The following is a 113,134-nucleotide window of genomic DNA, read 5'->3' on the forward strand; positions in this document are numbered from 1 at the left end:
GTCGTTGAAGATGAAGCTCCAATCCGCGAAATGGTCTGCTTTGTTCTGGAGCAAAATGGCTTTCAGCCTGTCGAAGCGGAAGATTATGACAGCGCGGTGAATCAACTCAATGAACCCTGGCCTGATTTGATTCTCCTGGACTGGATGCTGCCGGGCGGTTCGGGGCTGCAGTTTATTAAACTGCTCAAGCGCGAGGCGATGACGCGGGATATTCCGGTAGTGATGCTGACCGCGCGTGGAGAAGAAGAGGATCGCGTTCGCGGCCTGGAGACCGGCGCGGATGACTACATCACCAAGCCTTTCTCTCCGAAAGAGCTGGTGGCGCGAATCAAAGCGGTGATGCGCCGTATTTCACCGATGGCGGTGGAAGAGGTGATCGAAATGCAGGGGCTGAGCCTCGACCCTTCATCGCACCGGGTAATGACCGGCGACAGTCCACTGGATATGGGACCGACGGAATTTAAATTATTGCACTTCTTTATGACCCATCCGGAGCGGGTGTACAGCCGTGAACAGCTGCTGAACCACGTCTGGGGGACCAACGTTTATGTGGAAGACCGCACGGTGGACGTCCATATTCGCCGCCTGCGCAAAGCGCTGGAACACAGTGGCCATGATCGTATGGTGCAAACGGTTCGCGGCACGGGGTATCGTTTCTCCGCCCGTTTCTGAATTTTGACAGGAGTGTGACCCGTGCTGGAACGGCTGTCATGGAAAAGGCTGGCGCTGGAGCTCTTTTTAGCGTGTATTCCGGCCCTGATTCTGGGGGCGTTTGTGGGTCATCTGCCGTGGTTTTTACTGGCGGCAGTGACCGGTTTGCTGATCTGGCATTTCTGGAATTTGATGCGCCTGTCGTGGTGGCTGTGGGTGGACCGGAGCATGACTCCTCCGCCTGGCCGCGGCAGTTGGGAGCCGCTGCTGTATGGTCTGCACCAGATGCAGATGCGTAATAAAAAGCGTCGGCGCGAGCTGGGAAGCCTGATTAAACGCTTTCGCAGCGGGGCGGAATCGCTGCCGGATGCGGTCGTCCTGACCACGGAAGAGGGGGCTATTTTCTGGTGTAATGGCCTGGCGCAGCAGATTCTAAACCTGCGCTGGCCGGACGACAGTGGCCAAAACATTCTTAACCTTCTGCGCTATCCTGAGTTCGCCAACTATCTGAAACAGCGCGATTTTTCAAAGCCGCTCAATCTGGTGCTGAATAACGCCCGTCATCTGGAAATTCGCGTGATGCCCTACAGCGACAAGCAGTGGCTGATGGTGGCGCGCGACGTGACGCAGATGCATCAGCTGGAAGGGGCGCGGCGGAACTTTTTCGCCAACGTCAGCCATGAGTTGCGCACCCCACTGACGGTGCTGCAGGGCTATCTGGAGATGATGCAGGAGCAGGTGCTGGAGGGGGCGACCCGAGAAAAAGCCCTGCACACCATGCGGGAGCAAACTCAGCGTATGGAAGGTCTGGTGAAGCAGCTGCTGACGCTGTCGCGTATTGAAGCCGCGCCGGCGCTGGCGATGAATGATCGCATCGACGTGCCGATGATGCTGCGGGTGGTGGAGCGCGAGGCGCAAACTCTCAGCCAGGAGAAACAGACGCTGATCTTCACCGTCGATGAGCAGCTCAAGGTGCTGGGTAATGAGGAGCAGCTGCGCAGCGCCATCTCCAACCTGGTCTATAACGCGGTGAACCACACCCCGCCGGGGACCGAAATTCGCGTCAGCTGGCAGCGAACCCCGCAGGGAGCGCTGTTCAGCGTCGAGGATAACGGGCCAGGCATTGCGCCGGAGCATATTCCCCGTCTGACCGAGCGTTTTTATCGGGTGGATAAAGCCCGTTCCCGGCAAACGGGGGGCAGTGGCCTGGGACTGGCGATCGTCAAACACGCGGTTAACCATCATGACAGCCGGCTGGAAATCGACAGCACGGTGGGCAAGGGAACCCGCTTTAGCTTCCTGCTCCCGGAACGATTAATTGCCAAAAATGACGCCTGATCGACGCGCTGTCAGTTTATCTTGCCAATGACCAGCTTCAGCTGGTCATTTTCATTGGCAGTCGTTTTTTCTCGCCTATTTAATGAGCGTGCGCTGCTTTTTTGTTCGCATGATAAGCCACGGGTTTTCTATCAATATGGTAAATGATTCTGGTGTGAAAGACATAACCAGCATAATCATCTGCTTTTGCGATCGTGCCTTGCTTTAAAACGTTATAAGCGTTTAAATTGCGCCTGCGCAGTCGATGACAGACTGCTTTTGCGTGGTAATACCAAAAACAATTCTTTCCCACGCCGCTTCGGGAGCATATCTCGCTGAGTTTACCGGCAATGGCCGCTGTATCGTCCCTGAGAGGGGAGCGCGGTATTTTTCCATTTTTTTACAACACCACATCCACAGGCAGTAATGAATTTATGACCCATCAGTTAAAATCTCGCGACATCATAGCGTTGGGCTTTATGACCTTCGCGTTGTTCGTTGGCGCAGGCAACATTATTTTCCCTCCGATGGTTGGCTTACAGGCGGGCGAGCACGTCTGGACGGCGGCGATCGGCTTCCTGATCACTGCGGTGGGTCTGCCGGTGCTGACGGTGGTGGCGCTGGCGAAAGTCGGCGGCGGCGTTGAAAGCCTGAGCACCCCGATTGGTAAAGTGGCCGGTATCCTGCTGGCGGTGGTGTGCTATCTCGCGGTAGGACCGCTGTTCGCGACGCCGCGTACCGCGACCGTCTCCTTTGAGGTCGGTATTGCGCCGCTGACCGGCGACGGCCCGCTGCCGCTGCTGATCTACAGCGTTATTTACTTCGCGCTGGTGATTCTGGTCTCCCTCTATCCGGGCAAACTGCTGGACACCGTGGGCAATTTCCTTGCGCCGCTGAAAATTATCGCCCTGATTGTGCTGGCGGTCGCCGCCATCATCTGGCCAGCGGGCCCGATCAGCGACGCGCTGGAAGCGTATCGTACGGCGCCATTCTCCAATGGCTTCGTCAACGGCTACCTGACCATGGATACCCTCGGCGCGATGGTGTTCGGCATCGTGATTGTTAATGCCGCTCGCTCACGCGGCGTCAGCGAAGCGCGTCTGTTGACCCGCTATACCGTCTGGGCTGGCCTGATGGCGGGCGTCGGCCTGACCCTGCTGTATCTGGCGCTGTTCCGTCTGGGCTCTGACAGCGCTACTCTCGTGGATCAGTCCGCCAACGGCGCGGCGATCCTCCATGCCTACGTGCAGCACACCTTCGGCGGGGCGGGCAGTTTCCTGCTGGCGGCGCTGATCTTCATCGCTTGCCTGGTGACGGCGGTGGGTCTGACCTGCGCCTGCGCTGAGTTCTTTGCCCAGTATCTGCCGTTCTCCTATCGCACGCTGGTCTTTGTTCTCGGCCTGTTCTCCATGGCGGTCTCCAATTTGGGCCTTAGCCATCTGATCCAGGTATCGATTCCGGTGCTGACCGCTATCTATCCGCCGTGTATCGCACTGGTTGTATTAAGCTTTACCCGCAGTTGGTGGCATAATTCGTCCCGCGTTATCGCGCCGGCCATGTTTATCAGCCTGATGTTTGGTATCATTGACGGGATTAAGTCATCGGCATTTGCCGCGATTCTGCCGGACTGGACCGCGCGTCTGCCGCTGGCGGAGCAGGGCCTGGCCTGGCTGATGCCCACCGCCGTGATGACCATTCTCGCGGTGATCTGGGATCGCGCAGCCGGACGTCAGGTGACTTCCAGCGCGCATTAACCGGCGGTGAGGACAAGCGTTTAACCACGGGACTTCGGGTTCCGTGGTTTTTTATTTTTTGTGTTAAACGGCATTGAAAAACCACGATGGAAAGTAGTAACAAGCTTAAGCGCGGGCTAAGCACCCGGCACATTCGCTTTATGGCCCTGGGTTCCGCCATCGGCACCGGGCTTTTTTACGGCTCGGCCGACGCCATTAAAATGGCCGGACCCAGCGTACTGTTGGCCTACATTATCGGCGGCGTCGCGGCATATATCATTATGCGGGCGCTCGGTGAGATGTCGGTGCATAACCCTGCCGCCAGCTCATTCTCCCGCTATGCCCAGGAAAACCTCGGCGGACTGGCGGGCTATATCACCGGCTGGACCTACTGCTTTGAAATCCTGATCGTCGCCATCGCCGACGTTACCGCCTTCGGCATCTACATGGGCGTCTGGTTCCCGACGGTGCCGCACTGGATCTGGGTGCTCAGCGTGGTGCTGATCATCTGCGCCGTCAACCTGATGAGCGTCAAGGTGTTTGGCGAGCTGGAGTTCTGGTTCTCGTTCTTCAAAGTGGCCACCATTATCATCATGATCCTCGCCGGGTTCGGCATCATTATCTGGGGGATCGGCAACGGCGGCCAGCCGACGGGGATTCATAACCTGTGGAGCAACGGCGGCTTCTTCAGCAACGGCTGGCTGGGAATGGTGATGTCGCTGCAGATGGTGATGTTCGCTTACGGCGGCATCGAAATCATCGGCATTACCGCCGGTGAGGCGAAGGACCCGGAGAAATCCATTCCGCGCGCCATCAACTCGGTGCCGATGCGCATTCTGGTGTTCTACGTCGGCACGCTGTTCGTCATTATGTCCATCTACCCGTGGAATCAGGTGGGAACCGACGGCAGCCCCTTCGTCCTGACCTTCCAGCATCTGGGCATTACCTTCGCGGCCAGTATTCTTAACTTCGTGGTCCTGACGGCTTCGCTGTCGGCGATTAACTCCGACGTGTTCGGCGTGGGCCGTATGCTGCACGGCATGGCTGAGCAGGGCAGCGCGCCGAAGGTGTTCGCTAAAACGTCGCGTCGCGGTATTCCGTGGGTGACGGTGATGGTGATGACCATTGCGCTGCTGTTTGCGGTATACCTAAATTACATCATGCCGGAGAACGTTTTCCTGGTGATCGCCTCCCTGGCCACCTTCGCCACGGTGTGGGTGTGGATTATGATCCTGCTGTCACAGATAGCCTTCCGCCGCCGTCTGTCGCCCGAAGAGGTTAAGGCGCTGAAATTCAAAGTCCCTGGCGGGGTGGTGACCACGGTGATCGGCCTGCTGTTCCTGGCCTTTATTATCGCCCTTATCGGCTATCATCCGGACACCCGCATCTCGCTGTACGTCGGTATGGCGTGGATTGCGCTGTTGCTGCTCGGCTGGGTCTTTAAGACCCGCCGTGAGCGCCGCCTGGCGCAGGCTCAGTAATCGACATCGCCCCGGTCAGCATCGCGCGACCGGGGCGGCTTGCGGTCCCGCGTCCTCCCCCGTTATCCTCCCCCAAAAAGTTCTGAGATGATGAGTTCTGCGCCCGGCGGCTATGGCAAGGTGTGCCCATTCTGCACAATGAGGATTCACGATGTTGAAGGCATGGCACCTTCCGGTTGCACCCTTTATCAAGGTGCAACAGGACCGACTGTTTATTACTCTGTGGTTAAGCGGTGAGTCGCTGCCGCAGCGGATCACGCTGCGCGCGGAAGAGGATAACGAAGAGCTGTCGCTGCCGATGCAGCGGCTCCGCCAGGCGCCACAGCCAGGCGTGGTGGCATGGCGCGGCGAAATCTCTCTCGCCAGCGGCCAGCCGCGCCGCCGCTACAGCTTTAAGCTGCTGTGGGCCGACCATCAGCGCTGGTTTACGCCACAAGGCTTCACCCGATTCCCGCCGGCCCGACTGGAGCAGTTCGCCATTGACCTGCCGGACGCCGGCCCGCAGTGGGTGGCCGATCAGGTGTTCTATCAAATTTTCCCCGATCGCTTTGCCCGCAGCGCCGCGCGTGACGCCGACCAGGATGCGGTCTATTACCATCACGCGGCGGGACGGGAGATTGTGCGCAAGGCGTGGGACGACCCGCTTACCGGCGAGGCGGGCGGGTCGACGTTCTACGGCGGGGATCTCGACGGCATCAGCGAAAAACTTCCCTACCTGAAGCAGCTCGGCGTAACCGCTCTGTATCTGAACCCGGTTTTCGCCGCCCCCAGCGTGCATAAATACGATACCGAGGATTATCGGCGCGTCGATCCGCAGTTTGGCGGCGACGCGGCGCTGCTCCGGCTGCGCCACAACACCCAGCGGGCGGGAATGCGCATGATCCTCGACGGCGTGTTCAACCATACCGGCGATTCCCATCCCTGGTTCGACCGTCACCAGCAGGGCAGCGGCGGCGCCGGCCACGATCCGGACTCCCCGTGGCGCGACTGGTTTACCTTCTCAGAGGAGGGGCAGGCGCACAACTGGCTGGGCTATGCCAGTCTGCCGAAGCTCGACTATCGGTCGACCAGCCTGGTCAACGAGATCTATGCCGGTGAAGACAGCATCGTACGCCACTGGCTGAAGGCGCCATGGAGCATGGACGGCTGGCGTCTTGACGTGGTGCATATGCTGGGCGAAGGCGGCGGGGCGCGGAATAACCTGCAGCATATCGCCGGCATTACCCAGGCAGCGAAGCAAGCGCAGCCGGAAGCTTTTGTCTTTGGCGAACATTTTGGCGACGCGCGCCAGTGGCTGCAGGCGGATGCCGAAGACGCGGCGATGAACTATCGCGGCTTCACCTTCCCGATCTGGGGATTCCTCGCCAATACCGATATCTCTTACGATCCGCAGAAAATAGACGCCCAGACCTGTATGGCGTGGATGGATAATTATCGCGCCGGGCTGTCGCATCAGCAGCAGCTGCGGATGTTCAACCAGCTCGACAGCCATGATACGGCGCGTTTTAAATCTCTTCTTGGCAAAGACGTAGCGCGCCTGCCGCTGGCGGTGGTGTGGCTGTTCAGCTGGCCGGGGGTACCGTGCATCTACTATGGCGACGAGGTGGGCGTGGATGGCAATAACGATCCGTTCTGCCGCAAACCGTTCCCGTGGGATCCGGCGCTGCAGGATACCCAGCTGCTGGCGCTGTATCAGCGGATGGCGAAACTGCGTAAGGCCCACCAGGCGCTGCGCTACGGCGGCTGTCAGGTGATTTACGCCGAGGATAACGTGGTGGTGTTTGTCCGCGTCTACAAACAGCAGCGGGTGCTGGTGGCGATTAACCGCGGGGAAGCCTGCGAGGTGGTTATCGAAGATTCCCCGCTGCTGAACGTGGCCGGGTGGACGCTGCAGGAGGGCGCCGGCGCCTTCCAGGACGGGGTGCTGACCCTCCCGGCCATCTCCGCCAACGTCTGGTCCGGCCGTTAATGGTAGAGCTGGCTCAGCAGGTCGCCGCGGAGGAGCGCCTCCCGCCACCAGCGCTGAGCCAGCCCATCATTCCCGCTGCGCCAGGCCATATAGGTAATATCCTTTTCCCGCCAGCAGGCGACGCTTTTCTCCACCAGACTGCCTTTTACCAGCCACGGGCGAGCGATATGGCGCGGCAGAAAGCCGCAGCCCAGCCCGGCGCACAATAGTTCGACTTTACTGGCGAAATCATCGACGCCGATTTGCGGCTGCTCGTCGAGGAGATTGCTGTTGAGCGGATGGCAATAGCGGGCGCTGTCGCGGATCACGATGGCCCGATGCTGGCTGAGCTGTTTATTGGCCAGTGGCTCCTTCGCCTGAGCCAGCGGGTGATGGGGGGCGACGACGAAGATGTTATCCAACGCGCCGAGGGTTTGCCATGACCACTCCGCGGAGGTGGGCGGCTCATTGATGGCGCCGAGGATAATATCCGCCCCATGATGGGTCAGCTCTTCCCACGAACCGGCGAGGGTGTGATGGCTGAAGTTCAGTCGCGTCTGTGGGTTTTGCGCGTAAAACTCGGCGATCAGCGGCAGCAGAGCCGAAAAGGGAAATGAGGCGTCAAGGGCGATGGCTAGCTCTCGCTCCCAGCCCGCGCTCAGCTGCTGGGCCTGCTTTTCCAGATCTCTGGCGGCACTTAAAAGCTGTCGCCCCTTCTCCAGCATCAGCCGGCCGGTATCGGTAAATTTTGCCCGATGGCCGGAACGATCCAACAGCACGATGTTCAGATCGCTCTCCAGCTTCTGGATCATATAGCTCAGAGCGGCGGGGGTTTTATACAGCGACTCCGCGGCGGTGGCGAAGGAGCCGTGGCGGTCAAGGGCATCAAGGATCATCAAAACATCAAAGTTTACGCGCATATGAAGCTATCCATTAATTTGTTTTCTCTGTTGTACCTAAGCGCAATAATCAAAGCCAGTGAATAAATCAGAACAGTTTGGCGTAAAAATTTGATTAAAACAGGCGTGAATAAATCCTGGTCGCGGCAAAAAATATAAACCATAAAAAATCCTTAATAACTTGTTAGAAATAACTGGCTATACTCACCATGCTTTATCAGTCAGGATCCACACGACGCATTAATCATCATGTCATCTTTTTAACTAATTGATTAAGAAGGTATTTAATGTCTATTCGTGAACTGCTCGATCCCACTAATTCCGCGCTTATCTTTATTGACCATCAGCCGCAAATGTCCTTTGGCGTGGCGAATATCGATCGCCAGACCCTGAAAAATAACACCGTGGCGCTGGCGAAAGCGGGCAAAATTTTTAATGTACCGGTGATTTATACCTCCGTAGAGACCAAAAGCTTTAGCGGCTATATCTGGCCGGAATTATTGGCCGTGCATCCTGACGTCAAGCCGATTGAACGTACCTCCATGAACTCCTGGGAAGACGATGCGTTTGTGGCAGCGGTGAAAGCGACCGGCCGTAAAAAGCTGGTGATCTCCGCTCTGTGGACCGAAGTCTGCCTGACTTTCCCGGCGTTGATGGCGCTGGAGGCGGGCTACGAGGTCTATGTAGTGACGGATACCTCCGGCGGCACCTCTGTCGACGCCCATGAGCGGTCTATTGACCGGATGGTGCAGGCGGGGGCGGTGCCGGTGACCTGGCAGCAGGTGCTGCTGGAGTACCAGCGCGACTGGTCGCGCAAAGCGACCTACGATGCGGTAATGGACCTGGTGCGCGAACACAGCGGCGCCTACGGGATGGGCGTGGATTACGCTTATACCATGGTGCATGGCGCGCCGGAGCGTAAAGCGTAAATCACTCCATCCTTCAGGCTGCTGCGTTGTTGGCTGCGTTTGTCCGTCCCCAGCTACTGAATTTATTCAAGTTCACGGGGACGTGCCCGCCTGCCGCTTCAACGCAGCATGAAGGATGTTGTGTCAGATCATTTATGGAGAGTGGCAGGAGAAAACCGGCCATTTCCCTGAAGCAAGGAACTCGTCATGGCGCAGCAAAAATCGGTGACCCTGGTTATCAGCCATCTGCTCGATCCGCAACACAGCCAGCGCTACGAAGAGTGGCTCGGTAAAATTATGCCCATTGCGGCAGAATTTCCCGGCCATCTTGGGGCGAATGTGATCCGGCCCGCCGCAGGGCAGAATCTGTGGAGCGTCATAATCCGCTTCGATACCCTGGAGCACCTCTACGCCTGGACGCAGTCGGAAACCCGTCGGCAACTGGTGGCTGAGATTGCCCCACTGCTGACGGAAGGCGATCGGACTGAGGTGCGGACTGAACCGGCCTTCTGGTTTACCCCGCCGACGGTGAACGTACGCCAGCCGCGGCGCTGGAAACAGTTTCTGATCACCCTGCTGGTGATTTTCCCCAGCACCAACCTGGTGCCTGCGGTGACCGGCATGCTGCTGCCGTCGCTTAAGGGGAGCCTGCTGCTGCACCTCATCAATGATGCCTGCGTGGTTGCGCTGGTGGTCTGGTTCTGGATGCCCATCGTGACCCGCCTGTTTGCTGGCTGGTTGAAGAAAAACTGAGTCAGCCTCCTCAAGGAGTGCGTTATGTCGCAAACTGCCACACTGATTCTGACCCACGGTCAGATTCATACTCTCGATCGTGCGAATCCCCTGGCGGAAGCCGTGGCCATCGCCGACGGAAAAATTGTTGCCACCGGAAGTCACGATCGGATCATGAGCTTTGCCGCCGAGGGGACGCAAATCGTCGATCTCAAAGGGCATACAGTGATCCCGGGCCTCAACGATTCTCACCTGCACCTGATCCGCGGTGGGTTGAACTACAACCTTGAGCTCCGCTGGGAGGGCGTCCCCTCGCTGGCGGATGCCCTGCGAATGCTGAAGGATCAGGCGGATCGCACGCCGTCCCCGCAGTGGGTGCGGGTGGTCGGCGGCTGGAGCGAATTTCAGTTCGCTGAACGGCGGATGCCGACCCTGGAAGAGCTGAACGAGGCGGCGCCTGATACGCCGGTGTTTGTGCTCCATCTCTACGATCGCGCGCTGTTGAACCGTGCGGCGCTGAAAGCCGTGGGATATACCAAAGAGACGCCGGATCCGGCGGGCGGCGAGATCGTCCGCGATAGCCACGGCAACCCGACCGGGATGCTGATCGCCAAACCGAACGCCATGATCCTTTATGCTACGCTGGCCAAGGGGCCGAAGCTGCCGCTGGATCTGCAGGTGAACTCCACCCGTCAATTTATGCGCGAGCTGAACCGACTGGGGCTGACCAGCGCCATCGACGCCGGCGGCGGCTTCCAGAACTATCCGGAAGATTACGAAATTATCGAACAGCTGCACGCGAAAGATCAGATGACCGTGCGCATCGCCTACAACCTGTTTACTCAGCGGCCGAAGCAGGAGCTGGAGGATTTCGAACGCTGGACCGACATGCTGAAGCCGGGGCAGGGGACTGACTTCTATCGCGCCAACGGCGCCGGCGAGATGCTGGTATTTTCGGCGGCGGATTTTGAAGATTTCCTGCAGCCGCGGCCGGATCTGCCGCAAGGCATGGAGGATGAGCTGGAGCGGGTGGTACGCCATCTGGTGGAGCATCGCTGGCCGTTCCGCCTGCATGCCACCTACGATGAGTCCATCAGCCGGATGCTGGACGTGTTTGAGAAGGTGAACCGCGATATCCCGTTTAATGGCCTGCACTGGTTCTTCGATCATGCCGAGACCATTACCGAGCGTAACATTGAGCGGGTGAAGGCGCTGGGGGGCGGTATTGCGGTGCAGCATCGGATGGCCTTCCAGGGCGAATATTTTGTCGATCGCTACGGCAAAGAGGCGGTGAAACATACCCCGCCGGTAGCAAAGATGCTGGCGCTGGACGTGCCGGTGGGGCTGGGCACCGATGCGACCCGCGTCGCCAGCTATAACCCGTGGACCGCGCTGTACTGGCTGGTCTCCGGGCGCACCGTTGGCGGGATGGCGATGTATGACGACGCCAACCGCCTGCCGCGCGATGTCGCGCTGGAGCTGTGGACGGCGGGCAGCGCCTGGTTCTCCAGCGAGCAGGGCAAGAAAGGCCGTCTGGCCGCCGGTCAGCTTGCCGATCTGGTGGTGCTGTCGAAAGACTACTTCAGCGTCGCGGAAGAGGAGATCAAAGGCATTGAGTCGGTGCTGACGGTGGTTGACGGCAAAGTGGTCTATGCCGCCGGTCACTTCTCGCCGCTGGCGCCGCCGCCGATCCCGGTGCTGCCGGAGTGGTCGCCGGTGGTGAAGGTCCCGGGCCATTACCGTTCCGCTCCGCCGGCGACGGCTAAAATCGGCGCCATGGTGCAGATGCACCAGTGCTGCGGTAGCTGTGGCGTCCACGGCCATCAGCATGATATTGCGCGTAAGTCGTCGATTCCGGTCTCTGACGAGCAGGCCTTCTGGGGCGTGCTGGGCTGTTCCTGCTTTGCCTTTTGATACCTGACGCCACCGCCCCGGCAGCGTCGGGGCGGTGGTTTCAGCCGCAGGCCCGGCGTCAATAGCGCTGCTCTGAGCCAAAGAGCGCCATGCGGCGGGCAATCATCTCGCGTACCGGCTGCAGTCCCTGGGCGATGACTTTCCGCGGATCGTTCACATCGTGCCCGGTGTCGGCGGCGAAAATTGCTTTCACCTGTTGGCACCAGGCGTACATATTTTCGGTATTAACGTTAATCTTGGCGGTGCCGCAGGCAATCGCCCGGCGCATATCCTCATCGGCAATTCCGGTGCCGCCATGCAGCACCAGCGGAACCTTCACCTGCTCGGCAATGGCTTTCATCTCGGTAAATCCCAGCCGGGCTTTACCTTTATACAGACCATGGGTGGAGCCCAGCGCGGCGGCGAGGCAATCCACCTGGGTTTCTGTCACCAGGGTGTAGCACTCCTGCGGATCGGCGTAGATGACTTCGGAATTGACAATGCCGTCTTCACTGCCGGCGATGGTCCCCAGTTCGGCCTCCACAGAGATACCTTTGCTGTGGGCCAGCGTCACCAGGTGGCGAGTAATGGCCAGGTTTTCCCTGAACGGCAGATGCGAGCCATCAAACATAATGGAACTGAAGCCGGCGGCGATCGCCGCTTCGCAGGCCTCCCGGGAGGTGCCATGATCCAGATGCAGCGCCACCGGAACATCAATATGCAAATACTCCATGGCGTTAACCACAATGTCATGAATACATTTTAACCCGAGCATATGCTTAACCGTGCCGCCGGACACCCCCAAAATAACCGGTGAGCGGCACTGCTGGGCGGTGCTTAATACGGCGCCGACCCATTCCAGATTATTAATGTTGAACTGACCGACGGCGTAGCCGTCCCGCAGGGCATGCTGAAGCATGTCCTTCATCGACACTAACATATTCACCTCTTGATATTTATTAAATGCAGTTATTCTTCAAAATATTGCGTTAAGTTTCTCTCGTAGCTATTTAACGAGTGGTGGACGACCGCCAGGTCCGGCATCGATTCCCGAACCCCTTTTTTCTCAATAGAAATGGCGGCGGTCAGGCTGGCAAATAAAATAATGTTATCGATATGCCATGAGTAATGGACGCCATAGGTGAAGGCGCCGTGAAATACATCCCCGGCGCCGGTGGTATCAACGGCATTGCACAGCCAGGACGGGACGATCTGCAGCATACCGCTTTTTAAAAAAGCGCAGCCTTTTTCGCCAAGGGTAATAAATGCTTCACCGCGGCAAATTTTATTCAACTCAATCAGGGACGCTTTAATTTCTGCTTCGGTGCTCAGCGAGCGATAGCTCATATAATCGCGGGCGAAATGTTCGCTCACTACAAAATAGTCAGTCCAGGCCGCCAGTTTAATATTGCTGGCGCGCAGTGACCCGCCGTCCATCACGACCCTGGCGTTGGGCAGTTTCTTAATTAAATATTCACTGATTTCCGCCTCATGGCCGTCAATTAAAATGGTGACCGGCTCCTCGCTGGCAATCAGTCGCTCGGCGAGGTCGTCCAGTTTGAGCTTTTGCTCGTAGGTCAGGGAAGGCGGCGTTTGCATCTTGCGGGTAATAATCGTCCGCGAACCCGTTAAGCGATTGACCAGCACCGAGGCCAGCGGGGTGATCATGTCATCGGAGAAAACCACCTGGCTGGTATCCACCCCCGCCTCGGCAAACTCATCGATAATGCGCTGACCGTAAAGGTCCTGCTGCAGATGACCAATGTAATAAACCTCCTCGCCCCATAATCCCAGCAGCCAGGCCGCATTGGCCGCCGGACCGCCGCCGCTTTCAATAAAATCATGACAAAAGTTTTTGGTATTCTCCTGGGGCCATTCATTGAGAAAGAAAAACTGATCGAAACAAGCAAATCCAATGGACAAAATAGCCATAACCACTCCTGATTATTTGTCAGCGGCGGAAAGCGTGGCCCTCCCGCCGGGAAAAATGACCTCGCTTATTCATTTTTCTGCTTCGCCGTCAGCTCCTCATAGCTGAGCGTGTTGCCCATCACCTGGACGTGACGGAAGCAGAAAGGCGCCAGCAGCGCGACGAGCAGCGCCAGACAAATCAGATAGATAGTGATCTGACCAAACTGGGTGAAAGCATTCCCGATAATGATGCCCCATACCGCGAAGTCGAAATCGGCGAAGGTGCTGTTTTCAAACCCGAGGTTGCCGAGCGCCGGCAGCAGCATCGCCGGCAGGAAGGCGAGGAAGATCCCGCCGATAAAGGAGGCGATGATACATCCGCGCTTACCGCCCAGTTTGTCGGCGAAGACGCCGGACGTGCCGCCGCAGAAGAAGTGCGGCACCATGCCGGGAATAATCAGCGCCATGCCCAGCCCGCCGAGCAAGAGCATCCCGACCAGCCCGCCCACAAAGGAGCTGATGAATCCCACTACCACCGCGGTGGGGCTAAAGGTGAAGAACACCGCGCAATCAACGGCCGGGATGGAGTCCGGGATCAGCTTCTGTCTGATGCCCTGGAACGCCGGCACCAGATCGCCGAGGATCAGCCGCACGCCGTTATAGACAATGGCTACGCCAACGGCGAACTGCAGACCGGTCAGCACCGAGAAGATCAGCATGTTTTGGTCGGTGATGGTGCTCAGGTACGCCGACCCGGCGACAGCGCTGCAGACAAAGTAGATAACAAACATCACGATACCGGTGGTGACCGTGGTATCGCGCAGAAAGCCCCACTTTTCTGAAATTTCGGTATCGGCGAAGGAATTTGCCGGATTGCCGGTCCGGCTGGCGATCCATGCCGAGAGGTAGTAGCCGAGAGAGCCGAAATGGCCCATGGCGATCCCGCCGTCTTCGGTTACCTGCCTGGTGTAACGCTGACCGATGGCCGGGGAGATGGCCGACCATGAGCCCAACAGGAATCCACCGATCAGGATCAACATCCAGCCCTGGAACTCCGCCGCCTGCAGAACGGCGGAGAACAGGCAGGCGAGAAAGAACGAATGATGGCCGGTCAGAAAGATATATTTATACTTGGTACAGCGGGCGATAATCAGGTTGAAAATAAAGCCTAACAGTAAAATACTCATGGTTTCCACGCCCAGCATCTTCTGGGCGACGGAGACAATGGCTTCATTGTTCGGAATAACGCCGCGGATATTAAATCCGGCCTCGATAATACCGCCCAGCGGATTGAGATTGGCAACGATAACGCCTGCCCCAGCGCTCAACATCAAATAGCCTAAAATCGGCTTCAATGTGCCGGTAAGCAGTTTATTGCCAGGGGAGCGTAGCGCCACTAAACCAACAAAGGCGATAAGCCCCATTAAAAAGGCGGGTTGACTGAATATTTCCGTTAAGAAACTAAGAATAGCCTGCATGGTCGTTCCCTCTATGCTGATTAAGAGTGAGTCGCAGCAATTTTCATCAGCGCGTCGGTAATATCCTCGGCGATCTTCGCTTTATGGACGTAGCTGCGAATGATGGCGACATGACAGTGGGCCGGAAATTGATTTGCCAGTTCTTTGATCGTGACGTAAAGGTCGGCTTTTTCCCCGACGGCGTTAGCAAAATCGACCGAGGCGACGTCCGCTTTGATGCCTAATTCGTCACAGATCTTTTTCACATTATTCGCAGCCATCAATGAGCTGCCAATACCGTTACCACAAACCGTTCTGATAACTAACATAATGACTACTCCATTTGTTTTTGAATGAAATGTAAGACTGAATTAACGTCATTTTCCTGCTGAAGAAAGGTCACAATATCTGACTCGATCAGCGAGGCTATCAGTTGGATCATTTTGATATGACTGTCAGCATCGGCGCCGGCGATCGCGATGACCACGGAAACCGGATCGAACTCATCGTGGCCGAAGGAGATTGGCGTGGCGGTGGTGACAAGTGAGAACCCGGTCTGTAATGCCCCTTTTTCCGGCCGGGCATGCGGCATGGCAATCCCGTCATCTATCACGATGGCGGCGCCAAAATCTTCATATACCGTCAGCATCTCGTTGACATATTCGGCGCTGCAAATCTGGCGCCTGGCAAGTAATGAACCCGCCAGTTCGATGGCCTCTTCCGCACGGGAAATATTCTGCTTAAGGGCGATTAACGACGGGTCAAAAATAATTTCCATCCTCAGCTCCTGAACGTATTCCTGTTCCTGAGTTAAATCATGACCAAATACATTGATGAAAATGATGGATGAGATCACATCCGCGGTTTTAAATATTGATGGGGATCACATCGACGGCAAAGTACCGGCAGAAAAAGATATAAATAATTTATAAGTTTTTCAGGCTGTTATGAAGGTTTTGTATTTTGACGCTGAAATTTGGCAGAGAAAAAGTGAGAGGTAGGGCGAATTTTTTCGCCAGAAGTGTATCGCTGGTCACAAATATCGGCGGGTCATTTTCTTAAATTTTGACGCCGCTAACAAAAAAGGCCCGCCTGAGCGAGCCTTTTATTAAAACGCGTGCCGATTACAGGCTGGAAACGTTTTCGGTCAGGTATTTTGCAACGCCTTCCGGAGAGGCGGCCATACCTTCTTTTCCTTTTTCCCACTGCGCCGGGCAGACTTCGCCGTGCTCTTCGTGGAACTGCAGGGCGTCTACCATACGCAGCATTTCGTCGATGTTACGGCCCAGCGGCAGGTCGTTAACCACCTGATGACGAACGATGCCGTTGGCGTCGATCAGGAAGGAGCCGCGCAGCGCTACGCCTTCGTCCGGATGCTCAATACCGTAAGCTTTCTGGATTTCACGTTTGATGTCAGCAACCATCGCGTATTTAACCGGGCCGATACCGCCCTGGTCTACCGGGGTGTTACGCCATGCGTTGTGCACGAACTCGGAGTCGAAGGAAACGCCAACCACTTCCACGCCGCGTTTCTGGAATTCTTCGTAACGTTTGTCGAACGCGATCAGCTCAGACGGGCACACGAAGGTGAAGTCCATCGGCCAGAAGAACAGAACGGTAGGTTTACCGTTGGTGTGCTGTTTGAAATTGAATTTCTCAACGATCTCACCATTACCCAGCACAGCGGCTGCAGTAAAATCCGGCGCTTGACGAGTGACCAGAACCATTTGATTCTCCTGTAATTACTAAGGTTATTTGGAACGCAACGCGGGCAAGTATAGAGCCTGCCCGGCAATAACACAAAGAGGCGCTAACAATCGTTCAGCCAGCTTTTACCTATCAATGACGTGGCTATTACAGCTGTTTGTTTTCTGCCTGGCGCATCATCTGCGGATAAAAGCGCCAGAACTGCGTCTCCAGACGGTCGTAATGGGTATCCAGATCCTGCCAGGAGTCGCGTAGCGCCTCGAGACGTGGACGGCGGCTGGCCATGCCGTTCAGCACGCGCTGAATAAAATCCATTTCCCGATAGCGCTCCAGCCAGCGCTCCGACCACAGATATTGATTGAGATTGACGAAGCGGGGCGGCGAGTCGGGCAGAATGGGGACGATCTGCCGCTCGGCGTAGCGTACGAACTCGTCCAGCGGCAGGTCAGGGGAGAGCTGCGCCCAGTGCTGGGACAGGAAATGATCCCACATGACGTCGAGGGTGATGGGGGCGACGCGGCGGGTCTGCGGGCGAAACCACTCCCGCGCCTCTTTGACTTCCGCCAGGTTGTCAGTCATCACGTCAATCCGCCGATGCATAAAGATGCCGTCGATGATCTCCGCCGGATAGTCGCCCTGCGGGTTGCCGCGCACGAAGTCGGCCATCAGGTTGCCGGGCAACGAACTGTCGGCGAGATGGGCCAGGTGCAGGTGGGCGAGAAAATTCATAAAACGACATCCTTTAAATACGAGCGGGCAGGTGGAAACACCGATGTTGCGCTGAACGGCGCCTCGGTGGCCGAATGGCATGCTGTCTGGCCGCGCGCGGCACCTTTGCCACCGGTAAGGCATTCGGTTGCCGCATGGCGGCATTCGGAATGATTTGGAATATAGATTATGTCATTCATCCGGAGGGGTAAAGGTTGCAGCCAGACCGCCCCGGCACTAGACTACCCGCCTCTTTATTCAGTCTGAGTTACCGTCATGCGCGTTACCGATTTTGCTTTTGAACTACCCGAATCTCTGATCGCCCACTATCCGATGCCTGAGCGCAGTAGCTGTCGCTTGCTCTCCCTGGACGGGCCGACGGGCGCGCTGACGCATGGCACCTTCACCGACATCCTCGATAAGCTCAATCCCGGCGATCTGCTGGTGTTTAACAACACCCGGGTGATCCCGGCGCGTCTGTTCGGCCGCAAGGCCAGCGGCGGCAAGATTGAAGTGCTGGTGGAGCGGATGCTGGATGATAAGCGCATCCTGGCCCATATTCGCGCCTCAAAAGCGCCGAAGCCGGGCGCCGAGCTGCTGCTGGGCGATGACGAGAGCATTAAGGCCACGATGCTGGCGCGTCATGGCGCGCTGTTTGAAGTGGAGTTTAACGACGAGCGCCCGGTGCTGGAGATCCTTAACGGGATCGGCCATATGCCGCTGCCGCCCTATATTGACCGCCCGGACGAAGACGCCGACCGCGAGCTCTATCAAACCGTCTATGGCACCAGGCCGGGCGCGGTAGCCGCCCCGACCGCCGGTTTGCATTTCGACGAACCGCTGCTGGACAAACTGCGCGCCAAAGGCGTTGAGATGGCGTTTGTCACCCTGCATGTGGGCGCGGGCACCTTCCAGCCGGTGCGCGTCGACAGCATTGAAGAGCACACCATGCACTCCGAATATGCCGAAGTGCCGCAGGAGGTGGTCGATGCGGTGCTGGCGGCGAAAGCGCGCGGCAACCGCGTGATCGCGGTGGGCACCACCTCGGTACGTTCGCTGGAGAGCGCGGCGCAGGCGGCGAAAGACGCGCTGATCGCGCCGTTCTTCGACGATACGCAGATTTTCATCTACCCGGGTTATCAGTACCAGGTGATCGATGCGCTGGTGACTAACTTCCATCTCCCTGAATCCACACTGATTATGCTGGTGTCGGCGTTTGCGGGTTATCAGCACACCATGAACGCCTATAAGGTGGCGGTTGAGCAGAAATATCGCTTTTTTAGCTACGGGGATGCGATGTTTATCACGTACAATCCGCAGGCTATTTCTGAGCGTCCCTGAAAAGGCCGGTACGCCGGCTTGTAGACGCCATAACGCATTTTTTAGCTACGGAATCATTCCGTGGCGAGTATGAAAACGTCGGACTGTTTTTCTGACGCAGGAGCAAGCATGAAATTTGAACTGGATACCACCGACGGTCGCGCCCGCCGCGGTCGCCTGGTGTTTGAGCGCGGCGTGGTGGAAACACCGGCCTTTATGCCCGTTGGCACCTACGGCACCGTCAAAGGGATGACGCCGGAAGAGGTGGAAGCCACCGGCGCGCAGATTATTCTCGGCAACACCTTCCACCTGTGGCTGCGCCCGGGTCAGGAGATCATGAAGCTGCACGGCGATCTGCACGATTTTATGCAGTGGAAAGGACCGATCCTGACCGACTCCGGCGGTTTCCAGGTGTTCAGCCTTGGCGATATCCGTAAGATCACCGAGCAGGGCGTCCACTTCCGCAATCCGATCAACGGCGATCCGATTTTCCTCGATCCGGAAAAATCGATGGAGATTCAGTACGATCTCGGCTCTGACATCGTGATGATCTTCGACGAATGTACGCCGTACCCGGCGGACTGGGATTACGCCAAGCGCTCAATGGAGATGTCTCTGCGTTGGGCGAAGCGCAGCCGCGACCGTTTCGATAGCCTTGGCAATAAAAATGCGTTGTTCGGCATTATTCAGGGTAGCGTTTACGAAGATTTACGCGATATCTCGGTGAAAGGTCTGGTAGAGATTGGCTTTGATGGCTACGCTGTCGGCGGTTTGGCGGTTGGTGAGCCGAAGGAAGACATGCACCGTATTCTGGAGCACGTCTGCCCGCAGATCCCGGCCGATAAACCACGATACCTGATGGGCGTCGGGAAGCCGGAAGATCTGGTGGAAGGGGTACGTCGCGGTATCGATATGTTCGACTGCGTCATGCCGACGCGCAACGCGCGTAACGGCCACCTGTTCGTCACCGACGGCGTGGTGAAAATCCGCAACGCGAAGCACAAAAGCGATACCGCGCCGCTGGACGCCGAGTGTGATTGCTATACATGTCGCAATTATTCACGCGCTTACTTGCATCACCTCGACCGTTGCAACGAAATATTGGGCGCGCGTCTCAATACCATTCATAACCTGCGCTACTATCAGCGTTTAATGGCTGGTTTACGCAAGGCTATCGAAGAGGGTAAATTAGAGAGCTTCGTGACCGATTTTTACCAACGTCAGGGGCGCACCGTGCCTCCTTTGAACGTTGATTAATTTTAATAATGAGGGAATTTCAATGAGCTTTTTTATTTCTGATGCGGTAGCGGCAACGGGTGCACCGGCGCAGGGCAGCCCGATGTCTCTGATTCTGATGCTGGTGGTGTTCGGTCTGATTTTTTACTTCATGATCCTACGTCCACAGCAGAAGCGCACCAAGGAACATAAGAACCTGATGAACTCCATCGCCAAAGGTGATGAAGTGCTGACCAACGGCGGTCTGGTCGGTCGCGTGACCAAAGTAGCGGAAACTGGCTACATTGCTATCGCGCTGAACGATACCACTGAAGTGGTTATCAAACGTGACTTCGTTGCTGCCGTTCTGCCGAAAGGCACCATGAAGGCGCTGTAATCTAACTTTTCCCAAAGGGAACTGCCGTGTTAAACCGTTATCCTTTGTGGAAGTACGTCATGCTGGTCGTCGTCATTGTCGTCGGCCTGATCTATGCGCTTCCCAACCTGTATGGTGAGGATCCGGCTGTTCAAATCACTGGCGCGCGCGGCGTCGCCGCCAGTGAGCAAACGCTGATCCAGGTCCAGAAAACTTTACAAGAAGAAAAAATAACCGCGAAGTCTGTGGCACTGGAAGAGGGCGCTATTCTTGCGCGCTTCGACACCACTGATACCCAGCTGCGCGCGCGCGAAGCGCTGCTTAACGTGCTGGGTGACAAATACGTCGTGGCGCTGAACCTTGCTCCGGCAACCCCACGCTGGCTGGCGGCGCTCTATGCCGAGCCGATGAAGCTGGGTCTTGATCTGCGCGGCGGCGTGCACTTCCTGATGGAAGTCGACATGGACACCGCGTTAGGCAAACTGCAGGAACAGAACATCGATAGCCTGCGCAGCGAGCTGCGCGACAAAGGCATTCCTTACGCGACCGTGCGTAAAGAAGACAACTACGGTCTGAGCATCGTCTTCCGCGACAGCGCGGCGCGCGACCAGGCTATCTCTTATCTCAGCCCTCGCCATCGCGATCTGGTTATTTCCTCTCAGGGTGACAACAGCCTGAAAGCGGTGATGACCGATGAGCGCCTGAAAGAAGCCCGTGAGTACGCGGTTCAGCAGAACATTAATATCCTGCGTAACCGTGTGAACCAGCTGGGCGTCGCCGAGCCGCTGGTTCAGCGTCAGGGTGCTGACCGCATCGTGGTTGAGCTGCCGGGTATCCAGGATACCGCGCGTGCGAAGGAAATCCTTGGCGCGACCGCGACCCTCGAGTTCCGTCTGGTCAATACTAACGTGGACCAGTCCGCCGCCGCCTCTGGCCGCGTGCCGGGCGACTCGGAAGTGAAGCAGACGCGTGAAGGCCAGCCGGTAGTGCTGTACAAGCGGGTGATCCTGACCCGGGACCATATCCCCGACTCGACCTCCAGCATGGATGAGTACAACCAGCCGCAGGTCAACATCTCGCTGGACAGCGCGGGCGGTAACATCATGTCTAACTTCACTAAGGACAACATCGGCAAGCCGATGGCGACCCTGTTCGTGGAGTATAAAGACAGCGGTAAGAAAGACGCTAACGGTCGCGCTATCCTGGCGAAAGAGGAAGAGGTGATTAACATCGCCAACATCCAGTCGCGTCTGGGTAACAGCTTCCGTATCACCGGTATCAGCAATCCGAACGAAGCGCGTCAGCTGTCGCTGCTGCTGCGTGCCGGCGCGCTGATTGCGCCGATTCAGATCGTCGAAGAGCGGACTATCGGCCCAACCCTGGGAATGCAGAACATCAAGCAGGGTCTGGAAGCCTGTCTGGCCGGTCTGGTGGTCTCTATCCTGTTCATGATCCTCTTCTATAAGAAGTTCGGCCTGATTGCGACCTCGGCGCTGATTGCCAACCTGATACTGATTGTCGGCATTATGTCCCTGATCCCGGGGGCGACGCTGACCATGCCGGGCATCGCGGGTATCGTGTTAACCCTTGCGGTGGCGGTCGATGCTAACGTTCTGATCAACGAGCGTATCAAAGAAGAGCTGAGCAACGGGCGTACCGTTCAGCAGGCGATTGACGAAGGTTATCGCGGCGCGTTCAGCTCGATCTTCGACGCCAACGTGACGACGCTTATCAAAGTGATCATCCTGTACGCGGTCGGTACCGGTGCCATTAAAGGGTTTGCGATTACCACCGGTATCGGTATCGCGACCTCAATGTTTACCGCTATCGTCGGCACCCGTGCCATCGTGAACCTGCTGTACGGCGGCAAGCGCGTTAAAAAGCTGTCTATCTGAGGAGTGCGTTGTGGCACAGGAATATACTGTTGAACAATTGAACCACGGCCGTAAAGTCTGGGACTTTATGCGCTGGGACTACTGGGCCTTCGGCATTTCAGGTTTTCTGCTGATTGTGTCGATCGCCATCATCGGCGTTCGCGGGTTTAACTGGGGGCTCGATTTCACCGGCGGTACGGTGATTGAAATTACCCTTGAGAAACCGGTCGATCTGGACCAGATGCGCGATTCCCTGCAGAAAGCGGGCTTTGAAGAGCCGCAGGTGCAGAACTTTGGCAGCAGCCGCGACATCATGGTACGTATGCCGCCGGTGCATGACGCCAACGGCAGCCAGGAGCTGGGCAGCAAGGTCGTGACGGTGATTAACGAATCGACCAGCCAGAATGCGGCAGTGAAGCGTATTGAGTTTGTCGGCCCGAGCGTCGGCGCGGACCTCGCGCAAACCGGCGCCCTGGCGCTGATTGCGGCGCTGGTCTGTATCCTGATCTACGTCGGCTTCCGCTTCGAATGGCGTCTGGCCGCCGGGGTGGTTATCGCCCTGGCGCACGACGTGGTGATCACCATGGGCGTGCTGTCGCTGTTCCATATCGAGATCGACCTGACCATCGTGGCCTCGTTGATGTCGGTTATCGGCTACTCGCTGAACGACAGTATCGTGGTATCGGACCGTATCCGTGAAAACTTCCGTAAGATCCGTCGCGGTACGCCGTATGAGATCTTTAACGTGTCGTTGACCCAGACGCTGCACCGTACCTTGATCACCTCTGGTACCACTTTGATGGTGATCCTGATGCTGTTCCTGTTCGGCGGCCCGATTCTGGAAGGCTTCTCGCTGACCATGCTGATCGGTGTTTCCATCGGTACGGCTTCTTCTATCTACGTCGCGTCCGCGCTGGCGTTGAAGCTGGGCATGAAGCGCGAGCATCTGATCCAGCAGAAGGTCGAAAAAGAAGGGGCGGATCAGCCGTCCATTCTGCCGTAATAGAGTTCAGTTGAGATAAAGCAATCCCGGCCCTTGCGGCCGGGATTTTTTTGCCCGCGACAAAACCTGCTGACAGTATGCTGTCAGGAGCCCTCCCATACACTGCCTCTGAACTCACTAACGAGCAGGAGGAAGTATGAACAACGTGATTAACTGGTTTGAAATTCCGGTCGCCGATATGGATCGCGCCGTCGCGTTTTATGAGCCGGTGATGCAAGTGTCGCTGCGTCGCGAAACCATGGACTGCGCCGAGCTGGCGGTGTTCCCGCATCAGGATCCGGCCCCCGGCGGCGCGCTGGCCAAATTTGAAGGTATCGCGCCCTCGGCGCAGGGCGCTATTATTTATCTGCATACTGATCATCTTGCCGCCACGCTGGAGCGCGTTGCCTCGGCGGGTGGGACCTGTGTCTTCGGCCCGCTGACGCTGCCGAATGATATTGGCACCATCGCCCTGTTTACCGACAGCGAGGGCAACCGCGTCGGCCTGCACCAGCCGGCTTAACCTTAACTTTTGTGAAGTGAGACATGACCCGACGCGCCGACCGTTTATTTCAGATTGTGCAGATCCTGCGCGGTAGGCGGCTCACTACCGCTGCGCTGCTGGCGGAGCGGTTGGGCGTGTCGGAGCGTACCGTCTATCGCGATATTCGCGATCTCTCCCTCTCCGGCGTACCGGTGGAGGGCGAAGCGGGCAGCGGCTACCGGCTGCTGGCGGGCTACGATCTGCCGCCGCTGATGCTGACCACCAAAGAATCCGAGGCGCTGATCGCTGCGATTCGGCTGCTAAAAACCTGGGGCGGTGAGGCGCTGTCGCAGTCGCTGGAGTCCGCCCAGGAAAAAATGCTGGCGATCCTGCCGGAGGCGCGTCGGCGCCAGGCGGAGCAGACTCGCCTGTTTGCCCCTGACCTTGGCGCGCATCGCTATGCTAAAACCCATTTTGACGTTATCCACCAGGCCGTATCCAATCAGCAGGTATTACAGCTTCACTACCAGGATGAATCCGGTCAGGTGACGTGGCGTGAAGTGCTGCCCCTGGGGCTGTTTTTCTGGGGCGAACGCTGGCTGTTGGTGGCCTGGTGCGAACTGCGCAATGATTACCGCAATTTTCGCCTCGACCGTTGTCTGGAGGTCAGAAGGACCGAACGTCGATTCAGCGAGTGCGCCGACCGCTCGTTAAGCGATTTTCTGCGCAAGGTCCGGTGCGAGGTGCGGGAGAAATAAAAAAGCCCGGGCAGCAGGAGCTGCGGCCCGGGCGCTGTCTTGCTGTATCAGCAATCAGAAGTTGTAGCCGACCACGAAGTAACCACCCCAGCCGGTCGAGCGAACGCTGAACGGACCATCGCCGAAGTTCAGCTTCGCATCATCAGCCCACTGGCCGCCGTTATGGAAGTAACGGGCGACGATAGAGTAGTGCCAGTGCGCGTAGTTCAGCGCCAGGATGTGGCTGGAGGCGATAGAGTTGCTGGTGCGCGCGTGCTTCCCGTTCAGATCGTAGAAGTTGTCATCGCCGAGGTCAGAACCCCAGTCGAAGTTGGTGAAGCCGATGTAGCTCAGCGAACCGCCCCACAGGTCGGTCAGCGGCACAAAGTATTTCACTTTGAAGCGATAGCCGTCCCATTCGTTTTCGTTGGACGCGCCGTAGTTCTGCCACTGGTACTTGGCGTAGACGTTCAGCGACAGGCTCATTGGCAGGCCGGGATCGATATCGGTACCCAGACCCATATACCAGGTGCTCTGCTCCTGGGAGTCGTTGCGGCCCATATCGTAGATATAGTTGTTGGCGAAATACCATTCTTTGAACGGCCCGAAGCTCAGGTCGGTATTGGTCAGCTTATCGATAGAGAAACGCGGTTCGATCTCCATAAACAGCGGGGAACCTTTGTTCCAGATACCTTTTGCCGTGCTGTTGCCGCCGAAGAATACCGGGGCATCGATATAGCCGTAGAAATCAAACCAGTCTTTTTTGGCGAACGCTTCGTATTCCAGGTAGGTATCGTTACGGATCTGCGGTCCAAAACGGGTGTGGTAGCTGCCCACCACGTTAACACTCTGGTGCCACCAGTCAGACAGATACTGCGGTTTGTCGTTTTCTGCCGCGCCGGCGGCAAAAGTAGTGGAGAGCGCCACAACCGCACCCGCTGCCAGTAATGTTTTTTTCATAGTAATGCCACTGTTTAAATTGAGCCTGAAGGCGTTAAAAGAAGTGCCGAAGCGTTTCTAAATATTTCGTCTTTCTGTGGGGGTCTATTATAGGAATCATTGCTCACAAAAATACGTGTTGTTTCACATAACCAGAACATGCGTAATCGATTGCGTTCACGATTCTATGCATTTCTTGACAAAATGCTACTGAAAATCGCGCTGCAGAACGATTTCTAATGAACTCTTGCGAAAAGTTGTAAGTGGATAAGAAAGACGGGGCAGGACGTAGCCGGGCGGGGCAGGCCCGGCTGAAGGCTTACTGGGCGGCGGCGGGCTGGATATCATGTACGCGAATAAAACCGACTTTATCTGGCGTTACATTGAGGCGCAACGGGATATCGACATCGCTGGGGGCGAGGGTGCTGGCCGGCGCGCTAATCAGCTGATCCTGAACATTGACTTCCTGATAGCTGTGGGTGGTGCCGGTGATCTGTCCGGAAGCGACGGTGGCGGTAAAGGCCGGCAGCGGATCGTTGGATTCGCCCTGAATGCGTAAGGTCAGGCGTGACCCATCGCCATCCGGGGTAATACTGCCCACCGACATGCGCAGGGTGCCGATCTGGCTCTCCAGCCGCGCCGGGGTCTTGGCCTCCGGCAGCAGATAGACGCCGCGGGTGGATTTGGCGTTCAGTGCGTTTTGCTGGGTGATTTTGATCGTTTGCTGGTTGAGCTGGGTCATCTCCTGGCTCAGCGTACTCACGCTCTGGTGCATCTGGCGGATTTCGCTTTGCTGGGCGCAGGCGGTCAGGGTGAACAGGCAGCCCGCGATGGCGAGCTTCAGGTAACGTCTTGTCATGGTCAGGATTCCGTTTACAGAGGATGCTTAATGGTAGCCAAACCGGCCTCATCTCCCATAGATCCTTTGTCTCAAAAGCTCTTTCTTTGTAGTCCGGTCACTTCGCGGTAAACTACTCTTCAGTTTAACTACCTGTCAGGACGCGCTATGCATTGCCCTTTCTGTTTCGCCGTGGATACCAAAGTGATCGACTCTCGTCTGGTGGGGGAAGGCTCTTCCGTGCGTCGCCGTCGGCAGTGCCTGGTCTGTAACGAACGCTTTACCACCTTCGAAGTGGCGGAGCTGGTGATGCCGCGGGTGGTGAAGAGTAACGATGTGCGCGAACCCTTCAACGAAGACAAGCTGCGCAGCGGGATGCTGAAAGCGCTGGAGAAACGTCCGGTTAGCGCCGACGACGTGGAAATGGCGGTCAACCATATCAAGACTCATCTGCGCGGCACCGGCGAGCGCGAAGTGGCCAGCAAAATGATCGGCAACCTGGTGATGGAGCAGCTGAAAAAGCTGGATAAAGTCGCCTATATTCGCTTCGCGTCGGTCTATCGCAGCTTCGAAGATATTAAAGAATTCGGCGAAGAGATCGCCCGCTTACAGGACTAAGCCATGCAGGACGAAATGTACATGGCGCGTGCGCTGAAGCTTGCCGCGCGCGGTCGCTTTACTACCCATCCTAACCCTAACGTCGGCTGCGTCATTGTGAAAGACGGCGAGATCGTCGGCGAGGGGTTTCACTATCGCGCCGGCGAGCCGCATGCTGAAGTGCACGCCCTGCGCATGGCTGGCGAAAAGGCGCGCGGCGCCACCGCCTACGTCACTCTTGAGCCCTGCAGCCACCATGGCCGTACGCCGCCATGCTGCGATGCGCTGATTGCCGCCGGCGTCAGCCGCGTGGTCGCCGCGATGCAGGATCCGAACCCGCAGGTGGCAGGGCGCGGTTTGTATCGCCTGCAGCAGGCCGGCATTGAGGTCAGCCATGGGCTGATGATGAACGAAGCGGAAGCGCTGAATAAGGGCTTTCTGAAGCGGATGCGCACCGGTTTTCCCTGGGTGCAGCTGAAGCTGGGCGCCTCGCTGGACGGCCGCACGGCGATGGCCAGCGGCGAAAGCCAGTGGATCACCTCCCCGCAGGCGCGACGCGACGTGCAGCGTCTGCGCGCCCAGAGCCATGCCATCCTGACCAGCAGCGCCACCGTGCTGGCGGACGATCCGGCGCTGACCGTGCGCTGGCAGGAGCTGAGCGCCGATACCCAGGCGCTTTATCCCGAAGAGAATTTGCGCCAGCCGCTGCGCGTCGTCATCGACAGCCAGAACCGCGTCACGCCTGAGCATCGTATTGTGCAGCAGGCGGGGGAAACGCTGTTTGCCCGCCTGCGCGCCGATGAACGGCAGTGGCCGGAAAGCGCCCGCACGCTGCTGGTTCCGGAGCATAACGGCCATCTCGATCTGGTGCTGCTGATGATGCTGCTTGGCAAACAGCAGATCAACAGCGTCTGGGTTGAGGCAGGGGCTACGCTTGCCGGGGCGCTGCTGCAGGCGGGTCTGGTCGACGAGCTTATCGTCTATATTGCGCCTAAACTGTTAGGCAATGCGGCGCGTGGATTATGCGCGCTGCCGGGGCTTGAAGAGCTGAGCCAGGCCCCCCATTTTAAATTCAATGAGATACGTCAGGTTGGCCCGGATGTCTGCCTGCATTTAACCACTGCGTGAGGCTTTCCTGATTATTAGGAAGCAGCGCTCAGAATAATATGATAAAATCCGCCCCCCTTGCGGGGCACATGAACCCGAAGGAAGAGTATGAACATTATTGAAGCTAACGTTGCTACCCCGGACGCTCGCGTCGCCATCACCATTGCGCGTTTCAACAACTTTATCAATGACAGCCTGCTGGAAGGCGCGATTGACGCCCTGAAACGCATTGGTCAGGTAAAAGATGAAAACATCACCGTCGTTTGGGTTCCAGGCGCGTATGAGCTGCCGCTGGCGGCTGGCGCACTGGCGAAAACCGGTAAATATGACGCGGTGATCGCGCTGGGGACGGTGATTCGCGGCGGTACCGCCCACTTTGAATATGTGGCAGGCGGTGCCAGCAATGGCCTGGCGCATGTCGCTCAGGACAGCGAAATCCCGGTAGCCTTTGGTGTTCTGACCACTGAAAGTATTGAACAAGCCATTGAGCGCGCTGGCACCAAAGCCGGTAACAAAGGCGCAGAAGCTGCGCTGACCGCGCTGGAAATGATTAACGTATTGAAAGCCATCAAGGCCTGATTTTTGTAAGGGGAATTCCGTGAAACCTGCTGCTCGTCGCCGCGCCCGTGAGTGTGCCGTTCAGGCGCTCTACTCCTGGCAGTTGTCCCACAACGACATCGCTGATGTCGAATACCAGTTCCTGGCGGAACAGGACGTAAAAGATGTTGATGTTCTGTATTTCCGCGAACTGCTGTCCGGAGTGGCGACTAACAGCGCGTACCTCGACGGCCTGATGAAGCCCTACCTGTCCCGCCAGCTGGAAGAGCTGGGCCAGGTTGAAAAAGCGGTGCTGCGTATCGCGCTGTTTGAGCTGTCCAAACGTGATGACGTACCGTATAAAGTGGCCATCAATGAAGCTATCGAACTGGCGAAAACCTTCGGCGCTGAAGATAGCCACAAGTTCGTTAACGGCGTGCTGGACAAAGCGGCTCCGGTAATTCGTCCCCACAAGAAGTAAACTGCAGGCCGGGTTTTGCGAGGGTCGCCTCGCAGCCCGGCCTTATTTATTATTTTGCTGAGGCATAACGTATGGCATGCGGCGAATTCTCCCTGATTGCCCGTTATTTTGATCGCGTTAAAAGCGCCCGCCTTGATGTTGAAACCGGCATCGGCGATGACTGCGCGCTCCTGCATATTCCCGAGAAAAAAACGCTGGCAATCAGCACCGACACCCTGGTGGCGGGCAATCACTTCTTACCCGATATCGACCCTGCCGACCTCGCTTATAAAGCGCTGGCGGTGAACCTGAGCGACCTCGCGGCGATGGGCGCGGAACCGGCGTGGCTCACGCTGGCGCTGACCTTGCCGGAGGTGGATGAAGTCTGGCTGGAAGCCTTCAGCGACAGCCTGTTTGTCCAGCTGGACTATTACGATATGCAACTGATTGGCGGCGACACTACCCGTGGCCCGCTCTCCATGACGCTGGGTATCCACGGCTTTGTGCCGCCGGGACGCGCCATGAAACGCGCTGGCGCGAAGCCGGGGGACTGGATCTATGTTACCGGCACTCCGGGAGATAGCGCCGCCGGTCTGGCTGTACTGCAGAATCGTCTAACGGTGGATGAACCGTCTGACGCCGACTACCTGCTGGCCCGTCATCTGCGGCCGATGCCGCGCGTGCTGCAGGGCCAGGCGCTGCGTGACCTGGCGACATCGGCTATCGATCTTTCCGACGGACTGATCTCCGATCTGGGCCATATTCTTAAAGCCAGCGGCTGCGGCGCACGTATCGATCTCGATGCCATGCCGTACTCCGATGCGATGCTGCGCCAGGTTGATTCTGAGCAGGCGCTGCGCTGGGCGCTCGCCGGCGGGGAAGATTACGAGCTGTGCTTTACCGTACCGGAGCTGAACCGCGGGGCGCTGGACGTGGCTCTTGGCCATCTTGGCGCGCGTTTTACCTGTATCGGACAGATTGCGCCGGAGAGCGAAGGGCTGCAGTTTATTCGCGACGGTAAGCCGGTCGCGCTTGATTTAAAGGGATACGATCACTTTGCGTAGTCGAGACGAGGCGCTTGGCCGCCTGAGTATGCGTAATCCGTGGCATCTGCTGGCGACCGGCTTTGGTAGCGGCTTAAGCCCGGTGGTGCCGGGGACGATGGGCTCGCTGGCGGCGATCCCGTTCTGGTATCTGATGACCTTTCTCCCCTGGCAGCTTTACTCGCTGGTGGTGATGATGAGCATCTGTATCGGCGTCTATCTGTGCCATCGCACGGCCAAAGATATGGGCACCCATGACCACGGCAGCATCGTCTGGGACGAGTTCGTCGGGATGTGGATCACCCTGATGGCGCTGCCGACCCTGGACTGGCAGTGGGTGGCCGCCGGCTTCGTGATTTTCCGTATCTTCGATATGTGGAAGCCGTGGCCAATTCGCTGGTTTGATCGCAATATCCACGGCGGAATGGGGATTATGGTCGACGACATCGTCGCCGGCGTGATCTCCGCTGGCGTGCTGTACGTCATTGGCCATCACTGGCCCATCGGTCTGCTTTAACCGCCTCTCCCCGGCAACGCTACGCTGCCGGGGAAACCACGCCCTTCACTTAAATCCCACCACCGGATGCGGCTGATACGGCGCCTCCAGCTTGTCGATCTGTTCCGGGGAGAGCGTCAAATCCACCGCCTGCAGCAGATCATCAAGCTGTTCCTGACGCGACGGGCCGATAATCGGCGCGGCGACGCCGGGTTTGCTTAACAGCCAGGCGAGGGCGACCTGGGCGCGGCTGGCGTCGAGTTCTTCCGCCACGTCCGCGAGATTCCCGGCGATCTGCGCATCGTTTTCTTCACTGGCGCTGTACAGCGATTTGCCGAACTCATCTGAGACCAGCCGGGCGGTGGTCTCACCCCAGGGGCGGGTTAGCCTGCCGCGCGCCAGCGGACTCCATGGGATCACCGCTACGCCGTTACGTTGGCACAGGGGCAGCATCTCATTCTCTTCTTCCCGGTAAATCAGGTTGTAGTGATCCTGCATGGTAACGAAGCGCGCCCAGCCGTTCTGCTGCTGGAGCGCCAGCGCCTGGGCAAACTGTCGGGCATGCATGGACGAGGCGCCGATATAGCGCGCTTTGCCGGCTTTCACCACCTCGTCCAGCGCTTCGAGCGTCTCTTCAATCGGGGTGGTATAGTCCCAGCGGTGGATCTGCAGCAGGTCGACATAGTCCATCCCGAGACGGCGCAGGCTGTCGTCGATGGAGCGCAGGATCTGCGCCCGGGAAAGTCCTTCCGCCAGATCGCCGACCTGGTGATACACCTTGGTGGCGACAACCACCTCGTCACGGCGGGCAAAGTCGCGCAGGGCGCGGCCAACGATCTCTTCGCTGCTGCCGTCGGAGTAGCTATTTGCGGTATCGAAGAAGTTGATGCCGCCTTCAATGGCGTGCTGGATAAGCGGGCGGCTGCTCTCTTCCGGAAGCGTCCAGGCGTGTCTGCCGCGGTCCGGCTCGCCGAAGGTCATGCAGCCGAGGCAGAGTCGGGAAACACGTAAGGCAGTATCACCGAGGGGGATATAGTGCATAGTGCGCTCCTGCTATTCATCAAGGGTATCCCTTAAGCATAGCAGGAGCGGAAGGGGCAATTATGCCAGCCAGTCGCGGATTTTGGCTTCAATACCGGCGGCATCAAGGCCGAGGTCGGCGCGGATCTCTTCCTGAGTGCCCTGAGGAATAAAATAATCCGGCAGGCCAATATTGAGCACCGGTACCGCCCGGCGGTGGGCCATCAGCACTTCGTTCACGCCGCTGCCGGCGCCGCCCATGATGGCGTTCTCTTCCAGCGTCACCAGCGCGTCGTGCTCGCCGGCCAGCTGGAGGATCAGCGCGGTATCCAGCGGCTTCACAAAGCGCATATCCACCAGGGTGGCGTTGAGTTTGTCCGCTACTGCCGCGGCTTCCGGCAGCAGGGTGCCAAAGTTGAGGATCGCTATTTTCTCGCCCTGACGTTTCACCACCCCTTTGCCGATCGGCAGCGATGCCAGCGGCTCGAGCGTCGCGCCGGTGCCGCTACCGCGCGGATAGCGCACCGCGCAGGGGCCGTCGCTGTAGTGGTAGCCGGTGTACAGCATCTGGCGACATTCATTTTCATCGCTCGGGGTCATTACCACCATATCCGGAATACAGCGCAGGAAGGAGAGATCGAACGCTCCCTGATGCGTCTGACCGTCTGCGCCGACGATCCCGGCGCGGTCGATAGCAAACAGCACCGGCAGCTTCTGGATAGCCACATCGTGGATCACCTGATCGTAGGCTCGCTGCAGGAAGGTGGAGTAGATCGCCACCACCGGCTTGTAGTCGCCAATCGCCAGCCCGGCGGCGAAGGTGACCGCATGCTGCTCGGCAATGGCGACGTCAAAGTACCGATCGGGGAATTTCTTCGAAAACTCCACCATCCCTGAACCTTCGCGCATCGCCGGCGTGATCGCCATCAGCTTGTTGTCTTTGGCCGCCGTTTCACACAGCCAGTCGCCGAAGATTTTCGAGTAGGAAGGGAGGCCGCCGCTGCTTTTGGGCAGTACGCCGCTGGTATGGTCGAATTTTGGCACCGCATGGAAGGTGATCGGGTCTTTCTCGGCGGGCTCATAGCCGCGGCCTTTTTTGGTCATAATATGCAGGAACTGCGGGCCTTTCAGGTCGCGCATGTTCTTCAGCGTGCTGACCAGACCGAGCACGTCATGGCCATCCACCGGGCCAATGTAGTTAAAGCCCAGCTCTTCAAACAGCGTGCCCGGCACCACCATCCCTTTGATATGCTCTTCGGTACGCTTAAGCAGCTCTTTAATCGGCGGCACCCCGGAGAAGACCTTTTTGCCCCCTTCGCGCAGGGTGGAGTAGAGCTTACCGGAGAGCAGCTGCGCCAGATGATTGTTCAGCGCGCCGACGTTCTCGGAAATCGACATTTCATTGTCATTCAGCACCACCAGCAGGTCGGGTTTGATATCCCCGGCGTGGTTCATCGCCTCAAACGCCATGCCGGCGGTGATCGCCCCGTCGCCAATGACGCACACCGCGCGCCGCTGCTTATCCTCTTTCGCGGCGGCGATAGCCACCCCGATACCCGCTGAAATGGAAGTAGAGGAGTGACCGACGCTCAGCACGTCATACTCGCTTTCACCGCGCCACGGGAAGGGATGCAGGCCGCCTTTCTGACGAATGGTGCCGATTTTGTCCCGGCGACCGGTCAGAATTTTATGCGGGTAGGCCTGATGGCCGACGTCCCAGATCAGGCGATCGAACGGCGTGTTATACACGTAGTGCAGCGCCACGGTCAGTTCCACCGTGCCGAGGCCAGAGGCAAAGTGACCGCTGGAACGGCTGACGCTGTCCAGTAGATAGCGCCGCAGCTCATCACATAGCTTCGGCAGGCTCTCTTTTGGCAACAGGCGCAACTCCTGGGTGGAATCTACCAGCGCCAGGGTCGGGTATTTGGCAATATCAAAACTCATCAGAGACTCATTTTTTGTTTATTTATCGCGCTGAATAATGTAATTCGCGAGCGCTTCCAGTGCCGAAGTATCCAGAGATTGTGCGGCCAGCTCATCTAACGACCGGCGGGCATCAGCGATCAGGTCGTGCGCTTTCTTCCGGGCTTGCTCAAGACCCAGGAGGGCGGGATAGGTGCTTTTACCCAATTGCTGGTCGGCACCCTGACGTTTGCCAAGGGTCGCAGTATCCCCTACCACGTCGAGAATGTCATCCTGGACCTGGAAGGCAAGACCGATATTTTCCGCATAGCGATCCAGCGCGGGCAGGGCAGCGCGGCCGCGTTCGCCGGCGCTCAGGGCTCCCATCCGGACGGCGGCGCGGATCAGGGCGCCCGTTTTGTGGCGATGGATACGCTCCAGCGCCTGTAAATCAACCTGCTGTCCCTCGGCCTGCAGATCCAGCGCCTGGCCGCCGCACATGCCCGCCACGCCGCTGGCCTGCGCCAGTTCGGAAACCATCGCCAGCCGGTCCCGGTCAGGAACGTCGACCATCGGCGCATCACTCAGTATAGAGAACGCCAGCGTTTGCAGGGCATCTCCCGCAAGAATTGCGTTGGCTTCGCCAAATTTAATATGGCAGGTCGGCAGGCCGCGGCGCAGATCGTCATCATCCATCGCCGGCAAATCATCATGCATCAGGGAGTAGGCATGAATGCATTCGACCGCCGCGGCAGGAGCATCCAGCGTGGTACGGCACACGCCGAACATCTCGCCGGTGGCGTAGACAAGGAAGGGACGCAGGCGTTTACCGCCTAACAATGCGCCATAATGCATCGCTTCCACCAGCGGAGTGTTCTGAAAGGGCTGCGGGGAGATGAAACGGCGCAGCGCTTCGTTTGCCTGTTCCACACAGGCCTGCAATTGTTGCGGGAAATCCATTTATTCAGCGTCCGGCGTAAAAGGCGTGGTCGGGGAATCTTCACTATCCGCCAGCAGGATCTGCACGCGCTGTTCGGCCTTCTGCAGCTGACTTTGCCCCTGGCGCGCCAGCTGTACGCCGCGCTCAAATTCGCTTAGCGCTTCCTCTAACGGCAAATCGCCGCTTTCCAGACGGTTAACGATCTGCTCCAGTTCGCCCAGAGCAGTTTCAAAGCTGGCCGGGGCCTCATTTTTCTTTGGCATAGTGAATGTAGACTCTTGTTATGTCGCGACGGCAATACCGGGTATGGTAACGAAGTCACGCGTGTAAGCAAATAACGCGCAATGGTGATATACTCCGCGCCCAGGATGCAGGCACCGGTGTGCGCTGCTTTACAACTTTTGCTTATAGCCCCGTCGGGCTTGCCAACGAACTATTGTCGCTATGAAGTTTATCATTAAATTGTTCCCGGAAATCACCATCAAAAGCCAATCTGTGCGGTTGCGCTTCATTAAAATCTTAACCGGGAACATTCGTAACGTTCTCAAAAACTATGATGAGACGCTGGCCGTCGTCCGTCATTGGGATCATATCGAAGTTCGCGCGAAAGATGAAAATCAGCGCCCGGCTATTCGCGATGCGCTGACCCGTATCCCCGGCATCCACCATATTCTGGAAGTCGAAGACGTGCCGTTCACCTCGCTGCACGATATTTTCGAGCAGACGCTGCCGCTGTGGCGCGAGGCGCTGGAAGGCAAAACCTTCTGCGTGCGAGTGAAGCGTCGCGGCAAACATGAATTCACCTCAATTGAAGTGGAACGCTACGTCGGCGGCGGTCTGAATCAGCATATTGAAACGGCGCGCGTGAAGCTGACCGACCCGGACGTCACCGTCAATCTCGAGATTGAAAACGATCGCCTGCTGCTGGTGAAAGGCCGCTATGAAGGCATCGGCGGTTTCCCGATCGGCACCCAGGAAGATGTGCTGTCGCTGATCTCCGGCGGCTTTGACTCCGGCGTCTCCAGCTACATGCTGATGCGCCGCGGCTGCCGCGTTCATTACTGCTTCTTTAACCTTGGCGGCGCCGCCCATGAGATTGGCGTCCGCCAGGTTGCGCATTATCTGTGGAACCGCTTCGGCAGCTCACACCGCGTTCGCTTTGTGGCGATTAACTTTGAGCCAGTAGTCGGCGAAATCCTTGAAAAAGTGGACGACGGCCAGATGGGCGTCGTGCTCAAGCGCATGATGGTCCGCGCCGCGTCAAAAGTCGCGGAACGCTATGGCGTGCAGGCGCTGGTCACCGGCGAAGCGCTCGGCCAGGTCTCCAGTCAGACCCTCACTAACCTGCGCCTGATCGATAATGTCTCCGATACTCTGATCCTGCGCCCGCTGATTTCGCACGATAAAGAGCACATCATCGACCTGGCGCGTGAGATCGGCACGGAAGATTTTGCCCGCACCATGCCGGAATATTGCGGCGTGATCTCCAAGAGCCCGACCGTGAAGGCGGTGAAGGCGAAGATTGAAGCGGAAGAAGAACACTTCGATTTCAGCATCCTTGATAAAGTGGTGGAAGAGGCGAGCAATATCGATATCCGCGAGATCGCCCAGCAGACGGAAGAGACGGTGGTGGAAGTGGAAACCGTGACCGGCTTTGGCGCCAACGACGCGATCCTCGACATTCGCTCCATCGACGAGCAGGAAGACAAGCCGCTGAAGGTCGAGGGGGTTGAGGTTGTTTCCCTGCCGTTCTACAAGCTAAGCACCAAATTTGGCGATCTCGATCAGAGCAAAACCTGGCTGCTGTGGTGCGAGCGCGGGGTGATGAGCCGTCTGCAGGCGCTTTATTTGCGCGAGCAGGGCTTCAGCAACGTGAAAGTGTATCGCCCGTAACAGGTTGTTATGATGCAAAAGGCCTTCCCTGATGGAAGGTCTTTTTACTATTGGCAGGGGAGTATATTAGCGCAGGGTCAGCGCCAGGTCATTGAGCTGATCGATGACAATATTCCAGCCCTCGAAAAATCCCATCTGCTCATGCTGCTCGCGGGTTTCATCATCGGCATGCAGCACCGTAGCCGTATAGCGACACCCGACCTGTTCATCGGCAAAGGTGATGATGGCCGTCATCGCGAAGGGGGAAACGGCGGGGCGATAATCCGCCGTCAGCATCGAGGTCATGACGATTTTTTGTTGCGGGATAACCTCAAGAAAACAGCCGGGGTTATCGTTGCGTTCACCGTCAGGCCCGTGCATCACGGTGTGAAAGGCCCCGCCGGCGCGAAAATCAAAGGCCAGAACCTCGGTTTGCCAGGGCTTCGGGCACCACCAGGTTCGGAGTAATGCCGGGTCGGCCCACGCGCGCCACAGGGCTGGGGCGGGCGCGCTGAGCAGGCGGCTGATTACAAGATCGCGAGAATCGGTTGCGCTCCGGGACATGCTGCGACTCCTCAGGAAAAGGGGAGCCAGCCCGCGGCGCGGACCGGCTATCAGGCTTCGTAGTAATTATAGATGCCAGCGGCCATCACCAGCTGTGAGGCGACCTCATACGCTTTCTCGCGCCCCACCAGCAGATCGATCATTTTCAGGGCGAAATCAATCGAAGTCCCCGGACCCTGGCTGGTTAACAGATTCACCCGCGGATCCCAGACCACTCTTTTATCCTGCCACTGCTCGGCGGGGATATGTTCCTTCAGCGCCGGAAAACCGGTCATGTTGCCGATCGGGAACAGATTATGGGGTACCAGCACGGACGCCGGGGCGGCGCAGATGGCGGCCACAATGCGCCCAGAGAGATGAAACTGGCGGACGGTTTCCACTAGTAGCGTGCTGTCGCGGAAGCACTCTGCGCCCTTGATACCGCCCGGGAGGACGATGATATCGAAATCACCATCGGCCACCTCGACCAGCGGCGCATCCGCCAGCAGTTTGACGCCGCGCGAACAGACGATGGTCAGGCTGCCGTCGCTGGCGACGCTGGCGGTGGTCACCTTTACTCCGCCGCGGACCAGCAGGTCGATAGTGGTGACCGCTTCGGTCTCTTCGCTACCAGGGGCGAGGCAAATCAGTGCCGACGCGCTCATATTCATTCTCCTTACGCTTGATCAATTCAAATAAGCGGGCGTTTTCCGGTACGGCGACGCCGTGGGCGCGGGCGCGGTTGAGCAGAAAACCGGTGATGTAGTCGATCTCTGTATGCCGCTGGGCGCGAACGTCCTGCAGCATGGAAGAGATATTTTCTGCCGTACTTTCAATTACCTGTTCGACATAAAATAGCAGGTTTTCCGCCGAGGTATGAATACCTTCGCGCTCCATCACCGCCGCCACCTCGCGACAAATGGCCGCAACTTCCTGCGTATAGTCGCGCAGATCGCCGTTTTTACACCCTTTGAGCGCGGTCAGAGGGTTAATCACGCAGTTAACCGCCAGCTTGCGCCAGATGGCCGAGTGGATATTGTTATGCCAGGCGACATCCGGCAGCACGCTCTGCAGAACTTCTGCGAGATAGCTGTAGTCCCCCTCGTAGCTTTTTGCCGGTCCGATATGCGTGGTGCCCTGGGCAACGTGGATGATGACATTCCCATCGCGCCGAGCCGCCTGGGTCGTGGAGGCCAGCAGCAACGGCTGTTTCACGCCGCGCAGCTCCTCGACGGTGCCCATGCCGTTATGAATCAGCACAATTGGCGTGGTGTCCGGCAGGATCCCGGCCAGGTGCTTTACCGCATTCGACACCTGCCAGGCCTTTAAGGTGACGATCAGCAGCTCGCTGCTGGCGAGAAAATCGGGGTCGTTGGCCGTCAGCGATTCGTTGAACACTGAGCCATCGGTTTCAATGACGTTGACGCTACAGAATGGCTGCGGTACGCGCAGCCAGCCCTGGACTTCATGTCCCTGTTTGTACAACGCGGTCAGCCATAGTTGTCCCAGCGCACCGCATCCCAGTACGGTTACTTTCATTGTTCCTCCTCATCTGCCGCTATCCCAGGCGCTGATGGCTAAAGTCTATCTCGTCGCTTTTCGCATCGTCGGACATCACGGGGAAAATAGCGCGAGCGTTGCGTAATCAGCTAAGCTTCCGGGATAACAAGTTGAGTTATGCCGCGTTGCAGGTATTATGCAACGCAAAAGAAACGGAAGGAGAGGAAAAGATGCCATCTTTCGATATTGTCTCTGAAGTTGATCTTCAGGAAGCCCGTAACGCGGTGGACAACGCGAGCCGCGAAGTCGAGTCGCGTTTTGATTTTCGTGGCGTTGAAGCCACTTTTGAATTAAACGACGCCAACAAGACCATTAAAGTGCTGAGCGAGTCTGACTTCCAGGTGAACCAGCTGCTGGATATCCTGCGCGCCAAGCTGCTCAAGCGCGGCATTGAAGGCACCTCCCTCGACGTACCGGAAGATATCGTGCACAGCGGTAAAACCTGGTTTGTTGAAGCGAAGCTGAAGCAGGGCATTGAAAGCGCGGTGCAGAAGAAGATCGTTAAACTGATCAAAGACAGCAAGCTGAAAGTGCAGGCCCAGATTCAGGGTGAAGAGATCCGCGTGACCGGTAAGTCCCGCGACGATCTGCAGTCGGTGATGGCGCTGGTGCGCGGTGGCGATCTGGGACAGCCGTTCCAGTTCAAAAACTTCCGCGACTAAGGCGGCGGGCAGACAGCAAAAAGCGGGGAATTCCCCGCTTTTTTTATACTCCTTTGATGAGCTGCTCTATCTCGAAGCGGTTGGTGACCTTGCTGTCGATTTTGATATACACCGAACGCTCCTCGGGTACCACCAGCGCCTGATGAACCCCGCTGGCGCTCAGCAGACGCGCCTGCAGCGCGCTGTCGACCACCACGCCGTCCGGCACCTCCACCCGCAGGCTGCTGACGTACGGCGGCTCGCTCATGGTGCTGGCCACCAGCAGCCACAGCATCGCCAGCAGGGCGCCCAGCAGAAACACGGTTTGCGAATCAAAGAAACCATCGACCCAGCCGCCAAGCGCGCCGCCAATCGCCACGCCGAGAAACTGGCTGGTGGAGTAGACGCCCATCGCGGTGCCTTTGTAGCCCGCCGGAGACTCCTTGCTAATTAGCGACGGCAGCAGCGCTTCCAGCAGGTTAAACGCCAGGAAGAAGAGCTGAACGCCCGCCACCAGCTCCCAGAAGTAGCCTCCGGCGCCCCAGAGGACAATTTCCGCAATCAGCAGGATGGCGACGCAGAGCAGGAAGACGCGCTTCATCTTGCGCTTCACTTCGGCGTAGATGATAAACGGCACCACCGAGATGAACGAGATAACCATGGTGACCAGGTAAATCTTCCAGTGCTCGGCGGCCGGGAAGCCGGCGGCCTCCAGTTGTCCGGGCAGGGCGACAAAAGTGGACATCAGCATAATGTGCAGGCACATGATGCCAAAGTTAAGCTTCAGCAGGCGCGGCTCCGCCAGCACCTTGCTAAAGCAGCCCTTCACCATCCCGGATTCGCGGTTAAGGACATGGTTATGGCTGTTGGGCACCACCCACAGGGTGAGCAGGATGCCGACGGTCGCCAGGATGGCGATCATCCAGAACAGCGCGTGCAGACCCAGCTGGTGGGTGACAATCGGCCCCAGCACCATGGCGATGGCGAAGGTGACGCCGAAGCTGACGCCGATAAAGGCCATCGCTTTGGTGCGGTTCTGTTCGCGGGTGAGATCGGACAGCAGGGCCATAACCGCGGCGGCGATGGCGCCGGAGCCCTGCAGGGCGCGGCCAAGAATGATGCCCCAGATGGAGTCGGTGAGCGCGGCGATGACGCTGCCGAGCACGAAGATAAGCAGGCCGCCGACGATCAATGGCTTACGGCCAATACGGTCAGATAACAGTCCGAAGGGGATCTGGAACACCGCCTGCGCCAGGCCGTAGATACCGATCGCCAGGCCAATCAGCGCTTCACTGGCACCCTGCAACGCCATGCCATACGTGGTCAGAACCGGCAGGACCATAAACATGCCAAGCATGCGCAGGGAGAATACTGTCCCCAAACCCCAGGTCGCGCGCAGTTCCCCTGGCGTCATTTTGTTATCGTTCATTACCACCTCAATATAAAAACTGCGCCTAGTGTAGCGGCGGGGGGTAAGAAGCGTAAATAAATGTTTGTTTAACAGATATTACGGGGCTGTTGCGCGATGCGACAAGTTGGTAAAAATCAATAAACCAGTGGAGGGGGACTCCACTGGCGAGGGGGAAAATTAAGGTAAAGTAAAGTCAACCCACTGGCTGCCAGCGTCAGCCGATTTGACGCACTGCTCTACCCAATAGACGCCGTGCAGCCCGGCTTCGACGTCCGGATACCAGAAGTCTTGCAGGAAGGCGCGATCGTCGCGATCCGTGGCGTCAATCGCCTGCGCATAGCGGCGATAGAGGTTGGCCCAGGCTTCGAACAGCCCTTCCGGATGGCCGCCGCCAATGCGGTCATCCGCTAGCGCGTTCGGCGACAGGTAGGGCATCCCACGTTCCAGAATGCGCGCCGGCTCGCCCTGCACCTCATAGCTGAGCTGGTTAGGATGCTCATCCCACCATTCGATGCTTGCTTTTTCGCCGACGATGCGCACTTTTTGCGAGTGCATGGCGCCGCTGTTGACCGCGCTGGTCCACATCGAGCCAACCGCGCCATTGTCATATTCCATCAGGACAAAGGCGTTATCTTCCAGCGGCGCGCGGGAGGGAACAAAGCTCTGACGGGAGCACATCAGCCGTTTGATATTGAGCTGCGGCGCCATGGTCTCGGCGACAAACAGCGGATGGGTGGCCAGATCCCCAAGCACATAGCTGGGCCCGGCAAACTTCGGCGTTACTCGCCAGCGGGTGGATTCTGCCTGCAGCTCGACGGCCTGGTTATGGAAGCCGTGGGCGAATTGCATGTTAACGATGCGGATCTCGCCGAGCAGTCCATCGGCAATCATCTGCCGCGCCTGCTGGATCATCTGATAGCCGGCATAGCCGTAGGTAACGCCGACGATTTTGTTCTGTTTTTTGCTCAGATCCACCAGCTCGCGCGCCTCTTCGGCGGTAAAGCAGAGGGGCTTTTCGCAGATAACGTGGAGTCCCGCCTCCAGCGCCGCTTTGGTGATGGCGAAATGGGTATTGTTCGGGGTGGTGACCGAGACGACCTCGATCCCGTCAGGGCGCTGCGCCTCTTCGCGAAACAGGGTCTGGTAGTCGGCGTAGCAGCGCTCCGGCGCGATGCCCAGTTGCTCACCGAACGCGCGCCCGCGCTCGGCATCGACGTCAAGCGCGCCGGCCAGCAGGGTATAAACATTGTCACGCAGCGCCGCACAGCGGTGGCTGTAGCCGATCTGACTGGTTCCCCCGCCGCCGACCATGCCCCAGCGCAGGGAACGGGATAAGGGTTTCAGGCCGTTTAACATGGTGCTCTCCTTTTTGAAATCATTTGCACTCTGAGGCGCTCAATGCCGACGCCTGCGGCAACGCGCATCCGGATAGACTGACTTCAACTTAAGGAAATGTTTGTTCTGTTTCAATTGTGTTGTGGAATTTATTTTCCATATATGCGAGGGGGATCGAATTAGCGAAAGTTTCTTTTGCGCTTGGTTGAAAAGGTGAGGGCGGGATATCGCCTGCCGGAGTCGTCCAGATTGTTGCGGGCGTTTTTTCGTTTCAACAAAATGTGAAATAAATTTTCTTTATTAGCTGCTGAAGACGGTGCAATCCGCCGATTGCACCGGGGACCAGATGCCGCTATGACGCTCCGCGCACAGACGCGGGGGAAGTTGAAGCGACGGGAGGATGACCGGCCGCAAAGATGCCCTTCGCCGCCAGGCCTGCGACGGTGAGGGCTGCCGGGATACCGAGGATCAAAAAGACGCATTCAAAGGGCAGGTTGAGCGCCATCATCTCGGCGCCGGCAAAGGCGCTGAGAATGGCGCCGATGCGCCCGACGCCGTGCATCCAGCTGGATCCCGTCGCCCGCGCCTGTGTAGGGTAGTAGCGGGCGGAGAGGGCGTTCATGCCGGTATTCGCGCCGTTCAGGCAGGCGCCGCTGATAAACGCCAGCATACAGAGCAAGGCAAAGCTGCCCGCGGCGTAGCCCATCGCCATGGTGAACAGGCCGCCAATGGCGTAGATTATCCCCAGCGCGCGATGGGGGTTGATCCTGTCCATCAGCCAGCCGGCAAACAACGAGCCGAGGGTGCCGCCCGCCTGGTAGATCGCCGTCATGATGGCCGCCTGGCTAACGGTCATCCCTACCGCTTTAACCAGCGTTGGCAGCCAGCTGCCGAGGATATAGACCAGGAACAGCCCCATAAAGTAGACCAGCCATAGCATCAGCGAGCCGAAACCGTACTGGCGGGAGAGGACAATGCGCATCGCGTTGCCGGCCGCTGGCTGCGCCGGTAGGATAAACCTCACATTGTCGCTGATTTGTCCGGGATAGAGACGGTTAAGAATGGCGCGTATGCGCGCCGCGGGCGCTTGTTTGATCACCAGAAAACGAACCGATTCCGGCAGCAGCCAGATGAGCAGGGGGGCAAACAGCAGCGGCAGAATACCGCCGAGCGCCATCAGCCAGTGCCAGCCAAACTGGGGGATCAGCCACGATGCCGAAAATCCTCCCGCCGCCGCGCCGAAGGTGAAGCCGCAAAAGATGACGGTGATAATAAATGAACGCTGGCGTTCCGGGGCGTATTCCGACACCAGCGTCCCGATATTCGGCATCGCGGCGCCCAGCCCGAGGCCAGTCATAAAGCGAAAGAACATCATCTGTTCTACGTTGTGCGAGAAGGCGGTGGCGATGGTCCAGAAACCGAAGAAGAAAACGCTGTTGATGATGATTTTCTTACGTCCCAGCCAGTCGGCGAGCGGGCCGGAGAAAATCGCCCCCAGCGCGAGGCCGATCAGCGCGGCGCTGATCACCAGACCCAGCTGGTGGTTGCTTACCCCCCATTCCAGCTTTAGCGTCGGGGCGATAAAGCCCATGATCGCGATATCAAAACCATCGAGAGCGATGACGCAAAAGCCGAGAAATATAATCAGCTTCTGAAATCGGCTCAGCGGGTTACGATTTATTAACTCTCTGACATCCAGGCGTTGAGTCTGTGTCATAGCGTATTCCTTATGCGCAGGCGCGCAGGTAGGGCTGCGCGGCATCGAACAGTAACTGCGCCCGCTGAAGAGGCGGCAGGGCGCCTTGCTCGCCGTCAAGCGGCACTTCGAGAGAGACCGGCAGCGTCGCCGGCAGGGCCGACATCAGACCATGCAGATCCAGACCGCCTTCCCCCGGCACGTTGCGCGCCGAGCGGGCCTGGCGGATAAGTTCCTGCTCGCTCTCCGGCCTCTGCGCCGCGCCATCGCAGAGTTGCATATAGTTGAGATGATGCGCGGGCAGGCTGGAGAGGGCGGCGAGCGATTCTCCCGCGCGCCAGAAATGGAGAGCGTCCACCAGAATGCCGATGTCTTCCCGCCCGCTGGCGGCGATTAGTGCTTGCGCTGCGGCGATGTTGCGCAACTGGGTCCAGGGCATCGGCTCAAGATTCATGGTCAGCCCAAATGGACGACCGGCCGCGGCGAGGATGGCGAGGTTGTCAGCGCTGCGCTGAAGGTTGTCATCATTGCCGGCGACTAACACCTGTCCGGCGCCAAGACGCGCGGCGGTCTCCATAAAACGCTGCAGCCGATCGTCGAGGGTAAACCCGGGGGTCAGGCGGACGATCTCCACGTCCGACACGCGGATGCCAGTTTCCATCAACGCGGCGAGCGTCGCCCGGACGGCCGGGGTATCGCCCAGCATGTCGTAGTCCGGGTCGGTCGGTGTGGCGGGGAGCAGTCGCAGCCCAACGTGGGTAAAACCGGTTCTGGCCGCAATCCGCACCTGTTCGGGGGGAGGGACATCGAGCAGGGTCAGCGCGGCGAGCGATAGGGTACGCTTGTTCATAAAGGGCTCCGGTACAGTTACAGGTGAAGAGAGTTAGGGTGCATCCATTCGTGGAAATCAAGTTATGTTATTGTTTATATTTGTTTTTTTTGCCAGGTTTTTACCCACCAGATAGCCGAAGGTCATGGCGGGCCCGAGGGGGATCCCTCCGCTGGGGTAATAGCCGCGCATCACGCTCGACATGTCGTTGCCGATGGCGTACAGACCCGGTATCGGCTGCTGCTGTTCATCCAGCACCCGGGCGTGTTCGTCGGTTTGCAATCCGCTGAAGGTGCCCAGCGAGCCGGGCAGAATGCGCACCGCGTAGAACGGCCCTTCGCGCAGCGGTCCGAGCGTCACCTGATGGTCACCCTGGGCGCGGTTATAGGCTGATGCCCCGCGGTGAAAATCGACGTCTTCGCCAGTGCTGGCGAAGTGGTTAAAGCGTTCAACGGTTTCCGCCAGCGCATTGGCGTCGATAGCGCACTGCTTCGCCAGCTCCGCCAGGGTGTTTCCTCGCTGCAGATAGCCGGTACGCAGCCAGGCGGTGGGGGTGAACGGGAACGGTCTGGCGTGGCCCAGGCCGTAGCGACGCAGCGTACGACGATCGGCCAGCAGCCACGCCTGCGGCGTGTCGCCCGCGGGTGTGGCCGCCAGCAGGGCGGCGATAAAGTCATGATAAGAGTCGGCCTCGTTAACAAAACGTTTGCCGTTGGGCAGAACGGCGATCACCCCGGGTTTGGCGCGCTCCACCAGATGAGGAAACATTAGCTGCTGGCCGCTGGCCAGAGTGACGCGGGACACCGGCGCCCAGGCCAGCGGGTGGCGCAGGGAAGTGTCGAACTGGCCGCCGACGGATTCGCCAAGCCTGATCCCCTCGCCCTGATTGTCCGGCGGTGCGGCGGAGAAATGGCCGTAACCCTCCGCCGCGTGGGGCACCACCTGCGCCAGCCGCTGGCGATCGTGGGGAAAACCGCCGCAGGCCAGCACCACGGCGCCAGCTTCGACGTGAATCTCCCCGCCGTCGCTGCGCAACACCGCGCCGGACATGCCCGGCGGACCCTGCAGCAGCCGGACCACCGGGGCATTGAGCTGAAAACGCACGCCGGCGTCGAGGGCGGATCGCAGCAGACGGGCGACCAGCGCATTGCCATTGACCAGATGCTGCCCCCGTCCGGCGCGTAGCCGCTGCCAGCCGTGGCGCAGCAGGCGGCGGGCAGCATACAGCGCGGAGCGCGGCGAGCGGGTGGCATTGAAAAAATGCGCCATATCCGCGCCGCCGGCGATGCCCATCCCGCCCAGGCTAATGGTTTCCAGCGGCGGACGCAGGCGATGGAGCCAGTCGCCGAGCAGGCGGCCATCGTAGGGTTGCGCGGTGACCGACCGCCCTCCGTTCGCCGCACCCGGCGACGGGTGAAAGTCCGGCATGGCGCTGCCCGAGAGAAACTGCACCGCCGTCCGCTGATGGAAAAATTCCACCATCTCCGGCCCGTAACGCAGGAAGGTTTGCAGACGAATATCGGCGGCTTCGCCCCCCATCTCATGCTGCAGATAGGTCAGCGGCGCGTCGGCTGCTTCGTCGATGCCCTCCGCCCGCGCCAGCGGGTTGCGGGGGATCCACAGCCAGCCGCCGGACCAGGCGCTGGTTCCGCCGAGCACTGACGCTTTCTCCGCCACCATGACGCTGGCGCCGTGCATCGCCGCAGTCACCGCGGCAGAGAGCCCCGCGGCGCCGGAGCCGACCACCAGCACATCCACCTTCACAGGCCCGCTCATGTTGGACTCCTTACTGCAGAGGTGAAAAAGCGGTGGGGCGCATCAGCACCGACTCGAGGCGTTCCACGGCGGCCAGTTCGCGATTTTTACGCGAGAAGGTCTGCCAGCGTTCGTCCTGGGCCATCCGCGCGCGGCGCACCAGACGATCGTCCAGGCTTTCATAAGCCCAGATGTGCACTACCTGATTGACCACGCCGATCTCGGTAAAAAAGAAGCCGATTAGCTGGCCGAGATGGTCGGTTTGCACCGCCAGGGCATCGCTTTGGTACAGCGCCAGCCAGTCGGCCATTTTCAGCGGATTGATGGTGTACGTGCGTTTTTCGTAGATCATGATGTTTTCCTGATTAGTGGGTGGAGTGTTGTGCCAGATGGCAGGCGGCGAGATAGCCAAACGTCAGCCCCGGGCCGAGGGTGATGCCGGGGCCCGGATAGGTGCCGGCCATCAGCGAATCCATGTCGTTTCCCACCGCGTACAGCCCCGGGATGGGGTGTCCTTCGGTATTGACGACCTGGGCATCGGCGGTGGTGACCAGGCCCCGTGAGGTCCCCAGATCGCCGGTATAAAGTTTGATGGCATAGAACGGCGCGCTGAGCAGGGGGGCATTACAGGCGTCAGGCTGATGGCCCGGATCGCCCATCGCCCGGTTATAGCTGTTGCCGCCTTTAGCAAATTCCCGATCCACGCCCTGCGCGGCGTCGCGGTTGTAGCGGGCTACCGTTTTGCTCAGGGTTTGGGCATCCAGACCAAGCTGTTGCGCCAGCGCGGCCAGGGTATCGGCTTTGTGCAGATAGCCAGCGGCGACCAGGGCGTCATTATTGACCGGCGCCGGGCGCGCCAGTCCGAGGCCATAACGCTTCATCGCCTGGGCGTCGCAGAGTAAAAAACAGGGGGCATTTTCCGCTGCATCCTGCATTGCGCTGGCGAAATGGTGATAGGAACTGGACTCGTTGACGAAGCGTACCGCCCGCTGATTGACGGCAATCACGCCCGGTTTTGCGCGATCGGTTACCAGATGGGGGAAGCGCTCCTCGCTGCCGTCGGCCCGGGTCAGCACCGATACCGGCGCCCAGAAAAAGTTGGAGGCCCGATCGGTTCCCTCGCGAGCGTTAAGCGCCGCCGCGAGATGCAGCGCGGCGCCATCGTTGGCCGGCGGCGACATGGTGAAATGCTCGCGGGTGTGCGGCCGATAGCGCGCCGCCAGCGCGCCCGCGGCGAAGCCGCCTGCTGCCAGCACCACCCCGCGGCGGGCGTGCAGCGTCTCTTTTTGCCCCTGATACTCAATCTCCACCCCGCGGACCGCGCCTTGCGCTTCGCACAGCGTCAGAACATTGACATTCAGCCGCAGGCTCATGCCTTTACGCAGCGCCGTAGTCGCCATGCGGGCAATCAGCGCATTGCCCATCGCCAGGCGGGTACCGCGAGGGTACTTCACCCGGTCGCGGGCATAGCGCAGCAGCAGCCGGGTGCAATGGGCCAGGGAGCGCAGCGAGCGGCGCATGTCGAGAAAATGTTGAATATCGACGCGGTTGACCATCATCCCGCCAAACAGCAGCATCCCCGGCGGCGGCGAACGCAGGTCGCGAAACGCGTCCCCCAGTTCACGGCCGTCATACTCCACCACCTCCAGCGCGCGCCCGACGTCGACTGCGCCGGGTTCATCCGGATAGTAATCGGGCGAGAGCGGACGCAGGCTGTACTTTACTGCCCCCTCACGCTCGAGAAAGGCCAGCGCCTCCCGCCCGGCGCTGACAAACGCTTCGGCAAGATCTTCGCGGTACTGGCCCTCGCCGATAATGGTTCGCAGGTAGGTTTTCATCGCCTCGGCGCTACCGCTTTTGCCCTCGGCGCGCGCCTGGTCGGTATCGTGCAGCCACACGGCGCCGCCGGAGATGGCCGAGGTGCCGCCGAACTGGCCGGCTTTCTCCAGCATCAGCACCGACAGCCCTTTACAGCAGGCGGTGACCGCGGCGGCAAAACCGGCCGCGCCGCTGCCGATGACGATCACATCCCAGCTCTTCATGCCGCCGCTCCCTGCGCCTGCGGGATGGCGCCGATAAACTGGCCCATCAGCCTCATCTGCGCCAGCGCCATTTCCGGCCCGGTCTGTACTTTGCAACCACGTGCGGCGGCGAAAGTGAGCAACGGCGTCATCACCGGGGCGGTGACAACGTCGGCCACATGAGTGGTGCTGTCGAGCGTATCCAGCAGCGCCTGCGGTAGAGGCAGCTCATCAAATCCGGTCATGCCGGCCGGTGAGCCATTAACCAGTAGATCGAGGCCGTAAAGGGTGTCTGGCAGCGCGCTCAGTTGCACCGCCGGAAAGGCCTCAGCCAGAAGGTCATGCAGGCGCTGCCGGGTGGCCGGGGTTTGATCGTGCAGGGCCAGCCGACGGATCCCCGCCTCGCACAGTCCCCAGGCGATGGCGCTGCCGACGCCGCCGCAACCGGAGAGCAGCGCCTGCTTACCTGCCGGCTGAAAACCCTGCGCCTCGGCGGCGAGCTGAAAGCCGACGCCGTCCAGCATATCGCCCTGCAGGCGGCCATCCGCCAGCTTGCGGATCACATTGACGGCGTTGAGTCGGTGGGCGCGCGGCGTGAGGTCGTCGACCAGCGCGGCGGCGCGTTGTTTATGCGGTACCGTCACCAGCACGCCGGTCATGTTCTGCCAGCCGCGCAGGGCGTTGAGGTAGGCGGCCACCGCGTCCGGGACGATATCCACCGGGATCATGACGCTGTCCATGTGCTGTTCGGCAAAGTAGCGGTTGAAGTTATCTGGCGATTTCACCTGGGCGATCGGATGACCAATCACGGCGACAACCTGGGTAGTTCCACTGACCATTTCGAACCTCATTTGTTAAATGAATGTTGTGAAAGTATTTCAGTGGAAGCTGGGAGCGACAACGCAGAATTCGGACATGTTGGTTGTTAATCGCACCATCGCTGCGATAATCGCAGGAAATCGATAATGATGTTGCAAAAATGTGAGCGAATATGCAAAACACCATTCATCCACGCGATCTGATCGTCGGTTTACAAAAAGGGCTGGCGCTAATTCAGCTTTTTTCCAAAACCTGCCCAAAGCTCACCGTCGCCCAGACGGCGAAAATGAGCGGCCTGACGCAAAGCGCCGCGCGACGTTTTCTGCTGACGCTCCTGCATGAGCGCTATCTGCAAACCGACGGGCGCTATTACTGGCTTACCCCAAAGACGCTGCGGCTTGGCCAGGCCTATGTCGATTCGGCGCAGTTTCCTCGCATGGTACGGCCGATTGTCGAATACATCGCCAGCCGGACCGAAGAGCACGCCTCGGTGGGGGTGGTGGATGAAGATGAACTGGTCTATATCGCCCGCAGTCGGCATACGCCGTTCAACTCTACGTCGGTGCGGCTTGGGGAGCGGGTGCCCATTTTCTGTACCGCCGGGGGGCGATTGTGGCTGGCTTCGCTGCCGGAAGCAGAGTGTGAGACCGTCCTGCAGCGCATAACCCGGGAACAACGTACCCCCTATACGGTGACCGATATTGCTTCGCTGATGGAGAAAATCGCCCAGGTACGGCGCCAGGGATACGCCACCATTGAGCAGGAGTTTGAGATTGGCATGCTGGTGCTGGCGGTGCCGTTAACCGACAGGGAAGGGACCTGGTGGGGGGCGCTGAGTCTGACCAGTCATCAATCGCGCACTTCGCTGGAAGCGTTATGCCGCGATCACCTCGATCTGCTCTATAGCGCGCAGGCGATGCTGGTGGGTTAAACAGGGCAGCCAGTGGCGCTGCCCTAAGATAGACGTCGCTTAGGCCGACGCTTTGGTCAGAAAGGTGTTCCAGTCGCTGGCCGCGTTATTCACGAAAGTATTCCAGCTGTTGCCGGCGGTGTTAACAAAGCTTCCCCAGTTTTCCTTTCCGGCGGTCACAAAGGTTTCCCAGTTTGACTGTCCGGTCAGGAAGGAACCAAACGCCATCGCGCTGTCGCCGACGAAGGAGGCAAATGCGGTGCCGGAGGTCAGAACAAAAGAGGTGAAGCCGACGCCAGAGTTGGCGACAAAGCTGGCGAAGCCGCTGGCTGCGCCGAACAGATTAAAGCCACCGGAGATATACTCCATTTCGTTCAGTGTTAACTCTTTCATTGCAATTCCTTGTAGTGATTATTTCCCAAAGGGGCAAGAGCCCCGGCGAAAGGTAGCATCGCAGGACCGTGCGGCGCGAGTGATGCCCGGTGTGTGCTGGCTCAATTTTTCCTCATTTTTTGATATGAAAGATAGCGGGAAAGCGTCGGAAGAGGGGAGGGAAGTATGAAATGAGAAAGAAAGCGATGATGAAACAGGAAAGAAAAAGCCCCGTAAATACGGGGCTTTAGATCGTACGGGAGTGCGTAATTATCTCACGTAAGCCAGCAGACTATGTGAATCCGGCACCATAAAGTCAACGGACATCATCACGGACAGCGCGGTGATGGCGACGATAGAAAAGACGAACAGCTTACGCGCCCAGACTTTATCATCGGCCACTTTATAGCCACGCAGCGCCATGCCCAGCCACCAGACGCTGACCGCTGCCGCCACGACCAGGTATTTATACCCGGCGTAGCCGCCCAGCGAGAGCATCAGGGTTGCCACGGCAAAGGCGACGATGTACAGCGTAATATGGTTTTTGGCGACCGAAATGCCTTTCACCACCGGCAGCACCGGAATATTCGCCGCCTGATAATCCTTAAAGCGGAAAATCGCGATGGCGTAGGAGTGAGGCATCTGCCACAGGCTAAAGATAGCCAGTAGGATCGCCGCACCGCTGTCGAAATCACCGGTGACCGCGCAGTAGCCAATCACCGGCGGCGCAGCGCCGGAGAGTGAGCCAATCAGCGTGCCGTAGACGGAGTGGCGTTTCATGTACAGGCTGTAGACGCCGACATAAACCACGAACCCCATCACCCCCAGCCAGCAGGCCAGCGGGTTAGCGCCGAACCACAGCAGCATGAAGCCAGCAATACCCAGCAAGGTGGCGTACACCAGCGAAGCTTCTGGCGAGATCAGCCCTTTGACCAGCACCCGGTTTTTCGTCCGTTCCATCTTACGATCGATGTCCCGGTCGATGTAGTTGTTGAATACACAACCCGAGGCGACCACCAGGGATACTCCAAGGAGCGTCCAGACGAACAGCGGATAGTCGATGTGGCCTTTGGAGGCCAGCAGGAAACCGCCGATCACGGAGATCAGGTTGCCAAAAATAATGCCTGGTTTCGTTACTTGCAGGTATTGCTTAAACATACTCGCCGCTCTTAGTGCATCATCATGTTGTAGTTCAGGTTCCACATAATCCAGATGGAGCCGACAACCACGATCGCAATGATGATTACGGTGAAGATAAATGCGGTCAGGTTCCAACCTTCATCGGACTTGCTGTTCATATGCAGGAAGTACACGAGGTGTACCACGATCTGCACCACAGCGGTCACCAGAATGGTGCCAAGGATAACCGCATGCGAGGCGGAGCCACTCATCACCATGGCGAACGGAATGACCGTCAGGATGATGGACAGGATAAATCCTGTCATGTAGCTCTTCACGCTGCCGTGAGAAGCGCCGCTATGATCGGTAGAATGACTCATTACATCGCCCCCATCAGATAGACAACCGAGAACACGCAGATCCACACGACGTCCAGGAAGTGCCAGAACAGGCTCAGGCACAGGATACGCGTGCGGTTAGTGCTGGTCAGGCCACGACGTGAAACCTGGAACATCAGCACCGCCATCCAGATAAGACCGGAGGTCACGTGCAGACCGTGGGTGCCGACCAGCGCGAAGAACGCGGACAGGAAGCCACTACGATCCGGACCAAAGCCTTCCATGATCAGGTGATGGAATTCATAGATTTCCATCCCGATGAATCCGGCGCCAAACAACCAGGTCAACGCCAGCCAGGAAACCACCTGGCTTTTGTTGTTTTTGTACATGGCGATAGCCGCCATGCCGTAGGTGATGGAGCTGAACAGCAGCAGTGCGGTTTCAACCAGAACGAACGGCAGTTCAAAAATATCTTTGCCCGTCGGTCCGCCGGCCGTGCCGTTCACCAGAACGGCATAGGTAGCAAACAGCGTAGCGAAGATAATGCAGTCGCTCATCAGGTAGATCCAGAAACCGAATACCTTCATCGGTCCTGTATCATGGTGCCCGTGTTCATGCGCGTGGGCAGTATGCGCAAGAGTATCAGTTGCCATTTTTCAGCCCTGCTTTGTTAATCTCATCGAAATGCTGTTTTTCCAGTTTTTCGACTTCTGCAACCGGTACGTAGTAATCCACGTCCTCGTCAAAGCTCTTAATAATCCAGGTCGCTACGATGCCGATGAAGCTGGCGATCGCCATCCACCAGATATGCCAGATCATGGCGAAACCAAATACCGTAGCGAAGGCGGCAATCACGATGCCGGCGCCGCTGTTTTTCGGCATATGAATTTCTTCATAGTGAGCAGGCTGTTTGTACGCTTCACCTTTCTCTTTCATTTCCCAGAAGGCATCACGTTCGTGAACCTGAGGAACGATAGCGAAGTTGTAGAACGGCGGTGGAGAAGAGGTTGCCCACTCCAGCGTACGGCCACCCCACGGGTCACCGGTCAGGTCGCGGTTCTGATCGCGGTCGCGAATAGACACGTAGAACTGAATCAGCTGGCACAGAATACCGCAGGCGATCAGCGCCGCACCGCAAGCTGCAATAACCAGCATCGGGTGGAACTGCGGATCGATCTGCTGGCTCAGACGACGGGTCATACCCATGAAGCCCAGCACGTACAGCGGCATAAACGCTACGAAGAAGCCGATGATCCAGAACCAGAAAGCGCGTTTGCCCCAGGTTTCGTTCAGGGTGAAGCCAAAGGCTTTCGGCCACCAGTAGGTCAGACCTGCGAAGCAACCGAACACTACGCCGCCGATGATAACGTTATGGAAGTGCGCAATCAGGAACAGGCTGTTGTGCAGAACGAAGTCCGCGCCCGGTACCGCCAGCAGCACGCCGGTCATCCCACCTACGGAGAAGGTCACGATAAAGCCGATAGTCCACATCATCGCCGAGTTGAAGACGATGCGACCCTGATACATGGTGAACAGCCAGTTGAAGATCTTAACCCCGGTCGGGATCGCGATAATCATGGTAGTAATACCGAAGAAGGCGTTTACGTTCGCGCCAGCACCCATGGTGAAGAAGTGGTGCAGCCAAACGATGAACGACAGAACGGTAATACAGACGGTTGCCCATACCAGAGAGGTGTAACCGAACAGACGCTTACGCGAGAAGGTCGCGGCGATTTCGGAGAAGACCCCGAACACCGGCAGAACCAGGATGTACACTTCCGGGTGACCCCAGGCCCAAATCAGGTTGATGTACATCATCATGTTGCCACCCATATCGTTGGTAAAGAAATGGGTGCCCAGGTAACGATCCAGGGTCAGCAGCGCGATGGTGACGGTCAGAATTGGGAACGAGGCGATAATCAGGATGTTAGCGCACAGAGATGCCCAGGAGAATACTGGCATCTTGAACATGGTCATGCCCGGGGCGCGCATCTTGATAATGGTCACGAAGAAGTTAATACCGGTCAGGGTAGTACCGATACCGGAGAGCTGCAGCGCCCAAATCCAGTAATCAACCCCTACGCCAGGACTGTACTCAATTCCCGACAGCGGCGGATAGGCCAGCCAACCGGTCTGCGCGAACTCACCAACGCCCAGAGACAGGTTAACCAGAATCACGCCCACAACGGTGAACCAGAAGCTCAGGTTGTTGAGGAACGGGAAGGCTACGTCGCGCGCGCCGAGCTGAAGCGGAACCACCAGGTTCATCAGACCGATAACAAACGGCATCGCCACGAAGAAGATCATGATAACGCCGTGGGCGGTAAAGATCTGATCGTAGTGATGAGGCGGCAGGAAGCCGGCTTCCCCGGCCGAAGCCAGCACCTGCTGGCTACGCATCATGATGGCGTCAGCAAAGCCACGCAGCAGCATGACGATTGCCACGATAACGTACATGATACCGAGACGTTTGTGGTCGACAGAAGTCAGCCACTCGTTCCATAGGTAGGACCACTTACCGAAGTAAGTGATGGCTGCCAGAAGCGCCAGTCCCCCAATGATAATCGCAGCCACCGTTACCACGATAATAGGTTCGTGGTAGGGCACTGCATCCAGTGTAAGTTTTCCGAACATCGTTTTCTTCCTCGGCCCCTTAGTGAGCGGTTTCCGCGTGGCTCATGTCCATGCCTTCCATCCCGTCGTGAGCAGCGTGCTCGCCTTCAGGTTTAGACATGTTCATGCTCTCGTGAGACATGAATTTGTTCACAACATCTTTGAACAGATCCGGTTTCACGTTAGAGAAATATTCCACTTTGTTGTATTCGCTAGGCACAGCCACTTTCTCGAACGCGGCCATGGAGTCCATGGAGTTCGGAGACTGTTTCGCTTTTGCAACCCACTGATCGAAAGTCGCCCGATCCGGGGTGGCAATCGCTTTGAACTTCATACCTGAGAAGCCCGGGCCACTGTAGCTAGCGGAGATACCGTCATAAGTGCCAGCTTCGTCAGCAATGAGGTGCAGCTGAGTCTGCATACCGGCCATTGCATAAATCTGGCTACCTAAGCGCGGAATAAAGAACGAGTTCATCACCGAGTTAGAGGTCACTTTGAAGTGTACCGGTACGTTCGCCGGGAAGGCGATTTCGTTAACGGTAGCAATACCCTGTTCCGGATAGATAAAGAACCATTTCCAGTCCATCGATACGACTTCGATGGTGATTGGCTTCTCGTCATGGACAAGCGGTTTGCTTGGCTCCAGTGCGTGAGTGGTTTTCCAGGTCAGAACGGCCAGGAACAGGATGATCAGAATAGGTACCGTCCAGACCACAGCTTCCACTTTGTTGGAGTGTGACCAGTTCGGGCTATACTTCGCATCTTTATTGCTCGCGCGATACTTCCAGGCAAATCCTACTGCCATCAAGACGGCGGGAATAACGACAATCATCATCAGGCCGAAGGCCGTCAGAATCAAAGAGCGTTGCTCCAGTCCAATCTGTCCTTTTGGGTCAAGGAGTGCAGAATCACAACCACTGAGTAATACAGTACCTGCGATTAATGACATCCATCCCAAACTTTTATTGTATTTCCTGAGTCTCATTGAACGACCTCAATTCCACGGGATCTGGTGGCGTTTAAAGTGTATGGGCATTTTACGGTAAGGTTGCATTACTGTAAACATGATTGGATCTCTGTCAGTTCTGTGTTAGCGGCTTCTGCTTGGTTTGTCACATATGTAACGTAGTGTTACTTAATCACTTGCAAAGCCTGATTTTCGCGGGATTGATAACGAAAGGGATAAGAAAAGGAGTGCTTAGCGGCTAATGGGCATAACCACCCATAAATTAGAACAATTGTTTAACATTTAATTATCAAATAAAAGACATTGTGAAAACGAAAAATAAAATCCCCGGAGCTGAATCGGTTAAATTATTTAAAGAATCGAACGAAAACTGTCAATAATTTCCAGAAATCAAAAACGCACAAAACAACAAATAGCGCGGCGGACAATATAAAAGCGTTAATAAGCCGTTATAATTACGTTTCGTAATTACAACGGCTAATAATGATGCTGGATCCTTAAATCAGGCGGGTTTTACGCAGCGCCAGATAGTCAAGCAGGCCGCCGAACAAAATCCCGCCGACGGCGGTGAGCGCGGCAACCTCCAGCAGGCCGGACAGGAAGGAGAACGACGTATAATCCAGCGCGTTGAGGATCAGCAGCGCCAGCCACACCGCGAGCAGCAGGCAGCCCAGAGTCAGGATCCCCAGCGCCAGCGCATAGGCCTGCGGGAACTCGCTACGCGGCATAAAGCTTGCGGTGCGTTGGGTATGCTCAAGCGTTTGCCGGCACAGCAGCAATAGGGCAATCCCCGGCACCGCCGCAACGACAGAGAAGAGATAGAAGGTCGACCAGCCGTGAGCCTCGACAAACCAGCCGGCAATCGGCCCAACGTATACGCGACCGACCGCAGAGAGCGCCGAGAGCAGCGCGAACTGGGTGGCGGAGAACGACTTATTACATAGCGTCATCAGCAGCGCGACAAATGCCGCCGTCCCCATTCCCCCGCACAGGTTTTCAAAGAATACTGCGGTCGCCATGGAATAGAGGTGCTTATCGGTAATCGACAGCAGCCAGTAGCCGGCGTTAGAGACCCCCTGCAGCAAACCGAAAATGAGCAGTGCCCGAAACAGCGTCAGCCGCTGCATCAGGACGCCGCCGTATAGGGCGCCGAGAATGGTGGCGAACAGGCCTAAGGTTTTGTTCACCATTCCCACTTCGCCAGCGTCAAATCCCACGCCGCGGATCAGGAAGGTGGTGGTCAGGCTCATGGCAAACGCATCGCCAAGCTTATAAAGGACGATGAGCAGCAGAATCAGCCAGGCGTTGTTGCGGCCGAAAAAATCGCGCAGCGGTTCGGCTACCGCCTGCTCGAGCGATCTGGGGACCGGGATAACGTCGCTCGGTTCGGGCGCCAGCAGCGTGGCGATAATGCAGGGTACCAGCAGCGCCGCCATCAGCCAGTACATCCCCTGCCAGCCGAGATAGCGGTCGGCAAGCCACAGGGCCAGTCCACCGGAGACCAGCATCCCCAGGCGATAGCCCAGCACGCTGATCGCGGCGCCGGCGCCACGCTCTTCTGCTGGCAACACGTCGGTTTTCCAGGCGTCGAACACAATATCCTGCGACGCCGAGCAGAAGGCGATCACCACCGCCAGCGCCGCCATCCAGCGTAATTGGGTGACCGGCTCAAGAAAGCCCATCGCCGCGATCGCCAGCAGGAGTAATACCTGGGTGGTCAACAGCCAACCGCGACGACGCCCAAGAAACGGCGGCGTGTAGCGGTCCATCAGCGGGGACCAGAGGAATTTAAAGACATAGGCCTGGCCGACGAGCGAGAAAAAACCGATCGTTTTCAGATCGATATTTTCCACCGTCATCCAGGCCTGCAGGGTACCGGAGGTGAGAGCCAGCGGCAGACCGGAGGCGAAACCAAGGATCAGCAAAATGGCTGATTTCGGCTGCTGAAAAATGCGTAAGTAATGACTGGACATAGCATAAAGCACGAACCCGGCGGAGGCCGGGTTCGCGATAGCATTAACGCGCGTTTTGCTTGATGAAATCGTGGATGCTGGTGTCCTGCGCCATATCGGCGATGGTATCGGTCAGGACGCTGTTGACGGCATCAGCGATGTTTTTGTTCGAGGCCTGGAAGGCGCCTTCAACGGAGTAGCTGGCGCGGTAGTTTTTGGTCATTTTCGTGCCGTTTGCCGCGGTGGCGATGATGGCGATATCGGCTTTGGTGGCGATGTTATAGCGCACGTTACCCTGAGAGACGTCAGCATAGAGTTTGTTGACGATGATCTGCAGATCGACCGCGCCGTTCGGGCCAATCATGTAGCCGCGAGACGTCATCTGTTTCTCCAGCACTTCCTGCAGCAGGAAGCGCAGATCGCGGGAGGCGGTGAGAGTGACCAGCTGATTATCACGCGTCACTTTCGCCAGCGCCTGGTCCGGACGCTGATCGGCGCCGTTGATGCTGACGGTCACGCCCATCAGGCTTGGATCCTGCTGCGGCAGCGTGATTTTCGGCGATACTTCAATGGTGGTCGGCGGCGTGGCGCATCCTGCCAGCATAAACATGGCGACCAACGGGAAAAGAATCTTCTTAAGCATGTTCAGGTCTCAACGCATGGTGTTGTTATAAGGAAAATTACCGCCATCATAGCATTGCCAACGGCAAGGGGAAGTGGCAACGCGTGTAAATCCATCGTGCTGGCGGTTTTCTGAGCGTCCCGCCACGGTTAATGGCTCGTTCCCCGACGGATTTGGCGACCAGAGCCAGTAAACGTGATACTTTTGAATGAAAATATCAGAACAATGCTAATTTTTTGTTGTTTTCTCCTAATGGAAGCGGTAAAAGCGGCTAACATTTAAATGGAGTGGCGGCATCTCAGCGTTGTCGGAGGAGAAAATTCATGATGATACGTGAACAGATCGAAGCAAAACTTAGAGCAGCGTTCGACCCGATGTATCTCGAAGTCGTGGATGAAAGTTATCGTCACAACGTCCCTGCGGGCTCTGAAAGTCATTTTAAAGTGGTGTTAGTGAGCGATCGCTTCACTGGCGAGCGTTTCCTCAATCGCCACCGTATGATCTACGGCACGCTAACCGAGGAGCTGTCGAATACGGTGCATGCCCTGGCGCTGCACACCTACACGATTAAAGAATGGGAAGCATTACAGGATACGGTATTTGCTTCGCCGCCGTGCCGCGGCGCAGGGAGTATCGCTTAGAAATCCCATTTGCAACCGCTGGCGCTTTTCCAGTATGTTGCTTGCAGATTTAGCAAAAACGGCCTACGGGCCGTTTTGTTTTGCCTGGAAAATGCGCAAAGTCAGCGCTTTTGCGGGCAAATTTGAGCGGGAAATGTGAAAAATGCCGCAGCACCAGGCGACAACCGTTCTCGACTCACAAAAGTGATGCCGCTATAATGCCGCGTCTTATATATGAATGTCTTCGGGATGATTCTGACGACAGGGAATGTGTTTCTGATTTGAAGAGGGCATCCCGGTTCTGCGAAGCCACCTACACGCGCTTCCAGAGTTGACCGAGCACTGTGATTTTTTTGAGGTAACAAGATGCAAGTTTCAGTTGAAACCACTCAGGGCCTTGGGCGCCGTGTAACGATTACTATCGCCGCTGACAGCATCGAGAATGCTGTCAAAAGCGAGCTGGTCAACGTAGCGAAAAAAGTTCGCATTGACGGCTTCCGTAAAGGCAAAGTGCCGATGAATATTGTTGCTCAGCGCTATGGCGCTTCCGTTCGCCAGGACGTGCTGGGCGACCTGATGAGCCGTCATTTCGTTGACGCGATCATCAAAGAAAAAATCAATCCGGCCGGCGCGCCGAACTACGTTCCGGGCGAATACAAACTGGGCGAAGACTTCACCTACGCGGTAGAGTTCGAAGTGTATCCGGAAGTTGAACTGCAGGGTCTGGACGCGATCGAAGTTGAAAAACCGGTTGTTGAAGTCACCGACGCTGACGTTGATACCATGCTGGAAACTCTGCGCAAGCAGCAGGCGACCTGGAAAGAAAAAGAAGGCGCGGTTGACGCTGAAGATCGCGTAACCATCGACTTCACCGGTTCTGTTGACGGCGAAGAGTTCGAAGGCGGCAAAGCCTCTGACTTCGTACTGGCGATGGGCCAGGGTCGCATGATCCCGGGCTTCGAAGACGGTATCAAAGGCCACAAAGCGGGTGAAGAGTTCACCATCGACGTGACCTTCCCGGAAGAGTACCACGCAGAAAACCTGAAAGGTAAAGCGGCTAAGTTCGTTATCAACCTGAAGAAAGTCGAAGAGCGTGAACTGCCTGAGCTGACCGAAGAGTTCATCAAACGTTTCGGCGTGGAAGATGGTTCCGTCGCTGGCCTGCGCGCTGAAGTGCGTAAAAATATGGAACGCGAGCTGAAAGGCGCTGTGCGTAACCGCGTGAAGTCTCAGGCTATCGAAGGTCTGGTTAAAGCCAACGAGATCGACGTTCCGGCTGCCCTGATCGACAGCGAAATCGACGTGCTGCGTCGTCAGGCTGCTCAGCGTTTCGGCGGCAACGAGAAACAGGCTCTGGAACTGCCGCGCGAGCTGTTCGAAGAGCAGGCTAAACGTCGCGTCGTTGTTGGTCTGCTGCTGGGCGAAGTGATCCGCACCAACGAGCTGAAAGCTGACGAAGAGCGCGTAAAAGCCCTGATCGAAGAGATGGCTTCTGCGTACGAAGATCCGTCTGAAGTCGTTGAGTTCTACAGCAAGAACAAAGAGCTGATGGACAACATGCGCAACGTGGCGCTGGAAGAGCAGGCTGTTGAAGCCGTGCTGGCGAAAGCCAAAGTGTCTGAAAAAGCCACTTCCTTCAACGAACTGATGAACCAGCAGGCGTAATTTCGCCGCTATCGTTTAAGGTTCGAGCAAAAACCCGTTGCCGAAAGGCGGCGGGTTTTTTTTTAAGATAATGATAGCCACAGGCACGGTGCGAAAACGCATTAACCATGATAGCGTTACAGCAAAAGCTTGTTATGCTTGAAATATGGCAACACCATCCCCATTACCGGGGGAGGCAACTGCATCCGCAATCGCACGCGTATTGAAGAGGCGGTGACGCATTCAGCGGATAGAAACTGTGGCTGATAATCCGTCCGTAAGGTTACAATCAGTGCAGCAGGTATTTTAAAATTACTCCAGGAGACGGAAATGTCATACAGTGGCGAACGAGACAACTTTGCACCCCATATGGCCCTGGTGCCGATGGTCATTGAACAGACCTCACGCGGTGAACGTTCTTTTGATATCTACTCCCGTCTGCTTAAGGAACGCGTCATTTTTCTGACCGGCCAGGTCGAAGACCACATGGCAAACCTGATCGTGGCGCAGATGCTGTTTCTGGAAGCGGAAAACCCGGAAAAAGACATTTACCTGTACATTAACTCTCCGGGCGGGGTAATCACCGCCGGGATGTCGATTTATGACACCATGCAGTTCATCAAGCCGGATGTCAGCACCATCTGTATGGGGCAGGCCGCTTCTATGGGCGCGTTCCTGCTGACCGCCGGGGCGAAAGGCAAGCGCTTCTGCCTGCCGAACTCCCGCGTGATGATCCACCAGCCGCTGGGCGGCTATCAGGGACAGGCGACGGATATTGAGATCCACGCCCGTGAAATCCTGAAGGTGAAAGGACGCATGAATGAGCTGATGGCGCATCATACCGGCCAGTCTCTTGAGCAGATTGAGCGTGACACCGAGCGTGACCGCTTCCTGTCTGCTGCGGAAGCCGTGGAGTACGGGCTGGTCGACTCTATTTTGACCCATCGTAATTGATGCCCAAGGCGCAAGGGTGCCGCTTTACGCTTCATCCTTCTCGCCACGTCTGTGCGAGCGGTTGGCTTTTATTCGGCCGCTTGTCTGGCAGGCTTGCGGCCGGTGGCTTCGCTACCGGCTCGATGTAGCGCGAAGGATTTTGTGTATATACTAATGAAGGGCGGCACAACGCTATATGGCGGCTTGCGCCTGAGAATGGCATTTGCGTCGTCGTGTGCGGCACAAAGAACTTAAAAAGAGGTTTGGACTCATGACAGATAAACGCAAAGATGGATCGGGCAAATTGTTGTATTGCTCTTTTTGCGGCAAAAGCCAGCATGAAGTGCGTAAGCTGATCGCCGGGCCATCCGTGTATATCTGCGACGAATGCGTTGATTTATGTAACGACATCATTCGCGAAGAGATTAAAGAAGTGGCGCCGCACCGCGAGCGCAGCGCGCTGCCGACGCCGCACGAGATTCGCCACCACCTTGATGACTACGTCATCGGTCAGGAACAGGCGAAGAAGGTGTTGGCGGTCGCGGTATACAACCACTACAAGCGTCTGCGCAATGGCGATACCAGCAATGGCGTAGAGCTGGGTAAAAGCAACATCCTGCTGATCGGGCCGACCGGTTCCGGTAAAACGCTGCTGGCGGAAACGCTGGCGCGCCTGCTGGATGTGCCGTTTACCATGGCGGACGCCACTACCCTGACCGAAGCCGGTTATGTGGGTGAGGACGTCGAAAATATCATTCAGAAACTGCTGCAGAAGTGCGATTACGACGTGCAGAAAGCGCAGCGCGGCATCGTTTATATCGACGAAATCGACAAAATTTCGCGTAAATCCGATAACCCGTCGATTACGCGCGACGTCTCAGGCGAAGGCGTGCAGCAGGCGCTGCTGAAGCTTATCGAAGGGACCGTTGCCGCCGTTCCGCCGCAGGGCGGGCGTAAACATCCGCAGCAGGAGTTCCTGCAGGTTGATACCTCCAAGATCCTGTTTATCTGCGGCGGCGCGTTTGCTGGCCTGGACAAAGTGATTTCCCACCGTGTGGAAACCGGCTCCGGCATTGGTTTTGGCGCGACGGTAAAAGCGAAGTCCGACAAAGCGAGCGAAGGGGAACTGCTGGCTCAGGTCGAGCCGGAAGATCTGATCAAGTTTGGTCTGATCCCGGAGTTCATCGGCCGTCTGCCGGTAGTGGCGACCCTGAACGAGCTGAGCGAAGAAGCCCTGATCCAGATCCTGAAAGAGCCGAAAAACGCCCTGACCAAGCAGTATCAGGCGCTGTTTAGCCTTGAAGGCGCAGAGCTCGAATTCCGCGACGAAGCGCTGGACGCTATCGCCAAGAAAGCGATGGCGCGTAAAACCGGCGCCCGTGGCCTGCGCTCAATTGTGGAAGCGGCGCTGCTGGATACCATGTATGACCTGCCTTCGATGGAAGATGTCGAAAAAGTGGTCATTGATGAGTCGGTTATCGCCGGTCAGAGTAAACCGCTGCTGATCTACGGCAAACCGGAAGCTCAGCAGGCATCTGGTGAATAATTAACCATTTCACTCAAGCAGTTAACAAAAAGGGGGGATTTTATCTCCCCTTTTATTTTTCCTGCATTCCCGCCGTTGAATGTGTGGAATACATCCCCATATACTGGATTACATATTAACGACGATGCAGTGGAGTGTGGCGTCGTCGGCTACCTGGCGGACTTTAAACTAAGAGAGAGCTCTATGAATCCTGAGCGTTCTGAACGCATTGAAATCCCCGTATTGCCATTGCGCGATGTGGTGGTTTATCCGCACATGGTCATACCCCTGTTCGTAGGGCGGGAAAAATCTATCCGTTGCCTCGAAGCGGCCATGGACCATGATAAAAAAATCATGCTGGTTGCGCAGAAAGAAGCGTCGACGGATGAGCCGGGTGTAAACGATCTTTTCACCGTTGGAACCGTGGCGTCTATTTTGCAGATGCTGAAGCTGCCGGACGGCACCGTGAAGGTGCTGGTCGAAGGGCTGCAGCGTGCTCGCATTTCTGCGCTGTCTGATAATGGCGAGCATTTCTCGGCGAAAGCGGAGTACCTCGACTCGCCGGCGATTGACGAACGCGAGCAGGAAGTGCTGGTTCGCACCGCTATCAGCCAGTTTGAAGGCTATATCAAGCTGAACAAGAAGATCCCACCGGAAGTGCTGACGTCGCTGAACAGCATCGACGATCCGGCGCGCCTGGCGGATACCATCGCGGCGCACATGCCGCTGAAGCTGGCTGACAAGCAGTCTGTGCTTGAGATGTCCGACGTTAACGAACGTCTGGAATATCTGATGGCGATGATGGAATCGGAAATCGATCTGCTGCAGGTTGAGAAGCGCATTCGCAACCGCGTCAAAAAGCAGATGGAGAAATCTCAGCGCGAGTACTATCTGAACGAGCAAATGAAAGCGATTCAGAAAGAACTCGGCGAGATGGACGACGCCCCGGACGAAAACGAAGCGCTGAAGCGTAAGATCGACGCGGCGAAAATGCCGAAAGAGGCGAAAGAAAAAACCGAAGCGGAACTGCAGAAGCTGAAGATGATGTCGCCGATGTCTGCGGAAGCGACCGTCGTGCGTGGCTACATCGACTGGATGGTGCAGGTGCCGTGGAATGCGCGCAGTAAGGTCAAAAAAGACCTGCGTCAGGCCCAGGAGATCCTCGATACCGATCACTATGGCCTGGAGCGCGTGAAGGATCGCATCCTTGAATATCTCGCGGTGCAGAGCCGGGTGAACAAAATCAAGGGGCCAATCCTTTGTCTGGTGGGACCGCCGGGGGTAGGTAAAACCTCGCTGGGTCAATCCATCGCCAAAGCGACCGGACGGAAATACGTTCGTATGGCGCTTGGCGGCGTGCGCGATGAAGCGGAAATCCGCGGTCATCGTCGGACCTACATTGGCTCGATGCCGGGCAAACTGATCCAGAAAATGGCGAAAGTGGGGGTCAAAAACCCGCTGTTCCTGTTGGACGAGATCGACAAAATGTCTTCCGACATGCGCGGCGACCCGGCTTCCGCGTTGCTTGAGGTGCTGGATCCGGAACAGAACGTGGCCTTTAACGACCACTACCTGGAAGTGGATTACGATCTCAGCGACGTGATGTTCGTGGCGACTTCCAACTCCATGAACATTCCGGCGCCGCTGCTGGACCGTATGGAAGTGATTCGTCTCTCCGGCTATACCGAAGATGAAAAACTGAACATCGCCAAACGTCATCTGCTGCCGAAGCAGATCGAACGTAACGCGCTGAAGAAAGGCGAGCTGACCGTCGACGATAGCGCCATTATCGGCATTATTCGTTACTACACGCGGGAAGCGGGGGTACGTAGCCTGGAGCGTGAAATCTCCAAGCTGTGCCGCAAGGCCGTTAAGCAACTGCTGCTGGATAAATCGCTGAAACACATCGAAATTAACGGTGAGAATCTGCATGATTATCTCGGCGTACAGCGCTTCGACTATGGCCGCGCCGATAGTGAGAACCGCGTCGGTCAGGTGACCGGTCTGGCGTGGACGGAAGTGGGCGGCGATCTGCTGACCATCGAAACCGCCTGCGTGCCGGGCAAAGGCAAGCTGACCTACACCGGCTCGCTGGGCGAGGTGATGCAGGAGTCGATTCAGGCTGCGCTGACGGTGGTACGTTCGCGGGCTGACAAGCTGGGCATTAACGCCGACTTCTACGAGAAGCGTGACATTCACGTGCACGTGCCGGAAGGGGCGACGCCTAAGGATGGTCCGAGCGCGGGTATTGCCATGTGCACGGCGCTGGTCTCCTGCCTGACCGGCAACCCGGTACGCGCTGATGTGGCGATGACCGGTGAAATCACTCTGCGTGGTCAGGTGCTGCCGATCGGCGGTCTGAAGGAAAAACTGCTGGCGGCGCATCGCGGCGGCATTAAGACTGTTCTGATTCCTGATGAGAACAAACGCGACCTTGAAGAAATTCCGGATAACGTTATCGCCGATTTGGATATCCATCCGGTGAAACGAATCGAGGAAGTTCTGACACTTGCGCTGCAGAACGAACCGTTCGGCATGCAGGTTGTGACCGCGAAATAGTGATTCTGCGCAAATTGCGCTAATAAAAATAGGGCTGGTAAGTCATTTCGGACTTGCCAGCCTTTTTTTGTGTAGCTAACTTAGATCGCTGGCAGGGGGGTCATCGACAACTGCTGTTGTAAGGGCATGACAGTCCTGATATAACTGCTGCGCGGTCGCACTATGAAGGACTCAGGTGCGATATAAATTATAAAGAGAGGAAGAGAACAGTGAATAAATCTCAACTGATTGACAAAATTGCTGCGGGTGCGGACATTTCTAAAGCTGCAGCTGGACGTGCGTTAGATGCTTTAATCGCTTCTGTTACTGAATCTCTGCAGGCTGGGGATGACGTTGCGCTGGTAGGTTTTGGTACCTTTGCTGTTAAAGAACGTGCCGCCCGTACTGGTCGCAACCCGCAAACAGGTAAAGAAATTACTATCGCTGCCGCAAAAGTGCCGGGCTTCCGTGCTGGTAAAGCGCTGAAAGACGCGGTGAACTGATCGGCTTTCCCGTCAGGGAATGTGACGAAGTACAAGGGCGCATCGTGAGATGTGCCTTTTTTATTGCCTTTTCAGACCACTTTATGTGTGTTTATCGCCACTTGTGGGCTGACAATCACCCTGTTTTCTTGTCAAAATACGTCCTCACGCGCGGCGGCCATCACGTGCTATGCTGCGCGAGCTAAAGTCATCTACAGCGGAGCGTTGTTACACCATGATGGACAACCTACGCACGGCCGCCAACAGCGTCGTGCTCAAGATTATTTTCGGTATCATTATCGTCTCGTTCATTTTGACCGGGGTGAGTGGTTACCTGATTGGCGGTGGCAAAAACTATGCCGCAAAAGTGAATGGCCAGGAGATTGGCCGTGGGCAGTTTGAAAACGCCGTCGCCAGCGAACGTAACCGTATGCAGCAGCAGCTTGGCGATCAATTCTCCGAGCTGGCGGCGAACGAAAACTACATGAAAACCATGCGCCAGCAGGTGCTGAACCGCCTGATCGATGAGTCGCTTCTGGATCAGTATGCCCGCGAGCTGGGCCTCAGCATCAGCGATGAGCAGGTGAAGCAGGCGATCTTCCAGACCCAGGCGTTCCAGACGAACGGTAAGTTCGACAACCAGCGTTTCAGCGGTATTGTCGCCCAGATGGGGATGACCACCGATCAGTACGCCCAGGCGCTGCGTAACCAGCTGACCACGCAGCAGCTGATTAACGCCATTGCGGGTACCGACTTCATGCTGCCGGGCGAGTCCGATCAGCTGGCGGCGCTGGTATCTCAGCAGCGGGTGGTCCGCGAAGCGACCATCAACGTAAATGCCCTGGCGGCAAAACAGACCGCCAGCGATGAGGAAATCAACGCCTTCTGGCAGCAGAATCAGGCCCGTTTTATGGCGCCGGAGCAGTTCCGCGTCAGCTACATCAAAATGGATGCCGCCAGCATGCAGGAGAGCGCCTCTGACGACGAGATTCAGTCATGGTACGACCAGCACAAGGATCAGTTCACTCAGCCGCAGCGCAACCGCTACAGCGTGATTCAGACCAAAACTGAAGCCGATGCGAAAGCGGTACTGGCCGAGCTGCAAAAAGGAGCGGACTTCGCCACGCTGGCGAAAGAAAAATCGACCGATATTATCTCTGCCCGCAACGGCGGCGATATGGGGTGGATGGAAGATGCCTCTACCGTGCCTGAGCTCAAAGATGCCGGGCTGAAAGAGAAAGGCCAGCTGTCTGGCGTGATCAAATCCTCGGTTGGCTTCCTGGTAGCTCGTCTGGACGACGTCCAGCCGGCGCAGGTGAAGCCGCTGGCTGACGTGCGTAATGACATTGCGGCGAAAGTGAAGCAGGAAAAAGCGTTGGATGCTTACTACGCGCTGCAGCAGAAGGTGAGCGATGCGGCCAGCAACGATAATGAATCGCTGGCGAGCGCAGCGCAGGTCGCCGGGCTGAAGGTCGTAGAAACCGGCTGGTTTGGCCGCGATAACCTGCCGGAGGAGCTGAACTTTAAACCGGTCGCTGACGCTATTTTCAACGGCGGTCTGGTGGGTGAGAACGGCGCGCCGGGCAGCAACTCCGATATCATTACCGTTGACGGCGATCGCGCTTTTGTGCTGCGCATTAGCGAACACAAAGCCGAGGCGGTGAAGCCGCTGGCCGAAGTGAAGGCACAGGTTAGCGATATCGTTAAGCACAATAAAGCGGAACAGCAGGCGAAACTGGAGGCCGACAAGCTGCTGGCGGCGCTGAAAGACGGCAAAGGCGATGAAGCGATGAAGGCGGCTGGCCTGAGCTTTGGCGCGCCGCAGACGCTTTCTCGTACCGGCCAGGATCCGCTGAGCCAGCTGGCATTTACCCTGCCGCTGCCGCAGCAGGGTAAACCGGTCTACGGCGTGGGCAGCAATATGCAAGGCGATGTGGTGCTGGTAGCGCTGGATGAGGTGAAAGCCGGCAGCATGCCGGAAGAGCAGAAGAAGGCCATGGTTCAGGGGATCACCCAGAACAATGCCCAAATCGCTTTCGAAGCGCTGATGAGCAACCTGCGCAAGGCGGCGAAAATTAAGCTCGGCGACAGCATCGACCAGCAGCAGTAATTTCGCGTCGTCTCGCAAAAATGAGCAACACGATGTAATCCTCAAGGGCCGCTTTCGCGGCCCTTTCCATTTCTGTGATTTGCCTTTTGTCGACTATCCGCACTGACGCTATCGTGACCTTGCTGTCTACACACAAGGAGATATCAGCATGAAATATGGAATAAAAGCACTGATGGCCGCGGGCGTTCTGGTTTTTGCGGTAGGGGTACAGGGGGCGCTGGCGGCACCCGCCAGCGGCAAAGCGGCGGTGAATAAAGAAAATGTGCAGGCGTCCTCTTCGGCGAAGGCGGAAGCGGTGCCCGGCGAGTCTGACAACGGGGCGACAAAGGTCAGCATTAACCGCGCCAGCGCCGAACAGCTGGCGCAGGCGTTAAATGGCGTAGGATTGAAAAAAGCCCAGGCTATTGTCAGCTACCGCGAAGAGTACGGGCCGTTCAAAACCCTCGATGATCTGAAGCAGGTCCCGGGAATGGGGAGCGCGTTGGTGGAGCGCAATTTAGCCCATCTGACGCTGTAAATTTTATGCCAGACCTTGCACAGCGGTGATTTTTTGCCAGGATAAAGAGGTTGCATCAAGTGGTGTGACCTCTTACCTCATAAACAACAATAACAGAAAGGCATTAGTGCTATGCAGACACAAATTAAAGTTCGCGGCTATCATCTGGACGTCTACCAGCATGTGAACAACGCTCGCTACCTGGAGTTCCTTGAGGAAGCCCGCTGGGACGGCCTGGAAAACAGCCCCGCGTTTCAGTGGATGATGGAGAAAAACATCGCCTTCGTGGTGGTGAATATCAATATTAACTATCGTCGTCCGGCGGTACTGGGCGATGTGCTGACGGTGAGCAGCAAACTGGAGCAACTCAACGGCAAAAGCGGCACCCTAAGCCAGGTGGTCACCCTCAACCCCAATGGCGAAGTAGTGGCCGATGCGCTGATTACCTTCGTTTGTATCGATTTGAAAACCCAGAAGGCGCTGCCGCTGGAAGGGGAATTGCGTGCAAAACTTGACCAGATGAACCTGCGCTGACAACCGTCGTGCGAGTGGCGGGCCCACGGCAGGTGATGAACCCGTAGCCCCGGTAAGCATCGCGCCACCGGGGAATTTGAGCCAAAGTTCCGGTAAATCGATCCCCGGAGATTATGCCTGCGCCAGTCCGGTTTTTTGCTGCATCACCGCCATTACCCCGACCTTGTCCGCCAGATACTGGTTGAGTCCGTTTGCGCGCAGGTTACAGGCGGCGCACTGGCCGCAGCCATCGCCCTTAATGCCGTTGTAGCAGGTGAGGGTTTCCCGGCGCACCAGATCCAGCTGACCCCAGTAGTCGGCGAGCGCCCAGGTCTCGGCCTTATTCAGCCACATCAGCGGCGTCTCAAAGCGAATGTCTTTCGCCATCCCCAGGCTGACGGCGTGGTGCAGCGCTTTGACAAACTCATCGCGGCAGTCCGGGTAGCCAGAGAAGTCGGTCTCGCACACGCCGGTGATGATGGCTTCGGCTTTTACCTGATAGGCGTAGATTGCCGTCAGGGTTAAAAACAGAATATTACGCCCGGGGACAAAGGTGTTGGGAATACCCTCGGCATCAGGCTGATAGTCCGGTACCGGAATGTTATCGCGGGTCAGGCTGCTGACTGCCAGTTCGTTGAGCAGAGTGACGTCCAGCACTTTATGCGCGACGGCGCCCAGTTTCAGGGCGAGTTCGCGCGCAACGTCGATTTCCGCGCGGTGGCGTTGGCCATAATCAAAAGTGACGCAATGCACTTCATCATACTGTTGCAGAGCCTGCACCAGACAGGTGGTTGAATCTTGTCCTCCGCTGAAGACAACTACGGCGCGTTTCATGGCAATTCCTGACTAAATGAATAAAGGCGATATGGTAGCGCCAGACGCCCTCCATCACCAGCTCTCTCACGTCGACGAGGCCGGCAGCCAGGCGCTGGCGAAGTCGAACCAGCCCCGGGCGTTGAGGCGCAGACCATTGACCCCCGGTGGCGCGCTGATCCGATAGTTATACTTGAACAGCGGCGTCATGATGGCGTCTTCCATCAGGCTGTTAAATACGTTGCGCAGCGCATCGTTGCGGCTGCGAGCGTCGGGCTGAGACTGCACCGCGTCTAATGTCGCCTGCAGATGAGCATATTGCGCCCCGGTCAGCAAATTAGGCCACAGCATATCGCAACGCAGCCACTGTTCCAGGGCGTACTCCGGCGCTTCGCCGATCAGACGGTCGCCCATCATCAGGTCGGCCTGCCCCAGATGCTGGCAGCCTTCCCAGTTTTTAGCGTCGTGAAACAAGAGCGTCAGCTCGCAGCCCAGCAGAGCCAGACGTTGCCTCAGCTGTTCGGCCATCGCATGTAGCTCGACCGGCAGATGATAGAGCAGGGTGAGCCTGGCCGGCAGCGGTACCGCGTTGTTTGCCGGTCCCTGCGGGATGGACCATCCCGGCAGCACCTCATGGCTTGGCGTAATCAGATCCTCCTCGAGCGGCAGCGTATCCAGTAGCGACGAGTGATGGATTATCGACACCAGCCGCTGGGCCTGCGCTTTGCTAAGCCGAGGGCTGTGGCGCAGGGTCAAATAGCAGAAGCCAAGGCTGATACGGTTGCTGACCTGACGCAGATTATGCAGCTCTGCGCGATCGCCGATGGTGATCTGCACCGGATGGCGGCAGCTGGTGCCGAGATCGCGGTCAAAGAGCTGAGGAGTGATCCAGTACTCCACCGCCTGGATCAGCGGATGCTGCAGGTGGTAGCGGGGATGGTTTTCCAGGCGGACGAGTTCCGGACTAAACCGCTTCAGGCGGAACGGTCCGCAGCCAATGGCCGGATCGTCGGGATGCGCCAACACGCTGCAGTAGCTGGCGAGGCGGAACGGCAGCCAGTAGTCAGGGCGATGCAGGGTTATTGTTAAACACTGGGCATGGGTGACATCGATACGGCTGATGCTGGCGAAGAGGGTCCGCAAGGCGGGCAGCTCAAGCAGCAGCAGTAACCGCTGTCGCAACTGCGCGGTTTCCACCGTATCGCCATTGTGCCAGCACAGCGTGGAGCGGATATAAAAATGCCAGCGCAGGCCGTCCGGGGAGACCTGCCAGTGGTGCGCCAGATCGCCGATCGGCATATTGTCGCCTTCGTCGAAGCGCGTCAGCCCGGCATAGATTTGTCCGGCCAGATGCTGCTCGGCGCGGCCGGGGAGAAAGCCGGGACGCAGCGGCTCCAGCGGGCGATAGTAAGGAATACGCAGCGTGGGGGTATTGTTTTGCCACTGACCGCCGAGGAAGGGATGGAGCAGGGCTTTCAGCTCCACCGGGGCAAGCTGCGCCAGCTCCAGCGCGTTTTGCTGCTGACCGTTGTTTAGCGCCTGCTCCATCATCTCGTTGCGCAGACTTTCCGGGGTTTTGTGAAATGAGAGCTGTCCGCGTTTGCCGCGCCCGGAGCTGGCCTGCCAGCTTAGCCACCCGGCCTCCTGCGCCTGACGCAGCAGAGTACGGACGTGGCGCTCGCTGCAAAAACAGCGCTCCGCCAGTTCGCCGACGGTGACCTGCTGCGGCGCCCCGGCTGAGGGTTGCCACAATCGCTGGTACTGATTTAAACGGTGTAAGAGTCGCATGGGGGCCGTCGTCCACCGGGCCGCTGTAAACCCGGAACAATTAATAATATCTATTCACTATTACTTCCGTATATCCCAGGTGATACTGCAACACAAGCGAAGCCCATCACACATCGGGGAATATACCATGGCAAAACTGGCGGCATTTGATATGGACGGCACCCTGCTGATGCCGGACCATCGTCTTGGAGAAAAGACGCTTTCCGCGCTGAAACGGCTGCGTGAGCGCGATATCACCTTGACCTTCGCCACCGGCCGCCATGTGCTGGAGATGCACCATGTGATTGGCGAATTTTCCCTTGATGCATTTCTGATCACCGGCAACGGGACGCGCATCCATTCGCTGGAAGGGGAGGAGCTTTATCGCCAGGATCTCACTCCCGAGGCGGCGGAAGCGGTGCTGCACGGCAAATGGGATACCCAGGCCAGCATGCACGTCTTTAACGATGGTGGCTGGTTCACCGGCCAGGCAAGGCCTGAATTGTTGCAAGCGCATGTATTCAGCGGCTTTCACTATCAACTGTGCGATCTGAAGCGTATGTCGGCGCAGCATGTCACCAAGATCTGTTTCTGCGGCGATCATGACGATTTGCGCCGTCTGCGGATCCAGCTGAATGAGACGCTGGGCGATCGCGCATTTCTCTGCTTCTCGGCAATGGACTGTCTGGAGGTGCTGCCGGTTGGCTGCAATAAAGGCGCGGCGCTGGCGGTGCTCAGCCAGCATTTAGGCTTCACCCTGCAGGAGTGCATGGCCTTCGGCGATGCGATGAACGACCGCGAGATGCTGGGCAGCGTTGGGCGGGGGTTCATCATGGGCAACGCGATGCCGCAGCTGAAAGCCGAGCTGCCGCATCTGCCGGTAATTGGCGACTGCCGGAATCAGGCAGTCTCCCATTTTTTAACTCATTGGCTGGATAACCCTGATCTTCCTTATTCCCCCGAATAGAGAGACCCTTCCAGCAAGCCAGATAGGCTTCTATCTGGCTTTTTTTATCGCCTTTCGACCAGACCGGCGATCTCCGCCTGCCAGGGCGCAATATCGCCGATATTGTTCGCCACCCACTGCGGGTTGTAATAGCTTTCCAGGTAACGCTCGCCGCTGTCGCACAGGAGTGTCACTATCGAGCCGGTGCGACCTTCCTCGCGCATCCGCGCGGCCAGCTGCAATACGCCCCACATATTAGTGCCGGTCGAGGCGCCGACCTTGCGCCCAAGCTGCGTTTCCAGCCACAGGGCGGTGGCTACGCTCGCCGCATCCGGCACGCGCAGCATCTCATCGACAACGTCGGGAATAAACGACGGCTCGACGCGCGGCCGTCCGATGCCTTCAATTTTGCTGCCGACCGGGCTGCGCAGGCTGGCGTCGCGGGTCTGCCAGTAATCGAGGAACACCGAATTCTGCGGATCAACGACCATCAGCTGCGTCTCGTAGCCCTGGCTGCGAATATAGCGGCCAATGGTCGCTGAGGTGCCGCCGGTGCCGGCGCTCATGACGATCCATGACGGCTGCGGGTGCGGCTCATGGCTCATCTGGCGGAAAATACTGTCGGCGATATTGTTGTTGCCGCGCCAGTCGGTGGCCCGCTCGGCGAAGGTAAACTGATCCATATAATGGCCGTTCAGCTCGCGGGCCAGCGTTTCGGAAGCCGCGTAGATTTCGCCGGCGCTCTGCACAAAATGGCAGCGTCCGCCGTAGAACTCGATCTGTTCGATTTTGCGCTTGGCGGTGCAGGAGGGCATCACAGCGATAAACGGCAGCCCCAGCAGGCGGGCGAAATAGGCCTCCGAAACGGCGGTTGACCCTGAGGAGGATTCTATAATTGGCGTGCCTTCTTTGATCCAGCCGTTGCACAAGCCATAGAGAAACAGCGACCGCGCCAGGCGATGCTTCAGGCTGCCGGTGGGGTGGGTGCTTTCATCTTTCAGATACAGGTGGATGCCCGGAAAAGCGGGCAGCGGCAGACGGATCAGGTGCGTGTCGGCGGAGCGCTGATAGTCAGCGTTGATTTCGCTAATGGCATGTTTAACCCAGGCGCTATTCATCGTGATTTCCTGTTTGTCATTTTGTGCCTAGCTTAGCGGAAAGCGCAGGAAAAATTGTTGCCATTTAACCTGTGGATTACCATTATGAGAGCAAAATTTTCTCTTAGGATGCCCAATGCTAGATAAAATTGACCGTAAGCTGCTGGCGCTACTGCAGGAAGATTGCACCCTCTCTTTGCAGGCGCTGGCCGATGCCGTTAATCTGACCACCACGCCCTGCTGGAAACGCCTGAAACGGCTCGAAGACGAGGGCATTCTCCGCGGGCGCGTCGCCCTGTTGGACGCGGAAAAGGTGGGGCTGGGGCTGACGGCGTTCGTCCTGATCAAGACTCAGCATCATAGCAGCGACTGGTACTGTCAGTTCGTGAGCGAAGTGACGCAGATGGCGGAAGTGCTCGGCTTCTGGCGGATGGCGGGGGAGTATGACTACCTGCTACGGGTGCAGGTGGCTGATATGAAACGCTATGACGACTTTTATAAACGTTTAGTGAACAGTGTGCCTGGTCTGTCGGATGTCACTTCGAGTTTTGCCATGGAACAGATAAAATATACCACCGCCTTGCCTGTCGAATAACGGTATTGCGCCGTAACCCATTACAAAATCAGGATTTTATTGCTTGCGATTATTTGCTCAACTCAGCTGGTACTTCCGCCGGGAGTGGCGCCGCTATCTTGGCGCAATTGCCCTGCTGGTCATTATTGCCGTCCTGCAGCTTATTCCGCCGAAGGTGGTGGGCATTGTGGTCGACGGCGTGACGCAACAGCATTACACCGCGGAGAAGGTGTGGATGTGGATCGGCGCGCTGGTGCTGATCGCGGTGATGGTCTACCTGCTGCGCTATGTCTGGCGCGTGCTGTTGTTCGGCGCTTCTTACCAGTTGGCGGTTGAGCTGCGGGAAGATTTTTACCGGCAACTGAGCCGCCAGCATCCGGCGTTCTATTTGCGCCATCGCACTGGGGATCTTATCGCCCGCGCCACCAATGACGTGGACCGGGTGGTGTTTGCCGCTGGCGAAGGAGTATTAACCCTAGTGGATTCCCTGGTGATGGGCTGTGCGGTATTGATTGTAATGTCGACGCAGATTAGCTGGCAGCTTACTCTGCTGGCGCTGCTGCCGATGCCGCTGATGGCCCTGGCGATCAAACGTAACGGCGATGCGCTTCACGAACGTTTTCGCGTTGCTCAGGCGGCCTTTTCCAGCCTCAACGATCGCACGCAGGAGAGCCTGACCAGCATCCGCATGATTAAGGCGTTTGGGCTGGAGGATCGCCAGTCGGCGCAGTTTGCTGCCGATGCTGCCGATACCGGCGCGAAAAACATGCGCGTGGCACGCATTGACGCCCGCTTCGACCCCACCATCTATATCGCCATCGGGGCCGCTAACCTGCTGGCCATCGGCGGCGGCAGCTGGATGGTGATCCACGGCAGCCTGACCCTGGGCCAGCTGACCAGCTTCGTGATGTATCTTGGCCTGATGATCTGGCCGATGCTGGCGCTGGCGTGGATGTTTAACATCGTGGAGCGCGGTAGTGCGGCCTATGGTCGTATCCGCACGATGCTTGAAGAGGCGCCGGCGGTGGATGACGGGACCGAGGCGGTGCCGGCAGGCCGCGGCCTCCTGCAGGTTGCTATCCGTGATTTCATCTATCCGCAGGCGAGCAAACCTTCGCTGGAGCAGGTAAATTTTACTCTCCAGCCGGGGCAAATGCTGGGCATCTGCGGGCCGACGGGCGCCGGCAAAAGCACCATTCTGGCGCTGCTGCAGCGCCATTTTGACGTCACTCACGGCGAGATCCGCTTTCACGATCTGCCGCTGCCGATTCTGCAGCTCGACAGCTGGCGCGCCCGGTTGGCGGTGGTCAATCAGACGCCATTTTTATTCTCCGATACCGTCGCCAATAATATCGCGCTGGGAAAACCGGACGCGACGCAGGCGCAGATTGAGCGGGTTGCTCAACTGGCCAGCGTGCATGACGACATTCTGCGTCTGCCTCAGGGCTACGAGACCGAAGTGGGCGAGCGCGGCGTGATGCTCTCCGGCGGTCAGAAACAGCGCATCTCTATTGCTCGCGCCCTGCTGCTGGAGGCCGAAATTTTGATCCTCGACGATGCCTTATCGGCGGTGGATGGCCGCACCGAGCACCAGATCCTGCATAACCTGCGCCAGTGGGGGGAGGGGCGGACGGTCATTATCAGCGCCCACCGCCTGTCGGCGCTCACCGAGGCCAGTGAAATTTTGGTACTGCAGCATGGGCATATTGCCCAGCGAGGCCGCCACGAGGCGCTGGCCGTGCAGCCCGGCTGGTACCGCGACATGTATCGATATCAGCAGCTGGAGGCCGCGCTCGACGAGGTTCCGCAGACGCAAGAGGAGGCTCTGGATGCGTAGCTTTACCGAACTCTGGCCGACGCTTAAACGCCTGCTGGCCTATGGTTCACCGTGGCGCAAGCCGTTGGCCATCGCGGTGGCGATGATGTGGATTGCGGCGGCGGCGGAAGTGAGCGGCCCGCTGCTTATCAGCTATTTCATCGACAACATGGTGGCGAAACATACGCTGCCGCTGAAGCTGGTGGCCGGCCTGGCGGTAGCCTATATCGGCCTGCAGCTGCTGGCGGCGCTCCTGCACTATAACCAGTCGCTGCTGTTTAACCGCGCCGCGGTCGGCGTCGTCCAGCAGTTGCGCAGCGACGTGATGGATGCCGCCCTGCATCAGCCGCTCAGCGAGTTTGATACCCAGCCGGTTGGGCAGCTTATCTCACGGGTAACCAACGATACGGAAGTCATTCGCGATCTGTACGTGACGGTGGTGGCTACGGTACTGCGCAGCGCCGCGCTGATCGGCGCGATGCTGGTGGCGATGTTTAGCCTCGACTGGCGGATGGCGCTGGTGGCGATCGCTATTTTCCCGGCGGTGCTGATCGTGATGATTATCTATCAGCGCTATAGCACGCCGATCGTGCGGCGGGTGCGCGCCTGGCTTGCCGACATCAACGATGGCTTCAACGAAGTGATCAACGGCATGGGCGTCATCCAGCAGTTCCGCCAGCAGGCGCGCTTTGGCGAACGGATGCGTGAGGCCAGCTATGCCCACTATCTGGCGCGGATGCAGACGCTGCGCCTGGACGGTTTTCTGCTGCGCCCGCTGCTGAGCCTTTTTTCCTCGCTGGTGCTGTGCGGGCTGCTGATGCTGTTCGGCTTTAGCGCGGTGGGCACGATCGAGGTTGGGGTCCTGTACGCGTTTATCAGCTATCTTGGACGCCTTAACGAGCCGCTTATCGAGCTGACCACCCAGCAGTCGATGCTGCAGCAGGCGGTGGTCGCCGGCGAGCGCGTTTTCGAGCTGATGGATCGCCCGCGCCAGGCGTGGGGTGCGGATGACGCGCCGCTGAGCAGCGGTCGGGTGGAAATTGACCATCTCTCCTTTGCTTACCGGGGGGACCGTCTGGTTCTCCAGGATATCACGCTGGATATTCCCTCCCGCAGCTTCGTGGCGCTGGTCGGACATACCGGCAGCGGAAAGAGTACCCTCGCCAGTCTGATGATGGGCTATTACCCGTTAACCCACGGCGAGATCCGCATCGATGGTCGACCGCTCGCATCCCTCAGCCACAGCGCGTTGCGTCGGGGCATCGCGATGGTGCAACAGGATCCCGTAGTGCTGGCGGATACCTTTTACGCCAACGTCGCGCTGGGCCGGGACATCAGTGAGGCGCAGGTTTGGGAAGCGCTGGAGGCGGTGCAGCTGGCGGCGGTGGCGCGCAGCATGAGCGATGGGCTGTACACCCAACTGGGCGAGCAGGGCAATAATCTCTCCGTCGGGCAGAAGCAGCTGCTGGCGCTGGCTCGCGTGCTGGTGGACACCCCGCAGGTACTGATTTTGGATGAGGCGACGGCAAACATCGACTCCGGTACCGAGCAGGCGATCCAGCAGGCGCTGGCGAAGGTCCGCCAGCATACCACCCTCGTGGTTATTGCCCATCGGCTGTCGACCATTGTGGAGGCCGATACCATCCTGGTTCTGCATCGAGGTCAGGCTGTCGAGCGGGGCACCCATCAGCAGCTGCTGGCGGCGAAAGGCCGCTACTGGCAGATGTATCAGCTGCAGCTGGCCGGCGAAGAGCTGGCGGCCAGCGCCAGAGAGGAGTCGCTCAGCGCCTGATGCACCACCAGCAGGCAGGGAACGCTGGGAGGCCTGCCATGGTGCAAAAACGTTACATCAAATGCACCGTTGTGGTGCATTTTTGCGCGCCAGGCGCCGTTGTGCAGGATATTGCCTGACCTGTCCCCTGTTTTTTGCCATCAAAGGGCCGCTTTGCGGCCTTTTTTCATTTCTGGCATAGCCCTTGCTTTATATCCATCGTGTTAGCTGCGGCCATTACCGAATACTGACTGGAGGGGACTTATGAAGCTGGTTACCGTGGTAATCAAACCATTCAAACTGGAAGACGTGCGTGAAGCTTTGTCTTCCATCGGCATTCAGGGCCTGACGGTCACTGAAGTCAAAGGATTTGGCCGTCAGAAAGGTCACGCGGAGCTCTACCGCGGCGCCGAGTATAGCGTCAACTTTCTGCCAAAAGTGAAGATTGATGTGGCGATTGCCGACGATCAGCTGGATGAAGTCATCGATGTCATCAGCAAAGCGGCTTACACCGGAAAAATTGGCGACGGCAAAATTTTCGTCGCTGAATTGCAGCGCGTCATTCGCATCCGTACCGGCGAAGCTGACGAAGCGGCACTGTAATTTCCAGACCACACAGTGATGGGGAACGAAACAATGAAAATGGCAACAATGAAATCGGGTCTGGGGGCATTAGCCCTTCTGCCGGGGCTGGCGATGGCCGCGCCTGCGGTGGCGGACAAAGCCGATAACGCGTTTATGATGATTTGCACCGCGCTGGTTCTGTTTATGACTATCCCGGGGATTGCGCTGTTTTACGGCGGCCTGATCCGCGGTAAGAACGTTCTGTCCATGCTGACTCAGGTGATTGTCACCTTTGGCCTGGTCTGCGTATTGTGGGTGATTTATGGCTATACCCTGGCCTTCGGCACCGGCGGCAGCTTCTTCGGCAGCTTTGACTGGGTGATGCTGAAAAATATTGAGCTGAAAGCGCTGATGGGCACCTTCTATCAGTATATCCACGTGGCCTTCCAGGGCTCGTTCGCCTGCATCACCGTCGGGCTGATTGTCGGGGCGCTGGCGGAACGTATTCGTTTCTCCGCGGTACTGATCTTCGTGGTGGTGTGGATGACACTCTCCTACGTGCCGATTGCGCATATGGTTTGGGGCGGCGGTCTGCTGGCGACCCATGGCGCGCTGGACTTCGCCGGCGGCACCGTTGTGCACATCAACGCCGCGGTCGCCGGGCTGGTGGGCGCCTATATGATGGGCAAACGCGTGGGCTTCGGCAAAGAAGCGTTCAAACCGCATAACCTGCCGATGGTGTTCACTGGCACCGCTATCCTCTACGTGGGCTGGTTCGGCTTCAACGCCGGCTCTGCCAGCGCAGCGAATGAAATTGCGGCCCTGGCGTTCGTTAACACCGTCGTGGCGACCGCTGCGGCTATCCTGGCGTGGACCTTTGGCGAATGGGCTCTGCGCGGCAAACCTTCACTGCTGGGCGCCTGCTCCGGGGCAATTGCCGGTCTGGTTGGCGTTACGCCGGCGTGTGGTTATATCGGTGTCGGCGGGGCGCTGATCGTCGGTATCGCCTCTGGCCTGGCGGGTATCTGGGGCGTGACTGCGCTGAAACGCTGGCTGCGTGTGGATGATCCTTGCGACGTCTTCGGCGTTCACGGCGTCTGCGGCATCGTCGGCTGTATCCTGACTGGTATCTTCGCGGCGACTTCTCTGGGCGGCGTCGGTTATGCGGAAGGCGTCACCATGGGCCATCAACTGCTGGTGCAACTGGAAAGTATCGCCATCACCGTGGTCTGGTCCGGCGTTGTGGCGTTCATCGGCTACAAAGTGGCGGATATGACCGTCGGGCTGCGCGTGCCGGAAGAGCAGGAGCGCGAAGGGCTGGACGTCAACAGCCATGGCGAAAACGCCTATAACGCCTGATAAAAAAGCCATTCTCTCCTGATAGCGAAAAGCCTCCCGTCCGGGAGGCTTTTTTTATGCGTTGCGGTTGCGCATCACCCCTTCCTGAACCGTTGAGGCAACCAGCGTGCCATCCTGGGTGTAGAATTCGCCGCGAACGAAGCCGCGGGCGCTGGAGGCCGAGGTGCTTTCGACGCTATAAAGCAGCCATTCATTAATATTAAACGGCCGGTGGAACCACATAGAGTGGTCGATGGTGGCGACCTGCATGCCGGGCTCAAGGAAACCAACGCCGTGCGGCTGCAGCGCCACCGGCAGGAAGTTAAAGTCTGAAGCATAGCCCAGCAGATACTGATGAATACGCAGATCGTCAGGGACGGCGCCGTTGGCGCGCAGCCAGACCTGGCGCACCGGTTCGGCGATATGGCCTTTCATTGGGTTATGAAACTCCACCGGACGGATCTCCAGCGGTTTATCGCAGAGGAATTTGTCTTTCACCTGCGGCGGCAGGAGATGCGCCAGCTTGCGAGCGATATCGGTTTCCGAAGGCAGGCCGTCAGGGGAGGGGGCGGCCGGCATTGCTTTCTGATGCTCATAGCCATTCTCTGGCGCCTGGAAGGAGGCGGTCATATAGAAAATCGGCTTCCCGTTCTGGATGGCGGCGACCCGACGGGCGCTGAAGCTGTTGCCGTCGCGCAGCACCTCCACATCGTAAACGATCGGCTTCTGGCTATCGCCGGGGCGAAGAAAGTAGCTGTGAAACGAATGAACCAGACGCTCAACGGGCACGGTCTCTTTTGCCGCATACAGCGCCTGACCCACTACCTGGCCGCCAAAAACCTGACGTAACCCCAGGTCTTCGCTCTGCCCGCGAAACAACCCTTCCTCAATTTTTTCCAGATCTAATAATGCCAGCAGGTTAGAGAGTGCCTGACTCATACTTATCCTCAATTAACAATAGCGGCGCAGCGCGCGTAATGTGGCCAAGTATAACCTGGAATCGCAAGTGGTCCGATGGGTGTAATAATCTGAATAACGACCAGTTAACAGGAACAAATCTGAGATCTGTGCCACACTTATTGACGACACGAAAGTTCCTGCCGGCGAAGCGGCGGAACATCCTCCTGGGTATTAAGGGATGATAAGGAGAACATCATGAAATTTGCCTATATGTTTAGTGCCTTAGCCGTCGCCGCGACGCTGACCGCCTGTGCTAATCACCACTCGAACAATTCTTCGACGCAGGCGGCCGCGCCCGACCCTTACGGTATCGCGACGCTGAGCGTGGCGCAGCAGCAGCCGAGCGTCACGGGGACGATTAATATCCGCCAGAGAATCGCTTTACCGCCGGATGCGGTACTGACGGTGACCCTGTCGGATGCTTCTCTGGCAGATGCGCCAGCCCGCGTATTGTCGCAAAAAGCGGTGCGTACCGAAGGCAAACAGGCGCCATTTAACTTTGCGCTGCCTTACAACCCGGCAGATATTCAACCGAACGCTCGCATTCTGCTAAGCGCGGCGATCACGGTTAACGGCCAGTTGATGTTTATTACCGATACCGTGCAGACGGTAATAAACCAGGGGGGCACTCATGCCGACCTGACGCTGGTTCCGGTCCAGCAGACCGCCGTTCCTGTCGCCCAGTAAGCTCGCTACGCCCCCGGATGGGGGCTTTTTTTTGCCTTCAATAAACCCAGCGATAATGCTGGAGATCGATATGGCCGCTGCCGGAGACCTGCACACCCTCGGCCAGCAGCGCCTGACGCTGCCGCTGTAGATCGGGGCCGGTGAGGGAGATATCGCCATGGCGATTGACCACCCGATGCCATGGCAGGGTGGACCCTTCCGGCAGGCGCTTCAATACGCCGCCCACCTGGCGCGCCGCGCGCGGTGAACCTGCCAGCCGGGCGACCTCGCCGTAGGTCGTGACATACCCTTCCGGTATCGACGCCACGATGTGCCAGACGCGTTGGGGAAATGAGTCGTGCGGAGCCATTTTCTGTCCTGTTACCGGCAAAACGTCAGCATAAGCGCTAAGCCAGGAGCTGTACAGCCGGCCTGGGTCAGGCGGCCTGTTCGACGGTGAACGTCAGAGCGAGGCCGAGGATCTGCATGCCATGGACATTGTCCGAGGCTGAGCTGGCGATGAGACTTTCAAGAAATTTCAACCGCTGCGAAGTGGCGTTGATGATCAGCCTCGCGCGCAGGCCCGGCATGGTTAACGACGAGATAGGGTACACCACCCGACCGCTGATATAGACCGGCAGCTTGCGTAGCTCCACCTGGCGCAGCACGCCGACGGTGGAATAGAGCAGCGCCAGCGGCGTAACCGCCCGCACCGGCGCGGGACTGATGGTCGCGAAGTCGAGCATTTTTTCAGGACGCAGGTAGTTTACGCCCTGAAAGGCGATGGTCATCCCTTCAATAGCAGGTAAAGGCAGAGTGATGGTCTGTGGTGATGAGTCAGTCATTCGATTACCGTCGAGACAATGTACTGGTGATAAAAGAGGACGAAGAGGATAAGTATGGTGGATAACCCGGATGTGTGCTGAGCGCGGGCTCGCAATCTCACAGGCTGACCGTGAGTGGCTGGTTTTATTCGCGTTATTGCGCAATAAACCAGCAGGCGGACGGTGTGAGCTTGCAATTCACCAGGTCAGCAGGGATAATGCGCCAGCGCGTTAGGCAACTAACGCTCTCAATGGGGGCTCTGTTGGTTCTCCCGCAACGCTACTCTGTTTACCAGGTCAGGTCCGGAAGGAAGCAGCCAGAGCAGACGACGTGTGTGCCGGGATGTAGCTGGCAGGGCCCCCACCCATTTCTCCCGCCTGGTGTTTCCCTTATATTTGTCCGGTTTTTACTCCTGCAATAATTAATTTCTGATAAAGATCGCATATTAGTTTTTGTTGTTAAAACCCCCTTCTTTTATTCCATAATATTTACTTGTCATAAATCTGAAATACTACTGAAATATTAATGTCATTTGCATGTCATAAATAAAGCGCATCTTACTGATGGGAATTTGTTGCCAGGCTCATGCTGTAAAATATATCTCTGGATCAGCATGTTAACTTCGTGTATTAATTATGATGATTTTATTGCACGGGAAGCGTAGCTATGACCACAGTGGTTTTGAATGTAAAAATTGACGCAGAGCTAAAAGAAAAGTTGCGTCATTTTGCGGAAGTTAATAACGAGAACCTGGGAACGGCAACGGAAAAGCTGCTGCAGCTGGCTTTTCAGCTGGAGGAGTCAGCAGGTGAGGCGGGGGTGACGGAAGAGGACATTGACAGCCAGCATACCGAAGAGGAAGCAACGCCACTTACCCCTAAAGAAATCAAAGCATTAAGAAAACTTCTGAAGAAGAAAAAATGAAACAACAATTCTCTACAGCCAGCAACTATAGCGAAGCTTGCGATATGTTGCGCTCAGGATACGTAAAACACGTCCGCCTGAACTGGAATATCGGTAGTGATGAGTTCTTTCGCATTGCTTCCGACTGGTGTGACACCGGCGCTAAAATCAAAAAAGATGAAGATGGCTTTATTATTTCCCTGAAAGGGTTTCCTATTCCGCGCCAGCATTAATGAAATTGCCTTCTTTCTGTCATTGGGTTGCCATAACCAGAGGGCAGGATAGCCAGGCAATTTTATAAAAACATCTCATATACCTCATGGATGAAGGTCATTTGACGGGCTGAAGTCAGCCCGTCGCTATTTTCTTATATTATTTTTCGCAAACGTGTATTTTCCTTCTGTTCAGCAAGGCTTTGCCACAGCGGTTGTAGCGTGGAGAAGGCCCGGCGCAATGCTTCATCCGGCAGCGTAAACGGCAGACGTAAATAGCGATCGAACGCCCCTTCCAGCCCAAACCGCGTACCGGTGCCGATATGGATCCCCTGGCTTTCCGCACGCGCAGAGAACAGGGTGGCCAGCATGTCAGGAAGTTCCACCCAAAAAGAGAGCCCACCTTCCGGTGGCGAAAACCGCCAGCGGGGAAAATATTCCGCCATCAGCGTTTCGCACATGTCCCGGCGCGCCTTGAGCATATCCCGCCGCGGCGGCAGCAGTGTGGCGGCATTTTCCAGTAGCCAGCTGCAGGCCAGTTGCTCCAGCAGCGGCGTACCCAAATCCAGCGAATCGCGGGCCTGAATAAGCGAGGCGATGGTCCGCGCGCTGGCGCGGATCCAGCCGATACGTAGTCCCCCCCAGAAGCTTTTCCCGGCCGAACCAATGGTGAGCACCGCGGCATCGGGATTAAAGCTGGCCAGCGGCGGGGGCGGCGGCGCGTTATACCAAAGGTCGGCCATGGTCTCGTCGATTACCAGCGTTGTTCGCGTCCTGGCGGCGATGTCCGCAACCCGCTGGCGGGTGGGGGCATCCATACAGCGTCCGGTGGGGTTGTGAAAATCCGGCATCAGCCACGCCAGCCGCGGCGCAGTCTGCGCAATAGTCGCCGCCAGTCCATCGCAGTCCCATCCCTGCTGCGGAAGCGCAACCCCGACGGGGCGGCAGGAGGCGCCCTGAATGGCGCTGATGGCCATCGGATAGGTGGGGGAGTCAATAACCACCCGATCGCCCGGCCCGGTGAACAGGCGCAGGATCAGCGCGAAGGCGCTGAGGGCGCCGTTGACCACCATCACCTCATCGGGCCGCGTCGGCAGACCGCGTTCGCTGTAGCGCCGGGCAATCGCCTCCCGCAGCACCGGCAGCCCCTGCTGGTCATAGCCAGTCTGTGCGAGATAGGGCGGCAGCAGGGTCATAGCGTGCTGGAAGGCCTGATGGACCTCCGGCCCGGCGCTGAGGGCGGCGGTAGAGAGATTAAGCGTAGATGAGATGCCGGCAGGCAGAGGAAGATCGGCGGGGCGTTCCGGCAAAACAATGCGTGACCCGCTCCCCTGGCGGCTGTAGAGAAAGCCCTCCTCCCGCAACTGGCCGAGGGCGCTGGCGATGGTGGTCCGGCTGACGTTCAGGGCCGCCGCCAGCTCGCGCTCGCCGGGCAGGCGCGTTTGCAGCGTCAGGCGACCATCAAGGATCAGCAGGCGGAGCGCTTCCGCCAGCTGGCGCCATAGCGGCGTGCGTGAGCTGGTCTCCTGCCAGTTGCCGAGCAGGCGTACCAGCGATTGGGTTCCAAAGCGCCGGGCTGACATAGCGATCCACTTTTCCAAAACTGGCCATTAATTATCAGTCCATTTTTGCTGATGATGAGGGCATTCGCAATGATGTTGAGGAAAAAATATGCTTCGTCGCCTGCTGCAGTTATATATTGGTCTGGTGCTTTACGGCGTGTCCACGGCGCTCTTCGTGCATGCCAATCTCGGCGCCGATCCGTGGGATGTTTTCCATCTCGGGGTGGCTAAACAGCTGGGTATCAGTTTCGGTACGGTGATTATCCTGACCGGCGCGGCGGTACTGCTGCTGTGGATCCCGATCCGGCAAATGCCGGGGCTCGGCACGGTGAGCAATGTCATCGTGCTGGGACTAGCGGCGGACGCCACGCTGGCCGTCCTGCCGCCGCTGGAGTCGATGGTGGCGCGCAGTGCGCTGCTGGTAGGAGCGATTGTGCTGAACGCTATCGCTACCGGAATGTATATTGGCGCGGGCTTTGGCCCCGGGCCGCGCGATGGCCTGATGACCGGTCTGCATGCTCGCACTGGTTGGTCACTGCGCGGTATCCGGACGGCGATCGAGCTTTCCGTACTGCTGATTGGCTGGCTGCTGGGGGGCAAATTTGGCGTCGGAACCGTCATCTACGCGCTGTCGATTGGGCCGCTGATCCAGCTGTGCCTACCGTGGTTCAGCCAGCCCGTCAGCCGCAACGCGGTCAGCCCTCCCCGGGAAATAGTTTCCTGAATTAACCCATCGCCCTCTTCATCACGGAGAGGGCCTTTCATCGCTTACAGGCCGCTCAGGCCATGAAGCATCATGTAGATCCCCACCACAATAATCAGTAAGCCTGAGAACCAGGGCGCCTTGCGCGAGAGGTCGTTAAGCCACGGCCAGCGGCGGGTGGCATGTTTAAGGCTCAGGGCGGCGATGGCCCCGGAAGCCACCAGCGTCAGCGCCAGACCAACGCTAAAGCCCAGCACCAGCGTGGCGCCCAGGGAGAATTTCTTCAGCTGTAAACAGATAAGCAGCACGGTAATGGACGCCGGGCAGGGGATCAGCCCCCCGGTCAGGCCAAACAGCACGATCTGCCCGGTCGTCACCTGGCGGCCATCAAAGCGCCGGTTGATCTCCTGAGCATGAGCCCGCTGATGCGCGTCCTGCCACTCCTCCGCCACCAGCGGCGCGGCGGATGAGGACGCATGGTGATGGTCATGGCGGTGATCATGGTCATGGTGGTGCTCATGTTCATGGTGGTGCTCATGTTCATGGTGGTGCTCATGGTGCGTGTGAGGCTGCGATTCGCGCCAGGTGCGCCAGAGCATCCAGCAGGCAATCAGCACAATGACAATCCCTGAGACCAGCTGAAACCAGGGTTCAGAGGTTTGGGCGTTCCAGCCGCGGCCAAACCACAGGCCGGCCATGGCGATCAGCCAGACCACTGCCGTATGGGAAACCGTGGCCGCCAGCCCCAGCAGTACCGCCTGTTTTAAGGTTCCTCGCACCGCCACGATAAAGGCGGCCATCATTGTTTTTGAGTGCCCGGGTTCGAGGCCGTGCAGCGCGCCGAGCAGTATTGCGCTGGGTATAAACAGCCAGGCATTGCCCTGCTGCAGAAGGGAAGTGAAATCGTTCATATCGGGATCCTTGCCAAAAGTGCGATTATCCTACTCCCCCCCAGTAGTAAAATACTACCCCCCAGTAGATAAAGCGGCTAATAAAAAGGATCATGGTATGCTGGCAGGCGTTGCTGACCACGCAGGTCGGTAATCCCGGACAGAATGAAACGGTGGATCGTGCAATGTCACATACAGTTCGACACAAAAAGATGTTACTGACCCGGCTGAAGAAAATTCAGGGGCAGAGTACCGCGTTAGAGAAAATGCTTAATCGCGAGCATGAGTGCGCTGAAATATTACAGCAGCTGGCGGCGATCCGCGGCGCGGTCAACGGCATGATGCTGCAGGTTATTCAGGGGCATCTTACCGACCATGTGGTGAAAGAGCCTGACGAGACGCAGCGCGAAGCGGATCTGGAGACGGTGATGCAGGTGATTAAATCCTATCTGAAGTAGCGCCCCCTGACGTTCCGCTCAAGCCACCCGCCGCTTAATACGCATGGAGGTTATGCTCTGCCCACAGAATGAACTGCTCTTTTGGCAGCGCTTTGCTGTAAAGCCACCCCTGGGCGTACTGAACGCCATGCTGGCGCAGCCAGTCGCGCTGGCTTTCGGTTTCCACCCCTTCGGCGACGGTGGCCAGATTGAGCGCTTTGGCCATTTCAATAATGTGCGGCGTCAGCGGCCGGTACTCGAGGGTATCGACAAAAGATTTATCGATTTTCAGCGTGTCGACGTCCAGTTTCTGCAGATAGCTCAGGCTGGAGTAGCCGGTGCCAAAGTCATCAATCGAGATCCGATGCCCGGCCTGACGGTAGTGAGCGATCACCGGCATGGTGGTCTCCGGGTCGACAAACCCGCGCTCGGTGATTTCAAGGATGATCTGTTCGGCGGCGATCCCCCAGTGCTGCAGCTGATCGTGTAACAACGTCGGTAGGGTGGGCGAGCGTAAATCATCTACCGACAGGTTGATGGATATGTGCACTTCCGGCCGCTGCCGCAGCCAGGGACCGAGATCGGTAAAAATTTTCCTGACGATATCTTCCGTCAACTGCGTAATCAGCCCGGTCTGCTCGGCCAGAGGAATAAAAATATCCGGCGATAAAAAGGTGCCGTCGGGTTGCTGCCAGCGGGCCAGCGCCTCGGCCCCGGCGATTTTCCCGTCCTGCAACGAGATTATCGGCTGATAGTGAACCTGAATCGCTTCGGAGTTGAGGGCGTCCAGCATACTGTTGCGTGGTGATCGCAGGTGCCTTAGCAGACGCAGCAGCAGCCAGGTGGCGAGCAGGCTGGTGAAAATGCCGGCAGGGAGCCAGAAGAACAGCTGCTGTCGAATGCGCTGCTGCAGCGGCAAGGTTGAAGACCAGGTTACGATGCCAGAGCCCAGCTCGGGAATGCGCTGGATCCGGTAGACTGTGTTATCCAGAGTAAGCATATCCACATGCGGATCTTTAATGCGTTGCCAGACTTTCGCCGGCAGCGGCTGACTGCTGATCACCATTTTCTGGTGGTCCAGGCCAAACAGCATGGTATGGATCTTCTCTTCGCTGGCGGGAACGACATCAATAAAGGATACGGGGTCGATCATCACCATGTGCTGCCGGCTGCCCATGGCCGTCATCTGATGATCGAGGCCAAGATCGTTAATTGAGGTCAGCCAGGTGCGATAGCCGTCGGGGGCAATATGGTCCGGCGGGGGGAAGGTGACCGCGACGCTATGGTCTTCCAGGGAGGAGCATTGCGGCACGGAATCACGCAGCCAGAGCACTTCCTGAATGTAGCGATGGGTATAGGCGATGCGGCGGAGCGTAAGCAGATGTTCAGGGCTACAGGAGGCGGCGGTGTGTGCGTCAGCCTCTCGTAACGCTTCCCGGGCCTGGTCGGCAACCTGCAGCGTCCGAACGACGATACGGTTGGAATAGTCATCCAGTTCACGATAGAACTGCATTTTGGCCTGCCGCGCCGCCTGCCAGATGCTGAGTGAAATGGGCAGGATGATGGCCAGTATCAGCACTCCTGTAAACAGCGCCATCAGATGCCGGGTCCTCATGCCTGTGTCCTTATCGTTCGCCGGGTGTCATCAGTATATGCGAAAGATAATTCGGGCGCAGCGGGAGAAAACGCGTCGTTTGGGGAAAAAGCCGGCATCACAACAGGCTGCGATGCCGGGAGAGAAGGATGATTCCGATGTAGCAGAATAAAAATGAGGGTGTGAATGCCGGGCAGGGTGTGTTCCGGCATTCAGTCGCAGCATACGCTGCGCAGATGACAGCAATATGTTAGCTAGTGTGCATCCGGCGCCGGGATATCAGCGCTGATGCGCAGGTCGTTCTCATCAAACACCATGCAGAAGCGCTCATCGAAAGCCAGCTTAATTTTCTGCCAGGGGCGGAAATGGACGTCGCCGGGCAGCAGAACCTTGACGTTGTCGTGGCCGTAGCACTGGCCGAACAGATAGGTATTGTTGCCCAGACGCTCCACCACTTCACATTGAAACTCCACCACGGTACCGGTGGCGACTTCCGGGGTGAGGTGCTCCGGCCGGATCCCCAGCGTCACCGCAGCGCCGGGCTTCAGCGGTTGGGTGGCGATATTCAGGGCCAGCTGATGGTCCTGCGCGAGGGTGACCGTTAAGCGTTCCGGCTGCCAGTCGCTGACGATAGCCGGCAGAAAGTTCATCTTCGGCGAGCCGATAAAGCCGGCGACGAATTTGTTGACCGGATTGTAGTACAGCGCCATCGGCGAACCCATTTGTTCGACTTTCCCGTAGTTCATGACCACGATTTTATCGGCCAGCGTCATCGCCTCCACCTGATCGTGCGTGACATACACCATAGTGGTCTTCAGCTCCTGGTGCAGACGGGCAATATGCAGGCGCATATCGACGCGCAGCTCCGCATCAAGGTTAGAGAGCGGCTCATCGAACATAAATACCCGGGGATTACGCACGATCGCCCGGCCAATGGCCACGCGCTGCCGCTGGCCGCCAGAGAGCTGCTTCGGTTTACGATCCAGCAGGTGCGAGAGCTGCAGCGTTTTAGCCACCATTTCCACCTGGCGACGGATCTCCGTTTTCGGCACTTTATTCACCTTCAGCCCGTAGCCCATGTTCTCTGCCACCGTCATGTGCGGATAGAGCGCATAGGACTGGAAGACCATCGCCACGCCGCGGCGGGCGGGCACGACATCATTCATCACCTCATCGCCGATCAGTACTTCTCCTTCGCTGACCTCTTCCAGCCCGGCAATCATGCGCAGTAGCGTCGATTTTCCACAACCGGAAGGGCCGACGAAGACGGCAAACTCGCCATCTTCAATATCGAGATTGACCTGGTGCAGCGTCACCGTGCTGCCGAACCTTTTGGTGACATTCCTCAGTCGTATATTGGACATCCACATTCCCCGGAGTGAGTAGCTGTTATTTGCCGTTGGCTTATCGCTATGTTGAGTGTGATTTGTATTACGTGTAACAAATCGGTGTGACGATGTTCAACAGCAGTAAAATCATGCCCTGACTATAACTTCCGCGGATTTTGCGCCATACAGGGACGTTTCATTTCTGCAAGGATGATCACACAACTGGCAGCTTATGGTAGTTTTATCAACGATCAAAGCGTAGCGTATAACAAAAGCGCATCAGAACATGTTTTCCACGTAATACGGCAGTTCGAAAAGATTTATTTTTCTAACTGGCAGACGGAATTCAAATAAAAACCATTAAATTGTTATACCTTCACATGAGGTTGATAATGAAAAAGAACACGCTTGCTGCACTGATCCTTACCACCCTGGCGGCGGGGCAACTCGCCAGCCTGCAGGCGCATGCCGCCGGGCAGCTCAACGTCTGGGAGGACATTAAAAAATCCGCTGGCATCAAAACCGCGGTTAGCGATTTTGAAAAGCAGTACAACGTGAAGGTCAATCTCCAGGAGATGCCCTACGCCCAGCAACTGGAAAAACTGCGCCTCGACGGCCCGGCGGGCATTGGGCCGGACGTGCTGGTGATCCCGAATGACCAGCTCGGCGGCGCCGTGGTACAGGGACTACTCTCGCCGCTCAGCGTCGATCAGGCGAAACAGGATGCCTTTACGCCAGCCTCCATCAATGCCTTCCGCATGGACAACGCGCTGTATGGGATCCCGAAGGCGGTGGAAACCCTGGTGCTTATCTACAACAAGGACCTGATCGACAAGCCGCTGGACAGCCTGCAGGCCTGGCTGGACTACTCGAAAACCCAGCGCGAGCAGAACAAATACGGCCTGCTCGCCAAGTTTGACCAGATCTATTACAGCTGGGGGGCGATTGGCCCGATGGGCGGCTATATCTTTGCTAAAAACGACAGCGGCGGCTTTAACCCGCAGCAGGTGGGTCTCAATACCCCCGGCGCCGTCGAAGCCGTCACCTTCCTGAAAAAATTCTATGCCGAGAAGGTCTTTCCGGCGGGGATCCTCGGCGATAACGGGCTGAATGCCATCGATTCCCTGTTTACCGAGAAAAAAGCGGCGGCGGTGATCAATGGCCCCTGGGCCTTCCAGCCGTATGAAGCCGCTGGCATTAACTATGGCGTGGCGCCCCTGCCGACCCTGCCGGACGGCAAGCCGATGAGCTCCTTCCTCGGCGTCAAAGGCTATGTAGTATCGACCTGGAGTAAAGACAAAGCGCTGGCGCAACAGTTTATCGAGTTCATCAACCAGCCGCAGTATGTGAAAGCCCGCTATGTCGCCACTGGCGAAATTCCGCCGCTGAAGGCGATGATTGACGATCCGGTGATTAAAAACGACCAAAAGGCCAGCGCCGTCGCCATCCAGTCGGCGCGAGCGGTGGCGATGCCGGGCATTCCCGAGATGGGGGAAGTGTGGGGGCCGGCCAACGCCGCGCTTGAACTGAGCCTCACCGGTAAGCAGGCGCCGCAGGCCGCGCTCGATAACGCGGTGAAACAGATCACGATGCAGATCGAAGCGATGCAGGCCAGCAATCAGTAATTCACCGTCACGTGAAGTCACCGAGCGGGAGGGGGACCTCCCGTTTGTAGAAGGAGTCGAGTGTGAGCATCCATTCCAGCGAAAATTTTAGCGACGCACGCGGGCCCGGGCGCCATGCATGGTGCGGCCTGCTGCTGGCAATCGTGCCGGGTTTCGGTCAGTTTTATCATCGCCAGTGGCTGAAAGGGCTGGTCTTCCTGGTGCTGCTGAGCAGCTTTCTGGGGATTTTTTATGATTTCCTGCGTGAGGGGTTGTGGGGGTTATATACCCTGGGTGAAGAGGTACCGCGGGATAACTCTATCTTCCTGTTAGCCGAGGGGATTATCAGCGTGCTGATCGTCGCTTTCGGCGTGCTGATCTATTTTCTCTCGCTGCGGGATACGTGGCTCAACGGCAAAAAACGCGATGAGGGGATCGCCCTCAACAGCGTGCGTAAGCAGTACCAGATGCTGCTGAGCGACGGCTTTCCGTACCTGATGATCACCCCGGGCTTTATTCTGCTGGTGTTTGTGGTGATCTTTCCAATTCTGTTCGGTTTCGCCATCGCCTTCACCAACTACAACCTGTACCACACCCCGCCGGCGAAGCTGGTGGACTGGGTGGGGCTGAAAAACTTTATTAATATTTTCACCCTCTCCATCTGGCGCTCCACTTTCCTGGATGTGCTGCAGTGGACCGTGGTGTGGACGCTGCTGGCTACCACCCTGCAGTGTACGGTGGGCGTGCTGCTGGCGATTCTGGTCAACCAAAAAGATCTGCGCTTTAAGCCGCTGATCCGCACCATCTTTATTTTGCCGTGGGCGGTGCCGGGGTTTGTCACCATTCTCGTTTTTGCCGGCATGTTCAACGACTCCTTCGGGGTCATCAACAACGCGATCCTGTCCTTTTTTGGCATCAGTCCGAAGGCATGGCTCACCGATCCGTTCTGGACTAAAACGGCGCTGATCATGATGCAGACCTGGCTTGGCTTCCCGTTTGTCTTTGCCATGACCACCGGCGTGTTGCAGGCGATCCCGGACGATCTGTATGAAGCGGCGACGATGGACGGCGCCAGCGCCTTTACCCGTCTGCGCACCATCACCCTGCCGCTGGTGCTGTATGCGATCGCGCCGATCATCATCACCCAGTACACCTTCAACTTTAATAACTTCAACATCATTTACCTGTTCAACAACGGCGGCCCTGCGGTGGCAGGCTCTAACGCCGGCGGGACGGATATTCTGGTGTCGTGGATCTATAAGCTGACGATGTCTTCGTCGCAGTACGCCATCGCGGCGACCATCACGATCCTGCTGTCGATCTTTGTCGTCGGCCTGGCGCTGTGGCAGTTCCGCGCCACCAAATCCTTCAAAAATGACGACATGGCGTAAGGGAAGCAACATGGCTCAATCACCCAGTATTAAACGCGAAAAGTGGATCCGGCTCTCTCTCACCTGGCTGGTGGTTATTCTGGTCTCAGTGGTGATTATCTATCCGCTGGTCTGGACGGTCGGGGCGTCGCTGAACGCCGGCAATAGCCTGCTCAGTACCTCAATCATTCCGGAAAATGTGTCGTTCCAGCACTATGCCGATCTGTTCAATGGCAATGTGAATTACCTCACCTGGTACTGGAACTCGATGAAAATCAGCTTCCTGACCATGGTGCTGACCCTGATTAGCGTTAGCTTTACCGCTTACGCCTTCTCCCGCTTCCGCTTTAAAGGGCGGCAGAACGGGCTGATGCTGTTCCTGCTGCTGCAGATGATCCCGCAGTTTTCCGCGCTGATTGCCATCTTTGTGCTGTCGCAACTGCTTGGCCTGATAAACAGCCACCTGGCGCTGGTGCTGATCTACGTCGGGGGGATGATCCCGATGAATACCTGGTTGATGAAAGGGTATCTCGACGCGATCCCTAAAGACCTGGATGAGTCCGCTCGCATGGACGGCGCCAGCAGCTTTCGCATCTTTATCGAGATCATCATGCCGTTGTCGAGGCCCATCCTCGCGGTGGTGGCGCTGTTCTCGTTCACTGGGCCGCTGGGGGATTTCATCCTCTCCAGCACCATCCTGCGCACCCCGGATAAATACACGCTGCCTATCGGTCTGTATAACCTGGTGGCGCAAAAAATGGGTGCCAGCTACACCACCTACGCGGCGGGGGCGGTGCTGATTGCCGTACCGGTGGCGATCCTCTACCTGGCGTTACAAAAATACTTTGTCTCCGGCCTGACCTCGGGCAGTACTAAAGGATAAGCACATGAAAAGATTCACCCCCGCATGGCTTGCGGTTTGTCTGGCATGCAGTTTCTCCACCTCTTCTCTGGCCGCGGACGCGCTTGCAACCCGCGCGTTTCAGGGCATGCCGGCGGACTTTATCAAAGGCGCGGATATCTCCACGCTGCTGGATGCCGAAAAGCACGGGGCGACGTTCTACGACCAGAATAATCAGCGCAAGGATCCGATCGCGATTCTGAAAGAGAACGGCGTCAACTATGTTCGCCTCCGTCTGTGGGTGGATCCGCAATCGGCGAGCGGTGAGGGCTATGGCGGCGGAAATAACGACCTGGCCACCACCCTGGCGCTGGCGAAACGGGCGAAAGCCCAGGGGATGAAGCTGCTGCTTGATTTTCACTACAGCGATTTCTGGACCGATCCCGGCAAGCAGTTCAAGCCGAAAGCCTGGGAAAAGCTGGATTACCCGCAGCTGAAAACGGCGATTCATGACTATACCCGCGATACCATCGCCCGCTTTAAGCAGGCAGGCGTCCTGCCGGATATGGTGCAGATCGGCAACGAAATCAACGGCGGCATCCTGTGGCCGGAAGGGAAAAGCTGGGGGCAGGGCGGCGGAGAGTTCGACCGGCTGGCTGGCCTGCTGAACGCGGCTATCGCTGGCCTGAAGGAGAACCTGCGCCAGGGCGAGCAGGTGAAAATCATGCTGCATCTGGCCGAAGGGACCAAGAACGATACCTTCCGCTGGTGGTTTGATGAGATCGACAAGCGCCATGTACCGTATGACGTGATTGGTCTGTCGATGTACACCTACTGGAATGGCCCGATCAGCGCCCTGAAGGCCAATATGGATGACATCAGCAAACGCTATAACAAAGACGTCATCGTCGTCGAGGCGGCCTATGCCTATACCCTGGCCAACTGCGATAACGCGGAAAATAGTTTCCAGGCGAAAGAGGAAAAGGATGGGGGATATCCCGCCAGCGTACAGGGGCAATATAACTATATTCACGATTTAATGCAGGCGGTGGTTGATGTGCCAGACCAGCGTGGTAAAGGTATTTTCTATTGGGAGCCTACATGGATTGCCGTGCCGGGAAATACCTGGGCCACCCCGGCGGGGATGAAATATATCCACGACGAGTGGAAAGAGGGTAATGCACGTGAAAATCAGGCGCTATTTGATTGCCAGGGAAAAGTATTGCCGTCGGTAAAAGTTTTTAATTAATTTTTTTGTCGTCTTTTTCAGGAAGTTTATTATGAATAAATTTGCACCTTTACATCCGAAGGTTAGTACGCTGCTGCATGGCGCGGATTATAATCCGGAGCAATGGGAGAATGACCCCGATATTATTGATAAAGACATTGCCATGATGCAGCAGGCAAAATGCAATGTGATGTCGGTGGGAATATTTAGCTGGGCGAAACTGGAGCCACGCGAAGGGGTATTTAATTTCGCCTGGTTGGATATTATCCTCGATAAACTGTATGCCGCCGGCATTCATGTCTTTCTGGCCACGCCGAGCGGCGCGCGTCCGGCGTGGATGTCGCAGCGCTATCCGCAGGTTCTGCGGGTGGGGCGCGATCGGGTGCCGGCCCTGCACGGCGGCCGTCACAACCACTGTATGTCGTCACCGGTCTATCGCGAGAAAACCCTGCAAATCAATACCCTGCTGGCAGAACGTTATTCCTCACACCCGGCGGTGCTGGGCTGGCATATTTCCAACGAATATGGCGGTGAATGCCATTGCGATCTCTGCCAGAACCGTTTTCGCGACTGGCTGAAGGCGCGTTACCAGACCCTGGAGAACCTCAACCAGGCCTGGTGGAGCACCTTCTGGAGTCATACCTATACTGACTGGTCGCAGATTGAATCGCCTGCGCCGCAGGGCGAGATGTCGATCCACGGTCTCAATCTTGACTGGCATCGCTTTAACACCGCTCAGGTGACCGATTTCTGCCGCCATGAAATTGCTCCGCTGAAGGCGGCGAATGCCTCCCTGCCGGTGACTACCAACTTTATGGAGTATTTCTACGATTACGACTACTGGCAGCTGGCGGAGGCGCTGGATTTCATCTCCTGGGACAGCTATCCGATGTGGCACCGCGATAAAGACGAAACCGCGCTGGCCTGTTACACCGCGATGTATCACGACATGATGCGCAGCCTGAAGGGCGGCAAACCGTTTGTGCTGATGGAGTCCACCCCGGGCGCCACCAACTGGCAGCCGACCAGCAAACTGAAGAAGCCGGGAATGCATATTCTTTCCTCGCTGCAGGCGGTGGCGCATGGCGCCGACTCGGTGCAGTATTTCCAGTGGCGGAAAAGCCGCGGTTCGGTTGAGAAATTTCACGGCGCAGTGGTCGACCACGTCGGACATATTGATACCCGCATTGGCCGCGAAGTCTGCCAGCTCGGCGAGATCCTCAGCAAGCTGCCGGAGGTGAGGGGCTGTCGCACCGAGGCGAAAGTAGCGATTATCTTCGACCAGCAGAACCGCTGGGCGCTGGATGACGCCCAGGGGCCGCGTAATCTTGGGATAGAATATGAGAAGACGGTCAACGAGCACTACCGCCCGTTCTGGGAGCAGGGCATCGCCGTCGATGTGATTGACGCCGATGTCGATTTAACGCCGTATCAGTTAGTGATTGCCCCGATGTTATATATGGTGCGCGACGGCTTTGCCGGTCGGGCGGAGGCGTTTGTCGCCAACGGCGGCCACCTGGTGACCACCTACTGGACCGGTATCGTCAATGAGTCCGATCTCTGCTATCTCGGCGGCTTCCCGGGCCCGCTGCGCAATCTGCTGGGGATCTGGGCGGAAGAGATCGACTGCCTGAATGACGGCGAGTTTAATCTGGTGCAGGGGCTTGCCGGGAATCAGTGCGGTCTGCAGGGCCCTTATCAGGTGCGCCATCTCTGCGAACTGATCCATATCGAGAGCGCCCAGGCGCTGGCCACCTACCGGGATGATTTTTATGCCGGACGGCCGGCTGTGACGGTTAACGCGTTCGGGAAAGGCAAAGCCTGGCATGTGGCCTCCCGCAACGATTTAGCCTTCCAGCGCGATTTCTTTACCGCCCTGAGCAAGGAGCTGGCCCTGCCGCGGGCGATAGCGACGGAGTTACCACCCGGCGTGGTGGCGACTGCGCGCACCGACGGTGACAACGCATTTATCTTCCTGCAGAACTACAGCGCGCAAAACCATACCCTGACCCTGCCGCAAGGGTATCGGGATTGCCTGACCGACGCGGCGGTATCGGCTCCACTGACCCTGTCGGCATGGGATTGCCGTATTCTCCGTCGTCACGCGTAATTTCTTCTTCTCCACGCCTGCTCTGACGAGCAGGCTTTTTTTTATCTTAAACCTGGAGTTTATTATGGTGAGTTTAAAATCCTTCCTGCACTATTTCTCCCCAGCGCGTCCGGCACAGCCATTAAGCGAGGCGGAAAAACAGCAAATCGAGGCGCTGATTCAGGCCTTTGGTGGCGAAGCGAATATTACGCAAGTGGACGCCTGTATTACCCGTCTGCGGGTTAGCGTTCGCCATCTTGCGGCCGTGGACTCCGAAGCATTACAGCAGCAGGGCGCGCTGGGGGTTATTATTCTTGGTCAGCAGGTGCATGCTATTTTCGGTAAACAGTCCGATGCGCTGCGTCAGCTTCTGGATGAACATTTTGCCGCCCGGAAATAAATAAAACGGGATAACCTGAAAGCAGGTTATCCCGAAAATAAGACAAAGACAGCAGTGGCAATAAAGTTTACCGGAAGATAATTAACAGTCTTACAGCAGGAGATAAAAATAACGTATGAGTCTTAGCCGTGCGCAATTACCACCAGGCCTCAACCTGCACGCCGAAATTCCAGGTATTATTCGCCGTCTGGTCTTCAAACGGTTTACCATCTTCGGAATCATTCAAATATGAAGCAAAAATGCGTAATTCCGGACGTGACATAAAGTCTGGCCCGTCCGCCAGGCCCAACGCAATGGTGTATTTCTCACCGGCCTGTTTGTAGCTGGTGCCATTGTTGTAGCTGTCTTTCTGATAGAAACCGCCGACTTCGCCAATCAGGCGCACGTAGTCGGTGAACTGGTACTGCCCGCGGGCGACCAGCGACAGCATCCGCGTTTTGTCGGTATAGTCGGTAATGTCATCCGCCGAGCCCCAGGTCAGAACGTGGTTGATAGAAAACTTCTCAGTAATCGGGATCAGGCCGGTGTTAATCACGCGATAACCGGTGGCGTCGTTCACGTAGTTCCACATATCGTACCAGCCGCCGCCCTGGGAGACCATGTTCTGCGCCAGGCCTTTGTTGGCGTACTGCAGCACGGTTTTGTTATAGCCGCCCAGCATATCCTGACTGATTTCACCGGTCAGCATGACGCCGTTGTCAGCATCGTACAGTCCGCCGTAGCTATCCTGTTTTTTGGTGGTGTTTGGCATCGCGTAGTCGATACCGAATTCGGTCCACGAGCCCGCCCATGGCTTCCAGCCCGCGTAGCGTAAATCGATATAGTTGATATTGACGTTGCTGTCGCCATCGACGCGATAGTCAACATCGTTGGCATCGCCGCGGATCCAGGCCAGCGAGACGGCGCCCGGGCCGAGGGTGTAGTTTTCCACCCCGGCTCCGGAGCCGGAAATGTTCCAGTATTTGGTATCGATGATATGCAGATCATGGCGCTGGTAGTAACGTTTACCGCCCCAGATCACCGCATTCGGATCGCCAGGGATCAGCCCCTTTATCTGCAGGTTCAACTGACGTAAGCCGAACTGTGCATCATCGTTCAGCGTGGTTTCATTATCGTTAGAGCCGTCGGAGACCATGCTGACCATACTGTCGAGATAGAAGCTGACGTCATCTTTCTTATAGACCTCAGAGCCCAGCTCCAGCTCGCCGTAGGTATCCGACTCGTTCCCCAAACGGCCCAGCTTATTTTTTTGCCATTCCGCTTCGCTACCGTCGCCGGAGACCCCAACCCCGGCGCGCATATAGCCATGGAAATCGATCGTTGGGATCGCGGCGGTGGCCGCAAACGCGGAAGGAGCGATTAGCGCAGCGGCTAACGCGACTGAAAGGGCGCGCAGTGTAGTGTTCATCTCTATCCTCTTATTGTTTTGTATTACGTTCACATAACTGGTGTCATAAAATGCCTAAATGTAACTTCAGGCAAATGAGATATGATTATTGTGTGACTAACTGCAAATAATCACGGTGTTTTTTGTTGCGATGGGTGAGATGATTCACAATTCGCTGTATTGTGAACGTAATACTTTTATCGCTATTGTTTTGCAGTGAGAGGTGGCGGTGAGCGTTTTTTCAAATGGCCCCTGTTACAATCATGGGATAACAACATAAGGAACCGGACCATGAAGTCTAAAAGCGCTACTCTGGAAGACGTCGCACGCCATGCGGGCGTCTCTTACCAGACCGTGTCCAGGGTACTCAACAAATCAGCTAATGTATCCGAAGCGACGCGTCGCAAGGTGGAGAAATCGATAGAGGCCTTACGCTATGTGCCAAACCGGCTGGCGCAGCAGCTGGTGGGGAAGGAGAGCCAGACGGTCGGGCTGGTGACTATTTCTCTGGCCTGGCATGCGCCTTCCCAGGTGGCGGCGGCGGTAAAACGCTATGCCAACCTGGAAGGTTACCAGGTTCTGATTTCGATGATCGATGAGAGCGTCAACCAAAGTATCCAGGATTCCATCAATGAGCTGAAATCTCAGCGGGTGGATAAAGTCATTATCAACGTGCCGCTGGAGACCGAACAGGCGCAGAAAATCGCTGCTGACAACGATGATATCGTCTGCCTGTTTCTCGACGTTGATCCCTACAGTTCCGTGTTTAACGTTTCGTTTAACCCGGCGGACGGCACCCGGGCCAGCGTCAAATATCTCTATGAGATGGGGCATCGGGAGATCGCGCTGCTGGCGGGGCCGGACAGCTCAGTCTCGGCCAAACTCCGGTTAAAAAGCTGGCTGGAGACCCTGGATGGTTACGGTCTGAAGCCGGTGACCGTCCTGCACGGCAACTGGGATGCGCAGAGCGGCTACGCCGGCGCGCTGCAGATGCTGCGCGAAACGCCTAATTTCAGCGCTGTGCTGGTGGGTAATGATCAGATGGCGCTAGGGGTGCTCAGCGCCTTCCATCAGCATCAGGTGGCGGTGCCGGGTGAGAAGTCGGTTATTGGCTATGACGATACCTACGAAAGTTCCTTTTTCTATCCGGCGCTGAGTACCGTGTCGCTCGACCTCGACCTGCAGGGGAAAGAGGCGGTGCGGCGGATCCTCGCCAGCACCAGCGGGGCGCCTCATACCTCATCCATTCTGCCGGCGCGCCTGGTGATACGCCATTCCAGCGGCGCCCGAATCGAGCAGGGAAAAGATCTGCAGGCCATTGCGGAACAGCTCCGCGCCATCGCCCACCGTCTGGCACCCTGACGCCAAAGGCGGGGAAACTCGCCTTATCACCTTACCCCCAAATTGAGCAGGGTTGATCTTTGTCACAGCACGGCGTAACCTTATTGTTATGTTATAACGTCATAAAGAGGTCATCATGAAAGCCCATATCCATCCTCCCTATCGTACGGTGGTGTTTCACGACACCAGCGCGAATGAGTATTTTAAAGTCGGCTCAACTATCCGCACCGATCGCGTGATTGAACTCGATGGCGAAACTTTTCCGTATGTGACGATCGACGTCTCCTCGAAATCGCATCCGTACTACACGGGCAAACAAAAAACTTTCGCCAATGAAGGCAGTGCAGCCCGATTCCGCCAGCGCTTCGGCGGCTTTATTGATGCGAAAAGGAAAGCATGATGCAGGTCGTCAACTCATTACGTAGCGCTAAACAGCGCCACCCGGATTGCCAGCTGGTTAAACGCAAAGGGCGGCTGTACGTTATCTGTAAGAGCAACCCCCGCTTCAAAGCGGTACAGGGGCGCAAAAAACGCCGTTAACGGAAACTCTCCAGCGAGCGGCGCTGTTGGCCGTCGGCGGTAAAATTGTCGGCGGCCAGCCATTGGCGCATGGTGTAATCCAGCTCCGGCCATTCGCCGTCTATCACCGAAAACCAGTCCGTGTCCCGGTTGTGTCCTTTACTCACCAGCGCCTGGCGAAAACGTCCTTCGTACTGAAACCCCAGCCGCCTTGCCGCCCGGGCTGATGGGATATTAAGACTGTTGCATTTCCATTCATAGCGACGGTAGCCGAGCGTATCAAAGACATACTGCATCAACAGCCAGTGCGCTTCGGTGGCCATGGCCGTTCGGCTCAGTAACGGTGAAAAATGCACATGCCCCACCTCTACCACACCGTGAGCGATATCGATACGCATTAACGCCAGCGAGCCGACCGCTTTCCCTCGCTGCTGGTCAACGACGGCAAAATGAATCGGGTCTGCCAGCGTGGCGACCTGCTCCACCCAGGCACTGAATTCTGCAAGGTTGCTCTCAGGTTCACGCAGCAGCCACGTCCAGCTGCGGGCGTCTGGCGCCAGTTGATGAGCGGCGAACAGATCGCTGGCATGAGCAAGAGTCAGCGGTTCGAGCCGACAACGGCTGCCCTGTAATACCTGTCGTGTCGGCCAGGGGCGCGGCTGCCAGTCAGGCAGCGCGACGCCGAGCGCCTGGCCAAACTGATTATATTCGCACATTACGGTTTCCTTGTTGGGGATTTACAGGCAGCGTACGCGCTCGCTGGTTCCATAAAAAGTGCCATTAGAGTATGTTTTTATGGGGCCACGGGAGGCAATATGAATATACCGGACGAGGGGTTTTTTACGCTGTTGACGCAGGGGATGCGGAACCGCACGGTCGAAACCTTACAGCGCGCCCTTTACCACACCTTACGTGACGCTATCCTGCAGGGAACCCTGACGGCCCGCTGCCGTTTACCCGGATCGCGGGTGATGGCCGAACGGCTACACCTGTCGCGGAATACGGTCAATGCCGCACTGGAACAGCTGGCGCTGGAGGGGTACCTGACACGGAGCCGTCAGGGAACGCAGGTGGCACCACTCGCCTCCTGCCGCCAGGAGGCGGGTCAGATGCCGCCCGTCGTGCTGCCTGAGCGGCTGCAAAGGCTGCCAGCCGTGATGCGCCGCGACTCACCGACGCTGGCATTTACGCCAGGCATGCCGGCGGTAAACTATTTCCCGCTGCCGCTGTGGCGGCGACTGATGGATAACGTGCTACGCGAAGATGGTAGCGCGCTGCTGGGTTATGGCGAAGCCGCGGGCGATCCTTTGCTGCGAGAGGCTATCGCTCGTCATCTGGCGCTCTCCCGGGGCATCCGGTGCGATATCCGGCAGATCGTCATCACCGAAGGCGCGCTGGAAGGCGTCAACTTATGCGCCTCGCTACTGACCAACCCGGGCGACAGCGTGTGGCTGGAAGAACCGGGGTACCTGGGGGCGAGGAGTGGCTTTCAGCGGGCGGGACTGCGGGTCAGAGGAATGGCTGTCGACGATGAAGGGATGTGTATTGCCAACGGCGTCGCGGAGCCGCCCCGGCTCATTTTCACCTCTCCTTCACACCAGTATCCCTGTGGGAGCATCATGAGCGCCGGGCGCCGTCTGGCGCTCGTGGAATATGCCCGCCGGCACGGGGCGTGGATTGTGGAGGATGACTACGACAGCGAGTTTCGCCATAGCGGAGAACCGATCCCGGCGATGCTGGGAATGGTGCCTGATGCCCCGGTGGTCTATCTCGGCACCTTCAGCAAAACGCTGTTTCCGGCGTTGCGTATCGGTTTTATGGTTATGCCGCCCGCGCTGGCGGATGCTGCTCAGGACGCCATTGGCGCGCTGCTGCGCGGGGGACACCGTGCTGAACAGCGGGCGCTGGCCAGCTTTATCGAGAAGGGACACTATGCGCGCCATCTGGCAGCGATGCGCCGCCTGTACCGTAAACGTCAGCAACAGCTGCGCGAGGCGCTGGCGCAAGAGATAACCGTGCCGTGCGACGTTCTCGGCGGGGGAGGGGGGATGCACCTGACGGTGGCGATGGAGGGCGTTAATGACCGGACGCTTGCGCAGCAGGCGCGCCAGTTTCAGCTGGCGCCCGCCGCGTTAAGTCATTTCTATCTCGACCCGCAGCGAGCGCGGAGCGGACTGGTGCTTGGGTATGGCAATACCTCTGCTTCTCGCTATCTCCCGGCGCTGCGGACCCTAAATCGCCTTATTGCGCAGCACCGGCGCGCGTGAGGGTAAAGACATCGTAGAAGGAGAGCTCGCCTTTGGTGGCGACCATCTTTTTGAGCTGCGCCTTCTGCTCGCTATCGACGTCTGGCGACTGCAGGATACGGTCGATCAGCTGCCGGGGGACAAAGCGGGTGTTGTACCATTCCCCGTTGTAGCACACGCGAAAGTCGAGGACATCGATATCCTCGTAGCGATAGCGTGGATAGACGTCAAAGAAGAAAAAGGCGTTGAACAGAATGAACAGCACCACCAGCAACCAGACCGAGTCTACCAGCGTTTCAGAGCGCAGCATGACCACCAGCGTCGCCAGAAACGCGGCATACATGGCAACAAACAGTCCCGGATGATTGCGGATAAAACTGATGCTAAAACGCGGGCGATTATCGCGTTTTTCCTGGACGTTGAGTTCGTCAATGGTGTGAATCAGCAGGCGTTGTATTTCTGTCATCTTGGTCCTCGAATTCTGCAATGAGCCTGCCGCTCCCGGCGGACCAGGCGCGGCAGGCTCAGCCTGAAGGCTATTTTATGTTGCAATATTCTGCGGAGAAAGTAACAGATCAGTTACAGAAAAGCATAACAGTTACGGATTTGTCGGCGGAAGGCGCTTAATGATCTGCGCCGGGTTACCGCCGACGACGGTACAGGCAGGGACGTCTTTGGTGACCACCGCGCCGGACGCAATGACCGCATTATCGCCAATGGTCACGCCGGGATTGATCACTGCCCGACCCCCAATCCACACATTGTGGCCAATAGTTACCGGCTTGCCGTATTCCTGGCCGCTATTACGCGCATCGGCGTCCAGCGGATGAGTGGCGGTATAAATATGGACGCCTGGCGCCAGCATACAGTTATCGCCAATATGGATAGGGCAGACGTCGAGCATCACGCAGTCAAAATTGGCGTAAAAACCGGCGCCGAGAAAAATATTATAACCATAGTCGCAGCGAAAGCTTGGCTCGATATACGCATCGCCGGCGCGAGCGAACAGCTCGGCCAGAATATGCTGACGTTGTTCCTGGTCATCCGGGGCGGAATGATTATAACGGTGCAACAACTGTCTGGCGCGCAGGCGATCGGCGCGAAGCGTTGGGTCGCCAGATAAATAGAGCTCACCGGCGATCATTTTGCGTTTTTCTTCACTCATGGGTCTTCCTTATACCTGACTGTTGATGGCCGTAGCAGTATAAAAAAGAAACCGGTTACAGGGTTGCTGTTGGCTGAATGATGTGATGTCTATCACAAAGATACCCTATGGCGGCTGACCCGTACCGTCCGGCCAGCAGACCACGTAGTACGCGTAAATTAGCGGATAAATTTCCAGACAGAGGTCGGGATTTTATCGTATAGCTTATTCATGGTCAGTTCCGCCAGACGATGGTCGGCAGCTGAGTAAAATACCGCCAGTTCATTATCAGACAGTTCATATTTATTTTTTTCAATGACGCGCTCCAGCGTGTCAATTGTCTGGCAACGACGTAAGCGCATCAAATAGTCTGTTTTAGTTAATGGCTTATCAGACATAATTCCACCTTTTGATTGTAATAATTCTAACACGATAGACTGGCCGGGTTTTCCCGGCTGGCGTTGACAAAGCAACGAAATAGTCGGTTACCGGATTTTTTCCACTTTTGCAAATCCGTAGAGTTAATGCCGTAGTTACTGAACAACGTAAAAGTGTCGTCCAGATATTCGTCAACCTGAGCGATCAGCTTATTATCCTCTGCATACTTAATTTTATAATTAAGAGCGAATGTGGCAATGTGCTCGATCAATTCATTTAACTGGAGATTGACAGCCGACGTCGGGTCGTTGACCCAGCCATGGTTGCTCTCTTCCAGGTTTGCAAGGCAGTCATGATACAGCGTTTCGCAGAGAAAGCGTAGCTGTGCAATATCATGTCTTTTTGGCGAGTATTCGTCCATAACGCATCCCCTTTTGAGTGGTTTAAACGACGACTAGCAAACACCGTTGTGGGATGAACACGACTAACTGACCTGACACTAACTGAGTAATCCTGCTGATTTAACTATAATCCACTCTCCAACAGATTTCATCGTGCTATTACGAAAAATTACAATTATCAGCGAGAAATTATCTTAAAAATAGACGAATTAATTTCGCAGGCGCTGGCCCACAGCCGGAGAAATAGAGAAATCTTATGAATCATTGGTTTAAGGCAGGCAGCTGTCGCGTTCAGAAACCGCCGACCCGTGGATAATGATAGTAGGATTATTCCTGGTAAATGAGTGTTTGCCGATCCCGAGTTGTTGAACAAGCTGCTAAAAATAGCCTGCGCCATATCAATATATATTAAATGCAGAACGAAAAATAAACAATGGCAATATGTGCCTTGCCAGCCAGTGATAAAAAAGGGCCGCGGTAGCGGCCCTTTGTTCAGGAGTGAAGATTAATGATGCTCAACCTGATGGCTGTGCTCTATATCTTCCGATTTTTTGCTAAAGCGGCGACGAACCACCACAAAGAACACCGGCACGAAGAAGATCGCCAGGATCGTCGCGGTCACCATCCCGCCCATTACGCCTGTACCGACGGCGTTCTGCGCACCGGAGCCGGCGCCGGAGCTGATAACTAGCGGCATTACCCCGAGGATGAACGCCAGAGATGTCATCAGGATTGGACGTAGACGCATACGTACTGCTTCAAGCGTCGCCTCAATCAGCCCTTTGCCCTCTTTCTCCATCAGGTCTTTGGCGAATTCAACGATCAATATTGCGTTCTTCGCCGACAGGCCGATGGTGGTCAGCAGACCCACCTGGAAGTAAACGTCGTTGGTTAGCCCGCGGAAGGTGGCGGCTAACAGCGCACCGACCACACCCAAGGGGACGACCAGCATAACCGAGAACGGAATCGACCAGCTCTCATACAGCGCCGCCAGACACAGGAAGACGACAATCAGCGAGATGGCATACAGGGCAGGGGCCTGGTTGCCGGACAGTCGCTCCTGATAAGACATCCCGGTCCAGTCGTAGCCGATACCGGAAGGCAGTTTACCCGCCAGCTCTTCCATCAGCGCCATCGCCTCACCGGTACTCTTGCCTGGCGCGGCCTGACCGAGGATTTCCAGTGACGGCAGACCGTTGTAGCGTTCCAGACGCGGCGAACCGTATTCCCAACGCGAGGTCGAGAAAGCAGAGAACGGCACCATCTGACCATCGCTGCCGCGAACATACCACTTGCCGATATCTTCCGGCAGCATACGGTATTTCGCTTCGGACATGATGTACACTTTCTTCACGCGGCCGCGGTCGATAAAGTCGTTGACATAGCTTCCGCCCCAGGCTGCGCCCAGCGTGGTGTTAATGTCGCTGATGGAGACGCCCAGCGCCTGAGCTTTCTCCTGATCGATATCGATTTTAAACTGCGGTGTATCTTCCAGACCGTTAGGGCGCACGCCGGTCAGCACGTCAGGATGCTGCGCCACCATGCCAAACAGTTGGTTACGCGCCTGGGTCAGTTTTTCGTGGCCCAGACCGCCCTGGTCAATCAGCTCGAAGTCAAAGCCGGTCGCGGTACCCAGTTCAACGATAGCCGGCAGGTTAAAGGCGAAGACCATCGCATCTTTAATCTGCGAGAAGTAGCCCATTGCTCTCGCGGTGATCGCTTCAACTTTGTTTTCCTCACCCGGACGCTGGCTCCAGTCTTTCAGCGAAACGAACGCGATACCGGTGTTCTGGCCGCGGCCGGCGAAACCGAAGCCGTTAACCGCAAACACGGATTCCACGTTGTCCTTCTCTTTGGTGAGATAGTAATTCGTCATCTCATCCAGCACTTTCTGCGTACGCTCCTGGGTGGCGCCGGCAGGCAGCTGCGCCATACTCAGGAATACACCCTGGTCCTCGTCCGGCAGGAACGAGCTCGGCAGACGGACGAACAGCCATGCCATACCCACCACGATGATCAGATACAGCACCAGATAACGACCGGTGCTGCGCAGAATGTTGCCTACGCTGTCGGTGTAATGGTGCGTGCTCTTATCAAACATGCGGTTAAACCAGCCGAAGAAGCCGGTGGTCGCGCCATGGCTGCCTTTCTGAATGGGTTTCAGCATCGTGGCGCACAGCGCCGGCGTCAGGATTAACGCCACCAGTACCGACAGCGCCATCGCGGAAACGATAGTGATGGAGAACTGGCGATAGATGGCCCCGGTTGAGCCGCCGAAGAACGCCATCGGGATAAATACCGCCGACAGCACCATCGCGATACCAACCAGCGCGCCCTGAATCTGTCCCATCGATTTACGCGTCGCTTCTTTCGGCGGCAGACCCTCTTCCGCCATCACGCGCTCGACGTTCTCTACCACCACGATGGCGTCATCCACCAACAGGCCGATGGCGAGCACCATCCCGAACATCGTCAGGGTGTTTATCGAGAAGCCAAACGCCGCCAGCACCGCGAAGGTGCCTAACAGGACCACCGGTACCGCGATGGTGGGGATCAGGGTGGCGCGGAAGTTCTGCAGGAACAGATACATGACCAGGAACACCAGGATGATCGCTTCCACCAGCGTTTTAACCACTTCGTGAATAGAAATTTTCACGAACGGGGTGGTGTCATACGGGTAAACGATCTTCATCCCCGACGGGAAAAACGGCTCCATCTTCGCCAGTTCAGCGCGAATAGCGTTGGCGGTATCCAGCGCGTTCGCGCCGGTAGCCAGTTTTATACCCAGACCGGATGCCGGCTGGCCGTTAAACTTCGCCACTACGTCATAGCTTTCGCCGCCCAGCTCAATTTTGGCGACATCACGCAGACGAACCTGGGAACCGTCCTGGTTCACCTTCAGCAGGATGTTGCCAAACTCTTCCGTATTGGTCAGACGCGTCTGCGCGATGATCGAGGCGTTAAGCTGCTGGCCTTTCACCGGCGGCGTACCGCCTAACTGGCCCGCGGCCACCTGGGCGTTCTGCGCTTTCAGGGCGCTGATCACATCCACCGGCGTAAGCTGGAAGTTGTTCAGTTTGTTTGGATCCATCCAGATACGCATCGCATACTGGGAACCGAATAGCTGAACGTCGCCGACGCCGCTGGTACGGCTAATCGGATCCTTCATGTTGGCCGCCACGTAGTCCGAAATATCGTCCTGGTTCATGGTGCCGTTGGTGTTAATGACGCCGACAACCATCAGGAAGCTGCTGGACGCTTTCTCAACGCTAATCCCTTGCTGCTGTACTTCTTGCGGCAGCAGAGGCGTCGCCAGCGCCAGCTTGTTCTGAACCTGAACCTGGGCGATATCCGGATCGGTACCGGATTCGAAGGTCAGCGTAATGGTTGCCGTACCGGTGGAGTCGCCATTTGAGGACATGTACATCAGGTGATCGATACCGTTCATATTCTGTTCGATAACCTGAGTTACGGTGTTCTGCACCGTTTCGGCGTCAGCACCGGGGTACATGGCGGTAATGGAAATTGCTGGCGGCGCAATCGTCGGATATTGCGCCACCGGCAATTTGAGGATCGATAATCCCCCAGCCAGCATGATGATAATGGCGATCACCCATGCAAATATGGGGCGATCGATAAAGAAATTAGGCATGTCTTAACGGCTCCTGTTTAAGTTAAGACTTGGTTTGTTCTGATGGCGCGTTGCCTGCGGCTTGCTGTTTATCATCAGAAGCTACTTCCTGCGCTTTTACCTGCACACCTGGTTTGATTTTTTGCAGGCCGGTGACGATAACGCGATCGCCGGATTTCAGACCGTCAGTGACCAGCCATTTATCGCCGATCGCCTGAGAAGCAGTGACCTGGCGGACTTCGACTTTATCGCCTTCCCCCACTACCATGACGCTGGCGTCGCCGCGCGGCGTACGGGTAACACCCTGTTGCGGTACCAGCAGGGCGTCAGGGTTAATCCCTTCTTCCAGACGGGCACGGACGAACATCCCCGGTAGCAGGGTGTGATCCGGGTTCGGGAAAATAGCGCGTAGTGTGATTGAGCCGGTGGTCTGATCGACGGTGACATCCGAGAATTCCAGCGTGCCGGACTGCGGATACTTAAGACCGTCATTAGTCACCAGCTCCACTTTCGCTTTGCCGTTTTCCTGTTTCAGGCGGCCGTCGGCTAGCTCCTGCTTCAGGCGCAGGAAATCATTGCTCGACTGGGTGACGTCAACATAGATCGGATCCAGCTGCTGTACGGTTGCCAGGGCGGTCGTTTGACCATTCTGTACCAGCGCCCCTTCGGTCACGGCGGATTTACCGATCCGGCCGCTGATCGGCGAGGTGACTTTGGTGTAGGCCAGATTGATGCGCGCGGTTTCAACGGCAGCTTTCGCCGCGACCACGGCCGCATTGCTCTGCTGCGCCGTCGCAACGGCGGTATCGTAGTCTTGTTGACTAATATATTTGGTGCCCAACAGTTTCTGATAACGCTTGACCGTCAGTTGATCCATGTTTGCCGCCGCCTGGGCTTTTGCCAGGTCGCCTTTGGCGCTGTCATAGCTGGCCTGATAGGTGGCTGGATCGATCTGATACAGGGAGACGCCGGCCTGGATATCGCTACCTTCCACGAAGTTACGTTTTAAAATAATGCCACTGACCTGAGGACGGACTTCCGCAATGCGATAGGCGCTGGTGCGGCCTGGCAGTTCGGTGGTTATTTGTAGAGGTGCGGATTTGAGCGTCACAATACCGACTTCCGGCATGTGCTGGGCTCCCTGTTGAGCCGGTTTATCGTCACATCCTGTTAGCGCTAAGCTGCCTGAGAGCATCAGAACGACCGCCAGAGGCGTTAACCCTCTGTTTTTGTTCATATGTAAACCTCGAGTGTCCAATTTCAAAATGTTCAGTGGCTCAAACAACCACAAACCCACTACAGTCTTTCTATTATGGTCATGCTATGGTACATACATTCACAAATGTATGTAAACGTAACCTCTGTAAAGTCATTAACCTATGGCACGAAAAACCAAACAACAGGCACGTGAAACCCGGCAACTGATTCTGGATGTTGCTCTGCGTCTGTTTTCGCAGCAAGGCGTATCATCTACCTCGTTGGCAACAATTGCAAAAGCTGCGGGTGTAACGAGGGGGGCTATCTACTGGCATTTCAAGAATAAATCAGATTTATTCAACGAAATTTGGGAGCTGTCAGACGCCAGTATTAGCGATCTCGAAATTGAGTATCGGGCAAAATTCCCCAACGATCCACTCTCAGTTATCAGGGAGATTCTAGTCTATGTTCTTGAAGCGACAGTGACAGAAGAACGTCGACGATTAATGATGGAGATTATCTATCATAAGTGTGAGTTCGTCGGTGAAATGACCGTGGTGCAGCAGGCCCAGCGGCAGCTCTCCCTGGCGAGTTATGAGCGTATCGAGCAGACCTTGAAAGAGTGCATCGCGGCGAAGCTGCTGCCCGCCAATTTACTCACCCGGCGGGCGGCCGTGTTAATGCGCAGCTACCTTTCCGGGCTGATGGAAAACTGGCTGTTTGCCCCCGATTCGTTCGACCTGCATGCGGAAGCGCGGGACTACGTCGCTATTCTGCTGGAGATGTATCAATTCTGCCCGACGCTACGCGGCCCGGAGAGCTTGTCAGCTTAAAGGTAGCGCGCGGATGGGCGTGAATTTTTAGCCCCGTCCGCCGCTATTCGCCAGCGCTGAGAAGTGCTATTCTGCGCGCTTGCGACGACCCCCGGTATTCTCCGGCATTTGCATTCATTCATATTAACTATGCTGCACACGATCTCCAGGCAACGCGCCACGTTCATCTTTATTATCACGCTGCTCTGTTTTATTGGCCTTTTCAGCCCAGTCCAGGGCCGCGCCGCGGATCTCCCCGATCGGGCAGAGGTGCAGAGCCAGCTCAATACGTTAAACAAGCAAAAAGAACTGACTCCGCAGGACAAACTGGTCCAGCAGGATCTGACTCAGACGCTGGAAACGCTGGATAAAATCGAGCGTATCAAAAGCGAGACGGCACAGCTGCGACAGCAGGTCGAGCAGGCGCCGGCGAAGCTGCGCCAGGCGGTGGAGAGCCTCAATAACCTGAGCGATGTCCCGAACGACGACGCGACGCGCAAAACGCTAAGTACGCTCTCCCTGCGTCAGCTGGAGTCGCGCGTCACCCAGACGCTGGACGATCTGCAGAATGCGCAAAACGATCTGGCGACCTATAACAGCCAACTGGTTTCCCTGCAAACGCAGCCGGAACGCGTGCAAAATGCGATGTTCAACGCCTCCCAGCAGCTGCAGCAGATCCGCAATCGTCTGAATGGCACCTCGGTGGGCGACGAGACCCTACGCCCGACCCAGCAGGTGCTGTTGCAGGCTCAACAGGCATTGCTCAACGCGCAGATCGAGCAACAGCGCAAAAGCCTCGAAGGCAACACTATCCTGCAGGATACCCTGCAGAAGCAGCGTGACTACGTCACCGCCTGGAGCAACCGGCTGGAGCATCAGCTACAGCTGCTGCAGGAGGCCGTGAACAGCAAACGGCTGACCCTGACCGAGAAAACCGCCCAGGAGGCGGTTACCCCCGACGAAACGGCGCGTATTCAGGCCAACCCGCTGGTCAAGCAGGAGCTGGATATTAACCATCAGCTCAGCGAGAAGCTGATCCAGGCAACAGAGAACGGTAACCAGCTGGTGCAGCGCAATATCCAGGTCAAAAACTGGCTCGACCGCGCGCTGCAGTCTGAACGGGATATTAAAGAGCAAATTTCAGTTCTGCGGGGGAGCCTGCTGCTGTCGCGTATTCTTTACCAACAGCAACAGACATTACCGTCGGCGGATGAGCTGCAGGATATGACCAACCGCATCGCCGACCTGCGGCTTGAACAGTTTGAGGTGAACCAGCAGCGCGACGCGCTGTTCCAGAGCGATGCCTTTGTCGCCAAACTGGAGGAGGGGCACAGCAGCGAAGTGAACGATGAAGTCCACGCCGCGCTACTGGAAGTGATCGACATGCGTCGCGAACTGCTTGATCAGTTCAACAAACAGTTGGGCAACCAGCTGATGATGGCCATCAACCTGCAGATCAACCAGCAGCAGCTGATGAGCGTCTCGAGCAGTCTGAAGGAAATTCTGACCCAGCAAATTTTCTGGGTGAACAGCAATAAACCGATGGACTGGGAGTGGATTAAGGCCTTCCCGGAGGCGCTGAAAGGTCAGTTTAAGGCGATGAAAATCACCGTGAACTGGGAAAAAGCGTGGCCTGCGGTGTTTGTCGCTTTCCTGGCCGGTTTACCGCTGCTGTTGATTGCCGGCCTCATCCGCTGGCGTCTGCAGTGGCTCAAGGATTATCAGGCAAAGCTTGCTTCCCAGGTGGGACAGCTGCGCAACGATACCCAACTGCATACGCCGAAGGCGATCCTGATCGATCTGATCCGCGCCTTACCGGTGGTGCTGTTGATTCTGGCTATCGGTCTGATCTTACTCACCATGCAGTTAAATATTAGCGGACTGCTGTGGGCATACAGTAAAAAGCTGGCTATGTTCTGGCTGGTGTTTGGCCTGTGCTGGAAAGTGCTGGAAAAGAACGGCGTCGCGGTCAACCACTTTAATATGCCGGCGCAGTTGACCAGCCACTGGCGGCGGCAGATTGTTCGCGTCAGCCTGGCGCTGCTGCCGCTGAATTTCTGGTCGGTGATTTCCGAACTGTCGCCGCTGAACCTGATGGACGACGTGCTGGGGCAGTTGGTGATTTTCTTCAACTTACTGCTGATCGCGGTGCTGGTTTGGCCGATGTGCCGGGAAAGCTGGCGCGATAAAGAGTCGCACAGCCTGCGCCTGCTGACGATCACGGTGTTGTCTATCGTTCCGGTGGCCCTGATGGTGCTGACGGCAACCGGCTACTTCTACACGACGCTGCGTCTGGCGGGACGCTGGATCGAGACCGTGTATCTGGTGATGATCTGGAACCTGCTGTACCAGACCGTGCTGCGCGGCCTGAGCGTGGCGGCGCGGCGTATCGCCTGGCGCCGCGCGCTGGCGCGCCGTCAACATCTGGTGAAGGAAGGGGCGGAAGGCGCCGAGCCGCAGGAAGAGCCAACTATCGCTCTCGAGCAGGTCAACCAGCAGACGCTGCGCATCACCATGTTGGTGATGGTCGCGCTGTTCGCGGTGATGTTCTGGGCGATTTGGTCTGATTTGATCACCGTTTTCGCCTACCTCGACAGCATTACCCTCTGGCACTACAACGGTACCGAGGCGGGGGCCAGCGTGGTACGCAGCGTGACGATGGGCAGTTTGTTGTTCGCCATTGTGGCGTCAATGGTCGCCTGGGCGCTGATCCGCAACCTGCCGGGTTTGCTGGAGGTGCTGGTGCTGTCGCGGCTCAACATGCGTCAGGGGACCTCCTACGCCATCACCACCATTCTCAACTATGCGATTATCGCTATCGGGGCGATGACGGTATTCGGGGCGCTGGGCGTCTCCTGGGATAAACTGCAATGGCTGGCGGCCGCGCTGTCGGTTGGTTTAGGTTTTGGTCTGCAGGAGATCTTCGGTAACTTTGTCTCCGGCCTTATCATTCTGTTCGAACGTCCGGTGCGCATTGGGGATACGGTCACTATCGGAACCTTCTCGGGGACGGTAAGCAAAATCCGTATTCGCGCCACCACCATCACCGACTTCGATCGCAAAGAGGTGATTATCCCGAACAAGGCGTTCGTTACCGAGCGCTTGATCAACTGGTCGCTCTCCGACACCGTGACCCGGGTGGTGATCCGCCTCGGCGTCGCCTATGGCTCAGACCTGGATAAGGTGAAAGAGGTGCTGCTGAAGGCCGCGCACGATCATCCGAAAGTGATGCAGGAGCCGGCGCCAGCGGTTTTCTTCACCACCTTCGGGGCCAGTACCCTGGATCATGAACTGCGTCTGTATGTTCGAGAACTGCGCGATCGCAGCTACAC

109 protein-coding genes, 1 other RNA gene and 1 pseudogene (2 of these 111 cut by a window edge) are annotated in these 113,134 nt (G+C 57.3%); 60 read left to right on the forward strand and 51 right to left on the reverse strand.

The features are described 5' to 3' along the window. The 5 genes from phoB to malZ all read left to right on the forward strand — a co-directional run. Positions 1–672: the 3' portion of a phosphate response regulator transcription factor PhoB gene (gene phoB / locus HMPREF3140_RS21990; RefSeq protein ID WP_002890343.1), read on the forward strand. Its footprint begins 18 nt before the window's first position; 672 of the gene's 690 nt are visible here — the last part of the coding sequence; its start codon lies off the left edge, out of view; the stop codon is at positions 670–672. Positions 673–693: 21 nt separating this feature from the next. Further along, positions 694–1,989: a phosphate regulon sensor histidine kinase PhoR gene (gene phoR / locus HMPREF3140_RS21995; protein WP_002890344.1), complete on the forward strand. Its 1,296-nt coding sequence runs from the start codon at positions 694–696 to the stop codon at positions 1,987–1,989. Positions 1,990–2,402: 413 nt separating this feature from the next. After that, positions 2,403–3,722, forward strand: coding sequence for a branched-chain amino acid transporter carrier protein BrnQ (brnQ, locus tag HMPREF3140_RS22000; RefSeq protein WP_004144627.1), 1,320 nt, complete (start codon positions 2,403–2,405; stop codon positions 3,720–3,722). A gap of 86 nt (positions 3,723–3,808) precedes the next feature. Then, positions 3,809–5,182, forward strand: a complete 1,374-nt coding sequence (proY, locus tag HMPREF3140_RS22005) for a proline-specific permease ProY (protein WP_002890348.1) — start codon at positions 3,809–3,811, stop codon at positions 5,180–5,182. Positions 5,183–5,333: 151 nt separating this feature from the next. Further along, a complete protein-coding gene (gene malZ, locus HMPREF3140_RS22010) occupies positions 5,334–7,151 on the forward strand; it encodes a maltodextrin glucosidase (RefSeq protein WP_004147293.1) in 1,818 nt (605 codons plus the stop codon). Here malZ and HMPREF3140_RS22015 read toward each other — a convergent pair. After that, complete coding sequence (locus HMPREF3140_RS22015) at positions 7,148–8,050, reverse strand: LysR substrate-binding domain-containing protein (protein ID WP_002890353.1); 903 nt, start codon at positions 8,048–8,050, stop codon at positions 7,148–7,150. The genes malZ and HMPREF3140_RS22015 overlap by 4 nt on opposite strands. A 266-nt stretch (positions 8,051–8,316) precedes the next feature. Between HMPREF3140_RS22015 and HMPREF3140_RS22020 the strand changes: the two genes are divergently transcribed. The 3 genes from HMPREF3140_RS22020 (at position 8,317) to HMPREF3140_RS22030 (ending at position 11,583) form a co-directional block, all read left to right on the forward strand. Next, positions 8,317–8,958 (forward strand): hydrolase, encoded by a 642-nt coding sequence (locus HMPREF3140_RS22020; protein ID WP_002890357.1) that lies wholly within the window; start codon positions 8,317–8,319, stop codon positions 8,956–8,958. Positions 8,959–9,144: 186 nt separating this feature from the next. Further along, the gene (locus HMPREF3140_RS22025) at positions 9,145–9,690 is read left to right on the forward strand and encodes an antibiotic biosynthesis monooxygenase (protein ID WP_002890365.1); all 546 of its coding nucleotides are present in this window, start codon (positions 9,145–9,147) and stop codon (positions 9,688–9,690) included. A gap of 24 nt (positions 9,691–9,714) precedes the next feature. Next, complete coding sequence (locus HMPREF3140_RS22030) at positions 9,715–11,583, forward strand: amidohydrolase (RefSeq protein ID WP_002890368.1); 1,869 nt, start codon at positions 9,715–9,717, stop codon at positions 11,581–11,583. 58 nt (positions 11,584–11,641) lie between these two features. Here the strand turns inward: HMPREF3140_RS22030 and fba are convergent, their stop codons facing one another. From fba to HMPREF3140_RS22055, 5 genes are all read right to left on the reverse strand, one after another. Then, positions 11,642–12,496 carry a class II fructose-1,6-bisphosphate aldolase gene (fba, locus tag HMPREF3140_RS22035; protein WP_004218830.1) on the reverse strand — a complete coding sequence of 285 codons (855 nt, stop codon included), beginning with the start codon at positions 12,494–12,496 and terminating at the stop codon, positions 11,642–11,644. 35 nt (positions 12,497–12,531) lie between these two features. Further along, complete coding sequence (locus HMPREF3140_RS22040) at positions 12,532–13,494, reverse strand: carbohydrate kinase family protein (protein ID WP_021312314.1); 963 nt, start codon at positions 13,492–13,494, stop codon at positions 12,532–12,534. A 65-nt stretch (positions 13,495–13,559) separates the two neighbouring features. Further along, a complete protein-coding gene (locus HMPREF3140_RS22045; protein ID WP_070553110.1) occupies positions 13,560–14,951 on the reverse strand; it encodes a PTS ascorbate transporter subunit IIC in 1,392 nt (463 codons plus the stop codon). A 20-nt stretch (positions 14,952–14,971) separates the two neighbouring features. Then, the gene (locus HMPREF3140_RS22050; protein ID WP_002890376.1) at positions 14,972–15,259 is read right to left on the reverse strand and encodes a PTS sugar transporter subunit IIB; all 288 of its coding nucleotides are present in this window, start codon (positions 15,257–15,259) and stop codon (positions 14,972–14,974) included. Positions 15,260–15,264: 5 nt separating this feature from the next. Further along, entirely contained in the window at positions 15,265–15,708 is a 444-nt protein-coding gene (locus HMPREF3140_RS22055; RefSeq protein ID WP_002890380.1) for a PTS sugar transporter subunit IIA, read from the reverse strand. Positions 15,709–15,763: 55 nt separating this feature from the next. Here HMPREF3140_RS22055 and HMPREF3140_RS29415 point away from each other — a divergent pair. Continuing rightward, a pseudogene (locus tag HMPREF3140_RS29415) lies at positions 15,764–15,931 on the forward strand (hypothetical protein). 123 nt (positions 15,932–16,054) lie between these two features. On the opposite strand, the gene HMPREF3140_RS22060 reads toward HMPREF3140_RS29415, so the two are convergent. Together HMPREF3140_RS22060 and acpH are read right to left on the reverse strand one after the other, a co-directional pair. Continuing rightward, a complete protein-coding gene (locus HMPREF3140_RS22060) occupies positions 16,055–16,657 on the reverse strand; it encodes a peroxiredoxin (protein ID WP_002890386.1) in 603 nt (200 codons plus the stop codon). Between the two features lie 127 nt (positions 16,658–16,784). Then, positions 16,785–17,366: an ACP phosphodiesterase gene (acpH, locus tag HMPREF3140_RS22065; RefSeq protein WP_021312312.1), complete on the reverse strand. Its 582-nt coding sequence runs from the start codon at positions 17,364–17,366 to the stop codon at positions 16,785–16,787. A 74-nt stretch (positions 17,367–17,440) separates the two neighbouring features. Here acpH and HMPREF3140_RS28955 point away from each other — a divergent pair, with 74 nt between their 5' ends. The 8 genes from HMPREF3140_RS28955 (at position 17,441) to HMPREF3140_RS22105 (ending at position 24,354) form a co-directional block, all read left to right on the forward strand. Further along, a complete protein-coding gene (locus tag HMPREF3140_RS28955; protein ID WP_004218831.1) occupies positions 17,441–17,557 on the forward strand; it encodes a hypothetical protein in 117 nt (38 codons plus the stop codon). Positions 17,558–17,621: 64 nt separating this feature from the next. Further along, positions 17,622–18,686 carry a tRNA preQ1(34) S-adenosylmethionine ribosyltransferase-isomerase QueA gene (gene queA, locus HMPREF3140_RS22075; RefSeq protein WP_002890390.1) on the forward strand — a complete coding sequence of 355 codons (1,065 nt, stop codon included), beginning with the start codon at positions 17,622–17,624 and terminating at the stop codon, positions 18,684–18,686. Between the two features lie 108 nt (positions 18,687–18,794). Next, the gene (gene tgt, locus HMPREF3140_RS22080) at positions 18,795–19,922 is read left to right on the forward strand and encodes a tRNA guanosine(34) transglycosylase Tgt (protein WP_002890395.1); all 1,128 of its coding nucleotides are present in this window, start codon (positions 18,795–18,797) and stop codon (positions 19,920–19,922) included. A 22-nt stretch (positions 19,923–19,944) separates the two neighbouring features. Then, positions 19,945–20,277, forward strand: coding sequence for a preprotein translocase subunit YajC (yajC, locus tag HMPREF3140_RS22085; protein WP_002890398.1), 333 nt, complete (start codon positions 19,945–19,947; stop codon positions 20,275–20,277). A gap of 26 nt (positions 20,278–20,303) precedes the next feature. Continuing rightward, the gene (gene secD, locus HMPREF3140_RS22090; RefSeq protein ID WP_070553112.1) at positions 20,304–22,151 is read left to right on the forward strand and encodes a protein translocase subunit SecD; all 1,848 of its coding nucleotides are present in this window, start codon (positions 20,304–20,306) and stop codon (positions 22,149–22,151) included. Between the two features lie 10 nt (positions 22,152–22,161). Continuing rightward, on the forward strand, positions 22,162–23,133 hold the full coding sequence (gene secF, locus HMPREF3140_RS22095; RefSeq protein WP_002890403.1) for a protein translocase subunit SecF: 972 nt from the start codon (positions 22,162–22,164) through the stop codon (positions 23,131–23,133). A gap of 136 nt (positions 23,134–23,269) precedes the next feature. Further along, positions 23,270–23,635 (forward strand): VOC family protein, encoded by a 366-nt coding sequence (locus HMPREF3140_RS22100; RefSeq protein WP_021312311.1) that lies wholly within the window; start codon positions 23,270–23,272, stop codon positions 23,633–23,635. A gap of 23 nt (positions 23,636–23,658) precedes the next feature. Next, positions 23,659–24,354, forward strand: coding sequence for a helix-turn-helix transcriptional regulator (locus HMPREF3140_RS22105; RefSeq protein WP_004144646.1), 696 nt, complete (start codon positions 23,659–23,661; stop codon positions 24,352–24,354). A gap of 54 nt (positions 24,355–24,408) precedes the next feature. Here the strand turns inward: HMPREF3140_RS22105 and HMPREF3140_RS22110 are convergent, their stop codons facing one another. Together HMPREF3140_RS22110 and HMPREF3140_RS22115 are read right to left on the reverse strand one after the other, a co-directional pair. Further along, on the reverse strand, positions 24,409–25,293 hold the full coding sequence (locus tag HMPREF3140_RS22110; RefSeq protein ID WP_070553114.1) for a nucleoside-specific channel-forming protein Tsx: 885 nt from the start codon (positions 25,291–25,293) through the stop codon (positions 24,409–24,411). Between the two features lie 298 nt (positions 25,294–25,591). After that, positions 25,592–26,131, reverse strand: coding sequence for a SadB/YajI family lipoprotein (locus HMPREF3140_RS22115; protein ID WP_002890414.1), 540 nt, complete (start codon positions 26,129–26,131; stop codon positions 25,592–25,594). Positions 26,132–26,278: 147 nt separating this feature from the next. Between HMPREF3140_RS22115 and nrdR the strand changes: the two genes are divergently transcribed. The 6 genes from nrdR to pgpA all read left to right on the forward strand — a co-directional run bounded on the left by nrdR (position 26,279) and on the right by pgpA (position 30,371). Further along, complete coding sequence (nrdR, locus tag HMPREF3140_RS22120) at positions 26,279–26,728, forward strand: transcriptional regulator NrdR (protein WP_002890417.1); 450 nt, start codon at positions 26,279–26,281, stop codon at positions 26,726–26,728. A gap of 3 nt (positions 26,729–26,731) precedes the next feature. After that, the gene (ribD, locus tag HMPREF3140_RS22125; RefSeq protein WP_004144650.1) at positions 26,732–27,835 is read left to right on the forward strand and encodes a bifunctional diaminohydroxyphosphoribosylaminopyrimidine deaminase/5-amino-6-(5-phosphoribosylamino)uracil reductase RibD; all 1,104 of its coding nucleotides are present in this window, start codon (positions 26,732–26,734) and stop codon (positions 27,833–27,835) included. 87 nt (positions 27,836–27,922) lie between these two features. Next, complete coding sequence (gene ribE, locus HMPREF3140_RS22130; RefSeq protein WP_001021161.1) at positions 27,923–28,393, forward strand: 6,7-dimethyl-8-ribityllumazine synthase; 471 nt, start codon at positions 27,923–27,925, stop codon at positions 28,391–28,393. A 19-nt stretch (positions 28,394–28,412) separates the two neighbouring features. Further along, complete coding sequence (gene nusB, locus HMPREF3140_RS22135; RefSeq protein WP_002891356.1) at positions 28,413–28,832, forward strand: transcription antitermination factor NusB; 420 nt, start codon at positions 28,413–28,415, stop codon at positions 28,830–28,832. Between the two features lie 71 nt (positions 28,833–28,903). Then, positions 28,904–29,875, forward strand: a complete 972-nt coding sequence (gene thiL / locus HMPREF3140_RS22140; RefSeq protein ID WP_004178737.1) for a thiamine-phosphate kinase — start codon at positions 28,904–28,906, stop codon at positions 29,873–29,875. Continuing rightward, positions 29,868–30,371, forward strand: a complete 504-nt coding sequence (gene pgpA / locus HMPREF3140_RS22145; RefSeq protein WP_077270464.1) for a phosphatidylglycerophosphatase A — start codon at positions 29,868–29,870, stop codon at positions 30,369–30,371. The genes thiL and pgpA overlap by 8 nt, the downstream gene beginning before the upstream one ends. Before the next feature lie 45 nt (positions 30,372–30,416). On the opposite strand, the gene HMPREF3140_RS22150 is transcribed toward pgpA, so the two are convergent. The 4 genes from HMPREF3140_RS22150 to xseB are packed head-to-tail and all read right to left on the reverse strand — an operon-like array spanning position 30,417 to position 34,475. Then, positions 30,417–31,391 carry an aldo/keto reductase gene (locus tag HMPREF3140_RS22150; RefSeq protein WP_004147313.1) on the reverse strand — a complete coding sequence of 325 codons (975 nt, stop codon included), beginning with the start codon at positions 31,389–31,391 and terminating at the stop codon, positions 30,417–30,419. A gap of 60 nt (positions 31,392–31,451) precedes the next feature. Then, positions 31,452–33,314: a 1-deoxy-D-xylulose-5-phosphate synthase gene (gene dxs, locus HMPREF3140_RS22155; protein ID WP_004144655.1), complete on the reverse strand. Its 1,863-nt coding sequence runs from the start codon at positions 33,312–33,314 to the stop codon at positions 31,452–31,454. An 18-nt stretch (positions 33,315–33,332) separates the two neighbouring features. After that, positions 33,333–34,232 carry a (2E,6E)-farnesyl diphosphate synthase gene (gene ispA, locus HMPREF3140_RS22160; RefSeq protein ID WP_021312310.1) on the reverse strand — a complete coding sequence of 300 codons (900 nt, stop codon included), beginning with the start codon at positions 34,230–34,232 and terminating at the stop codon, positions 33,333–33,335. Further along, on the reverse strand, positions 34,233–34,475 hold the full coding sequence (gene xseB / locus HMPREF3140_RS22165; RefSeq protein ID WP_002891398.1) for an exodeoxyribonuclease VII small subunit: 243 nt from the start codon (positions 34,473–34,475) through the stop codon (positions 34,233–34,235). Between the two features lie 181 nt (positions 34,476–34,656). Between xseB and thiI the strand changes: the two genes are divergently transcribed. Further along, positions 34,657–36,105, forward strand: coding sequence for a tRNA uracil 4-sulfurtransferase ThiI (gene thiI, locus HMPREF3140_RS22170; RefSeq protein WP_004151340.1), 1,449 nt, complete (start codon positions 34,657–34,659; stop codon positions 36,103–36,105). A 66-nt stretch (positions 36,106–36,171) separates the two neighbouring features. Here thiI and HMPREF3140_RS22175 read toward each other — a convergent pair whose 3' ends face one another. Genes HMPREF3140_RS22175 through panE form a run of 3 tightly spaced genes read right to left on the reverse strand, consistent with a single transcriptional unit; the run spans position 36,172 to position 38,166 of the window. Further along, positions 36,172–36,648, reverse strand: coding sequence for an SRPBCC family protein (locus HMPREF3140_RS22175; protein ID WP_004177263.1), 477 nt, complete (start codon positions 36,646–36,648; stop codon positions 36,172–36,174). Between the two features lie 50 nt (positions 36,649–36,698). Next, positions 36,699–37,292: a protein deglycase YajL gene (gene yajL, locus HMPREF3140_RS22180; RefSeq protein ID WP_023279242.1), complete on the reverse strand. Its 594-nt coding sequence runs from the start codon at positions 37,290–37,292 to the stop codon at positions 36,699–36,701. Then, positions 37,255–38,166, reverse strand: a complete 912-nt coding sequence (gene panE / locus HMPREF3140_RS22185) for a 2-dehydropantoate 2-reductase (RefSeq protein WP_004191719.1) — start codon at positions 38,164–38,166, stop codon at positions 37,255–37,257. The genes yajL and panE overlap by 38 nt, the downstream gene beginning before the upstream one ends. 191 nt (positions 38,167–38,357) lie before the next feature. Here panE and HMPREF3140_RS22190 point away from each other — a divergent pair, with 191 nt between their 5' ends. Beyond that, positions 38,358–38,849 (forward strand): YajQ family cyclic di-GMP-binding protein, encoded by a 492-nt coding sequence (locus HMPREF3140_RS22190; protein WP_002891465.1) that lies wholly within the window; start codon positions 38,358–38,360, stop codon positions 38,847–38,849. A 43-nt stretch (positions 38,850–38,892) separates the two neighbouring features. Here HMPREF3140_RS22190 and HMPREF3140_RS22195 read toward each other — a convergent pair whose 3' ends face one another. From HMPREF3140_RS22195 to HMPREF3140_RS22230, 8 genes are all read right to left on the reverse strand, one after another. Next, entirely contained in the window at positions 38,893–40,257 is a 1,365-nt protein-coding gene (locus HMPREF3140_RS22195; protein ID WP_004144660.1) for an MFS transporter, read from the reverse strand. A 159-nt stretch (positions 40,258–40,416) separates the two neighbouring features. Continuing rightward, on the reverse strand, positions 40,417–41,595 hold the full coding sequence (locus HMPREF3140_RS22200) for a Gfo/Idh/MocA family protein (protein WP_004191717.1): 1,179 nt from the start codon (positions 41,593–41,595) through the stop codon (positions 40,417–40,419). 331 nt (positions 41,596–41,926) lie between these two features. Then, positions 41,927–43,291, reverse strand: a complete 1,365-nt coding sequence (locus HMPREF3140_RS22205) for an MFS transporter (protein ID WP_032410911.1) — start codon at positions 43,289–43,291, stop codon at positions 41,927–41,929. A 10-nt stretch (positions 43,292–43,301) separates the two neighbouring features. Continuing rightward, entirely contained in the window at positions 43,302–44,120 is an 819-nt protein-coding gene (locus tag HMPREF3140_RS22210) for a sugar phosphate isomerase/epimerase family protein (RefSeq protein WP_002891476.1), read from the reverse strand. A 57-nt stretch (positions 44,121–44,177) separates the two neighbouring features. Then, on the reverse strand, positions 44,178–45,875 hold the full coding sequence (locus HMPREF3140_RS22215) for an FAD-dependent oxidoreductase (protein ID WP_070553116.1): 1,698 nt from the start codon (positions 45,873–45,875) through the stop codon (positions 44,178–44,180). 10 nt (positions 45,876–45,885) lie between these two features. Then, entirely contained in the window at positions 45,886–46,206 is a 321-nt protein-coding gene (locus HMPREF3140_RS22220) for an NIPSNAP family protein (RefSeq protein ID WP_002891541.1), read from the reverse strand. Positions 46,207–46,219: 13 nt separating this feature from the next. Continuing rightward, positions 46,220–47,896: an FAD-dependent oxidoreductase gene (locus HMPREF3140_RS22225; protein ID WP_032410915.1), complete on the reverse strand. Its 1,677-nt coding sequence runs from the start codon at positions 47,894–47,896 to the stop codon at positions 46,220–46,222. Then, complete coding sequence (locus HMPREF3140_RS22230) at positions 47,893–48,714, reverse strand: shikimate dehydrogenase family protein (RefSeq protein ID WP_032410917.1); 822 nt, start codon at positions 48,712–48,714, stop codon at positions 47,893–47,895. The genes HMPREF3140_RS22225 and HMPREF3140_RS22230 overlap by 4 nt, the downstream gene beginning before the upstream one ends. A 152-nt stretch (positions 48,715–48,866) precedes the next feature. Here HMPREF3140_RS22230 and HMPREF3140_RS22235 point away from each other — a divergent pair, with 152 nt between their 5' ends. After that, complete coding sequence (locus HMPREF3140_RS22235; protein ID WP_002891624.1) at positions 48,867–49,625, forward strand: IclR family transcriptional regulator domain-containing protein; 759 nt, start codon at positions 48,867–48,869, stop codon at positions 49,623–49,625. Between the two features lie 39 nt (positions 49,626–49,664). Here HMPREF3140_RS22235 and HMPREF3140_RS22240 read toward each other — a convergent pair whose 3' ends face one another. The 8 genes from HMPREF3140_RS22240 to HMPREF3140_RS22275 all read right to left on the reverse strand — a co-directional run bounded on the left by HMPREF3140_RS22240 (position 49,665) and on the right by HMPREF3140_RS22275 (position 57,608). Continuing rightward, positions 49,665–49,997 carry a hypothetical protein gene (locus HMPREF3140_RS22240; RefSeq protein WP_004178748.1) on the reverse strand — a complete coding sequence of 111 codons (333 nt, stop codon included), beginning with the start codon at positions 49,995–49,997 and terminating at the stop codon, positions 49,665–49,667. A 249-nt stretch (positions 49,998–50,246) separates the two neighbouring features. Next, entirely contained in the window at positions 50,247–51,134 is an 888-nt protein-coding gene (gene cyoE / locus HMPREF3140_RS22245; RefSeq protein WP_002891629.1) for a heme o synthase, read from the reverse strand. Between the two features lie 11 nt (positions 51,135–51,145). Then, a complete protein-coding gene (locus HMPREF3140_RS22250; protein ID WP_002891634.1) occupies positions 51,146–51,475 on the reverse strand; it encodes a cytochrome o ubiquinol oxidase subunit IV in 330 nt (109 codons plus the stop codon). Beyond that, entirely contained in the window at positions 51,475–52,086 is a 612-nt protein-coding gene (locus HMPREF3140_RS22255; protein ID WP_002891635.1) for a cytochrome o ubiquinol oxidase subunit III, read from the reverse strand. The genes HMPREF3140_RS22250 and HMPREF3140_RS22255 overlap by 1 nt, the downstream gene beginning before the upstream one ends. Next, positions 52,076–54,067 carry a cytochrome o ubiquinol oxidase subunit I gene (gene cyoB / locus HMPREF3140_RS22260; protein ID WP_002891638.1) on the reverse strand — a complete coding sequence of 664 codons (1,992 nt, stop codon included), beginning with the start codon at positions 54,065–54,067 and terminating at the stop codon, positions 52,076–52,078. The genes HMPREF3140_RS22255 and cyoB overlap by 11 nt, the downstream gene beginning before the upstream one ends. A gap of 19 nt (positions 54,068–54,086) precedes the next feature. Further along, positions 54,087–55,031 carry a cytochrome o ubiquinol oxidase subunit II gene (gene cyoA / locus HMPREF3140_RS22265; protein WP_002891641.1) on the reverse strand — a complete coding sequence of 315 codons (945 nt, stop codon included), beginning with the start codon at positions 55,029–55,031 and terminating at the stop codon, positions 54,087–54,089. Positions 55,032–55,510: 479 nt separating this feature from the next. Beyond that, positions 55,511–56,986: a muropeptide MFS transporter AmpG gene (gene ampG / locus HMPREF3140_RS22270; protein ID WP_004178749.1), complete on the reverse strand. Its 1,476-nt coding sequence runs from the start codon at positions 56,984–56,986 to the stop codon at positions 55,511–55,513. Positions 56,987–57,029: 43 nt separating this feature from the next. Next, on the reverse strand, positions 57,030–57,608 hold the full coding sequence (locus tag HMPREF3140_RS22275; RefSeq protein WP_002891647.1) for a lipoprotein: 579 nt from the start codon (positions 57,606–57,608) through the stop codon (positions 57,030–57,032). 302 nt (positions 57,609–57,910) lie between these two features. Between HMPREF3140_RS22275 and bolA the strand changes: the two genes are divergently transcribed. The 9 genes from bolA (at position 57,911) to HMPREF3140_RS22320 (ending at position 68,469) form a co-directional block, all read left to right on the forward strand. Beyond that, positions 57,911–58,228, forward strand: coding sequence for a transcriptional regulator BolA (gene bolA, locus HMPREF3140_RS22280; protein ID WP_002891649.1), 318 nt, complete (start codon positions 57,911–57,913; stop codon positions 58,226–58,228). Positions 58,229–58,573: 345 nt separating this feature from the next. After that, entirely contained in the window at positions 58,574–59,872 is a 1,299-nt protein-coding gene (gene tig, locus HMPREF3140_RS22285; protein ID WP_004147333.1) for a trigger factor, read from the forward strand. 309 nt (positions 59,873–60,181) lie between these two features. Beyond that, positions 60,182–60,805, forward strand: coding sequence for an ATP-dependent Clp endopeptidase proteolytic subunit ClpP (gene clpP, locus HMPREF3140_RS22290; protein ID WP_002891804.1), 624 nt, complete (start codon positions 60,182–60,184; stop codon positions 60,803–60,805). A gap of 250 nt (positions 60,806–61,055) precedes the next feature. Next, complete coding sequence (gene clpX / locus HMPREF3140_RS22295) at positions 61,056–62,330, forward strand: ATP-dependent protease ATP-binding subunit ClpX (RefSeq protein WP_002891807.1); 1,275 nt, start codon at positions 61,056–61,058, stop codon at positions 62,328–62,330. A 183-nt stretch (positions 62,331–62,513) separates the two neighbouring features. After that, entirely contained in the window at positions 62,514–64,868 is a 2,355-nt protein-coding gene (lon, locus tag HMPREF3140_RS22300; protein ID WP_004151336.1) for an endopeptidase La, read from the forward strand. 209 nt (positions 64,869–65,077) lie between these two features. Continuing rightward, a complete protein-coding gene (gene hupB, locus HMPREF3140_RS22305; protein ID WP_002444653.1) occupies positions 65,078–65,350 on the forward strand; it encodes a nucleoid-associated protein HU-beta in 273 nt (90 codons plus the stop codon). 214 nt (positions 65,351–65,564) lie between these two features. Next, on the forward strand, positions 65,565–67,439 hold the full coding sequence (gene ppiD / locus HMPREF3140_RS22310) for a peptidylprolyl isomerase (RefSeq protein ID WP_023282235.1): 1,875 nt from the start codon (positions 65,565–65,567) through the stop codon (positions 67,437–67,439). 148 nt (positions 67,440–67,587) lie between these two features. After that, positions 67,588–67,956 carry a helix-hairpin-helix domain-containing protein gene (locus tag HMPREF3140_RS22315; RefSeq protein ID WP_004144680.1) on the forward strand — a complete coding sequence of 123 codons (369 nt, stop codon included), beginning with the start codon at positions 67,588–67,590 and terminating at the stop codon, positions 67,954–67,956. Between the two features lie 111 nt (positions 67,957–68,067). Further along, on the forward strand, positions 68,068–68,469 hold the full coding sequence (locus HMPREF3140_RS22320; protein WP_002891860.1) for a YbgC/FadM family acyl-CoA thioesterase: 402 nt from the start codon (positions 68,068–68,070) through the stop codon (positions 68,467–68,469). Between the two features lie 111 nt (positions 68,470–68,580). Here HMPREF3140_RS22320 and queC read toward each other — a convergent pair whose 3' ends face one another. Continuing rightward, positions 68,581–69,282 (reverse strand): 7-cyano-7-deazaguanine synthase QueC, encoded by a 702-nt coding sequence (queC, locus tag HMPREF3140_RS22325; protein WP_002891863.1) that lies wholly within the window; start codon positions 69,280–69,282, stop codon positions 68,581–68,583. A 66-nt stretch (positions 69,283–69,348) separates the two neighbouring features. After that, the gene (locus HMPREF3140_RS22330; protein ID WP_032410919.1) at positions 69,349–71,049 is read right to left on the reverse strand and encodes an SgrR family transcriptional regulator; all 1,701 of its coding nucleotides are present in this window, start codon (positions 71,047–71,049) and stop codon (positions 69,349–69,351) included. A gap of 127 nt (positions 71,050–71,176) precedes the next feature. On the opposite strand from HMPREF3140_RS22330, the gene cof reads away from it, so the two are divergent. Beyond that, positions 71,177–71,995, forward strand: coding sequence for an HMP-PP phosphatase (gene cof, locus HMPREF3140_RS22335; protein WP_032410921.1), 819 nt, complete (start codon positions 71,177–71,179; stop codon positions 71,993–71,995). A gap of 44 nt (positions 71,996–72,039) precedes the next feature. Here cof and HMPREF3140_RS22340 read toward each other — a convergent pair whose 3' ends face one another. Beyond that, a complete protein-coding gene (locus tag HMPREF3140_RS22340) occupies positions 72,040–73,092 on the reverse strand; it encodes a PLP-dependent cysteine synthase family protein (RefSeq protein WP_032410924.1) in 1,053 nt (350 codons plus the stop codon). A 115-nt stretch (positions 73,093–73,207) separates the two neighbouring features. Between HMPREF3140_RS22340 and HMPREF3140_RS22345 the strand changes: the two genes are divergently transcribed. The 5 genes from HMPREF3140_RS22345 (at position 73,208) to amtB (ending at position 79,155) form a co-directional block, all read left to right on the forward strand. Continuing rightward, positions 73,208–73,666 carry an Lrp/AsnC family transcriptional regulator gene (locus HMPREF3140_RS22345; protein WP_002891873.1) on the forward strand — a complete coding sequence of 153 codons (459 nt, stop codon included), beginning with the start codon at positions 73,208–73,210 and terminating at the stop codon, positions 73,664–73,666. A gap of 43 nt (positions 73,667–73,709) precedes the next feature. Further along, complete coding sequence (locus HMPREF3140_RS22350) at positions 73,710–75,482, forward strand: SmdA family multidrug ABC transporter permease/ATP-binding protein (RefSeq protein ID WP_004213754.1); 1,773 nt, start codon at positions 73,710–73,712, stop codon at positions 75,480–75,482. Continuing rightward, complete coding sequence (locus tag HMPREF3140_RS22355) at positions 75,475–77,253, forward strand: SmdB family multidrug efflux ABC transporter permease/ATP-binding protein (RefSeq protein WP_004178754.1); 1,779 nt, start codon at positions 75,475–75,477, stop codon at positions 77,251–77,253. Before HMPREF3140_RS22350 ends, HMPREF3140_RS22355 begins: the two co-directional genes overlap by 8 nt. A gap of 243 nt (positions 77,254–77,496) precedes the next feature. Continuing rightward, positions 77,497–77,835 carry a P-II family nitrogen regulator gene (gene glnK / locus HMPREF3140_RS22360; RefSeq protein ID WP_002891893.1) on the forward strand — a complete coding sequence of 113 codons (339 nt, stop codon included), beginning with the start codon at positions 77,497–77,499 and terminating at the stop codon, positions 77,833–77,835. A 33-nt stretch (positions 77,836–77,868) separates the two neighbouring features. Then, positions 77,869–79,155, forward strand: coding sequence for an ammonium transporter AmtB (gene amtB, locus HMPREF3140_RS22365; RefSeq protein WP_004152876.1), 1,287 nt, complete (start codon positions 77,869–77,871; stop codon positions 79,153–79,155). A 54-nt stretch (positions 79,156–79,209) separates the two neighbouring features. Here the strand turns inward: amtB and tesB are convergent, their stop codons facing one another. Then, on the reverse strand, positions 79,210–80,073 hold the full coding sequence (gene tesB, locus HMPREF3140_RS22370) for an acyl-CoA thioesterase II (protein WP_002891899.1): 864 nt from the start codon (positions 80,071–80,073) through the stop codon (positions 79,210–79,212). 216 nt (positions 80,074–80,289) lie between these two features. On the opposite strand from tesB, the gene HMPREF3140_RS22375 reads away from it, so the two are divergent. Then, positions 80,290–80,781 (forward strand): YbaY family lipoprotein, encoded by a 492-nt coding sequence (locus tag HMPREF3140_RS22375; protein ID WP_002891903.1) that lies wholly within the window; start codon positions 80,290–80,292, stop codon positions 80,779–80,781. A gap of 37 nt (positions 80,782–80,818) precedes the next feature. Here the strand turns inward: HMPREF3140_RS22375 and HMPREF3140_RS22380 are convergent, their stop codons facing one another. Further along, positions 80,819–81,130 carry an MGMT family protein gene (locus HMPREF3140_RS22380; RefSeq protein WP_032410926.1) on the reverse strand — a complete coding sequence of 104 codons (312 nt, stop codon included), beginning with the start codon at positions 81,128–81,130 and terminating at the stop codon, positions 80,819–80,821. Between the two features lie 67 nt (positions 81,131–81,197). Next, positions 81,198–81,605: a dTDP-glucose pyrophosphorylase gene (locus tag HMPREF3140_RS22385; protein ID WP_004178755.1), complete on the reverse strand. Its 408-nt coding sequence runs from the start codon at positions 81,603–81,605 to the stop codon at positions 81,198–81,200. 240 nt (positions 81,606–81,845) lie between these two features. Here HMPREF3140_RS22385 and ffs point away from each other — a divergent pair. The 3 genes from ffs (at position 81,846) to HMPREF3140_RS22400 (ending at position 82,721) form a co-directional block, all read left to right on the forward strand. Continuing rightward, positions 81,846–81,942: signal recognition particle sRNA small type (gene ffs / locus HMPREF3140_RS22390), an RNA gene on the forward strand. A 309-nt stretch (positions 81,943–82,251) separates the two neighbouring features. Continuing rightward, a complete protein-coding gene (locus tag HMPREF3140_RS22395; protein ID WP_004147352.1) occupies positions 82,252–82,509 on the forward strand; it encodes a hypothetical protein in 258 nt (85 codons plus the stop codon). Further along, complete coding sequence (locus HMPREF3140_RS22400) at positions 82,506–82,721, forward strand: hypothetical protein (protein WP_004142688.1); 216 nt, start codon at positions 82,506–82,508, stop codon at positions 82,719–82,721. The genes HMPREF3140_RS22395 and HMPREF3140_RS22400 overlap by 4 nt, the downstream gene beginning before the upstream one ends. Before the next feature lie 134 nt (positions 82,722–82,855). On the opposite strand, the gene HMPREF3140_RS22405 is transcribed toward HMPREF3140_RS22400, so the two are convergent. Further along, positions 82,856–84,283 carry a MocR-like transcription factor YczR gene (locus HMPREF3140_RS22405; protein ID WP_032410927.1) on the reverse strand — a complete coding sequence of 476 codons (1,428 nt, stop codon included), beginning with the start codon at positions 84,281–84,283 and terminating at the stop codon, positions 82,856–82,858. 88 nt (positions 84,284–84,371) lie between these two features. Here HMPREF3140_RS22405 and HMPREF3140_RS22410 point away from each other — a divergent pair, with 88 nt between their 5' ends. Next, positions 84,372–84,986, forward strand: a complete 615-nt coding sequence (locus HMPREF3140_RS22410; protein ID WP_004177248.1) for a membrane protein YczE — start codon at positions 84,372–84,374, stop codon at positions 84,984–84,986. A gap of 44 nt (positions 84,987–85,030) precedes the next feature. On the opposite strand, the gene HMPREF3140_RS22415 is transcribed toward HMPREF3140_RS22410, so the two are convergent. Beyond that, positions 85,031–85,876, reverse strand: a complete 846-nt coding sequence (locus HMPREF3140_RS22415; RefSeq protein ID WP_048270469.1) for a nickel/cobalt efflux protein RcnA — start codon at positions 85,874–85,876, stop codon at positions 85,031–85,033. 164 nt (positions 85,877–86,040) lie between these two features. On the opposite strand from HMPREF3140_RS22415, the gene HMPREF3140_RS22420 reads away from it, so the two are divergent. Then, positions 86,041–86,313, forward strand: a complete 273-nt coding sequence (locus tag HMPREF3140_RS22420) for a metal/formaldehyde-sensitive transcriptional repressor (protein ID WP_002891985.1) — start codon at positions 86,041–86,043, stop codon at positions 86,311–86,313. A 34-nt stretch (positions 86,314–86,347) separates the two neighbouring features. Here the strand turns inward: HMPREF3140_RS22420 and HMPREF3140_RS22425 are convergent, their stop codons facing one another. Then, on the reverse strand, positions 86,348–87,907 hold the full coding sequence (locus tag HMPREF3140_RS22425) for an EAL domain-containing protein (RefSeq protein ID WP_032410930.1): 1,560 nt from the start codon (positions 87,905–87,907) through the stop codon (positions 86,348–86,350). 233 nt (positions 87,908–88,140) lie between these two features. After that, the gene (locus tag HMPREF3140_RS22430; protein WP_004178760.1) at positions 88,141–89,250 is read right to left on the reverse strand and encodes an ABC transporter ATP-binding protein; all 1,110 of its coding nucleotides are present in this window, start codon (positions 89,248–89,250) and stop codon (positions 88,141–88,143) included. Positions 89,251–89,606: 356 nt separating this feature from the next. On the opposite strand from HMPREF3140_RS22430, the gene HMPREF3140_RS22440 reads away from it, so the two are divergent. The 6 genes from HMPREF3140_RS22440 to HMPREF3140_RS22465 all read left to right on the forward strand — a co-directional run bounded on the left by HMPREF3140_RS22440 (position 89,607) and on the right by HMPREF3140_RS22465 (position 96,746). Next, positions 89,607–90,839: a maltodextrin ABC transporter substrate-binding protein gene (locus HMPREF3140_RS22440; protein WP_002891991.1), complete on the forward strand. Its 1,233-nt coding sequence runs from the start codon at positions 89,607–89,609 to the stop codon at positions 90,837–90,839. Between the two features lie 62 nt (positions 90,840–90,901). After that, the gene (locus HMPREF3140_RS22445; RefSeq protein ID WP_032410931.1) at positions 90,902–92,209 is read left to right on the forward strand and encodes a carbohydrate ABC transporter permease; all 1,308 of its coding nucleotides are present in this window, start codon (positions 90,902–90,904) and stop codon (positions 92,207–92,209) included. A gap of 10 nt (positions 92,210–92,219) precedes the next feature. Beyond that, positions 92,220–93,071, forward strand: coding sequence for a sugar ABC transporter permease (locus HMPREF3140_RS22450; protein ID WP_000079398.1), 852 nt, complete (start codon positions 92,220–92,222; stop codon positions 93,069–93,071). Positions 93,072–93,075: 4 nt separating this feature from the next. Next, positions 93,076–94,278: a glycoside hydrolase family 53 protein gene (locus HMPREF3140_RS22455; protein WP_023341113.1), complete on the forward strand. Its 1,203-nt coding sequence runs from the start codon at positions 93,076–93,078 to the stop codon at positions 94,276–94,278. A 31-nt stretch (positions 94,279–94,309) separates the two neighbouring features. Further along, entirely contained in the window at positions 94,310–96,367 is a 2,058-nt protein-coding gene (locus HMPREF3140_RS22460) for a beta-galactosidase (RefSeq protein WP_032410932.1), read from the forward strand. A gap of 64 nt (positions 96,368–96,431) precedes the next feature. Continuing rightward, entirely contained in the window at positions 96,432–96,746 is a 315-nt protein-coding gene (locus tag HMPREF3140_RS22465) for a glucose PTS transporter subunit EIIB (RefSeq protein ID WP_002892003.1), read from the forward strand. A gap of 136 nt (positions 96,747–96,882) precedes the next feature. Here the strand turns inward: HMPREF3140_RS22465 and HMPREF3140_RS22470 are convergent, their stop codons facing one another. After that, positions 96,883–98,154, reverse strand: coding sequence for a maltoporin (locus HMPREF3140_RS22470; protein WP_004177240.1), 1,272 nt, complete (start codon positions 98,152–98,154; stop codon positions 96,883–96,885). A 270-nt stretch (positions 98,155–98,424) separates the two neighbouring features. On the opposite strand from HMPREF3140_RS22470, the gene HMPREF3140_RS22475 reads away from it, so the two are divergent. From HMPREF3140_RS22475 to ykgO, 3 genes are all read left to right on the forward strand, one after another. After that, complete coding sequence (locus tag HMPREF3140_RS22475; protein WP_002892007.1) at positions 98,425–99,495, forward strand: LacI family DNA-binding transcriptional regulator; 1,071 nt, start codon at positions 98,425–98,427, stop codon at positions 99,493–99,495. A 115-nt stretch (positions 99,496–99,610) separates the two neighbouring features. Then, entirely contained in the window at positions 99,611–99,874 is a 264-nt protein-coding gene (locus tag HMPREF3140_RS22480) for a type B 50S ribosomal protein L31 (protein ID WP_002892011.1), read from the forward strand. Continuing rightward, positions 99,874–100,014 (forward strand): type B 50S ribosomal protein L36, encoded by a 141-nt coding sequence (ykgO, locus tag HMPREF3140_RS22485; RefSeq protein WP_002892018.1) that lies wholly within the window; start codon positions 99,874–99,876, stop codon positions 100,012–100,014. The genes HMPREF3140_RS22480 and ykgO overlap by 1 nt, the downstream gene beginning before the upstream one ends. On the opposite strand, the gene HMPREF3140_RS22490 is transcribed toward ykgO, so the two are convergent. Continuing rightward, the gene (locus HMPREF3140_RS22490; RefSeq protein WP_025861660.1) at positions 100,011–100,709 is read right to left on the reverse strand and encodes a GNAT family N-acetyltransferase; all 699 of its coding nucleotides are present in this window, start codon (positions 100,707–100,709) and stop codon (positions 100,011–100,013) included. The two genes, ykgO and HMPREF3140_RS22490, sit on opposite strands and share 4 nt — an antisense overlap. 99 nt (positions 100,710–100,808) lie before the next feature. Between HMPREF3140_RS22490 and HMPREF3140_RS22495 the strand changes: the two genes are divergently transcribed. Next, positions 100,809–102,260, forward strand: a complete 1,452-nt coding sequence (locus tag HMPREF3140_RS22495) for a MocR-like pyridoxine biosynthesis transcription factor PdxR (RefSeq protein ID WP_032410933.1) — start codon at positions 100,809–100,811, stop codon at positions 102,258–102,260. Here the strand turns inward: HMPREF3140_RS22495 and HMPREF3140_RS22500 are convergent. Next, positions 102,235–102,705 carry a YlaC family protein gene (locus HMPREF3140_RS22500; protein ID WP_002892026.1) on the reverse strand — a complete coding sequence of 157 codons (471 nt, stop codon included), beginning with the start codon at positions 102,703–102,705 and terminating at the stop codon, positions 102,235–102,237. The genes HMPREF3140_RS22495 and HMPREF3140_RS22500 overlap by 26 nt on opposite strands. A 20-nt stretch (positions 102,706–102,725) precedes the next feature. On the opposite strand from HMPREF3140_RS22500, the gene HMPREF3140_RS28960 reads away from it, so the two are divergent. After that, positions 102,726–102,866, forward strand: a complete 141-nt coding sequence (locus HMPREF3140_RS28960; protein ID WP_032410934.1) for a hypothetical protein — start codon at positions 102,726–102,728, stop codon at positions 102,864–102,866. Here the strand turns inward: HMPREF3140_RS28960 and maa are convergent. From maa to acrA, 5 genes are all read right to left on the reverse strand, one after another. Continuing rightward, positions 102,838–103,404 (reverse strand): maltose O-acetyltransferase, encoded by a 567-nt coding sequence (gene maa, locus HMPREF3140_RS22510; protein ID WP_002892030.1) that lies wholly within the window; start codon positions 103,402–103,404, stop codon positions 102,838–102,840. The two genes, HMPREF3140_RS28960 and maa, sit on opposite strands and share 29 nt — an antisense overlap. A gap of 158 nt (positions 103,405–103,562) precedes the next feature. After that, positions 103,563–103,781: an HHA domain-containing protein gene (locus tag HMPREF3140_RS22515; RefSeq protein ID WP_002892050.1), complete on the reverse strand. Its 219-nt coding sequence runs from the start codon at positions 103,779–103,781 to the stop codon at positions 103,563–103,565. Between the two features lie 26 nt (positions 103,782–103,807). Further along, positions 103,808–104,182 carry an Hha toxicity modulator TomB gene (tomB, locus tag HMPREF3140_RS22520; RefSeq protein WP_002892066.1) on the reverse strand — a complete coding sequence of 125 codons (375 nt, stop codon included), beginning with the start codon at positions 104,180–104,182 and terminating at the stop codon, positions 103,808–103,810. A 485-nt stretch (positions 104,183–104,667) separates the two neighbouring features. Further along, complete coding sequence (gene acrB / locus HMPREF3140_RS22525) at positions 104,668–107,814, reverse strand: multidrug efflux RND transporter permease subunit AcrB (RefSeq protein ID WP_002892069.1); 3,147 nt, start codon at positions 107,812–107,814, stop codon at positions 104,668–104,670. A gap of 22 nt (positions 107,815–107,836) precedes the next feature. Next, positions 107,837–109,030 carry a multidrug efflux RND transporter periplasmic adaptor subunit AcrA gene (gene acrA / locus HMPREF3140_RS22530; protein WP_004177236.1) on the reverse strand — a complete coding sequence of 398 codons (1,194 nt, stop codon included), beginning with the start codon at positions 109,028–109,030 and terminating at the stop codon, positions 107,837–107,839. A 142-nt stretch (positions 109,031–109,172) separates the two neighbouring features. On the opposite strand from acrA, the gene acrR reads away from it, so the two are divergent. Together acrR and mscK are read left to right on the forward strand one after the other, a co-directional pair. Then, positions 109,173–109,823 carry a multidrug efflux transporter transcriptional repressor AcrR gene (gene acrR, locus HMPREF3140_RS22535; protein ID WP_002892080.1) on the forward strand — a complete coding sequence of 217 codons (651 nt, stop codon included), beginning with the start codon at positions 109,173–109,175 and terminating at the stop codon, positions 109,821–109,823. Between the two features lie 129 nt (positions 109,824–109,952). Next, a protein-coding gene (gene mscK / locus HMPREF3140_RS22540) for a mechanosensitive channel MscK (RefSeq protein WP_004177234.1) crosses the window boundary here: on the forward strand, positions 109,953–113,134 show its 5' portion. The gene runs 166 nt beyond the window's last position; only the first 3,182 of its 3,348 coding nucleotides appear in the window; it begins with the start codon at positions 109,953–109,955; the stop codon falls past the right edge of the window.

Source organism: Klebsiella sp. HMSC16A12 (genome assembly GCF_001808265.1).
In the GTDB taxonomy this organism is placed as follows: domain Bacteria; phylum Pseudomonadota; class Gammaproteobacteria; order Enterobacterales; family Enterobacteriaceae; genus Klebsiella; species Klebsiella pneumoniae.

Coding starts and splice junctions, on each gene's coding strand:
- HMPREF3140_RS22400 (WP_004142688.1), top strand. CDS start 82,506: ATGAAACAACAATTCTCTACAGCCAGCAACTATAGCGAAGCTTGCGAT.
- clpX (WP_002891807.1), top strand. CDS start 61,056: ATGACAGATAAACGCAAAGATGGATCGGGCAAATTGTTGTATTGCTCT.
- HMPREF3140_RS22210 (WP_002891476.1), bottom strand. CDS start 44,120: ATGAACAAGCGTACCCTATCGCTCGCCGCGCTGACCCTGCTCGATGTC.
- ribD (WP_004144650.1), top strand. CDS start 26,732: ATGCAGGACGAAATGTACATGGCGCGTGCGCTGAAGCTTGCCGCGCGC.
- nrdR (WP_002890417.1), top strand. CDS start 26,279: ATGCATTGCCCTTTCTGTTTCGCCGTGGATACCAAAGTGATCGACTCT.
- dxs (WP_004144655.1), bottom strand. CDS start 33,314: ATGAGTTTTGATATTGCCAAATACCCGACCCTGGCGCTGGTAGATTCC.
- HMPREF3140_RS22100 (WP_021312311.1), top strand. CDS start 23,270: ATGAACAACGTGATTAACTGGTTTGAAATTCCGGTCGCCGATATGGAT.
- HMPREF3140_RS22105 (WP_004144646.1), top strand. CDS start 23,659: ATGACCCGACGCGCCGACCGTTTATTTCAGATTGTGCAGATCCTGCGC.
- HMPREF3140_RS22240 (WP_004178748.1), bottom strand. CDS start 49,997: ATGAAAGAGTTAACACTGAACGAAATGGAGTATATCTCCGGTGGCTTT.
- HMPREF3140_RS22500 (WP_002892026.1), bottom strand. CDS start 102,705: ATGACAGAAATACAACGCCTGCTGATTCACACCATTGACGAACTCAAC.
- maa (WP_002892030.1), bottom strand. CDS start 103,404: ATGAGTGAAGAAAAACGCAAAATGATCGCCGGTGAGCTCTATTTATCT.
- cof (WP_032410921.1), top strand. CDS start 71,177: ATGGCAAAACTGGCGGCATTTGATATGGACGGCACCCTGCTGATGCCG.
- HMPREF3140_RS22475 (WP_002892007.1), top strand. CDS start 98,425: ATGAAGTCTAAAAGCGCTACTCTGGAAGACGTCGCACGCCATGCGGGC.
- HMPREF3140_RS22255 (WP_002891635.1), bottom strand. CDS start 52,086: ATGGCAACTGATACTCTTGCGCATACTGCCCACGCGCATGAACACGGG.
- lon (WP_004151336.1), top strand. CDS start 62,514: ATGAATCCTGAGCGTTCTGAACGCATTGAAATCCCCGTATTGCCATTG.
- clpP (WP_002891804.1), top strand. CDS start 60,182: ATGTCATACAGTGGCGAACGAGACAACTTTGCACCCCATATGGCCCTG.
- cyoA (WP_002891641.1), bottom strand. CDS start 55,031: ATGAGACTCAGGAAATACAATAAAAGTTTGGGATGGATGTCATTAATC.
- brnQ (WP_004144627.1), top strand. CDS start 2,403: ATGACCCATCAGTTAAAATCTCGCGACATCATAGCGTTGGGCTTTATG.
- bolA (WP_002891649.1), top strand. CDS start 57,911: ATGATGATACGTGAACAGATCGAAGCAAAACTTAGAGCAGCGTTCGAC.
- ykgO (WP_002892018.1), top strand. CDS start 99,874: ATGCAGGTCGTCAACTCATTACGTAGCGCTAAACAGCGCCACCCGGAT.
- HMPREF3140_RS22340 (WP_032410924.1), bottom strand. CDS start 73,092: ATGAATAGCGCCTGGGTTAAACATGCCATTAGCGAAATCAACGCTGAC.
- HMPREF3140_RS22425 (WP_032410930.1), bottom strand. CDS start 87,907: ATGAGGACCCGGCATCTGATGGCGCTGTTTACAGGAGTGCTGATACTG.
- HMPREF3140_RS22175 (WP_004177263.1), bottom strand. CDS start 36,648: ATGTCCCGGAGCGCAACCGATTCTCGCGATCTTGTAATCAGCCGCCTG.
- HMPREF3140_RS22040 (WP_021312314.1), bottom strand. CDS start 13,494: ATGGCTATTTTGTCCATTGGATTTGCTTGTTTCGATCAGTTTTTCTTT.
- tgt (WP_002890395.1), top strand. CDS start 18,795: ATGAAATTTGAACTGGATACCACCGACGGTCGCGCCCGCCGCGGTCGC.
- acrB (WP_002892069.1), bottom strand. CDS start 107,814: ATGCCTAATTTCTTTATCGATCGCCCCATATTTGCATGGGTGATCGCC.
- HMPREF3140_RS22110 (WP_070553114.1), bottom strand. CDS start 25,293: ATGAAAAAAACATTACTGGCAGCGGGTGCGGTTGTGGCGCTCTCCACT.
- HMPREF3140_RS22275 (WP_002891647.1), bottom strand. CDS start 57,608: ATGCTTAAGAAGATTCTTTTCCCGTTGGTCGCCATGTTTATGCTGGCA.
- HMPREF3140_RS22235 (WP_002891624.1), top strand. CDS start 48,867: ATGCAAAACACCATTCATCCACGCGATCTGATCGTCGGTTTACAAAAA.
- HMPREF3140_RS22410 (WP_004177248.1), top strand. CDS start 84,372: ATGCTTCGTCGCCTGCTGCAGTTATATATTGGTCTGGTGCTTTACGGC.
- HMPREF3140_RS22395 (WP_004147352.1), top strand. CDS start 82,252: ATGACCACAGTGGTTTTGAATGTAAAAATTGACGCAGAGCTAAAAGAA.
- HMPREF3140_RS22215 (WP_070553116.1), bottom strand. CDS start 45,875: ATGAGCGGGCCTGTGAAGGTGGATGTGCTGGTGGTCGGCTCCGGCGCC.
- HMPREF3140_RS22420 (WP_002891985.1), top strand. CDS start 86,041: ATGTCACATACAGTTCGACACAAAAAGATGTTACTGACCCGGCTGAAG.
- HMPREF3140_RS22385 (WP_004178755.1), bottom strand. CDS start 81,605: ATGACTGACTCATCACCACAGACCATCACTCTGCCTTTACCTGCTATT.
- HMPREF3140_RS22250 (WP_002891634.1), bottom strand. CDS start 51,475: ATGAGTCATTCTACCGATCATAGCGGCGCTTCTCACGGCAGCGTGAAG.
- HMPREF3140_RS22480 (WP_002892011.1), top strand. CDS start 99,611: ATGAAAGCCCATATCCATCCTCCCTATCGTACGGTGGTGTTTCACGAC.
- HMPREF3140_RS22020 (WP_002890357.1), top strand. CDS start 8,317: ATGTCTATTCGTGAACTGCTCGATCCCACTAATTCCGCGCTTATCTTT.
- HMPREF3140_RS22495 (WP_032410933.1), top strand. CDS start 100,809: ATGAATATACCGGACGAGGGGTTTTTTACGCTGTTGACGCAGGGGATG.
- ispA (WP_021312310.1), bottom strand. CDS start 34,232: ATGGATTTCCCGCAACAATTGCAGGCCTGTGTGGAACAGGCAAACGAA.
- HMPREF3140_RS22230 (WP_032410917.1), bottom strand. CDS start 48,714: ATGGTCAGTGGAACTACCCAGGTTGTCGCCGTGATTGGTCATCCGATC.
- HMPREF3140_RS22055 (WP_002890380.1), bottom strand. CDS start 15,708: ATGGAAATTATTTTTGACCCGTCGTTAATCGCCCTTAAGCAGAATATT.
- HMPREF3140_RS22405 (WP_032410927.1), bottom strand. CDS start 84,283: ATGTCAGCCCGGCGCTTTGGAACCCAATCGCTGGTACGCCTGCTCGGC.
- tesB (WP_002891899.1), bottom strand. CDS start 80,073: ATGAGTCAGGCACTCTCTAACCTGCTGGCATTATTAGATCTGGAAAAA.
- HMPREF3140_RS22045 (WP_070553110.1), bottom strand. CDS start 14,951: ATGCAGGCTATTCTTAGTTTCTTAACGGAAATATTCAGTCAACCCGCC.
- HMPREF3140_RS22150 (WP_004147313.1), bottom strand. CDS start 31,391: ATGCACTATATCCCCCTCGGTGATACTGCCTTACGTGTTTCCCGACTC.
- HMPREF3140_RS22315 (WP_004144680.1), top strand. CDS start 67,588: ATGAAATATGGAATAAAAGCACTGATGGCCGCGGGCGTTCTGGTTTTT.
- thiL (WP_004178737.1), top strand. CDS start 28,904: ATGGCATGCGGCGAATTCTCCCTGATTGCCCGTTATTTTGATCGCGTT.
- HMPREF3140_RS22195 (WP_004144660.1), bottom strand. CDS start 40,257: ATGAACGATAACAAAATGACGCCAGGGGAACTGCGCGCGACCTGGGGT.
- HMPREF3140_RS22440 (WP_002891991.1), top strand. CDS start 89,607: ATGAAAAAGAACACGCTTGCTGCACTGATCCTTACCACCCTGGCGGCG.
- HMPREF3140_RS22345 (WP_002891873.1), top strand. CDS start 73,208: ATGCTAGATAAAATTGACCGTAAGCTGCTGGCGCTACTGCAGGAAGAT.
- queA (WP_002890390.1), top strand. CDS start 17,622: ATGCGCGTTACCGATTTTGCTTTTGAACTACCCGAATCTCTGATCGCC.
- HMPREF3140_RS22050 (WP_002890376.1), bottom strand. CDS start 15,259: ATGTTAGTTATCAGAACGGTTTGTGGTAACGGTATTGGCAGCTCATTG.
- yajL (WP_023279242.1), bottom strand. CDS start 37,292: ATGAGCGCGTCGGCACTGATTTGCCTCGCCCCTGGTAGCGAAGAGACC.
- ampG (WP_004178749.1), bottom strand. CDS start 56,986: ATGTCCAGTCATTACTTACGCATTTTTCAGCAGCCGAAATCAGCCATT.
- cyoE (WP_002891629.1), bottom strand. CDS start 51,134: ATGTTTAAGCAATACCTGCAAGTAACGAAACCAGGCATTATTTTTGGC.
- HMPREF3140_RS22030 (WP_002890368.1), top strand. CDS start 9,715: ATGTCGCAAACTGCCACACTGATTCTGACCCACGGTCAGATTCATACT.
- proY (WP_002890348.1), top strand. CDS start 3,809: ATGGAAAGTAGTAACAAGCTTAAGCGCGGGCTAAGCACCCGGCACATT.
- HMPREF3140_RS22060 (WP_002890386.1), bottom strand. CDS start 16,657: ATGGTTCTGGTCACTCGTCAAGCGCCGGATTTTACTGCAGCCGCTGTG.
- HMPREF3140_RS22025 (WP_002890365.1), top strand. CDS start 9,145: ATGGCGCAGCAAAAATCGGTGACCCTGGTTATCAGCCATCTGCTCGAT.
- tig (WP_004147333.1), top strand. CDS start 58,574: ATGCAAGTTTCAGTTGAAACCACTCAGGGCCTTGGGCGCCGTGTAACG.
- panE (WP_004191719.1), bottom strand. CDS start 38,166: ATGAAAGTAACCGTACTGGGATGCGGTGCGCTGGGACAACTATGGCTG.
- HMPREF3140_RS22375 (WP_002891903.1), top strand. CDS start 80,290: ATGAAATTTGCCTATATGTTTAGTGCCTTAGCCGTCGCCGCGACGCTG.
- HMPREF3140_RS22190 (WP_002891465.1), top strand. CDS start 38,358: ATGCCATCTTTCGATATTGTCTCTGAAGTTGATCTTCAGGAAGCCCGT.
- amtB (WP_004152876.1), top strand. CDS start 77,869: ATGAAAATGGCAACAATGAAATCGGGTCTGGGGGCATTAGCCCTTCTG.
- acrA (WP_004177236.1), bottom strand. CDS start 109,030: ATGAACAAAAACAGAGGGTTAACGCCTCTGGCGGTCGTTCTGATGCTC.
- HMPREF3140_RS22115 (WP_002890414.1), bottom strand. CDS start 26,131: ATGACAAGACGTTACCTGAAGCTCGCCATCGCGGGCTGCCTGTTCACC.
- HMPREF3140_RS22515 (WP_002892050.1), bottom strand. CDS start 103,781: ATGTCTGATAAGCCATTAACTAAAACAGACTATTTGATGCGCTTACGT.
- HMPREF3140_RS22465 (WP_002892003.1), top strand. CDS start 96,432: ATGGTGAGTTTAAAATCCTTCCTGCACTATTTCTCCCCAGCGCGTCCG.
- ppiD (WP_023282235.1), top strand. CDS start 65,565: ATGATGGACAACCTACGCACGGCCGCCAACAGCGTCGTGCTCAAGATT.
- HMPREF3140_RS22490 (WP_025861660.1), bottom strand. CDS start 100,709: ATGTGCGAATATAATCAGTTTGGCCAGGCGCTCGGCGTCGCGCTGCCT.
- cyoB (WP_002891638.1), bottom strand. CDS start 54,067: ATGTTCGGAAAACTTACACTGGATGCAGTGCCCTACCACGAACCTATT.
- HMPREF3140_RS22225 (WP_032410915.1), bottom strand. CDS start 47,896: ATGAAGAGCTGGGATGTGATCGTCATCGGCAGCGGCGCGGCCGGTTTT.
- HMPREF3140_RS22430 (WP_004178760.1), bottom strand. CDS start 89,250: ATGTCCAATATACGACTGAGGAATGTCACCAAAAGGTTCGGCAGCACG.
- HMPREF3140_RS22415 (WP_048270469.1), bottom strand. CDS start 85,876: ATGAACGATTTCACTTCCCTTCTGCAGCAGGGCAATGCCTGGCTGTTT.
- glnK (WP_002891893.1), top strand. CDS start 77,497: ATGAAGCTGGTTACCGTGGTAATCAAACCATTCAAACTGGAAGACGTG.
- acrR (WP_002892080.1), top strand. CDS start 109,173: ATGGCACGAAAAACCAAACAACAGGCACGTGAAACCCGGCAACTGATT.
- HMPREF3140_RS22220 (WP_002891541.1), bottom strand. CDS start 46,206: ATGATCTACGAAAAACGCACGTACACCATCAATCCGCTGAAAATGGCC.
- yajC (WP_002890398.1), top strand. CDS start 19,945: ATGAGCTTTTTTATTTCTGATGCGGTAGCGGCAACGGGTGCACCGGCG.
- HMPREF3140_RS22320 (WP_002891860.1), top strand. CDS start 68,068: ATGCAGACACAAATTAAAGTTCGCGGCTATCATCTGGACGTCTACCAG.
- HMPREF3140_RS22450 (WP_000079398.1), top strand. CDS start 92,220: ATGGCTCAATCACCCAGTATTAAACGCGAAAAGTGGATCCGGCTCTCT.
- malZ (WP_004147293.1), top strand. CDS start 5,334: ATGTTGAAGGCATGGCACCTTCCGGTTGCACCCTTTATCAAGGTGCAA.
- ribE (WP_001021161.1), top strand. CDS start 27,923: ATGAACATTATTGAAGCTAACGTTGCTACCCCGGACGCTCGCGTCGCC.
- HMPREF3140_RS22200 (WP_004191717.1), bottom strand. CDS start 41,595: ATGTTAAACGGCCTGAAACCCTTATCCCGTTCCCTGCGCTGGGGCATG.
- acpH (WP_021312312.1), bottom strand. CDS start 17,366: ATGAATTTTCTCGCCCACCTGCACCTGGCCCATCTCGCCGACAGTTCG.
- HMPREF3140_RS28960 (WP_032410934.1), top strand. CDS start 102,726: ATGAGCCTGCCGCTCCCGGCGGACCAGGCGCGGCAGGCTCAGCCTGAA.
- thiI (WP_004151340.1), top strand. CDS start 34,657: ATGAAGTTTATCATTAAATTGTTCCCGGAAATCACCATCAAAAGCCAA.
- xseB (WP_002891398.1), bottom strand. CDS start 34,475: ATGCCAAAGAAAAATGAGGCCCCGGCCAGCTTTGAAACTGCTCTGGGC.
- HMPREF3140_RS22015 (WP_002890353.1), bottom strand. CDS start 8,050: ATGCGCGTAAACTTTGATGTTTTGATGATCCTTGATGCCCTTGACCGC.
- HMPREF3140_RS22205 (WP_032410911.1), bottom strand. CDS start 43,291: ATGACACAGACTCAACGCCTGGATGTCAGAGAGTTAATAAATCGTAAC.
- HMPREF3140_RS22380 (WP_032410926.1), bottom strand. CDS start 81,130: ATGGCTCCGCACGACTCATTTCCCCAACGCGTCTGGCACATCGTGGCG.
- HMPREF3140_RS22330 (WP_032410919.1), bottom strand. CDS start 71,049: ATGCGACTCTTACACCGTTTAAATCAGTACCAGCGATTGTGGCAACCC.
- HMPREF3140_RS28955 (WP_004218831.1), top strand. CDS start 17,441: ATGGCATGCTGTCTGGCCGCGCGCGGCACCTTTGCCACCGGTAAGGCA.
- queC (WP_002891863.1), bottom strand. CDS start 69,282: ATGAAACGCGCCGTAGTTGTCTTCAGCGGAGGACAAGATTCAACCACC.
- HMPREF3140_RS22455 (WP_023341113.1), top strand. CDS start 93,076: ATGAAAAGATTCACCCCCGCATGGCTTGCGGTTTGTCTGGCATGCAGT.
- HMPREF3140_RS22470 (WP_004177240.1), bottom strand. CDS start 98,154: ATGAACACTACACTGCGCGCCCTTTCAGTCGCGTTAGCCGCTGCGCTA.
- HMPREF3140_RS22460 (WP_032410932.1), top strand. CDS start 94,310: ATGAATAAATTTGCACCTTTACATCCGAAGGTTAGTACGCTGCTGCAT.
- HMPREF3140_RS22355 (WP_004178754.1), top strand. CDS start 75,475: ATGCGTAGCTTTACCGAACTCTGGCCGACGCTTAAACGCCTGCTGGCC.
- tomB (WP_002892066.1), bottom strand. CDS start 104,182: ATGGACGAATACTCGCCAAAAAGACATGATATTGCACAGCTACGCTTT.